This window comes from Luteimonas galliterrae (assembly GCF_023374055.1).
In the GTDB taxonomy this organism is placed as follows: Bacteria; Pseudomonadota; Gammaproteobacteria; order Xanthomonadales; family Xanthomonadaceae; genus Luteimonas_C; species Luteimonas_C galliterrae.
The window spans coordinates 1-113,233 of record NZ_JAMBEP010000001.1 but is presented as its reverse complement, the minus strand read 5'-3'; the positions used below and the strand labels follow the sequence as shown (position 1 = coordinate 113,233).

The window sequence follows — 113,233 nt, the reverse complement described above, 5'->3', positions numbered from 1 at the left end:
ACTCAAGGGCAGCGCTGCGGCGATGGCCGTCGGCGCCATCGGCAGCCTGGGCGCGCTGTACACGCGCCAAGCGCTCGCCGCCGGCGATCCGACGCGCAATCTGCCCATCCCGAGTCCTTACGGCCCCTTGTCCCCGGTCGCCGACCGCACCACCGGGTTGCCGCTGCTGCAACTGCCGCGCGGTTTCAGTTATCGCTCCTTCGGCTGGACCGGCGACCTGATGGGCAACGGCCAGCCCTGCCCCGACAAACACGACGGCATGGCGGTGGTCGGCTTCCGTCGCCCGCGCGGCGACCGTTTCGGTCGCCGGGGCGATCGCGTCCGCGGCACCGAGATGGTGCTGATCCGCAACCACGAACGCGGTGGCGCGGCGCCGATCGATGCGCCGGCGATGTACGACACCGGCGATATCGGCGGTGGGCAGTTCGCCGGCGGCGGCACCACCACGCTAGGCTACGGCGCGCGCGGCTGGCAGACGCTGGAACCCAGCCTCGGCGGCACCCTGGTCAACTGCGCCGGCGGCCCCACGCCGTGGGGCACCTGGCTCACCTGCGAGGAGATCAAGACCAACGCGGCATCGAGCACCGGCCACAAGCACGGCTATGTGTTCGAAGTGCATCCGGACGCCGAACGCACCAGCGGACAGCCGCTGGTGGCGCTGGGCCGCTTCAGCCACGAAGCGGTGGCGATCGACCCGAACACCGGTTTCGTCTACCTGACCGAAGACGACCGCAACAAATCCGGCCTGTACCGTTTCGTCCCCAACGACCGCAGCGGACGCTACGGATCGCTGCAAAACGGCGGCCGCCTGCAGGCGGCGCGCGTGGGCGGCCAGCAGAACGCGGACCTGGTTGTGGCCAGCATCGGCGCGGAATACAAGCTGGAATGGTTCGATGTGCCCGATCCGGATCTGGATTCGATCGTCGCGCCGTCCGGTTTCCCGGACATTTCCGCCGGCGAAACGCTCAGCGGCCCGTTCGCGCAAGCATGGAGCGAAGGCGGGCTGCGCATGAGCCGCGGCGAAGGCATCTGGTACAGCCACGGCAAGATGTTCATCGTCGACACCAGCTGCGGCCTGGGCGCGGACGGCCGCAAGGGCCGCGGCAACGGCACGGTGTGGGTGCTGGACCTGGCCACGCAGAAACTGCGCGCGCTGTTCGTCAGCGGACACCAGTTGGCCGCGCACAACCCCGACAACGTCACCGTCAGCCCGCGCGGCGGCGTACTGCTGTGCGAGGACCCAGACGCCGCACCGGCCGGCAGCCCAGACCAGTACGGCCCGGGCACGCGCCTGATCGGCTTGACCCGCCAGGGCGAGTCCTTCTACTTCTGCAAGAACAACGTCGAATTGACGTCGGCGCAGATCGCCAACGCCGACAAGGCGATTCCCGAGGGCGACTACCGCGAGAGCGAGTTCACCGGCGCCTGCTGGGACCCGTTCGGCCGCACCATGTTCGTCAATATCCAGACGCCGGGCATCACCTTCGCGATCACCGGGCCGTGGCTGCGCGGGCCGATGTGATTCCGGACACGACAACGGCGCCGCCAGGCGCCGTTGTCTTCGATTTTGACTTTGTGGAAGCGGCTTTTTTGTGGGAGCGGCTTTAGCCGCGAGCTCTTGATCTCGGCTCGCCAATAAGATCAAGGGCTCGCGGCTAAAGCCGCTCCCACAAAAGCCGCTCTACGAAAAGCGTTACAGCCTGCCTTCGGCGTCGGTCTCGACTTCGGACTCTTCCGGCGGCTGGTCGCCGACGGTCCACAACCGCTCCAGCGCGTAGAACTCGCGCACGCGCGGCAGCATGACGTGCACGATCACGTCGCCGAGATCGACCAGCACCCATTCGGCTTCGCGCTCGCCTTCCACGCCGAGCGGCTGCACATCGAGTTTCTTGGCGAAGCGGATCACCTCGTCGGCGATCGATTTGACATGGCGGGTCGAGGTGCCCGACGCGATCACCATGTAATCGCAGACGCTGGTCTTGTCGCGCACGTCGATCTGGACCGTGTCGCGGGCCTTGATGTCTTCGAGGGCTAGGTGGACCTGTTCGAGCAGAACGGGTACGGGCGGCGGCGGGTTGGGCAGGCGGGTCTTGATGACTTGCGCGGGGCTGGTCAAGGGGTATCGGCTCCGGGAATTACGCAGGGATTATAGCGGACCGGATGTGACGGTTCCGGCGCCGTACAACCGGTTCTGGACGATATAGGCCGCTACGGCGAACGGCACCTGGTCCCGCCACGGTTCTCCGGCCTGGATGCGACGGCGGATATCGCTGGCCGATTCGGGCCGCAGCGGCTGTTCCAGGCGCAGCACCTTGCCGGACGGCGCGTCGCTCAGCGCCGCCGCCGCGCCGGCCCAGCGGCCTGCGAGCCGCTGCGCCAGATCCGCCGGAAGTGCGCTGTCGATGCCGTTTCCCGGGCGCTCGGCGACCACGAAATGCGCATAGCCGAACAGTTCGCGCCAAGATTTCCACGTAGGCAGCCCCAGGAAACTGTCGGCGCCCACCAGCAATGCGATCGGCGCTTGCGGGCCCAATTCGGCGCGCAGCGCGCGCAGGGTATCGATGGTGTAGGACGGCCCGTCGCGCAGCAGTTCGCGGCGGTCGACAAGCAGGCCCGGCTCGTCGCCGATCGCAAGCGCCAGCATCGCCGCACGTTGTTCGGCATCGGCATGCGTGGGGCCTTTATGCGGCGGATCCGCCGCCGGCATCAGATGCACTTGCGCACCCAAGGCATCGCGCGCATGCCGCGCGACGGCCAGATGGCCGTTGTGCACGGGATCGAAGGTGCCGCCGTACAGCAGCCGCAATGACGCCTGCCTGTTCAATCGATGCCTGCACCGTTTTTCGTGGGAGCGGCTTCAGCCGCGAGCTCTTCGACTTCCAGTTTCTTGGAGAAAGAGCTCGCGGCTGAAGCCGCTCCCACGAGGCGCGGATGCGATCCGCTCATGCCAGCAACGCGACCGCACGCGGCTCGGCGACCGCCAACAGCAACCGCTCCAGCGACTGCCAGGCGTCGCCCGCGGCGCGGCCTTTGGCGATGCGATCGACATGCCCCGCGGCTACCACGAAACGCTCCCATCGCGGCGCGGCATGGCGTTGCAGCGCACGCTTGTACAAGGCCTGCTTCGAATCCCAGACGCGCTGCGCCTTGAACTCCGCGGCCAGGTTGCCGCCACGCGCCTGCGCACGGGCCAAGGCCGCCGCGCGCTGCAGTTCCATCACCACCATGCCGAGCAGCGCCGGCACCGCCTCGCCCTCGCCGCGCAGGCCGGCGAGCATGCGCGATACGTGCGCGGGCTGACCGCCCAGCGCGGCGTCGACCAGGCGGAACACGTCGTAGCGCGCGGCGTCGGCCACCAGCGCCTCCATGCGTGCGGCATCGAGGGTCTGGCCGTCGTTGAGCAGGGCCAATTTGTCGATTTCCTGCGCCGCGGCCAGCAGATTGCCCTCGACGCGGTCGCACAGGCTCTGCACCGCCTCGCGTTCCGCGCGCACACCGCGCGCGCGCAGGCGCCGCTCGATCCAGTCCGGCAATTCGTGCGGCTTCACCGCCCAGGCGACGACGATGTGGCCGGCGCGGCCGATCGCTTCGCTCCATTTGCCCGCATGCGCACGGCTCCAGTCGCCGGCGATCACCGCCAGCGCGACATCCGGCGCCGGGTCGGCGCAAAAATCGGACACCAGCTCGGCGCCCTGTTTGCCGGGCTTGCCGGTAGGCAGGCGCAACTCGATCAGGCGCCGCGCGCTGAACAGGCTCGGGGCCGACAAGGTCGCGTGCAGTGCATCCCAATCCGGTTCGCGCTGGTTGCCTTCGGCCTCGAACACTTCGCGCTCGGCATAGCCCTGCGCGCGCGCCTGTTGGCGCAGCGCATCGGCGGCCTCCAAAACGCGCAAGGGTTCGGGGCCGGCGATCAGGTAGGCCGGCCGCAGCGGCTCGCTCGCCAGTTGCGCCGCCAGCCGTTCCGGCGTCAGTTCCATGTCAGGATTGCGGCACCTGTTCCACCGCATCGATGCGGCGCAGGATGCTGGCGACCATTTCGCGCCGCAATTCGCGCGTCAGCAATTCCTGTTCGCTCTCCGCGCCGGTGGGATTCACCGGGTTGGAAATGTAGTCGCGCGACAACTCCAGCGTCTGCCGCGGCAGCAGGTCGGTGCCGTCGGCCTTGCGCAGGCCGAACACCACCGCGTAGCGCAGCGAGAATTCCTGCGCGCGGCCGAACTGGTCGATGCTGATCGGCCGGCTTCCCCAGCGTTCGGAGATCACCTCGAGGGTGGCCACGCCTTCGGTGGCGTCGGGCGACGCCGGCGTGGCGCCGATCCGCGACAAGGCCTGCGCCAATGCCGTGCCCAGCGGGCTGTAGGGATCGGCCGATACCACGCGTACCGGACCCAGATCCTCGGGCAAGGTCAGCGCGTTGCGCAGATGGAAGCCGCAGCCCGACAACAGCAATGCCAGCACCGAGAAGAAGGCGACGAGGGAGGTCCGGATCATGCCGCCAGTCTGGACGAGCCCGGCGCGGGCATCAATAGCGCACCGTATGGCCGCTGAACATGGCTTCAGGCGAGCGCCAGCCAGGCAACCCGGCGATCCTGTCCAGCCAGTCGCGCACCGCGGGCCAGCCGGCGATATCGATCTCGGCCTGGTCGGCCCAGTACAGGTAGCCGCAGCAGGCGGTGTCGGCGATGCTCGGCGCGGCGCCGGCCAGGAACGGCGAAAGCGCGAGCGTTTCCTGCATGCGGTCCAGGTCGGCGCGCGCACGGCGGTCGTACCACGCGATCACGTCGTCGTCGTAGCGCGCGAAGCGGCGACCGAAGCGCGAATGCGCCACGTTCAGGGCCGACGCGGTTGGCTTCCCACGCCAGCCACTCGCGCACGGCCAGGCGCTGGGCGTCGTCGCTGCCGTCCAACCGGCCTTCGCGGCGCGCCAGGTAATCGAGGATCACGTTCGACTGGCAGAACGCGGCCTTGTAGCTGAAGCCGGATTCGGGGTGGCAGTACAGGGTTGCGGAATCGATAGCCATACCGTCGAACCTAGGGAACCCGCTTTTCGTAGGGGCGGCTTTAGCCGCGAGCTCTTTTTCCAAGCTCATCGCAGGAAATCAAGAGCTCGCGGCTAAAGCCGCTCCTACGAAAAGCGGAGGACGGCCTCACGCGACGACGATGTTGACGATCTTGCCCGGCACCACGATCACCTTGCGCACCGTCTTGTCTTCCAGGAACCGAGCCACGTTGGATTCCGCCAGCGCCAGCGCCTCGATAGCCTCCCGCGGCATATCGATGGCCACCTCTATCGTGCCGCGCAGCTTGCCGTTGACCTGCACCGCCAGCGTCACCGCATCGCGCTCGAGCGCGGCGGGATCGGCCTGCGGGAACGGAACGTCTTCCAGCAGCGTTTCGGCATGGCCCAGGCGCTGCCACAACGCATGGCTGGCGTGCGGCGTGATCGGGTTGAGCAGCAACACGATCGCTTCGAACGCCTGCTGGCGCAGCGCGCGGCCGTTGGCCGTGCCGTCGTCGAACTTGGAGACGTGGTTGAGCAATTCCATCACCGCGGCGATGGCGGTGTTGAAGCTGTGGCGACGACCGTAATCGTCGCCGACCTTCTGGATCGCTTCGTGCAGCTGACGGCGCAAGGTCTTCTGCGCCGGCGTCGACGCGTCCGCGTCGAACGCGGCAGCGGCGCCTTCGACGGCATGTTTGTCTACCTGCGCCCACAGGCGGCGCAGGAAGCGCGCCATGCCTTCGACGCCGGCCTCGTTCCATTCCAGCGACTGGTCCGGCGGCGCAGCGAACATCGAGAACAGGCGCACGGTGTCGGCACCGTACTTGTCGACCATCGATTGCGGATCGACGCCGTTGTTCTTGGATTTGGACATTTTCTCGGTGCCGCCGATATGCACCGGCCGGCCGTCCGCTTTCGATTTGGCGCCGACGATGCGGCCGCGCTCGTCGCGATCGATCTCGACCTCCGCGGGATTGATCCAATCCTTGGCGCCGTGCGCGTCCTCGCGATAGAAGGTTTCGGCGATCACCATGCCCTGGGTCAGCAGGTTGGTCGCCGGCTCGTCGCCATCCACCATGCCCGCGTCGCGCAGCAGCTTGTGGTAGAAGCGGAAATACATCAGGTGCAGGATCGCGTGCTCGATGCCGCCGATGTACTGGTCCACCGGCAGCCAGTAGCGCGCGCGCCCGTCGATCATGTCGGCAGCGCCCGGCGAGGTGTAGCGCGCGTAGTACCAGCTCGATTCCATGAAGGTATCGAAGGTATCCGTCTCGCGCTCCGCCGCCGCGCCGCACTGCGGGCACGTGGTCTTGCGCCATTCCGGATCCGCCTTGATCGGCGACTGCACCGCGCCCTTGGCGAACGCGTCGGCGACGTCTTCGGGCAGCACCACCGGCAATTGCGCTTCCGGCACCGGCACCGCATCGCAGTTCGGGCAGTAGATCACCGGGATCGGACAGCCCCAGTAACGCTGCCGCGACACGCCCCAATCGCGCAACCGGTAATTGACGCGCTTGCTGCCGCGGCCTTCGCGCTCGAAGCGCGCCGCCAGCGCATCCAGCGCCTGCTGGAAATCCAGGCCGTCGAATTCGCCGGAATTCACCAGCCAGCCGCGTTCGGTGTAAGCCGCTTCCTCGGCGATGCGGCGCTGGAATTCCTCGACCACCTGCACGGCCGCACCGGTGTCGTAAACGTCGATCGCGCCGCTTTCGCCGAGCGCGGCGCGCATCGGGTCGTCGTGGTTGGCGACGTGCGACGAAATCTCGGCCAGCGCATCGCGCACTTCGTCCGGAACGATCACCATCTTGATCGGCAACCGATAGGCCTGCGCGAATTCCCAGTCGCGCTGGTCGTGGCCGGGGACGGCCATCACCGCGCCGGTGCCGTAGCCCATCAGCACGAAGTTGGCGACGTAGACCGGCAGCGCTTCGCCGCTGACCGGATGGATCGCGCGCAAACCGGTGTCCATGCCGCGCTTGACCTGGGTTTCCAGCTCGGCCTCGGACACGCCGCCTTTTTTCAGATCGGCGATGAAGGCGGCCAGGTCAGGATTGTTCGCCGCCGCTTGCACGGCCAGCGGATGTTCGGCCGCGATCGATACGAAGGTCACGCCCATCAGCGTGTCGGGGCGCGTAGTGAACACGCTCAGGCGCTGATCGCTGCCTTCCACGTCGAACGCGAACTCCAGGCCCTCGCTGCGGCCGATCCAGTTGCGCTGCATGGTCTTGACCGAATCCGGCCAGCCCGGCAACGCGTCCAGCCCGTCCAGCAGTTCCTGCGCGTAATCGGTGATCTTCAGGAACCACTGCGGGATTTCGCGCTTCTCCACCACCGCGCCGCTGCGCCAGCCGCGGCCGTCGATCACCTGCTCGTTGGCCAGCACGGTCTGGTCGACCGGATCCCAATTCACCACGCTATTCTTGCGGTAGGCCAGGCCCTTCTTCAACAGCCGCACGAACATGCGCTGCTCGTGCACGTAGTAGTCGGGCGAACAGGTGGCGAATTCGCGCGTCCAGTCGATCGCGTAGCCCATCGTCTTGAGCTGATCGCGCATGTGGTCGATGTTGGCGTAGGTCCACTTGGCCGGCGCGGTCTTGTTCTTGATCGCGGCGTTCTCCGCCGGCAGGCCGAACGCGTCCCAGCCCATCGGCTGCAGCACGTTCTTGCCGGTCATGCGCTGGTAGCGGCTGATCACGTCGCCGATGGTGTAGTTGCGCACATGGCCCATGTGCAGCGCCCCGGACGGGTACGGCAGCATCGACAGGCAGAAGAACTTCGGCTTGCCGGGGGCTTCTTTGACCTCGAACGCGCGGGTGCGGTCCCAGAACCGCTGGGCGGCGGCTTCGACGGCGGCAGGCTGGTAGGCAGGGACTTCGGGCGGGGCGGGCGCGTTCGACACAGGAAACATCGGCAGGACAGGACCGGCAAGCCTACCGCAGCGCACAAAAAGCGCCAACCGCGTGCCCGAGCCGTGCAAGAGCGTAGCCCGGGTAAGCGAAGCGCACCCGGGGAGATGCGCCAGGCCCCGGGTGCGCTTCGCTTACCCGGGCTACCCTCTCTCCAGTACCGCAACCCGAGCGACCCCGTTACGCTCGCACCATGAAAACCATCGCCGCCGTTCTGATCTCCCTGGCCGCCCTGCCCGCCCAGGCCGCCACCACCGCCCTGCACTGCGAGCGTCTGTTCGACAGCCGCAGCGGCAAAGTGCTGGGCGAGCACACCGTGCTGGTGCGCGATGGCAAGGTCGCCGAAGTGATCCCCGGCCGCGCCAAGCTGGCCGAGGGCACCGAATCGATCGTCCTCGCCGGCCGCACCTGCCTGCCCGGCTGGACCGACCTGCACGTGCATTTGGGCTCGCAATCCAACCCGCAGAGTTATTCGGAAGGCTTCCGCCTGGACGACGTCGACTTCGCTTTCCGCAGCGTGGGCTATGCCGAAAAGACGCTGATGGCCGGCTTCACCAGCGTCCGCGACCTGGGCGGCGAAGTGGCCCCGCACCTGCGCGACGCGATCAACCAGGGCCTGGTGCGCGGTCCGCGCATCTTCGCCGCCGGCAAGTCGATCGCCACCACCGGCGGCCATGCCGACCCCACCAACGGCTACAACTCCGAACTGTCGCACCTGCTCGGGCCGCCAGGCCCGACCGAAGGCGTGATCAATTCGGCCGAGGACGCGCGCCAGGCCGTGCGCCAGCGCTACAAGGACGGTAGCGACGTGATCAAAATCACCGCGACCGGCGGCGTGCTGTCCTACGCCAAGTCCGGCGACGCGCCGCAATTCACCGTGGAAGAAGTCAAGGCCATCGTCGACACCGCCAAGGACTACGGCTACAAGGTCGCCGCGCACGCGCACGGCACCGAAGGCATGAAGCGCGCGGTACTCGGCGGCGTCACCAGCATCGAGCACGGCACGATGATGACCGACGAAGTCATGTCGCTGATGAAGCAGAAAGGCACCTGGTACGTGCCCACGATCTACGCCGGCCGCTTCGTGGCCGAGAAAGCGAAGATCGACGGCTACTATCCCGAGATCGTGCGCCCCAAGGCCGCTCGCATCGGTGCGCAGATCCAGGACACCGCCGCGCGGGCCTACAAGCACGGTGTGAAGATCGCCTTCGGCACCGACATGGGCGTGGGCCCGCACGGCGACAACGCGCGCGAATTCCTTTACATGGTCGAAGCCGGCATGCCGCCGGCTTATGCGCTGCAGGCGGCGACGATCCGTGCGGCCGAAGTGCTCGGCGCCGACGACCAGGGCGCGATCGAAGCCGGGATGCGCGCTGACATCGTCGCCCTGCCCGGCGATCCGGTCGCCGATATCGCCAACGTGACCAAAGTGGATTTCGTGATGAGGGATGGCGTGGTGTACAAGCGCCCTTCGCCGTAATCTCTCGCAGCGGCTGTTTTTTCTAGGAGCGGCTTTTTGTAGGAGCGGCTTCGGCCGCGGGCCTTTTTCAGCTGCCATCCCGAGCGAAGCGAGGGATCTGCTTCCATGTCGGCATGGGACAGCAGATCCCTCGCTTCGCTCGGGATGACAGCTAAAAGATCAAGAGCACCCCGCTGAAGCCGCTCCCATAAAGCCGTCCCACAAAAGCTGCTTTTACGCTCGCATCCAGCGGAGGACGAAACGCATGAATCCGGAATGGCTCGGCTACGTCGCCGCCACGCTGACCACGCTCTCCTTCGTGCCGCAGGCGATCAAGACGATTCGCAGCCGCGACACGCGCGGCATCTCGCTGGCGATGTATGCGGTGTTCACCGTCGGAGTAGCGTTCTGGTTCGCATACGGCGTGTCGTTGGGCTCATGGCCGATGATCGTATCGAACGTGATCACGTTCGTACTGGCGTCGGCCATCCTGATCGTCCTGCTGCGCAACAAGCGCGCGGCCGGATGACTTTTTTCTGCGGGAGCGGCGAGGCGTTGTAGGAGCGGCTTCAGCCGCGAGCTTTTCTGGCCGATGACGACAGGATCAAGAGCTCGCGGCTGAAGCCGCTCCTACAAGGGCCGGTTCCACAAGGCGCTATGCCCGTGGCTTCGCGGCAAGGGCGTAGCCGGCAAAAGTCAGCCAGCCGAACCAGCAAACGAAAGCGATGCGATGCGCGATCGCGATCGGCATCCACGCCGGGGCGAAGATCGTGAGCGCCAGCACCGCAATCGCCGCCGCGGCACTGACTACGCCGAGCAAGCCCCGGCCCGCATGCGGTCCCGCCCCAAATGCCAGCAACAGCGCCCCCGGAACGAAGGCGATCCACCACAGCATCCAACTCGCGGCATGCAGGCGGCCGGAAAGCGCTTCGAGATCCTGCGGATCCAACCTCGCCATGCCCTGCGCAGCGAAGGCCAACGCCGATAGAAGCACCAGCCAGGCGCCGATCCGCGCCATCCAGCCGCGCTCCTGCATGGCGTCGCGCAGGCGCCAGCCCAGCCACGCCGCCAGCAATCCGGGCACCACGAATCCGTACAGGTTGAAAGCCAACGCATGCGGCGTGCCGTATGCGCCCAACAACCCGAGCGGATGCGCGGCGTGCGAATAGTCTTCCCATCCGGCGGCGAACATCGACGCCGCGCCGATGGACAACACCGCGGCCAACAGGCCCGCGTGCGGCGTGACCTGCTTCATGCCTGCTCCCAACGGAAGACGTCTTCCACGCCGACGCCGAACGCGCGCGCGATCCGGAACGCCAGCGCCAGCGAAGGCGCGTACCTACCCGCCTCCAGCGCGATGATGGTCTGGCGGGTCACGCCGCAGGCCTGCGCCAGCGCTTCCTGCGTCATCTCGCCGTGTTCGAAACGCAGGCGGCGAATGTCGTTGCCGATGGGAGTCCGGACCAATGTATTCTTCACATGACAATATGTAACATAAGAAATACATTTCAGCAAGAAATGTAAGGTACTTTTTACATCCGCTTGGATTCCGGCCCGGCTGGCACAATCTCCGGCTGAACGCCTTACGGGATTCCCCATGTCCGCCGCTGTCGCCAAACCGCATGTCTTCGATGTCACCACCGAACGCTTCGAGGCCGATGTCCTGCAGAAATCCCTGCAGACCCCCGTGCTGGTGGATTTCTGGGCCGATTGGTGCGGGCCGTGCAAGACGCTGGGCCCGATCCTGGAAAAGCTGGCCGCCGACTTCAACGGCGGCTTCGTGCTGGCCAAAGTCGACACCGAGCAGGAACAGCAGATCGCCGCGGCCTTCCAGATCCGCTCGATCCCGACCGTGTTCCTGGTGAAGGACGGCAAGCTGGTCGACGCCTTCCAGGGCGCGTTGCCGGAAGGCCAGGTGCGCGAATTCCTCAAGCATCACGGCATCGAACCCGCCGCCGCGAACGATGCGCCCGAAGCGCCGGCCGAAACCGCCGCGCCGGTCGACCCTCATGCCGAAGTCATGCGCCTGCGCAAGGCGATCGAAGCCGAGCCCGACAAGGCCGAACTGAAACTCGATCTGGCGCTGGCGCTGCTGCAGACCGGCGGCGCGCACGAAGCCGAACAACTGCTCGACGCCCTGCCCGCCAACCTGTCCACCGACGACCGCGCGGTCAAAGCGCGTGCACGATTGGGTTTCGCATCATTGCTGAAAGACGCACCCGCACCGGAAGTATTGGAAACGGCCGTGGCCAGCAATCCGGACGATCTGCGCGCGCGCCACCTGCTCGGCGTGCATCGCATCGTGGGCGGGCAATCCGAAGCCGGACTGGAACAATTCCTCGAGATGCTGCGGCGCGACCGCGCCTACGAAGAAGGTTTGCCCAAAAAGGCGCTGATCGATGCGTTCCGCGTCATCGACGACGAAGACCTCGTCGGCCGCTATCGCCGCAAGATGTCCTCGTTGTTGCTGGTGTAGCGGGGCTTTTCCCCACTCCCTTCACGGGAGTGGGACAGGCCGGAGGCCAGAGAGAGGGCCCGGCTTTTCGCGCCATCCGCTTTTTGTAGGAGCGGCTTCGGCCGCGAGCCGTTCGAGCGCATAGAGCCAGCAAAGAGCTCGCGGCTGAAGCCGCTCCTACAAGAAAGCGCGACGCTCGAGCAATCACTCCAGCACGATCATGAGATGGTGCCGAATAGAATCGGGAGACTCTCGTGAAAGCCAGCAGCCTGCGCCGCATCCTCAACCTCTGGCCGCCCTTCATCGCCTCCGGCATCCGCGTGGTCGAATTCAGCGACGACTTCCGCCACGCCCGCGTCGAACTCCGTATGCGGTTGTGGAACCGCAACTACGTCGGCACCCACTTCGGCGGCAGCCTGTTCGCGATGACCGATCCGTTCTGGATGATCATGGTCAAGGAACGCATCGGCCGCGGCTACATGGTCTGGGACAAGGCCGCCGAGATCGAATTCGTCAAACCCGGGCGCGGCACGGTCCATGCCGAATTCGATCTGGACGAAAGCGTCCTCGACGAACTGCGCACCGCCGCCGCGAACGGCGACAAGGCCCTGCGCTGGTTCGATGCCGACGTGATCGACACACAGGGTGACGTCGTCGCACGCGTGCGCAAGCAGATCTACGTGCGGCGCAAGCGCGAGAAGCCGACCGACGAGCCGGCTTGATCGCCCGCTGCAGCATCCGGCCGGCGCACATCCGCCGCTGCGATGGGCACTTGCCAATAAGCGTCGTTCGAATCGTCGAAATGCCGGATGCGCAACGATCTGCCGCCATCGGCGACTTCGACAGGATGCCCGGGCGCCACCAGCGCACGCGGCCTCTCGCGCAGGCGCTGTTCGATAGACGTTCCGTCGCCTTCTTGCTCGCGCAGCCAGAGCAGCGTGGCGATCAGGCGCAAACGGGCCACGTAGTCCTGCCCGCGCAACGCATAGCGGTCGTAAGGGCCGCCTTCTGTCCCGACATGGGCCAGTAGGCAGCCGACGTAGTTGCCGACGCAATCGAAGCCGCGGTTCAGCGGCGTCGCGGGAAGAGGCTTGATCGGCGTATCGGCTTGGACCGAATGCCGCACTTCGTCGGAACATGCATGCGCCTGGCTGGGAGCCATGCGCGCAAGCGTCATCTCTTCGTCGAATAGCACGGGAAACAAAAAATCGCCGATCGGATCGCCGACGGGGGACGACGCATCGTACAGCGCACGCATGCCTTCAGCGACGAACTTCGACTCGCCCTTCATCGCCTCGCAAATCAAGCCTTCCTCCAACACCGGAACCGCAAACGCCGAAATGCAAACCGGCGGCAGACGATGGCCGGCGGGCAACTCGGCGAGCATGTCCGCGAACAAGCGGCCGTAACCATCGGTCGCGTAGGCGATGCCGATCATGCGGGCGATCAACGAATCGCCATGGCTGCCGATCCGCCGCCATGCGGCCGCGTCTTGGCAGACGCCGGCCAGCGCGGCGTCCTGGCGGCCGTCGGCGAAGTCCAGGGCATGCCGGGTCAACGGCGCGATCGCATAGTGGAACGGGGGCATCGGCCCATCGTTGCGCAGCGGCAATCCATTCCGATAGTGGCCGTATTGGCGCAAGGCGATGGAACGCTCCACCAAACGCGCATTGCGCGCCAACAATGCGGCGTAACCGCCGCGGTCAGCGCGCACGCTTTCCAGGCAACCGGCCGTTCGCGATTTGCAGAACTTGCTCCAGTCCGCTTCCGAGGGCGTCAAATCCGCATAGCGCGCCGCCGCAACGCTCGTCGAAGCCTGAGCCGACAGAAATTCCCCCGATGGCGACGCAGGCAGTGCGCCAAACCGCTTCGCGTCCTCAGCCGCTACGGCTTGCTGCATGTCCTCAGGCACGTCGTACGGCAACGACCATAGCGCTGGGAACGCATTGCTTCCGCGGACGGCGCTTTCCTTGCCGAGCATCGCCAGCGCCGTTTTCTGCTCCGCAGTCGGCCCGAGCATCCGCGAAAGCCACCATGCGCCTACTACGATCACCAACAACGCAAGCAAAATCCAAAGCGCCCAACGGATGAACCTGCGCATGCTTTCCCCTTAAAGTGCCTTGCCGCCCCAGCCGAAGTATCCGGTCCTTTCCGTGCGAATTGCCATCTTCTCCAGCGCATGCCTTGATCGCCGGATCCGACTCCTGAACGACTCAGCCCGCCGGACCAAGGGTGCGTACGGTCGGAACGGGGGCCGCGAACGGTCGCCCGAGGCCGCATCCGGGCGCTATGCTGGCGTCGGATCCGGGGGGAACCATGTCCAGCGAACAGCCTGAACAGGCGCAGGAAAGCGCCGAGCCGTTGCCGGACATCGCCGGTTACACGGTATTGCAAGCGATCGGCCACGGCGGCATGTCCACCGTGTACCTGGCCGTGCAGGCCTCGCTCGGCCGCGAGGTGGCGGTCAAGGTGATGCTGCCCGAGGCGCTGGCCGACGAGGTCAGCCGCCGCCGCTTCGAGAACGAAGTGCGTACGATCGCCCGGCTTGAGCATCCCCACATCGTCGGCATCTTCGAAGTCGGCCGCACGCGCGACGGCCTGCCCTACTACGCCATGCCGCATTTGTCGCGCGGCCATCTGGGGCAGCTGAACCTCACCCAGAACGAGCCGCGCGTGATCGCGATCCTGCGCGCGCTGCTGTCCGCACTCGACTACGCGCATGCGCGCGGCGTGATCCATCGCGACGTGAAAGCCGAAAACGTGCTGTTCGACGAAGCCGACCGGCCGCTGTTGGCCGATTTCGGCATCGCCCTGCGCCACGGCTACAGTCCGCGCGTGACCATGGCGGGGCTGGCGGTGGGCAGCACCGCCTACATGGCGCCCGAACAGGCGCGCGGCGAAAACGTGGACCATCGCGCCGACCTGTACAGCCTCGGCGTGCTGGCCTTCGAAATGCTGGCCGGCCGGCTGCCTTACGTCGCCGGCGACGCTTTGGCGATGGCGATGCAGCATGTGCAGGATCCGATCCCGCGCCTGCCCCGCGAAAAGCGCCACTGGCAGCGCCTGATCGACAAGGCCATGGCCAAATCGCCCGGCGCGCGCTACCGCAGCGCGCAGCAGATGCTGGACGCGCTGCAACGCATAGACCGCAAACGCCAGTCCGCCGGCTTCGCCTTCGCCCAGCGCATCGGCGACGGCGTGTCGCGGATGCGGCATGCGCCGCTCGGCGTGTGGATCGCGGCCGGACTGGCGGCGGCGCTGCTGCTCGGTGTCGGGTTGCGCCACTACAACCGCAGTCCGGCGCCGGCCGAGGCCACCGCCGCAGTCGCGCCGCCGGCGGCGCAAGCGCCGACGCCGGCCGCTCCCGCGCCCCAGGCCGACCTGACCAGCGCCATGCTGCGGCCGCCGCCGGAGTCGCCGGCGGAGCCTTGGATGATCGCCGCCGAACAACAGACCCGCGCGCGCAACCTGATCGCACCCAAGGGCGGCAACGCCTACGACAGCGTGCTCGCGGCATGGCGCGCCGATCCCGCGCACGCGCGGCTGCCGGGCACGGTCGACGGCTTGATCGATGCGATGACCGTGCAAGTCGAGCAGCGGCTGAAGGACGGAGGCTACGAGCGCGTGCGCGAATACGTCTCGCGCGCAGAGCGGATCGCCCGCGAAACGCGCAGGGCCGACTCGCCGGCGCTGAAACGCATGCAAGCCGCCGTGGCCAAGGCGCTGGGCGCGGGCGTCGATGCCGCCGCCAAACGGCTGGATCGCAACGGCGCCATCCGGACCGCGACCGTGGCCGCGGAGCTGATGGACGACAAGACCGCCGCAGCCGCGCTGATGAAGCGCGCGCGCGACGTCGGGCAGACCGGCGACCGCGCGCCGGACGACGTCGCCGGCCTGATCTTCATGCACAGCGGCGGGCACATCGTCGCCGTGGCCCGCAACGAAGTTTCGCGGGGCGACTACGCGCGCTTCGCGGCCGCCACCGGCCGCCCGCCGGCGCTGTGCCGCGAACGCGCTTCGCTGCTGCGCGTGCTGGCGCCGCGCGACTGGAAAACTCCCGGCTTCGCACAGGACGACGGACAAGCCGTCGTCTGCGTGTCCTGGAACGACGCGCAGGCCTACCTGCGCTGGCTGAGCGAACGCAACGGCCGCCGCTATCGGCTGCCCAGCGCCGCCGAGGCGGCGCAATTCGCCGCCGGCAGCGGCAAAGCCGTGTCGGAATGGCTGTCCGATTGCAGCCAGGGCTGCCGCAAGCGGATCGCGCAGGGGTCTTCGTGGCGCGGCGGCGCAGGCGCGCGGCCGCTGGATCCTGGTCGCGGCTACGACGATGTCGGTTTCCGCGTCGTTCGCGATCCCTGAGCCTTGGGTACACGACATTCGACCCTCGCCTACAATCGCCGCATGTCGCCTAACGCCAAGCCGGGCAAACGCCTGCAACGATTGTTCCTGACCGGACTGCTGACCCTGTTGCCGATCTGGCTGACCTGGGTGGTGGTGAAATTCGTGTTCGTCCTGCTCAGCGACCTGAGCAAGCCCTGGGTGCAACCGCTGTCGCGGCAGGTAGCGCTGTCCAACCCCGCCGTGTTCGGCTGGTTCGACGATCCCTGGGTGCAGACCGCGATCGCCCTGCTCGCCACGCTGCTGGTGATCCTGGCGGTGGGCTGGCTGGCGCGTCGCGTGGTCGGCCAGCGCCTGCTGCGCTGGCTCGAATCGGTGATCGCGCGCGTGCCGCTGGCCAGCACGATCTACGGCAGCGCGCGCAAGCTGCTCGATATCCTGCAGACCCAGCCCGACGGCACTCAGCGCGTGGTGCTGATCGATTTCCCGCACACCGAGATGAAGTCGATCGGCTTCGTCACCCGCGTGATCCGCGAACAGGGCACCGGCCGCGAGCTCGCCGCCGTATACGTGCCGACCACGCCGAACCCGACGTCGGGTTACCTGGAGATCGTGCCCGTGGAGAAAATGACGCCGACCGATTGGACGGTGGACCAGGCGATGAGTTTCATCATTTCCGGCGGCGCGGTCTCGCCGGATACGATTCCGTTCTCGCCTCCATCCGCGCAAGCATGAGCCTGCGTCCGCTCGAAGACCGCGCCATGCGGCTGTTCCTGCTGCTGGCGGCTTTTTTCTGCGTCAACGCGGTGCTGGCCGAGTTCATCGGCGTCAAGATCTTCGCGCTGGAAGACACGCTGGGCCTGAAGCCGCTGGAATGGAACCTGTTCGGCCAGACCGGTTCGTTGAACTTCACCGCCGGCACCCTGTTGTGGCCGATCGTGTTCATCATGACCGACACGGTGAACGAGTATTACGGCCGCCGCGGCGTGCGTTTCATCAGCTGGCTGGCGGCGGGGCTGATCGTTTACGGTTTCGCGTTCGCCTTCATCGCCATCCACCTGGCGCCCGCCGCATGGTGGGTGGGCGTGGCCAAGGAACAGGGCGTGCCGGACTACCAGGCCGCGTTCGCCGCCGTGTTCGGGCAGGGGCTGTGGACGATCTGGGGTTCGCTGATCGCCTTCATCATCGGCCAGTTGATCGACGTGTCGGTATTCCACCGCATCCGTCGCGCCACGGGCGAGCGTTACGCCTGGCTGCGCGCCACAGGCTCCACCGCCGTGTCGCAGCTGATCGACAGTTTCGTGGTGCTGTACATCGCCTTCGTGATCGGGCCGCAGCATTGGCCGACCTCGCTGTTCCTGGCGGTCGGCACTTTGAATTACGCCTACAAGATGGCCGCTGCGGTGGCGCTGATCCCGTTGCTTTACCTGGCGCGAGCCATGATCCACCGCTATCTGGGCCACGCCCGCGCGGCGGAACTGCGCGAACAAGCCGCCGCAAGCTGACAAACGAAACGGGCGCACTGCGACAAGGCGCCGCAATAAAAAAGGGAGCCTTGCGGCTCCCTTTCGAAGGCGCTGCCTCACGGCAGGGCGACATGGCCGGCCGCTTTGCATGGCACGGGAGCGGCGTGGGGAATACGCCGGCCCGTTACCGCGGCCGCCATGTTGTTCTTTGCGCCGACCATGACCGACCGGCGCCTACGGCACGTCTCAACCGGTGTCGCCGACCGCACTCCTTCGGCGGCGAACATCAACATGCTGGCGACAGGCTCGCGCGGCGCGGCCGCGCAGGGAATCAGACGATTCTCATATTGCCCGGGACGCCGCGCGAAACATGCGCTGCGTCACGGTTTCAGGCCGTGGTCGCGGGCGTAGGCGTAGAGCTGGCTGTGGTTCTCGATGCCGAGCTTGCGCATCGCATCGGTCTTCTGGTGGCTGATGGTCTTGACGCTGCGGTGCAGCCGCTGCGCGATTTCGCTCACCGACATGCCATCGGCGAACAACCGGACCACTTCGGCCTCGCGCGCGGACAAGCCCGCCAGGGTCGGCATATCCGCATCCGTATCGAGCTTGGCCTGGAGGTCGGCGCTGACATAGCCGCGGCCCGCGTTCACCGCGGCGATCGCATGCGCCAAGTCCTCCATGGCCGAAATCTTGCCGACCAGCCCGTGTACGCCCAGTTCCAGCATGGCGCGCAGGATCGACGGGTTGTCGATCACCGTCAGCACCACGATGCGCAACTGCGGGTAGTCGCGGCGCAGCGATTGCAGCATGCGCAAGCCGTCCTGGCCGCGTCCCTGTCGCTGCGGCATGGCGAAGTCCGTCACGAGCACGTCGCAGCGCCCGCCCTCGAGCAAGCCCAGCAATGCTTCGCCGCTGTCGGCCGTGGCCACCACCTTCATCGGCGGATGCGCGCGCTGCAGGATCGCGCGCACTCCGGCGACGACGACGGAGTGGTCGTCGGCCACGTAAATCCGCAAGGCTTCCATGCGCCCCCATTCGCCGCCCGACTCGGACGGCCGCAATGCAGACTACAACGTTCGCTTCGCGCCGCGCATGTGCGTGCCGTCACGACGGCGCGGCCGCGGGCGGGGCCCGCCGCAAGGCCGCGTTCGCCTTACGTGACGCAAATCACAGACCCTCCCCGCGCGTGCCGGCACATTTCCGCAAAGGGGGAATCATGGTCAACGGCTGGACCCATCAGTTGCTGCTCGCCGGGCCGGCGAGCCGGTCGCCCGAAGACGCGGACGCCGACGAAATCCGCACCGAAACCGCATTCGACGACTGCCCCGAGCTGGCGGCGCTGGTCGATATGCTGGGTCCGGCGGAAGTCCACAAGGTGGTTGCGCTGCTGGTCGAAGTCACGCGCGCGGACATCGCCGCGCTCGACCGCGCCATCCGCGCCTACGATTACGACCAGGCCACCCAGCAGTTGCACCGCATCGTCGGCAGCTACCATCTGCTCGGCCCTTCGGCGCTCGCCGACGAAGGCCGCGAATTGCTGGCCGAACTGCGCACCGAGCGAAGCCCCTCGACGCTGCCGCGGCTGTGGCTTTACCGCGATCGCGTAATGGCGCTGGCGACGCGGTTGGAGAAAACCGTGGCCGCGCCGCACGGCCAGGTCACGGCATAGCCGGCGTTTCGTCCGCCGCGGTCAAGCCCAGGGCCTTGCGCAATTCGGCGCGATAGCTGCGCCCCGAGGTCATGCGCGCTCCGCTGCGCATCCGCACCAGGTATTGGCCGGCGCCGTGCGCTTCGATCTGTTCGATCAGATCGATCCTGACGATGCGCGAACGATGGATCCGCACGAACAAGCGCGGATCCAGCCGCGACTGGATGCCGGCCATGGTCTCGCGCAGCAGCAGGCTGCGGCCGTCGACCCGCAATTCGACGTAGTTTCCCTGCGCCAGCAGGTATTCGATATCGCGCACCGCGACGATGCGGACCCGCAAGCCGTCGGGCACCGCCAGGCGCTCCGGATAGGGCGCGGCGGCGTCGGACGACGCGCGATCGGCGCCCTCGCGCGCCGCCAGCCGATGGCGCACGCGTTGCACGGAATCGTGCAGGCGGTCCGGCGCCACCGGCTTGACCAGGTAATCCACCGCGCGCGCATCGAAAGCCTGCACTGCGTGTTCGGAATACGCGGTGACGAACACCACCAGCGGCCGCTGCGACGGCGCCAGCCGTTCCAGCATGGCGAAGCCGTCCAGCTGCGGCATGCGCACGTCGACGAACACCACGTCCGGCGCGAGCGCGCGCAGTCCCTGCGCGGCCGATTCGCCGTCGCCGAATTCGGCCAGCACCTCCACCGAATGCTCGCGCCCCAGCAGGCGGCTGAGCCGCGCCCGCGCCAGCGGTTCGTCGTCGACGATCACCGCGCGCAATGCCCGCGTCATGCGGCCATCCGTGCGCGTTGCAGAGGTATGCGCAACCGCGCGCGCGTGCCGCCCTCCGGCGGCGCTTCCAGCTCAAGCGAATAACCGGTGCCGAACAGGCACTCCAGGCGCGAACGGATATTGGCCAGGCCGGTGCCGTGGCGCGGCGCGCTGGAACGGCCGTCGCCGTCGTCGCCCACTTCCAGCAGCAGCCACGGGCCGTCGCCGCCGACGCCGATGCGCAGCAGCCCGGGCGCGATCTTCTCGGCGATGGCATGGCGGATCGCGTTCTCCGCCAGCGGCTGCAGCAGCAGCGGCGGCACGAGCGCGTCGGCCAGGCGCTGGTCGATATCCCATTGCAGTTGCAAGCGCTCGCCGAGCCTGACCTTCTCGATGTCGATGTAATGCCGCAACAGGCGCAGCTCCTCGCGCAACGGCACCAGCGCCCGCTGCCGATGGTCCAGGCTGCTGCGCAAGAGCTCGCCCAGGCCCACCAGCATGCGGTCGGCCGCGGCGGCGTCGCGATGCACCATCTCGGCGATCGAATTCAGGGCGTTGAACAGGAAGTGCGGATTGAGCTGCGCGCTCAACGCCTCCAGTCGCGTTTCGGTCAGCCGCGCCTGCAGCTGCTCGGCCTGCCGCTGCCTTTGCAGCGCGCGCCGGCCGAACAGCCAGGCGTGCGCCACGCCGATGTTGAGCCAGGCCAGCAGGAAATTATTGAACACGCTGGTGACCAGCACGTCGCGGAACGGCGGCAGCGTGCGATACCAGCCCAGCCACGGATTGAGGTAGTACACGCATACCGCACGCAGCAGCACGATCGCCAGCACAGCCGCCGTCAGCGCGCAGAGCGAGCGCACCAGGCCGCCGCGCTCGATCGGGTAGCGTTCCACCAGCCAGAACAACCCCAGCGAGAACGGGATCCACAGCCAGGCCGACGCCATGCCCCTGCGGACTGCCTGCACAAGGGTGAGCACTTCGTCGTCGCCGAACTGCATCGTCAGCAATTGGCCGGTCGTGACCAGGCCTTCCAGCGTCCACCAGACGATTACCGCCAGCACCACCAACCAAGCATGTCGCGACATGCCGCCACGCTAGCCGCGCCCGTCTGCCGTTGCAACCGGATCGGCGCGCGTTGGTCCCCGTGCGCGATGCCTTCGTCACATCGCGCTTGCCGGGCGGCGCGCGGCGGCGAAAGTGGCTGCGACGTCCCCACCACGGTGAATGCCATGAAACGTTCCGCCGTATTGCCCGCCGCACTGGCGCTATGCCTGTGCGCCATCGCTCCCGCCGCCTTTGCCGGCAACGACGCGGAGCGCTGCGCGCCGTTGAAGATCTTCGGCGAGGGCGTCATTTCGCGTCCTGGAAACAACTGGGAATCGCGATTGACGCTGTCTCCGGACCGCAATCTCGCGCTCTGGACCGTCGGCAACGTGTTCGGCGGCGAACCGTTGGTCGTGCTGATGTCCGAATACCGCCGCGGCGGCTGGAGCGAGCCGGTCGTCGCGCCTTTCTCCGGCGTGTACGACGATGTTGATACGGTCTTCTCGCCCGACGGCAAGACGATCTACTTCTCGTCCAAGCGCCCGCTGCAGTCCGGCGGCGAGCCGCTGCCCACCTTCGACCTGTGGAAGGTGCGCTACAGCGATGCGCGCGGCTTCGGCACGCCGGAGCATCTCGGCCACGGTCCGAACAGCGCCGCCGATGAGCTGTATCCCAGCATCGACCGCCACGGCAATCTCTACTACGGCAGCAACCGCGACAACGAGCAATGGGACGTGTGGCGCAGCCCAAGATTGCCCAACGGACGCTTCGGAGCCGCCGTCAAGCTCGGCAGCGGCGTCAACACGGCCGACTACTGGGAATACAACCCTGAAATCTCGCCCGACGGCAAAACGCTGCTGTTCGCATCGCTCAGCCGCCCGGGCGGTTACGGCTGGGGGGATATCTACCGCAGCGATCTGCGCCACGGCGCTTTCCGGCCGGCGCAGAACCTCGGCCCATGCATCAATTCGAACGCCGACGACTACCACCCGACGATGCTGTGGGAAGAGAACCGGCTGATCTGGATACGCAACTTCATCGAAGACCCGGATTGGTACCCCGATTTCTTCATCACCCGATTCAAGCTCGACTGATCGCAGCGTTTCCACCCTAGCGTTGCGGACCTTTCCCCTCCCCGATGCGGGAGGGTTTTTTTCTCTCTCCGGTCCGCCAAAAGAAAAGGGCCGGCATTGCCGGCCCTTACTCTAGTTCACCGCAAAGAACGGATCAGGCGCGCGAACCGCGGCGCGATCCGGCATAAGCGCCCTGCCCGCTGCGGTGCTGCTTGGGTCCGGCATGCGCATGCGCGCCGCGGTCGCCCGGCTTGCCGTGCGCGCGATGCGCCGGCTTGCTCGGCGCGCGGCTCGGCGGACGCTGGCCGCCCTGACGCTGCTGGCCGCCGTTCTTGGGGATCGGCGTGTCCAGGCGGATCGGCTTGCTCGGCGCGAAGCCTTCGATCGTGTCCATCACCAGATCGACCTTCAGCATCCGCTGGATCTGGCGCAGCAGGCCGCCTTCTTCCGGCGACACCAGCGACAAGGCTTCGCCCTGCGCGCCGGCGCGGCCGGTGCGGCCGATGCGGTGGATGTAGTCTTCGGCCACCATCGGCAGATCGTGGTTGATCACCAGCGGCAGATTGGGAATATCCAGGCCGCGCGCGGCGACATCGGTCGCCACCAGCACGCGCGCCTTGCCGGCCTTGAACAGGTTCAACGCCTTCTGACGCTGCGCCTGGCTCTTGTTGCCGTGGATCGCGACGGCCTTCAGGCCAGCGGTTTCCAGCTGTTCGGCCAGGCGGTTGCAGCCGTGCTTGGTCTTGCCGAACACCAGCACCTGGTCGGTATGGCGCTTGCTGAGGATGTCGATCAGCAGATCGCGCTTGCGCGAACCGTCGACCGGGTGCGCGCGGTGCACGATGGTTTCGGCGATGGTGTTCTTCGCCGTCACCTGGACCTGCTGCGGATTGCGCATGAACTCCAGCGCCAGCGCCTTGATCTGGTCCTCGAACGTGGCCGAGAACAGCAGCGTCTGCCGCTCCTTGGGCACGCGGTTGAGGATGCGCTTGATCGCGGGCAGGAAGCCCATGTCGAGCATGCGGTCGGCTTCGTCCAGCACCAGCACTTCGATCTCGTCGAGCTTGGCGGTGCCGCGCTCGAGGTGGTCGATCAGGCGGCCCGGCGTGGCGACCAGGATGTCGACGCCGCGACGCAGGTTGTCCATCTGCGGACCCATGCCGGCGCCGCCGTAAATGGTGGTCACGTTGAGGCGCAGGTGGCGGCCGTAGGTCTTGAGGCTATCGGCGACCTGCACCGCGAGTTCGCGGGTCGGCGTGAGCACCAGCGCGCGCGGCTTGCGCGGGCCGTTGGGCGGCGTGAGCTTGGACAGGCGTTGCAGCAACGGCAGCGAGAACGCGGCCGTCTTGCCGGTGCCGGTCTGGGCGCCGCCGAGCAGGTCGTGGCCGGCCAGCGCGAGCGGAATCGCTTCGGCCTGGATCGGCGTCGGCGTGGTGTAGTTGTTTTCGGCGAGCGCGCGCAGCAGCGCGGGCGACAGCCCGAGGGTTTCGAACGTCATGATAGGTGCAGCTCCGGGATAGCACCGCGCGCCTGCAAGGCGGCGGGCCGTTTACTCGAAGCTTCCTAGGAACCGCGCTGCGAGTAACTGATTTGACGGCACCGGACATTCCGGACCGTGTCTGCGCGACGAAAGACGTGCGGGATAAGTGGCCGCAGTGGTCGGGGATTGACACCCTTTTCGACCCGGCGACAGGCGTACCAGGAACAGGCAGCCGCGTTGCAAACGGGCGAATACTACGCGAATCGAGCTGAATAGGCCACTTTTGCGGCGCAACTGCCTTATTCCGCTCAAACGGCGGTCCTGGCGGACCTGTAACGGCCTTTGTAAACGGTTTAACAGTGTGAACCGGCGCACGTTTTCGCCGACAATATGCGCCGTTGGGGGGAACGGAAGCAGGGATTGAACCGGATCGAGACCACGGCGGGAAATGCCGTAAAAGCCATGCGCCCCGGGCGGGCGGGCCGCAAATTCCTATCGGCCGTAGTCTTGTCCTTCTTGGCTCTGTTGGCGGCCGGGAGCGCATCGGCGCAGGAATGGCGCTACCGCGTGCGTCCTGGCGACACGGTGTGGGACCTTTGCGCGAAATACGTGCGCAAGGACGTGGCCTGGCAGAGGCTGCAGGCGCACAACGCCATCGCCGACCCTTACCGGCTGCCACCCGGATCGCTGTTGCGCATTCCCGTGGCCTGGCTGAAGCTGCAACCGGCGAAGGCGCGCGTGCTCGGCGTGCAAGGCGCGGCCTTCGCGCAGATGGGAAGCGCCGCAAAGGCTTTCGCGGTCGCCGAAGGCATGCTGCTCGGCATAGGCACGCGCTTGCGCACGTCCAAGGGCGCCAGCCTCACGCTGCAATTCGTCGACGGATCGCGCCTGCTCCTGCAGAGCGACAGCGAACTCATCCTCGACAAGCTCAGCGCCTATGGCGCCACCGGCATGGTCGACACGCGCGTGCGCCTGCCGCGTGGGCGCACCACCCATTCGATCAAGCGCATGCGCGGGCCGGCATCGCGATTCATCATCGAAACGCCCAGCGCCATGTCCAGCGTCCGCGGTACCCAGTTTCGCGTCGGCAGCGACGGCAGCCGTACCCAGGCCGAAGTGCTGGAAGGCAGCGTCGCGGTGCGGGGAGGCAAACGCCAAGTACTGCTGAAGCCGGGGCAAGGCACCGCCAGCGATCGCGGCGGCGGCATCGCTGCGGCATCGCGCCTGTTGCCGGCGCCCGAGCCGCGCTCGATCGCGCTGCGCGCAGGCCAGCTGAGCTGGGCGCCGGTGTCCGGCGCGCACCGGTACCGCGGCCAGATCAGCGCCACGCCGGACTTCGTCACCTTGATCGTCGATGAAGTGAGCGAGCGGCCGGCCATCCCGCTGCCCGCGCTCGGCAACGGCCGCTACCATTTGCGGGTGCGCGGGATCGACGCGAACGGCATCGAAGGCTACGACGCCATCGGTCAGGCCAGCGTCTCGCTGCAGCCGCCGTTCGCCATCGCCCCGGTCGACGGCAGCGCCACCGGCGCCGAACGTCCGCGCTTCCGCTGGGCGTCGATGGGCGATGGCGCGCGCTATCGCTTCCAGCTCGCCGCCGGCGACGGCGGTTTCGAATCCCCACTGGTCGACGAGCCGGCACTGCAAAAGACCGAACTGCGTATCGCGCAGGCGTTGCCGCCGGGCGAATACCGCTGGCGCGTCGCAGTCGTCGACGGCGACGGCCAGGCATCGCCCTTCAGCGACGGCGTGCGTTTCCGAGTGCAGCCTGGCAACGGACCCGCAGTGGAGAGCGGCGTCGACGAAGCCGACAAGAAAGCCCTGCACGTGCGCTGGCCGGCCGGCGAAGCCGGGCAGCGCTATCGCTTCCAGCTGTCGCGCAAGCCGGATTTCTCGAAGCTGGAAGTGGACCGCGAAATCGACACGCCTTACGTCACCGTGCCCGGGCTGCGCTCGGGCACTTGGTATGCGCGTACCCAGGCCATCGACAGCGACGGCTATGCCGGCCCGTTCGGCCCGGCGCAAAGCATCAAACTGGGCTGCCTGCCTTGCCGGATCGCCGCTATAGGCGGCGGCGCGGCGCTACTGCTGCTGGCTCTGTAGCCGTGCTCGCCGATCTGCGTCTGCGATCGTTGGCCGGGTTGTCCGCCATCGTCTGCGTCGTGGCGCTGACCGCGTCGGCATTGACCTGGCGCTTCGACATGTGGTTCTACGACCTGTTGCTGGCCCATTCCGGACAAGTCGCCGACGACAGCATCGTGATGGTGGTGATCGACGACGAAAGCCTGTCCGCACTCGGGCGCTGGCCGTGGCCGCGCGGCATTCATGCCGACCTGCTCGAGCGCCTGCGCGAGTCCGGCGCGCGCGGCGTCGCCATGGATGTTTCGTTCTCGGAGCGCGACATCGCCGATCCCGTCGGCGACGCGTCGCTGGCCAAGGCGATACGACGCAACGGCAAGGTCGTGCTGCCGGTGATGGTGGAACCTTCGCAACCGGACGGCGTTTTGATCGAAGTGCTGCCGCTGACCGAGCTGGCGCAGGCCGCCGCGGGCCTCGGCCATGTGGAAGTCGACGTCGATCCGGATGGCGTCGCACGCCAGGCCTATCTGCATGCGGGGCTGGGCAACGCGCAATGGCCCGTGCTGGCGCTGGCGCTGTTCGATCAGGCGCCGGGCGCCGGCGGCAGGGGCGCTTTGCCCGGCCTGCGCAATCCGGACAAGACGCCGGCGTCGCCTTACCTGTGGGTGCGCGACCACCACGTCATGATCCCGTATGTGGCCGACGACGACGGCTTCCAGCGCGTGTCGTATCTCGACGTGCTGCGCGGCACGGCGCCGGCATCGCTGTTGCGCGACCGCTGGCTGTTGATCGGAGTAACGGCGCCGGGCATCGGCGACACCCTGCTCACGCCGGTCGCTTCCACCGATACGCGCATCTCGGGCGTGGAATACCAGGCCAATCTGCTCAATATGCTGGTGCGCGGCAATGCCATCGCGCCGTTGCCGCTGGCCTGGCAGCTGCCGATCGCGATCGCATTGGTGCTATTGCCGCTGCTGCTGCATGCGCGCATCGAAGCGCGTCGCACCTGGCTGCTGGCGCTCGGCGCGGGCGGCACGATCCTCGTCCTGAGCGCGGTGCTGCTTTACTACGGGCGCCACTGGTTCCCGCCGATGGCGACGCTGGCCACGCTGCTGCTCTGCCTGGCGCTGTGGGCCGTGAACCGGCTGCAGCATTCGCAGCGCCTGGCGCATTCGGATGCGCTGACGCGGCTGTCCAACCGGCGCATGTTCGACGTGATGCTGGCGCGCGAACTGGGCGCGGCGCGGCGCGGCAACCGCCCGCTATCGCTGCTGTTGATCGATGTCGACCACTTCAAGCATTACAACGACACCTATGGCCATCAGGCCGGCGACGACGCGTTGCGCCGCATCGCCCAGGCCATCTCCGGACGCGCGCGGCGCCCGCGCGACGTGCCGGCGCGTTACGGCGGCGACGAACTCGCCGTCATCCTGCCCGAGACCACCGCCCATGCGGCGCAGGCCATCGCCGACCACATCGTACGGGACGTGCGCGGCCTGGCGATCGCGCGCAACGAATCGGAAGTGGCGCCGGTGATGACCGTGAGCATCGGCGTCGCCGCGTATTTCCCGATCCTGGAAGGCCACGACAGCGACCTGCTGGAACGCGCCGACGCCGCCCTGTACCAGGCCAAGGAAAAAGGCCGCGATCGCAGTTACTGCGCGGAAACCACGGTTCCGTCCTGACCGGCGCCTGCGCCTGCGGCGATGCCTCGCGCCATGTTTTGTGCGAATCTTGGATTTCCGAAACGTGGAGGGAACGGTATGAGACGCGATCCCGGCATCCTGTTCGCCAGATGGCTGCTGGCCAGCGTTTTCGTGGTGATGGGCGCTTATCGGCTGATGGCCGCCGCCCAAGGCGCGGCGATCCCCAACAGCACGCTGGTCTTCAGCGCGGTGGAGCTGGTGCTGGGGCTGCTGATCGCGATCGGCTGGCGGGTGCGCTGGACCGCGATCCTGGCCGCCTTGCTCATGCTGGCCGACGCCTTGCTCTCGCACAAGTTCTGGGCGCTGCACGGACCCGAACGCGGCGCGCAACTGCTGCATTTCATGAAGAACGTCAACATCGTCGGCGGTTTCCTGCTGCTGGCGCTGGTATCCGGCAACAAGCAGCGCCGGCTGTAGGCACCGCGCTATGAACGCATCGCCCAAACCGCTGCTGCGCACGCGCGGCGGCCATGAAAGCGGCCGCGTCGGCATGGTCGAGCTGTTTTTCGATCTGGTGTTCGTCTTCGCGGTGACCCAGCTGTCGCATACGCTGCTGGCGCAGCCGACGCCGGCCGGCGCATTGCAGACCGCGCTGCTGTTCGTGGCGATGTGGTGGGTGTGGATCTACACCTCGTGGATCACCAACTGGCTGGACCCCGAACGCGTGCCGGTGCGGCTGATGCTGTTCGCGCTGATGCTGGCGGGGCTGCTGATGTCGTCGTCGATCCCGAAGGCTTTCGGCGCCCACGGCCTAGCCTTCGCCGGCGCTTACGCCTTCATGCACGTCGGACGGACGTTGTTCATGCTGTGGGCCACGCGCAACGGACCGGCGGCGCTGCGCCGCAATTTCCAGCGCGTGCTCGTGTGGCTGCTGGCGTCGGGCGCGCTGTGGATCGCCGGCGGCTTCGGCCAGGGCGAAACGCGCTTCGGCCTATGGCTGCTGGCGCTGGCCATCGAATTCGTCTCGCCGCTCGTGCTTTTCTGGGTGCCCGGCCTCGGACGCTCCACCACTGCGGACTGGAACGTGGATGGCCACCACATGGCCGAGCGCTGCGCCTTGTTCATCATCATCGCGCTGGGCGAATCGCTGCTGATCACCGGCGCGACCTTCGCCGATCTGGCATGGAACGCGGATACGGTCGCCGCCTTCGCGGTCGCCTTCCTCGGCAGCGTGGCGATGTGGTGGATCTATTTCGACACCGGCGCCGAGCGCGGCCATCGACGCATCGCAAACAGCGCCGACCCCGGGCGCGTGGCTCGCTCCGCGTATACCTACCTGCATCTGCCGATCGTCGCCGGCATCGTCGTCTGCGCGGTCGCCGACGAAATCGTGCTGGTGCATCCCGGCCACGCCGAGGATGCGGGCATCGCAACGATCCTGGCCGGGCCCGCGCTCTATCTGCTGGGCAACGCGCTATTCAAATGGGTCACCAACGATCGCCGCGGGCCGCCGCTGTCGCACCTGATCGGCCTGCTGCTGCTGTTCGCGCTCGCGCCGTTCGCGTTCGCGCACCTGTTTTCGGCGCTGGCCCTGGGCGCGACGACGACCGCGATCCTGATGCTGGTGGCCGCCTGGGAAACCGTCGCCCTGCATCGTCCCGCCCGTGCTTCGTAGAGCGGGGCTTGCTTCGCCGCTCTTGTAGGAGCGGCTTTAGCCGCGAGCTTTTCCGGCCCTGCATCATTTCCAAACGCCCGCAGCTAAAGCCGCTCCTACAAAAGCCGCTCCTACAAAAGCCGCTCTTACAAAAGCCGCTCTTACAAGAGCGGAGCCCGCGGACCGCATGGAAACGGTTACCCTCCCGGGCCGGTTTTCCGCCATGACCTTCGACACCCGCTCGCCCCTGCCGTCCGGCGTAGAGTCGCCCGATGCCCCGCCTGGCGGGGCTGCAAGCCCTGGTCCGGCCTCTCGGCCGTACTCCCGAAATCACACGCGCCCATCGGGGCCGGAGAGCCTTACGTGACCGTCAACAAACCCCAGATTCTGCTGCTGTCCCTTTCCGTCGCCATGGCGCTGGCCGCATGCAAGCGCGAGCCGGCCGCCGAACAGGCCGCCGCCGGCGCCGATGCCAAACCCGCCGAAGCCAAGACCCTGGCCATCGACGAGAGCAAATTGCCGCCGGTCAACCGTTTCGAGCCGGGCAACCTCGACGCCAGCAAGAACGCCTGCACCGACTTCAACGGTTACGTCAACGGCAAGTGGCTGGCGGCCAACCCGATCCCGGGCGACCGCTCCAGTTGGGGCGCGTTCGAAATGCTCGACGAGCGCTCCAACGGCGTGCAGCACCAACTGGCCGAACAGGCCGCGGCCGACACCGGCGCCACCGGCGTCGAGAAGATCGTCGGCGACTTCTACGCCACCGGCATGGACGAAGCCAAGATCAACGCGCAGGGCATCGAGCCGCTGAAGGCCGATCTGGCCGAGATCGACGCGCTCACCGACACCGCCGGCATCGCCGAATACCTGCGCAAGACCGCCGCCACCGGCGAAGGCTTCCTGTTCGATTTCGATTCCGGCGCCGATTTCGACGTGCCGGGCATGAACATCGCGTACGCCTCGCAGTCCGGTCTCGGCTTGCCGGAAACCACGTATTACACCGACGCCGACAAGAAAGACAAGCGCGATGCCTACGTCGCGCACATCGCCAAGGTGCTCGAATTGTCCGGCGTTCCCGCCGCCGATGCCGCCAAGCAAGCGCAGGACGTGATGGCGTTCGAAACCCGCCTGGCCAAGGTCTCCAAGTCCAACAAGGAACTGTCGCGCGACGCCAAGCTGTTCTACAACCCGATCTCGCCGGCCGAAGCGGACAAGCTGTCCCCCAACTTCCCGTGGACCAAGTTCATCGAATCGCAGGGCGTCGCGGTGCCGAAGATGTTCTCGTTCGCGATGCCGGAATTCCACCAGGAAGTCAGCAAGATGCTGGTCGACGTGCCGGCGGACCAGTGGAAGAGCTACCTGCGCTTCCATACCGTCGACGGCGCTTCGCCTTACCTGAGCGACGCCTTCGTGCAGGAAAACTTCAACTTCTACAGCAAGGCGTTGCGCGGCCAGAAGGAAATGAAGCCGCGCTGGAAGCGCGTGCTGGCCGCCATCAATGGCCAGGTCGGCGAAACGCTGGGCCAGATGTACGTGAAGGTCGCGTTTCCGGCCGAATCCAAGCAGCGCATGGAAGCGCTGGTCAAGAACATGAGCGATGCGTTGAAAGTGCGCATCGAAAACCTGGCCTGGATGAGCCCCGAAACCAAGGCCAAGGCGCTGGAGAAGTGGAAGACCTTCGACCCGCGCATCGGCTATCCCGACAAGTGGCGCGACTGGAACGGCCTGTCGACGAACCGCGACAGCTATCTGGGCAACGTGCTGGCCGCGAACGAATTCAACTACAAGTGGCGGCTGGGCAAGATCGGCAAGCCGGTCGACCGCACCGAGTGGGGCATGAAGCCGCAGACGGTCAACGCCTCTTACAACCCGCAGCAGAACCAGCTGACTTTCCCGGCCGCGATCCTGCAGCCGCCGTTCTTCGACGCCAAGGCCGACGATCCGATCAACTACGGCGGCATCGGCGCGGTGATCGGCCACGAAATGACCCACGGCTACGACGACCAGGGCAGCCGCTTCGATTCGACCGGCAAGTTCCTGGAAAACCCGGGCTGGTGGACCCAAGCCGACTTCGACGCGTTCGGCGGCCTGACCGGCAAGCTGGTGAACCAGTTCAACCAGTACTCGCCCGGCGCGGGCATGAAGAATGTGGATGGCACCCATACCCTGGGCGAGAACATCGCCGACCTGGGCGGCCTGGCCACGGCCTACGACGCGATGAAGAAGGCCACCGCCGGCACGCCCGACCCGATGATCGACGGCATGACCCGCGATCAGCGCTTCTTCTACGGCTGGGCCACCGTGTGGCGCCGTTCGCACACCGAGGACGACATGAAGAACCGCCTGGCCACCGACGAGCACGCGTTGGCGCAGTTCCGCGCGATCGGCGCGCCGTCCAACATGCCGACCTTCGCCGCGGCGTTCTCGTGCAAGCCCGGCCAGCCGATGGTGCGCGACGGCGACAAGCAGGTCGTGATCTGGTGACGAGCGCCCGAACGGCGTGAAACGCGAAGGCCCGGCTCGCCCGGGCCTTCGTTTTTTGTGACGCCGTGCAGCATGCCGCAACCCGCCCGACAGGTTCAGAATCGCCGCCCGGCCGGCTTGCTAGACTGGCGCGATCCCAAGCGATGGAATCCGCAATGCCCCAAGTCCGCCCGCTCGCCCTGGCCCTGATCGTCGCCCTCGCCGCCACGCTGTCCGCCCACGACGCCGACGCCGCCAAGAAAAAGAAGGCCGCCCCCAAGAAAGCGGCGCCCGCGGCCACGGCCTGCAGCGACTTCTACAGTTTCGCCAACGCGGACTGGCTCAAGGCCAATACCGTGGTGTCGGCCAACGGTTCGGTCAGCGCGCTCGGGCAGATGCGGGATCGCGCGCTGCAGCAGCAGCGCGATCTGCTCGACAGCGCGATGAGCGCGCCGCAAGGCAACGTGCAGAAGCTGCTCGGCGATTTCTGGGCCAGCGGCCTGGACGAGGCGACCGTGGAAGCCGACGGCAGCAAGTCGATCGCGCCGCTGCTGGGCCGCATCGACGCCATCAAGAAGGCCAAGGACATCCCGCCGTCGATCGCCGCGCTGCATCAGGTCGGCATCCCGGTCGCGTTCAACTTCGGCCCCGACATCGACCTGGCCAAGTTCGACCGCCACATCGGCTATTTCAGCCAGGGCGGCCTGGGCCTGCCCGATCCGCAGTTCTATACCCGCGGCGACGCCGACACCAAAGCGCTGATGGCGCGCTACGCCGATTACGTCAAGCGCATCCTCACCCTCACCGGCACGCAGCCGGCGCAACTGGAAGCCGATGCGAAATCGGTGATCGACCTGGAGACGCGCATCGCCCAAGCCTCCAAGCCGCTGACTTCTTTCCGCGACCCGCGCGCCAACTACGCGCCGACGCCCGCATCGGCGCTGGCCAAGCAGTACAAGCGCCTGCAGATGGGCGATTTCCTGAAAGTGCAAGGCGTGGCCAACGACACCGTGTCGATGGCCAATCCGCAACTGTTCGCGCAGTTGGACAACCTGGTGGCGACCTTGCCGCCGGCGCAGTGGAAGGCCTACCTGCGCTTCCAGGTGGGCAATGCGATGGCGCCCTACCTGTCCAAGCCGTTCCGCGACGCCGAATTCGATTTCCGCGGCCGCCTGCTGCGCGGCGAAGCCGCGCCCGAGCCGCGCTGGAAAGACGTGCTCGACGCGATCAACACCGCCGCCGGCCCGATGCTCGGCCGCGAATACGCCGGCCGCTACCTGCCCAGCGCGACCGACTCGCGCGCTGAAGCCATCGCCAAGCAGGTGCGCGAAGCGCTGGCAGCCGACGTCGAACGCGGCACTTGGATGAGCGCCGAGGCGAAGGCCGAAGCCAAGAAGAAACTCGACCAGCTGAAAATCGAAGTCGGCACGCCCAACCGCGACCTCGACTACACCGTCCAGCCGATGGGCCGCGGCAGCTTCGGCGGCAACATGCTGATCGCTTCCACCTGGCGCCACCGCGAAGAGATGAAGCGCATCGGCCAGACGAACGCCGACCGGCGCTGGGACGTGCTGCCGCAACAGCCGGCGCTGGCTTACGACATCGCGCAGAACCGCCTGATCGTCACCGCGGCGATGCTGCAGGCGCCGGTGCTGGACATGAGCAAAGATGCGGCCACGCAGTACGGCACTTTCGGCGCCCTGGTCGGGCACGAACTCAGCCATGCGGTCGACATCAAGGGACGCCTGGTCGACGCCAGCGGCACGCTGAAGAGCTGGTGGACGCCGGCCGACGACGCCGCCTGGCAGGACAGGTCCAACAAGCTGGCCGCGCAATACGACAACTATGCGTATCCGGACCTGGGCGGCGTCAAGGTCAACGGCCGCCAGACGGCGGAAGAGAACATGGCCGATCTGGCCGGCGTCGAACTGGCTTATGCCGCCTTCTCCACCGATCCTGCGGCGACCACCGAGACCGGCAAGCAGGCTTTCTACAAAGCCTGGGCCGGTCTGTGGGCGCAGCAGAACAGCCTCGAAGCCGCCAAGCTGCTGTCGGCCACCGACGTGCACGCGCCGGGCAAATGGCGCGCCAACGGTCCGCTGGTGAATCAGCCCGCGTTCGGCGAGGCTTACAAGTGCAAGGCGACGACCAATATGCAGAAGGCGCCGGCGGAACAGCTCGCCCTCTGGCGCTGATCGGCTTTGTAGAGCGGGCTTGCCCCGCTGCTTTTTTGCTTTTGTAGGAGCGGCTTCAGCCGCGAACTCTTTTCATCATGCTCGCGCAAACGTGGAGCAAAAGCTCGCGGCTGAAGCCGCTCCTACAAGATCCGCCGTCGTCAACGCACGATCCGCGGCCTCCGCGGCCCGCCCTTGCCGAACGGCGGCTGCCCGCGCCAATAGCGGATCAGCAGCCAACCGAACAGCATGCCGCCCAGATGCGCGAAATGCGCCACGCCCGGCTGCAGGCCGGTGAAGCCCAGCATCAGCTCGATCACGCCGTAGACGATCACCAGCGTGCGCGCCTTCATCGGGATCGGCGGTATCAGCAGCATCACGCGCTGATTCGGGAACAGCATGCCGTATGCCAGCAACAGCCCGAACACGCCACCCGATGCACCCACGGTCGGATACGCGCCGCCGCCCTGCGCCACGGTCCACGACGCCACCAGCAACTGGCAAATGCCGGCACCGGCGACGCACACCAGGTAGTACGTCAGGAAACGGCGATTGCCCCACGTGTACTCGAGCGGCGCACCGAACATCAGCAGCGCCAGCATGTTGAAAGCCAGATGCGCGAAGCTGCCGTGCAGGAAGCCGTACGTCAGCAGCTGCCACGGCAGGAAGCTCTGCTCGGGCGCGTACGCATCGAAGCCGGTGTCGCCGATCGGCCACAGCATGAACGCCGCAAACGTCTCGTTCGTCAGCAGGTACTGCAACGCGAACATGAGCGCGTTGGCGATCAACAGCGCCTTGGTGATCGGCGGGAGTCGGGAGAACATAGGAACTCCAATCGGGGGCCCGGATATCATAGCCGCATGACCGCCCTGCCCGAGGTCGACGCTGCCCAGAGGCAGGCTCCGGCCGCCATGGCCGAAGCCTTGGCCGATCGCGGCGCCTGCAGGATCGTCGGCATGCCGGCGCGATGGCCGGCGTTGCGTTCGGACCTTCTTCGCCTGCGCGACGAAGGCGCGCTGCAGGCGGCCTCCGTCGGTCGCGACCGGACGCGCGCACTGCGCCCGGACGTACGCGGCGATTCCACGCTGTGGCTGCACGATCCGCGCTGCGGCGACGCCGCACGCGATTTCCTGGCCGAACTCGACGCTTTGCGGGGCGAGTTGAACCAGCGGTTGTACCTGGGCCTGCACGAAGTCGAAGCGCACTACGCCGCCTATCCGCCGGGCAGCGGTTACGCCCGCCATCGCGACCGTTTCCGCGACGACGATGCGCGCGTGCTTTCGTGGGTCAGCTATCTGAACGAAGGATGGAACGAATCCGATGGCGGCGCCTTGCGCGTGCTAACGGACGACGGCCAAGTCGATGTGACGCCGCTCGGCGGCACCAGCGTTTGTTTTCTCAGCGAACTCGAGCATGAAGTGCTGCCTGCGGCCCGCGAGCGGTTGAGTATTGCCGCGTGGTTCCGTCGCTGACCACATTCTTTGTGGGAACGGCTCTTGTGGGAGCGGCTTCAGCCGCGAGCTTTTGCTTCCTCGCGAGAGCTTCCTATGCATGGCGCGAAAAGCCGGACCCTCTCCCTGGCCTTCGGCCCGTCCCTCTCCCGCACGCGGGAGAGGGAAAATCCAAGGCTCACTCCGGCGGCATTCCCCAGATTTGCTCGTCGATGGTCGCTGCGGCTTTCAATCCGCGCACGCGACCGTTCTCCACCCATACGCCTTCCGCGCGCAACCGGCGCGTCTGCTCGGCATGGCCCTTGGATCCGTCGGGCATGGCGATACGTCCGTCCGAGCGCAGTACGCGGTGCCAGGGCAGCCGCGGATCGCTGTTCTCGCTCAGCAGGCGCGCCACCAGGCGCGCGCGGCCGGGCAGGCCCGCGCGGCGGGCGATTTCGCCGTAGCCGGCCACCTGGCCCCGCGGAATCGCGCGGATCGCGGCAAAAATGCGGTCGGCGGCAGACAGTTCGGCCATTGCGGATTAGCATAGCGGCATCTTTCTCCCGCGACATCCGCCCGCCGATGCAGAATTTCGAACAGATCCGCAGCCACCTGTCCGCTTCCGGTTTCAAGCTGACCATGCAGGAACCGTATGTGGTCTGCGTGGAGTTGTCGCTGGACGGCGGCCGCCGCCATCAGTCGATCTTCCTGTCCGAAATCCACGACGACGACGAACGCACCTACCTGCGCGTGGCCACGACCATCGCCCCGATCACCGGCGTGGACGCGCGCCGCGCGCTCGCGTTCAACTGGGAAAGCCGCGTGGGCTACCTGGCGATCGGCGACCTGGACGGCGTGCCTTACCTCCAGTTGTGCGAGAACCGCCCCTACGACGCGCTGACGCCGGCCGAAGTGGATCGCCTGGTCCTGGAAATCGGCGGCATGGGCGACCGCATCGAGCACGCGCTCTCCGCCGGCGGCGATTTGCTCTAAGCCTTCGTTCTATAGAGCGGAGCTTGCGCCGCTGCTCTTCGTAAGAGCGGCTTCAGCCGCGAGCCTTTCAGCCGTCATTCCCGCGAAGGCGGGAATCCAGCGACTTTGGCTGCTTCAGAAAGCGACGATGCGACCTGCCGTCCCGCGCACCCTCACCGAACCCTCTATCGCAAGCGGGACGGGTAAAGCCAAGTCGCTGGATTCCCGCCTTCGCGGGAATGACGGCTTAAAGCAAGAGCAGCGGAGCAAGCTCCGCTCTGCAAAGCCTCAAGCCCAGCCGGCCGCTTCGAGCAGCCGCAACAACCCGTAAGCGATGCCGCCCGCGGCCGGGATCGTCAATATCCACGCCCACACGATCCGCTCGATCACGCCCAGCTTGAGCGCACGCGGATTCTTGGCGAAACCCACGCCCATGATCGCGGTCGAGATGCTGTGCGTGGTCGACACCGGCATGCCGAAATGCGCGGCCAAAGTCAGGATCGTCGCCGAGCTGGTCTCCGCGGCGAAACCGTGGATCGGATGCAGCTTGACCATCTTGTGGCCCAGCGTCTTGATGATCTTCCAGCCGCCGGCGGCGGTGCCCAACGCCATCACCACCGCGCAGGTGAGCACGATCCAGGTGGCGATGTCGTCCTGCCCGGCCACGCCCGGATGCATGAAGGCCAGCCACGACGGCAGATCGTCCAGCGCACCGCTCGCCTCGGCGCCGAACAGCGCCAACGCGATGATGCCCATCGTCTTCTGCGCATCGTTATGGCCGTGCGCGTAACCCATGTAGGCCGCCGACACCAATTGCGCCTTGCCGAAGAACGCATTGACCCAGCGCGGCCGCGCCAATCGCGCCAATACTCCGCCGGCGCGCGACATCGCCGCGATGATCGCCCACAGCAGCAGCATCACCAGCACGCCGAGCAGAAATCCGGCGATCGGCGAGCTGATCATCGGCAGCAGCACCTTCCACAGCAGGCCCTTGTTCTTGGCCCAGTTGCCGACCGGCTCGGACCAGATCAGCGCCGCCCAGTTATTGTGCGCGGCCGCCAGCGCCGCGCCGCACAGGCCGCCGATCAGGGCGTGCGAAGACGACGACGGCAATCCCTTCCACCACGTGATCAGGTTCCAGATGATGCCGCCGCCCAGCGCGCACAGGATCACCTGCGAGGTGACGTCGACCACCTCGGTGTCGACCAGGCCCGACGAAATGGTCTTGGCCACCGCCGTGCCGGTCAGCGCGCCGACCAGGTTGGTGGCCGCGGCCAGCATCACCGCCTGCCCCGGCGTCAGCACCTTGGTCGCCACGACGGTGGCGATCGAGTTCGCGGTGTCGTGGAAGCCGTTGATGAACTCGAAGACGAGCGCGGCCAGGATCACCACCAAGACAAGGGTGAGCATCGCGCCGGCCTCAGCTGTTCTTCAATACGATCTGGTAAGCGACCACGCCGGCCTCGCGGCAGCGGTCGATCGCTTTTTCCAGGATCTCGAAGAACTCCTTCAGCAGGAACATCTGCATGTTGTCGAGCTTGCCGGAATAGATGTCCCGGTAGAGCTCCAGCATCAGCCGGTCGGCCTCGTTCTCGATCGCGCGCAATTTCTCGTTGAGCGCGGTCATGCGGTCGATGTTCATCTTGCGCAGCTCGTGCACCATCTCCACGACCACGCCCGAAGCCTGTTCGAGCATCGCAGCGCGCGGCGCGAAATCGATGCCTTCCAGGTGGCGGATCGCCAGCGAATACCGGTCGGCGAATTTCTCGACCTGCTTGGGGATCTTGTACAGCGCCGAACCCAAGGCCTCGATGTCCTCGCGCTCGAACGGGGTCATGAAGCTGTCCACCAGCGCCTGTCCGATCTTGTCCGACGCCGCGCGCTCGCGCTGGCGGGCCAGCTTGAAGGCGTCCAACGCCGGCTGGCGGTCGGTGGCCTTCATCATCGCGTGCAGGGCCTTGGTGCTGTCGTGGGCGGCCTGGGCGGCGTCCTCGATCAGGGTGAAGAACTGCTTGCCGGAGCCGAAGATCGTCTGCAGGGAGAACATCGCGTGGGGCCTTCCCGATGGCTGGGGTCTGAACGAAGGCGCAATTATGACGGCATCATGACGATTGCGGCATTACCGTCACGGGTCGCGGCCCCGCCTGGGGGCCCTCCCCGCCCTGTTATGATCCCCGCCAGCGCCTCGGCGCCTTCTATGGACGACGACCCTAAGCCCCTGCCCTTGTCCGCCCGCGATACCGTCGCGGCGCAGCCGTTGCCCTTTCCGACCCCGGCCCTGAGCGAAGCCCCCGCGTGCTCGAGCTACTGATCGTCATCGCCCTGATCGCCCTCAACGCCTTCTTCGCCCTGTCGGAGATGGCGCTGATGACCTCGCGCAAGCTGCGCCTGAAGCAGATGGCGGAGGACCCTGTCGCGCCCAGCCGCGGCGCGCGCAAGGCGCTGGCGCTGGCCGAGCATCCGGACAACCTGCTGTCGACCGTGCAGATAGGCATCACCCTGATCGGCATCCTGGCAGGCGTGTTCGGAGGCGACGCGATCGGGCTGATCATTGCCGGCTGGCTCGACGACGTATTCCCGGCGGTGCGCGAATACGCCCGGCCGATCGGCATCGGCACGGCGGTCGGCTTGATCACGATCTCATCGGTGATCTTCGGCGAACTGATCCCCAAACGCCTGGCATTGACCAACGCCGAAGGCATCGCCAGCGTGGTCGCGATCCCGCTGAGCACGCTGGCCACCGCCGCCAAACCCATCGTGTTCACGCTGGGCGCGATCAACCGCCTGGTATTGCGCCTGCTGGGCATCAAGGACGACGCCCGCAACGCCATCACCGAAGAGGAGATCCGTCTGCTGGTGAGCGAAAGCCACGAGCAGGGCGTGATCGACGCGCACGAACGCAACATGATGAACCGCGTGCTGCGCCTGGGCGACCGCACCGCCGACAGCCTGATGACGCCGCGCATGCGCATCACCTGGCTGGATGCGTCCGCGCCGTTCGAGGAGAACCTGGAAACCATGCGCGAGACGCCGTTCTCGCGCTACCCGGTGTACCGCGGCAGCGACCAGGACGTGCTCGGCATCCTGGAAGTGAAATCGCTGCTCGACCGCCTGGACCAGACCGCGCCCGAGCTGTTCCAGGAACTGCGCACGCCGGTGTTCGTGTCCGAATCCACGCACGCGATGAAACTGCTCGAAATCCTGCGCGAGGAGCAGCAATCGCTGGCCCTGGTCGTAGACGAGTACGGCGACATCCAGGGCCTGGTCACCGTATCGGACGTGATGGGCGCCGTGCTCGGCCGTCTGCAGTCGAGCGAAACCGACGATGAGGAAGCGCTGGTCGTGGTCCGCAGCGATGGCTCGCTGCTGGTCGACGGCGCGCTGCCGATCGACGAGCTGCGCGAACTGATGGGCGTGGCCGCCTTCCCCGACGAGGAAGAGCACGATTACCACACCGCCGCCGGCATGACGATCGCGCGCTTCGGCCGCATCCCGCACGCCGGCGAGCATTTCGACTGGGACGGTTGGCGCATCGAAGTGGTCGACCTGGACGGTCCCCGCGTGGACAAGCTGCTGCTGGCGCGTCTGCCGGAAGCCGATAGCGACGAAGAAGATGACGGCTGATCACGACGAAAAACAGAAGAGGCCGCGCGAACCGGGCACGCGCGCGCTCCTGGATGCGCTGGCGATCGGCGATCCGGAAGAGATCCTGAAGCTGCGCGACGTGCTCGCCGACTTGGGTCGCAGCACTTTCGGCATGCTGCTGATGGTCGCCACGCTGCCGGCTTTCATCCCCATTCCGGGCCTGGCCGGCGCGCTGAGCGGACCGCTGGTGATGCTGGTCGGCATGCAATTGCTGTTCCTGCTGCGCAAGCCGTGGCTGCCCGGCTTCCTGGCCGAGCGCGGCCCGCACCGCCGCCTGCTGGTGCGCTTCAACCAGCGCATTTCGCCCTGGCTGGAGCGGCTGGAACATTTGGTCAAGCCGCGGTTGACCGCGGTGCTGGATCACCCGTTCGCGACGCTGTTCACCGGCCTGCTGCTGGTGCTGCTGGGCCTGCTGCTGTCGCTGCCGATCCCCTTCACCAATTACCTGTTCGGCGCGCTGATGCTGATGTTCGCGCTGGCGCTGCTGGAACGCGACGGCGCGCTGATGCTGGTCGCCTGGATCGCGGGCATCGTGGCCATCGGTTTCTTCGGCGTGCTGTCGGGCAATCTGGTGGCGATGGCTACGCGGTGGATCGATGGCCTGATGTGATCGGCTTCGCGATCGCATCGCCGCACCCGCGGCGATTGCCTTTGCTTCTTAGCCGTCATTCCCGCGAAGGCGGGAATCCAGTGACTTTGCTCATCCAGAAAGCGCCGACGCGACCTGCTGCTGCGGGCGCCCTCACCCGACCCTCTCCCGCAAGCGGGAGAGGGCTTAAGCCAAGTCGCTGGATTTCCGCCTTCGCGGGAATGACGGCTTAAAGCCCGCCCTTCTCCACCAGCCAACCGTCGCGCTTCCCCGACCAGACGATATGCATCAGGCATTCGTCGACCAGGTACGCATCCGAATGCGCCGACGCCGGCGCGCTCTGCCCCCTCTCCCGCTTGCGGGAGAGGGCTGGGGTGAGGGCGCGCGAAGCCTCAGATCGCGTCAGACGGATCATTTCCGATGGTTTCGAACTCGAATCCCCTTTCGCTGCGATCTGACATCGCGCGTGCCCTCACCCAACCCTCTCCCGCAAGCGCGAGAGGGCTAAAGCCAAGTCGCTGGATTTCCGCCTTCGCAGGAATGACGGCTTAAAGCCCGCCCTTCTCCACCAACCGCCCGTCGCGCTTTCCCGACCAGACGATATACATCAGACACTCGTCGACCAGGCACGCATCCGAATGCGCCTGCTCCCCCGGCTGAAACCAGTAACTTCCCGGCCCCAGCGGTTTCGCGTCGCTTTCCCGCTGCGCCGCGCCCAAATGCTTCATCGTGCCCTCGATCACCACCAGCTGATAATCGGATGAGTGGACATGCAGCGGGCTGGCGCCTTTCTTCATACGCATCAGCATCGCCGAAGGTCCGGTCGTCGGATCGCCCTTGAGTACGGCGATCTGCGTGCCGCCGGGATTGTCCGGGTTGGACGGCACGAAGACAGCCTGTTCGTAAGGCGCGACGATCATGGGCGGGCCGGACGACGCCGCGTACGCCGGCGCCGGATCGAACAAAAGCGCAGAGACGAGGACGATGATGCGGGCTTCAGCGCGCATGGCCGGCTCCTGCATGAGTGGAAGGTCGCGTCGCCCGCACATGCTAGCCCGCTTCTCCGCGCGCCGCGACCGTCTCGGCCGGCTCCGGCCTGTCGCGCCTGGGCAAACGCGCCACGATCGAAGTCCCCTGCTGCCGGCGCGCGAAAATGCGCAACTTGCCTCCCAACTCCTGCAGGCGTCCGCGCATATTGCGCAACCCCATGCCCGGCGATGGACGCTTGGGTATCCCGCAGCCATCGTCGCTGATGCTCACAAGAAGCTCCGTTTCGGTCAGCCTGATCGACATGTCGATGCGGCGCGCCGACGCATGCCGCACGGCGTTCGACACCGCCTCTTGGCACACCCGGAGTATCGCTTCCTCGTGGCGCGGCGCCTGCGGCAGGTAATCCACCACTTCGAATTCCAACCGGATCGGCGTAGGCACCATGATCCGCAGCAACCGGCGCAGTTCCCCCGGCAGGTCGCACTGCGCGCCGGCCTTCGCCGCATCGGGCTTCAGTTCGGCGAGCATGCCGCGCAATTCCCCGAATGCGAGCTGCGACAACTCGCCCAGCCTGCCGACCAATCGTCGGCCTTCGGCGGGATCGCGGCGCCAGGCTTCCGCCAGCGATTGGCAGATCAGGTTCATCGACGCCATGAGCTGGGTGACGCTGTCATGCAGATCGCGCGCGAGGCGCTGCCTTTCCTCGAGCAATGCGACCTGCCGGGAACGCGTGTGCAGGCGATCGTTGATGATCGCGGTCGCCAGGTATTCGGCGACGATCTCCAGGCCGGCGCTGTCCAGTTCGTCGAACGGCCCCTCGCCTTCCACGTTCAACACGCCGAGCACTTCGTCGCCGTAGCGGATCGGGATGGCCAGTTCGGCGCCGAACGGCCGCGCCTCCGGCGGCGCGATGTAGCGCGGGTCTTGGGTAACGTCGTTGACCAGTTGCGCGGCGCGCTCGCGCACGGCTGCGCCCATGATGCCGCCGCTGATGGGCAGGCGGGCCTCCTGCCTGTTCTGCTTCGACCTGCCGCTGCGCACGCGTATCACCAGCGCGTTCTCGTCGTCGGGATCGATCAGGCCGAGGTCGACGCTGGGATAGGACAGCATCTCGTGCGTGGCATCGGCCACCCGCTGCAGCAGCGTTTCCAGGTCCGTGCCCGCGGCGCCGAGCGCGGCCACCTTGGCGATCAACCCGAACCTGAAGGTGCGGCGCTGTTCCCGGCTGTACCGGTTCGCATTGTCGATGGCGATGGCCGCATGCCGCGCGAACAGGCGCAGCAAGGCCTGGTTGTCGTTTTCGAGAAAACCTTCGCGCCAGGACGCCACGCAGAACACGCCGATCAGCGCGCCGCGCATGTGGATCGGCATGCCCATGACGTTCTTGTCGGGATGCTCGTTGTCCAGCGGATTGGGCAGGTCGCCGTAGCGGATGCAGATCGGCGCGCCCGTCTTCAGCACATGCCCGACCAGGCCCTGGCCGGGATACACGTAGCTGTATGCGTTCTGCAGCGGCCTGCCGTACGTAGCCGCGGTGTGTATCGCGTTGTGCTGCGGCGAATAGAGCCCGATCATGCCGTCGTCGGCATCCAGCAGCGAGCAAGCGCGCTCCAGGATGCGCCGCAGCAACGGCTCCAGCGCCAGCTCGCCCGAAATCTCTTCGACGATGTGGGACAGCAGTTCGAGCTGCCCTTGGACGTGGCGGGACATCGTGGGCTCCTGGACGGCACCGGCGACTCCGTCGGGGTGACGATCCGGGCACGGCGCGCAAGGCCGTCGGGCGGATGCCGAAGCCTGCGATGCGCAGACGGCAAAAATATACGTTTGAGCGGAAGTGTGTACTGGCCGAAGTTAGCGCTCCGGCACCCCGTGGCGACAGTGGAGCGCACCGGGCCGAGACTCCAACATAGTGCCCCCACGAATACCGATGTCGGTGTCGAGTATCCAGCAACGCTGGATCGCAGCTATCGCACCGGGACAAGAGTCCGCATGCCTACCTCACGACGTTCTTTCCTCGCCTTTGCCGGCACCAGTCTCGCCTCGCTCGAGATCGCCGGCGCCACGAACATCTCCATGCTCATGCCATCGCCTTCCGGCCACGGCGACGACGTCGCCGGCCTCATCAAACTGTCCGCGGATTCGAACGCGGCGCTCATGCGCGGCGATATCGACGCCTATAGGGAACTGATCGAACTCACCGACGACTTCACGCTGATGGCGCCCTTCGGCGGGCCGCCCACGCATGCGTCGCAGCTCACCGACGAGCGGATGCAAGCGATGGGCCGGTTCTTCAAGAACGGCACACTGAAACAGGAAGTCGTCCAGAGCTACGCCTCGGCCGACATGGTGGTGCTCGCCGTCATCGAGCGCGCCCACGTCGAAGTCGGCGGACTGAAGGCCCAGGACTGGGCGCTGCGCGTCACCCTGGTCTACCGCCGCGAAGGATCGGGATGGCGGCTCGCGCACCGGCATGCGGATCCGCTCGTCGACGGCATCAGCCTGGCGCAGGCGGCGGCGTTGGCCAGGGGCGAAGCGCCCTAGCGCGCGAACGCTGGCGCGGCACGCCGGACAAGATCATCGGGCCGCTTATGCGGCCGAACGCCACCATCGTCGGAAGCGAACCGCAACTTACGATTGTTTCCACGCGGGATTCCACGCGATTTCCCAAAGATGATGATCCGGGTCCTGGAAGATGCCGGTATAACCGCCCCACACGGTGTCCCGCGCCGGCTTCACGATCGCGGCGCCCGCCGCTTTGGCGAGTTCCATGACGGCATCCACTTCGGCTTTGGAAGCGACGTTGTGGCCGATGGAGAAATCGGTAGCGCTGGGCGGCGCCTGCGGCAGGCCCGCATCGTGGGCAAGGCTCTTCCGTGGCCAGATCGCAAGCCTCAGGTTCCCTTCCAGCTCGAAGAAAGCGACTGCGCCGTTCTCGAATTCTGTTCCCACGATCCCTTCCGTCTTCAATCCGAGGCCATCGCGATAGAACGCGAGCGACCTTTCCAGATCGTCGACGCCGAGAGTAAGGACTGTGATGCGAGGTTTCATGCCGGCCTCCGCAGTGCCTGTCGATACGGACGAAGCCTAGCGCGCTTGGCCTTAAAGATGCGTCTAGAGCGGTTAGGCTGCAGCGCGCCGATAATCAGATCAACAACCGCGCGAAATCCTGCGCGCTGGACGGATGCCCCAGCCAATACCCCTGCGCCAGGTCGCAGCCGCGTTCGCGCAGGATGGCGTATTGGCCTTCCTTCTCCACGCCTTCGGCGACGACGGTGATGCCCAGCGAATGCGCCATCGCGATGATGGCGGTGGTGAGCGCGAGGTCGTCGGGGTCGCGCAATACGTCGGCGATGAAGCTGCGGTCGATCTTGACGCCGTCGACCGGCACGCGGCGCAAATGGCTGAGGCCGGAGAAGCCGGTGCCGAAATCGTCCAGCCATACCTTCACGCCGATGCTGCGCAGGCGCGACAGCAGCGTGCTGGCGTGCAGCTCGTCGCCGATCACCGCGGTTTCGGTCAGTTCCACGTGCAGTTGCGATGCGGGCAGGCCGGTTTCCTTCAGGCTGGCCTCCACCAGGCCCGGCAGTTCGGCGCTGCGCAATTGCCGCGGCGATACGTTGACCGATACGAACAGCGGCTCGTCGGTGGCGAATTCGTCCTGCCAGCGCATCGCATCGCGGCAGGCCACGCGCAGGACCTGCGGGCCGATGGTTTCGATCAGGCCGCTCTGCTCGGCCACGTCGATGAACACCGCCGGCGACACCATGCCCTGCTCCGGATGGTGCCAACGCAGCAGCGCCTCGGCGCCGACCAGGCGGTTGTCGCGCAGCCGATAGACCGGTTGATAGGCCACGCTGAGTTCGCCGCGCTCCCAGGCGCCGCGCAATTCCTGCTCCATGCGTACGCGGCGTTCGACCGCCTGGTCCATCGCGCGGCTGTAGAAGCGGTAGCAGTTCTTGCCGGCCACTTTCGCCTGGTACATGGCGATGTCGCCGTTCTTCATCAGCATGGTCGCGCTGGACGCGTCTTCCGGGAACAGGGTGATGCCGATCGACGTGCCCAGGAACACCTGGCGGTCGTGGATCACGATCGGCCGGCTCAACTCGACCACCAGGTTCTCGGCCAGGCGGCTGGCCTTGGTGCGCACCTCGTCGCCGGGCTGCACCGAACTCTGCAGCAGGATCACGAATTCGTCGCCGCCGAAGCGCGCCAGTTGCGCGTCCTCGCCGCCGAGACGCTCGACCGCGGCGCGGATGCGGGTGGAGAATTGCACCAGCACCTCGTCGCCGGCCTCGTGGCCGAGGGTGTCGTTGACGCGTTTGAAGTCGTCGATGTCGGCGAACAGCAACGCCAGCTGCTTGCCGACGCCGCGCAGTTCCAGCAGGCGCTGATCCAGGCTCTCGCGGAACGCGAGCCGGTTCGACAGGCCGGTCAGCGCATCGGTATAGGCCATGCGCCGGATGTCGCGGTCGTGGCGCGCCACGCTCTGGCTCATGCGGCCGAAAGCGCGCACCAGATCGCCGACTTCGTCGTTGCGGTGGCTGACCGGCGCGGTGCCGCCGAAGCGGCCGGCTTCGATCTCGCGCGCGGCGTCGGCCAGGCGCCGCACCGGGCCCACCAGCGTGCTCTGGATCACCCACACGATGCCCGCGCCGAGCGCCAGCAGCGACAGCATCAGCACGGCGATCAAGGTGCGGTAGCGGCTGCCCAGTTCGGCCAGGCTGTCGCGCAAGCCGGCGCTGGCGCGTTCTTCGGTCGCACGCACGGAGGACAGCGAAAACCCGATGCGCACGCCGCCGATGCGCTGGTCGCCGAGGTGGATGGGGTTGGACACGTCGACCACTTCGTCGGTCCATTGCGCATGCGGCCCGCGCGCGCGCACCACTTCGTAGGCCAGCGGATCGCGCATCGGTTGGCCGTAGGCCGGGATGTCGCCGGAACCGTCGTGGATGATGCGGCCCTGGGTGTCGTAGACCAGCACGTAATTGATGTCCGGCTGGCGCATCGCGGCGCGGGTGATGGCGCCGATCGCGTCCAGATCGAAGTAGTACAGCGGATTGGTCAAGCTGTCGGCCAGCTGGGTGGCCGTGGTTTCGCCGCGCTTGCGCAGCGCGTCGATCACCATGTCGTGCATGGCCTTGCGGCTGATGCGGGTGACTTCGGATTGCATGGTCGCCTGCCGTTGCCACAGCAGCAGCATCAGGGTGGCGAAGATCAGCAGCGCCAGGCCCATGAGCGCCAGCAGCTGTCCCTGCAGGCCGATGCGGAAGCGCTTCATTCCACCTCCGTGCGGACCCGCTTGACGCCTTGGCGCAGGTACTCGAGCGCGTGTCCGGAAGCCGCATCGATCGGCAGGAAGCGCGTGGTCTTGAAGAAGCGCCGCAAGGCGTCGCGCGCATCGGGATCCTGCGCCGCTTCGACCAGCACCTCGCGCAGGCGCGCTTCGACTTTGGGATCCAGATCGCCGCGCACCACTTCCACCGCGCGCGGGTATTCCGGCGTGCTGCGCAGCAACTGCAACTCGCTGCGGTAGCTGGGCGGTACGCGCTGCGGGTTGTCCCAGTCGATATTGCTCATCACGCCGACGTCGACCAGGCGCTTGTGCACCCAGTTGGCGATGTTCAGTTCGGAACGCGCGAACACGTAGCCCACCGTGCCGGTGGTCGGCTTGTCCATCGGCGACATCAGCAACTCCAGCCGCATGCCGCGCTCGAGCAGTTCGGACGCGGGCACGAAGTAGGCGCTGGTCGAGCTGATGTTCTGGAATGCGACGCTATGTCCGCGCAGCTGGTCGAGAGAAGTGATGCCGCTGTCCCGGCGCGCGAAGAACACGGTGCGGTAATGGCTGACGCCGTCGCGCTCGGTCATCAGCAGCAGCTTGGCGCCGGCGCGCGCTTCCAGCGCGACGCCGGTGCCCGAAGTTTCGGTGACCCAGTCGACGCGGCCGCGGCGCAGGTAGCTGGCCATCTGCTGCGCGTCGCGCGCCATCAGGATGCGGCCTTCGCGGATGCCGACGCCGGCCATGCGCGGCACGATGTAGTCCAGCAGCGGCTTGAGTTGCTCGTAATGCGTCTTGGGGTCGTCGCTGATGCGGCCGAGCACGAGGACGTGCGCGTCGTCGACGGCCCGTGCGGAAGACCAGGGGGACAGTGCGACCAGCACACCCAACAACCCGGCTGCGAGTCGCGCGGTCAGTCCAGCCAAGATTCGAATCCCCAGAGCTACGGCGTGTGCAGCCTAGCCTAACCGCAGTCGCCGGGACAGCAGCCGCGGACGCCTTACCGGCCCTGTAGAGCGGAGCTTGCTCCGCTGCTTTTAAAGCCCTCCCCTTCAAGAGGAGGGTTGGGCGGGATGGGTTTGACTTTGATTTCGGCATAAGCAGCAAGATTAAACCCATCCCCATCCCGGCCTTCCCCCTGAAGGGAAGGAGACAAGCAAAAGTAGCGGAGCAGGCTCCGCTCTACAGAGCGCCGGCGCGGCGGGCCAGGGACGCCATCCGCTGCGCATCGGCCAGGATGCCGCGCAGCAGGCGCACGTCCTTGGCGTCCAGGTCGGCCCGCAAGTACAGGCGGCGGAGTTTGCGCATGGCCGATTCGGGCGCCCGGCCCTTGTGGAAATCGATCTCGTCCAGGGTCTGGGCCAGCTGCGCGAAGAAACCTTCCAATTCGGCATGCGAGGCCAGGACGCGCGATTCGGCCGCATCCGCATCGACGGCCGTCCGCCCGAGCACGGCCAGGCGCACTTCGTAGGCCAGCACCTGCACGGCGGCGGCTAGGTTCAGCGAGCTGTAGACGGGGTCGGCGGGGATATGCACCGCCGCATGGCATAGCTGCAATTCTTCGTTGGTGAGCCCGGTCCGCTCGCGGCCGAACACCAGCGCGACTTCCCTGTCGTTCGCCGCGGCGCAAGCCCGCGCCGCGGCGGTCCGCGGCAGCAGCTGTTCCAGGGCCACGCGCCGGTCGCGGGCGGTGCAGCCCAACACCAGCCGGCAGTCGGCCACGGCTTCGGCCAGAGTGGCGAACACCTGGGCTTGGTCGAGCACGTCATCGGCGCCGGCGGCCATCGCCGAGGCCTCTGCGTGCGGATAACGGTGCGGGGCCACCAACGCCAGCCGGCGCAGGCCCATGGTCTTCAAAGCCCGCGCTGCGGAGCCGATATTGCCGGGATGCTGGGTGCCGACCAGGACGATGCGGATGCGCTGCGCGGGAGTCTCCATGCGCGAATGTTAAACTGCGCGCGCCGGCCATCGCGCCGGACCGCTCTTTACCCCCGCCAGCCCTACCCCGCGCCACGGAGGCCGTCCGCGCCATGCAAAAACCCGCAGTCACCATCATGGTCAAGGCAGCTCGTGCGGGCGGCAGCGTCCTTCTGCGCCATCTGGGCAAGCTGGACGCGCTGAATGTGGTCGAAAAGGACCGCATGGATTTCGCCAGCGAGGTCGACGGACTGGCCGAGCAAGCCATCATCAAGGAACTGAAGCGTTCGTTCCCCGATTACGGGATCCTGGGCGAGGAAGGCGGCGCGCAGAAGGCCGGCCGCGGCGGCGGCAAGTTCACCTGGGTGATCGACCCGCTCGACGGCACCAGCAACTATTTGCGCGGCTTTCCGCATTACTGCGTGTCGATCGCGCTCACCGAGAACGGCGAACCGACCCACGGCGTGATCTTCGATCCGATCCGCAACGAATTGTTCACCGCCAGCCGCGGCGCCGGCGCCGTGCTCAACGATCGCAAGATCCGCGTCGCGGACCGCAAGGACCTGGCCGGCAGCGTGGTGGTCACCGGTTTCCCGCCGCGCGAGCGCGTACGCGCCGGCGCGCAGTTGGAGTGCGTGCGCGAATTGCTGCGCGACGCCGAAGACGTGCGCCGCACCGGTTCGGCGGCGCTCGACCTGGCCTATGTGGCCTGCGGCCGCGTCGACGCTTACTTCGAAGCCGGCGTGAAGCCTTGGGACATCGCCGCCGGCGCCCTGCTGGTGCGCGAAGCCGGCGGCCGGGTCTGCGATTACCGCGGTGCGAATCTGGGACGAATGGATGTGGCCAATGCCGTTGGCGGCGGTCAGATCATCGCCGGCGGCATCAAGATGGTCGAGCCGTTGCAGAAGCTGATCGTGTCGTCGGGATACGCCAAGACCTTCGGCTGAGCCGCTTTGTAGAGCGGGCTTGCCTCCGCTGTTTTTTTACCCCTGACGTCATCCCCGCGAAGGCGGGACTGCGGAGGCCGGAGGCCGTAGCGAACCTCTGCGTCAGCAGATGGCCCGGAGGGCGAGCGAAGCGAGTAATCCCACGCCTTTGCCCCGCTGCTCTTGATTTTCGTAGGTGCGAATTCATTCGCACGCTTTTCAGCGTAGCAAGAGCGTGCGAATGAATTCGCACCTACATTTGTAGAGCGGAGCTTGCTCTGCTGCCTTCGCTTGCGGGTTCGTCGCGACCTGCCGGCCTTCCAGGCCGGGGTTTCGTCCGCTAAAACCGCGGCCGAGTTACTTTCTTTTTGATGGGCCCAAAAAGAGAAGTAACCAAAGAAAAAGGGCCTTTGGAAGGTATCCCGGCGATGGGGCCACCCCGTGTTCTTGGCCACTTATCGCCGGCCCTCGGGATTCCTCCGTCGCTTCGACATTCAGATTCGGGGCGATCGACCCGAACGCCTCCTCAGCGCCCATCCGCAAAAGCCACGTCACCCATAGGCTACGAATCAAAATCTAGTACCTGCGTAAGAAGGTCACCCACGACGAAAGCAGGTCCGCTGGCGAACTTTCAGGCGCGACGCATCGCACCGCAGTTCAGGCCCTTTCTTGGGTTACTTTCTTTGGGCCAGCAAAGAAAGTGACCCGCGCGCAGCGCGGAAGCTTTTGTCCATGGCGCGAGTCGCAGCGCAAGCGGCCAGGACGCGGGCCTGGATCCCGGCCTTCGCCGGGATGACGGCTGAAGGGGCAAGCGCCAGAGCAACATGGGTCCCAGCGTTCGCTGGGATGACGGCTTAAAAAAGCAAACGGCCTAAGAACAAACGGCCTAAGAGCGAAGAGCAGCGGAGCAAGCCCCGCCCTACAAAGGCGGAGCAAAGCTCAGAGCAAGAGAAGGACAGCGGAGCGAGTTTCGCTCTACAAAGATGCGACGAAAAAGGCCGCGCGATGCGCGGCCTTTTTCGTTGCCGGCGGCCGCAGGCTTACGGCCGCCGCGCAAGCGCGGCTTCGTCGCGGGCCTTGGGCATCAGATCCTGCTTGGTGACCTTCAGCCAGCCTATGGTGAGCAGCGGGCAGGCGACGAAGATCGAGGACAACGTACCCAGCACGATGCCGATCATTTGCGACTCGGCCATGCCCTGCAGCGACCCGCCGCCGTACAAGTACAGGGCCAGCACCGTCAGGAACGCAACGAACGACACGATGATCGTGCGCGACAAGGTCTGGTTGATCGAAGTGTTCAGCACGTCGCGCGGATCCGCGCGCATCGCGCGGAAGTTCTCGCGCACGCGGTCGAATACCACGATCTTGTCGTTGATCGAATAACCCAGCGCCGACAGGATGCCGGCCAGCACCGTCAGGTCGAACTCGTGCCGCGACACCGCGAACCAGCCGGCGACGATGACGATGTCGCTGAGCGTGGTGACGATGGCCGCGACCGCGAATTTCCATTCGAAGCGGAACGATATGTAGGCCAGAAAGCCGGCCAGCACGAACAGCAGCGCCCAGAGGCCGTTTTCGGCCAGTTCCTTGCCCACCTGCGAGCCGACATAGCCGTAACTCAAGCGCTGCGCGGGATTGCCGGGCGTGGATACCACCCTGACCACGTCGTCCGAAGTGCGTGTGGCATCGGCGGGGTCGGTGCCCTCCTTCGCCTGCAGGCGGACCAGCAGGTCGTTGCCGGAACCGAACGTCTGCACCTGCGCGCTCGAATAGCCGGCGGCGGCCAACTGCGAACGCACCGCGTCGACGTCCGCCGGCTTGGCGAAGCGCAGTTCGACCGAGGTGCCGCCGGTGAAATCCAACGCGAAATTGAACTTCATCGTCGCCATCGCCGCGATCGCCGCGATGGTGAGCAGGGCGGCCACCGCCAGCGACACCCAGCGCAAACGCATGAAGTCGAATTTGGTGCCGTACGGGATCAGGTTGAGCGGGAATATCTTCATCGTCGTATTCGTTCCGTCAGATCGCGATCGACTTGAGCTTGCGGCGGCCGCCGTAGATCAGCGTGGCCACGGCGCGCGAAACCGAAACGGCGGTGTACATGGAGGTCAGGATGCCGAGGATCATCGACACCGCGAAGCCCTTCACCGGACCGGTGCCGAACGCGAACAGCGCCACGCCGGCCAGCAATGCGGTGAGGTTGGCGTCGGCGATGGTGCCCGAGGCGCGTTCGTAGCCGGTCGCGATCGCCGTCTGCGGCGGCAGTCCGGCGCGCAGCTCCTCGCGTATTCGTTCGTTGATCAGCACGTTGGCGTCCACCGACATACCCACCGTCAGCGCGATGCCGGCCAGGCCGGGCAAGGTCATGGTGAAGCCGAGCATCGACATCAGCGCCACCACCATCAGCAGGTTCAGCAGCAGCGCCACGCAGGTGATGATGCCGAACATGCGGTAGTAGATCAGGAAGAAGACCAACGCGAACGCGAACGAGTACAGCACCGCGGTCAGGCCGCGCTCCACGTTCTCCTTGCCCAGGCTGGGACCGACCACGCGCTGCTCGACGAAGTCCATCGGCGCGGCCAGGGCGCCGGCGCGCAGCAGCAGCGCCAAGTCGGCGGCCTCTTTCATGCTTTCCAGGCCGGTGGTCTGGAAATCGCGGCCGAGCGTGCTTTGGATGGTCGCGACCGAGATCACCTGCTCGTTGATGCGCGTGCTGCGCACCTCCTTGCCGTCGACCATCTTCACTTCCGGGATGCGCTCGGTATAGACCACCGCCATCGGCTTGCCGACGTGCTGGCTGGAATACTCGAACATGCGCTGGCCGCCGAGGCTGGTCAGGCGCACGCGCACCGCCGGCGTGCCGCTTTGCGAGTCGAAGAACGAGCTGGCGTCCTGCAGCTGGTCGCCTTGGGCGATCACGCGCTTGTTGAGGATGACCGGCACCGGCTTGCCGTCGATGCCGATCTCCTTGCGGTAGAAGATGCGGCCCTCGGGCGGCACGTTGCCGCTTTGCAGCGCCTCGTAGGCGTTGCCTTCGATCACGCCGCGGTATTCCAGCGTGGCCGTCGCGCCGAGGATCCGCTTGGCCTGCGCGGTGTCCTGCACGCCCGGCAACTGCACCACCACGCGCTCGGAACCCTGGCGCTGGATGATCGGCTCGGCCACGCCGAGTTCGTTGACGCGGTTGCGCAGCGTGCCGACGTTCTGCTCGATCGCGCTGGTCAGCGTCTTCTGCAGTTCCTCTTCCGGCACGCGCAGGGTGAGCTGGTCGCCGTCGGTTTCCAGGGCGAGCGTGGGCAGGTCGCGCGCGATCAGTTCCTGCGCCTTGCCCACGTCCGTCGCGTTGGACAGCAGCACGACCAGCGAATTGTCGGGGCGGCGCTCGACCGAGCGGTAACCGACGCGGTTTTCGCGCAGCACCACGCGCAGGTCTTCCAGGTAAGCCTCGAAGCGCTTATCCAGCGCGGCCTTGCGGTCGACCTCCATCAGGAAGTGCACGCCGCCCTGCAAGTCCAGGCCCAGCAGCATCGGCTTGGCGTTGATGGCGTCCAGCCACGGCGGCACCGTCGAAGCCAAATTGAGCGCGACGACATAGCCGCTGCCGAGCGCGCCGCCCAGCGCGTCGCTGGCCTTGGTCTGCAAGTCGGGACTGGACAGGCGCACCAGCATGTTGCCGTCCTTGCCGGTCTCGATCGACTTGGGCGTCACGCCTGCGCTCTTGAGCGTGGCGTCCACCTTCTGCCGCAGCGCGGCGTCGATCGCGGCCCCGCGGTTGGCGGTGATCTGCACCGAGGGATCCTGCGGATACAGGTTGGGCAGCGCGTACAGCGCGCTGACCAGCACCACCACCAGGATGACCACGTATTTCCAGCGTGCGTATTCGAGCATCGTTATTTCCAGCGACGTAGCCCGGATATGGCGTTGGACGAATCCGGGGAAGCGGCCTCAGAGGCCCGGACCGCGCCGCTGCGCGGCCGGGTCCGGACGGCGGCGTGGGATCAGGAGGCCTTCAGCGTGCCCTTGGGCAGCACGTTGCCGACCGCGCCCTTCTGCACGCGCACGCGCACGTTGTCGGCGATTTCGATGGTGATGAAGTTGTCGCCGATGTCGCTGACGGTGCCGGCGATGCCGCCGTTGGTGATGACTTCGTCGCCCTTGGCCAATTTCTCGAGCATGGCGCGGTGTTCCTTGGCGCGCTTCATCTGCGGGCGGATCATCAGGAAGTACATGATCGCGATCAGGATGATCGGGAACAGCAGGCCGGTAAGGCCGCCGCCGAACAGGCCGCCCGGCGCGGGTTGGCCGGCCGCTTGCGCGTAGGCGGGGGAAATCAGCAGGTCGAGCAGGCTCATCGGGAGTTATCCACTGTTCGCAAAATAGCTGGGAATTATGCCATGTAGACGCCGGTCGGCGCTTTCAAGCCTGCCTGCCCCCGCGGCGCGGCCCCGGCACGGGGACGGCGAGGTGGATAAAGGTCCGGCGCAGCGCCTGTTCCCGCGTACGCCGAACCCTTATCCAGTGGCCGTACCCGGAGGGAGAGGGACTCAGGAACGGGCCGCGTAGAAGGACTCGCGGAAGGCGGCAAAGGTTCCCCGCTCGATCGCATTCCGCATTCCGGCCATCAACGCCTGGTAGTACCAGAGGTTGTGCAGGGTGCCCAGGATCGGCGCCAGCATCTCGTTGCAGCGGTCCAGATGGCGCAAATAAGCGCGGCTGTAGCCCTGGCTGCAGGCGTAGCAGCCGCAGCCGGGTTCGATCGGATCGGTATCGCGCTCGTACTTGGCGTTGCGGATGCGCACGGTGCCCGTGCGGGTGAAGTAATGGCCGTTGCGCGCGTTGCGGGTGGGCATGACGCAATCGAACATGTCCACGCCGCGCGCGACCGATTCCACCAGGTCTTCCGGACGGCCCACGCCCATCAGGTAGCGCGGCCGGTCGCCGGGCAGTTGCGGGCAGGTGTGTTCGAGCATGGCGTTGCGCTCGGCTTCCGGCTCGCCCACCGCCAGGCCGCCGATCGCGTAGCCGTCGAAGCCGATCGCTTTCAGGCCTTCCGCCGAACGCGTGCGCAAATCGTGATGCACGCCGCCCTGGACGATGCCGAACAAGGCCGCGTCGTTACCTTCGTGAGCGCGCTTGCTGCGTTCGGCCCAGCGCAGCGACAGTTCCATCGAGGCGCGCGCGACTTCCTCGGTCGCCGGATACGGCGTGCATTCGTCGAAGATCATCACGATGTCCGAATCCAACGCGCGCTGGATGCGCATGCTTTCTTCCGGGCCCAGGAACACCGTGGAGCCGTCGGTCGGCGCGGCGAAAGTGACGCCCTGCTCGGTGATCTTGCGCCGGTGCGCGAGCGAGAACACCTGGAAGCCGCCCGAGTCGGTCAGGATGGGCCCGTCCCAGCGCGCGAAGCCGTGCAGGCCGCCGTGGGCTTCGATGACGTCCAGGCCCGGCCGCAGATAGAGATGGAAGGTGTTGCCGAGGATGATCTCGGCGCCGAGGGCGCGGATTTGTTCGGGCAGTACGCCTTTAACCGAACCGTAGGTACCCACCGGCATGAAAGCGGGCGTCTCGACCGTGCCGCGCGGAAAAGTCAGACGACCACGGCGTGCGGGCCCATCGCTGCCGAGCAATTCGAAGGACATCCGGCTCATAGCTGTTCCCCCCTTTGAAAAAGGGGGGCAGGGGGGATTTGCTTTTGATCTTCAGGGGCCACGGCAAAAGCAAAAACAAATCCCCCCTGCCCCCCTTTTTCAAAGGGGGGAACAGCAACAGCCGTGGCGGGCATGATCACTTCGAACTCTCCGGATACAACAACATCGCATCCCCATAGGAAAAGAATCGGTACTTCTCGCGCACCGCATGCGCATACGCTGCGAACACGCGCTCGCGGCCCGCGAAGGCCGACACCAGCATCAGCAGCGTGCTTTCCGGCAGGTGGAAATTGGTCAGCAGCGCGTCCACCGAGCGGATCCGGTAGCCGGGAAAGATGAAGATCCGCGTCTCGCCGGCGAATGGCAGCAGACGGCCGTCGTGCATCGCCGATTCGAGCGCGCGCACCACCGTGGTGCCGACCGCGATCACGCGGCCGCCTGAGGCGCGCGTGCGGCGGATCTGTTCGACCAGTTCCGGCCCCACGTTGAGCCATTCGCTGTGCATGCGGTGCTCGCGCAGGTCCTCGACCCGCACCGGTTGGAACGTGCCCGCGCCGACATGCAACGTGATGTGGCCGAAGCGCACGCCACGCACGCGCAGGGCTTGCAGCAGCGCATCGTCGAAATGCAGTCCGGCGGTCGGCGCGGCGACGGCGCCGACTTCGCGCGCGAACACGGTCTGGTAGCGTTCCGCATCGTCCGCGCCGGGTTCGCGCTGGATGTAGGGCGGCAGCGGCAAGCGGCCCGCATGCTGCAGCCAAGATTCCAGCGCATCGTCCACGTGGAAGCGCAGATGGTAGAACTCGCCCGCGCGACCCAGCACCTCGGCCTCGCCGCCGGCGTCCAGCGCGATGCGGCCGCCGGGCTTGGGCGATTTGCTGGCGCCGATCTGCGCGCGCGCTTCGTTGCCCGGCAGCAGGCGCTCGATCAGGATCTCGACCCGGCCGCCGGTGTCCTTGCTGCCGAACAGACGCGCCGGGATCACGCGCGTGTCGTTGAACACCAGCAGGTCGCCGGGCTGCAGCAGTTCCGGCAAATCCCGCACCTGCCTGTCGGAAAAAGCGTCCGGCGCCGGCGGCACGCACAACAGGCGGCTGGCCGAACGCTCGGCCAGCGGCGCCTGCGCGATCAGCTCGGGCGGCAGGTGGTAATGGAAATCGGATTTCTTCAATGGATGACGGGCGTAAGGCAGGCGGCCATTGTAGAAGGCTTGACGCCTTCGCTTCTCGGCTGCCAGACGGCACGAAAAGCCGGACCCTCGCCCTGGCGCTTCGCGCCCGCCCCTCTTCCATAAAAGGGAGGGGCAAAAGCGGGATGCGCCGGCACCGCTAGCGCTCGAATTTCGCGGACAGGATGATCGACGACGTGGTCCGCTCCACCCCATCGATGGCGCCGATGCGGTCGGTGAGTTCGTCCATGTCCTCCACGCTCGGCACCACGCCCAATGCGATCAGGTCGAAGGGCCCACTGACCGAGTGCAGGGTCCGCACCGCCGGCATGGCGCGGAGCGCTTCGACGACCGACGCCATATGCCTGGGCAACACGGTGATCATGATGTGGGCGCGAATATGGCCGCGCTCGGCGGCCTCGGCGACTCGCACGGTGTAGCCGGCGATCACGCCGTCCCGTTCCAGCCGCTCGATGCGGCTTTGCACCGTGGTCCGCGACTGGTTCAGCCGACGCGCGATCTCGGCGGTGGAGGCGCGGGCGTTCTCGCGCAGGACCGTCAACAGCTGCTGGTCGGAGGCGGTGATCTTCATTTTGCCCAAACCTATGGTCAATTCGACGAAATATACTGGAATTTCGTCGAAATCGCGCTATTAATCGACGACGGACTCGCCAATAATGGCTTTTTTAAGCCCTTGCAGGAGATTCCGATGGCCCTGACCGACGCCCTCGCGCCGCTGCGCGCGCATACCGGCAAGCGCCGCACCCAGGGCCTGGACGACGCCACCATCGCCCGCTACGCCGCTGCGCATCCGCAGCTGGGCGAGGCGATCGAAGCCGCCGTCGCCGAATACGCGCGCGTCCGCGCCGAATTCCCCGAGCTGCTGAACCTGGACGAAGACGCCCAGGTGCAGGCGCTGCAGGACGGCTTCGTCAATTTCTATCCGCAGGATGCGGTGAATCCCTACGTCGCCCTCGCCGCGCGCGGCTCGTGGGTGGTCACGCTCAACGGCGCGGTGATCTACGACTGCGGCGGCTACGGCATGCTCGGTTTCGGCCATGCGCCGCAGAAGGTCATGGACGCGATGGCCAAGCCGCAGGTGATGGCCAACATCATGACGCCGAACCTCTCGCAGCTGCGTTTCGTGCGCGCGATGCGCGCGGCGATCGGGCAGGATCGCGGCGGTTGCCCGTACGCGAAGTTCCTGTGCCTGAACTCCGGCTCCGAGGCCGTCGGCCTGGCCGCGCGCATCGCCGACGTCAACACCAAGTTGATGACCGATCCGGGCGCGCGCCACGCCGGCCGCAAGGTGAAGCGTTTGGTGGTCAAGGGCAGCTTCCACGGCCGCACCGACCGTCCGGCGCTGTATTCGGACAGCAGCCGCAAGACCTATATGCAGCACCTGGCCAGCTTCCGCGGCGAGGACTCGGTGATCGCGATCGAACCCTACGACATCGATGCGCTGAAGAAGGTATTCGCCGACGCCGAGGCCAACGGCTGGTTCGTCGAAGCGATGTTCCTGGAACCGGTGATGGGCGAAGGCGACCCGGGCCGCAGCGTGCCGCCAGCGTTCTACGCCGCCGCGCGCGAGCTGACCAAGGCGCACGGTTCTCTGTTGCTGGTCGATTCGATCCAGGCCGGCCTGCGCGCGCAGGGCGTGCTGTCGATCGTCGATTATCCCGGCTTCGAAAAGCTCGAAGCGCCGGACATGGAAACCTATTCGAAGGCGCTGAACGCGGCGCAGTACCCGCTGTCGGTGCTGGCCGTCACCGAGCACGCCGCCGGCCTGTACCGCAGCGGCGTGTACGGCAACACCATGACCGCCAACCCGCGCGCGCTCGACGTCGGTTGCGCCGTGCTGGAAATGCTGACGCCGGAACTGCGCGACAACATCCGCGCCCGCGGCCGCGAAGCGGTCGAAAAATTGGAGAAGCTCAAGGGCGAGCTCGGCGGCCTGATCACCAAGGTCCAAGGCACCGGCCTGCTGTTCTCCTGCGAACTCGACCCGCGCTTCAAGGGCTACGGCACCGGCTCCAGCGAGGAGTGGCTGCGCGAGCACGGCCTGGGCGTGATCCACGGCGGCGCCAATTCGCTGCGCTTCACCCCGCACTTCGCGGTGGAGAGCGACGAGATCGATCTGATCGTGGCTATGGTGAAGCGAGCGATGCAAGAAGGTCCGCGGCAGCAGGAAGCAGCAGCGGCCTAATGTTCGTCTCCCTCCTTGAAAAAAGGAGGGCTAGGAGGATTTGCGCTCGCCTTTGCTTTTTTGTAGGAGCGGCTTTAGCCGCGAGCTCTTGATTTGTACGCCTTGACGCGAAAAGCTCGCGGCTAAAGCCGCTCCTACAAAGGCCAATCCCATGAAACTCGTCGAAGTCCGCCACCCGCTGGTGCAGCACAAGCTCGGCCTGATGCGCCGCGCCGACAACAGCACCAAGACCTTCCGCGAGCTGTCGGCGGAAGTGGCGACGCTGCTCACTTACGAAGCGACCGCCGATCTGGAAACCGAAGACGCGCAGGTCGAAGGCTGGGCCGGACCGGTATCGGTGCGCCGGATTAAGGGACGCAAGATCACGCTCGTGCCGATCCTGCGCGCGGGCCTGGGCATGTTGCCGGGCGTTTTGGAACTGATTCCGGCCGCGAAGGTCAGTGTGGTGGGCATCCGCCGCGACGAGTCCACCCTGGCGCCGCTGCCCTATTACGAAAACCTGGTGGGCGGCATGCAGGACCGCATCGCGCTGATCCTGGACCCGATGCTGGCCACGGGCGGCACGCTGATCGCCACCGTCGACATGCTCAAGGCCGCAGGCGCGGCACGCATCAAAGGCTTGTTCCTGGTGGCCGCACCGGAAGGCCTCAAGGCGCTGGAAGCCGCGCATCCCGATGTCGAGGTCTATACCGCGTCGATCGATGAGCGCCTCAACGAGAAAGGCTACATCCTGCCGGGCCTGGGCGACGCCGGCGACAAGATCTTCGGCACCCGTGTCGTCTGATCCGCTTTTGTAGGTGCGAATTCATTCGCACGCTTTCGCTTTTCGTAGGAGCGGCTTTAGCCGCGAGCTCTTCCCACAACCATTCGCGCAAGAATGAGCTCGCGGCTAAAGCCGCTCCTACGAAGAGCCATCGCAAGAGCAAAAAAGCGTGCGAATGAATTCGCACCTACGAAAAGCAGTCAGCGCCGGCGGTTGCGTATCACCGAGACGATCACCAGGATCACCAGCGCAAAAATACCAGCGCCGATCAGCCAGCCGAGGACGCCCTTGCTGACCGACGAAGCCGGCATGCCCGCCTGCGCGGCCGGCTGCGCATCGGCGGCGTGAGGCTGCAATTTCCATATGCCGTCCTGCAACGCGACCTTTCCGTCCAGCGACGGCAACGTCAGTTCGCGCCAGGTCACGCGCAGATCGCCGATCTGCGGATCGAGCGGGTTTTCGGCGCTGCCCAGACCGTCGCCTTCCGGCTGGAACGTCGCCGATAGATTGCCCGGCAATGCGGAAAAATTCGGGCGGAATTCGCGCCATTCGCCGAGGCGCGCGACGACTTCCGGATCGAGCGGCCGGCCGTCGAGCGTGATCGCGTCGGCCAGGACGCGTCGGCCGGCCAGCGGCAGCGTCGGCGGATTGTCGTGTCCCGGCGCGAACGCGGCCGATGCGATCGGCGTCGCGCTCCACACCTTTTCGTAACCCTGCCCCGCGACGCGCCACTGGTACATCTCTACGCGCCGCTCCAGCCCAAAGCGGCGCGTCACCACGCCGAACTCGGCGTCGCGCGGCGATTTTTCGGTTTGCGGCAATCCGACGGGCGCTTCCTGTGCGGACACCGCGCCGGCCAACAGCACCAGCCAGGCTGCGAGGTATCGCCTCATGCCATCAGGGCCCGCGCGTGCAGTTCGCCGACCTCGTGCGCGGTGCCGTACCTGCCCTTGTCGTCGCGCACCACTTGCGCCAGCGCGCAATCCGGATCGTGGGTGAAGAACAGATGCACGTTGCGCGCCAGCTTGTCGGCCAGGAAATCGCGCTTCTCGTCGATCAGCAGTTCGGGATTGCGGTCGTAGCCCATCGTGATCGGCACGTGCACCCAGGGGCGGCCCGGGATCAGGTCGGCGCAGAACACCACGCCGCCGTGAGGCACGCCGCGGACGTTCTCCGGGCCGACGATCTCGGCCAGCATCAGTCCCGGCGTATGGCCGTCGCTGTAATGGAAGCGCACGCTGTGCCCGAGCGCGCGCGAATGGTCGCTGTCGACGATTTCCAGCCGGCCGCTGGCCTGCAGCAGATCGGGCAATTCGGGAATGAAGCTGGCGCGGTCGCGCGGGTGCGGGTCGCGGGCGCGATCCCAGCAGGCGGCGCTGACCAGGAACGTCGCATTCGGGAACAACAGCTCCGGCGCGCGACCTTCGCTCCACGGCGCGAGCAGGCCGCCGGCATGGTCGAAATGCAGGTGGCTCAGCACCACCACGTCGATGTCTTCGTGCTCGAAGCCTGCCGCGCGCAGCGAATCGAGCAGCACGTGCCGCTCTTCGACCACGCCGTAACGCTCGCGCAGCTTGGGTTCGAAGAATGCGCCGATGCCTGATTCGAACAGCACGGTCTTGCCGTTGAGCGGACTGGCGAGCAAAGCGCGGCAGGCCAGCGGCACGCGGTTGAGATCGTCCGGCGGCAGCCACTTGGACCAGACCGCGCGCGGCGCATTGCCGAACATGGCGCCGCCGTCCAGCTTCTGGGAATTGCCGAGCAGGGACCAGAGTTTCATGACGCCGATTCTAGCGCCTGCCCGCGTTAACCACGGGCATCGCGCGCGTTATTCAGCGTTCTGGCGGTTCGCCGAGAAATAGAACACGAAGGCGCCGGCGCTGTCCTTCATGGCCTTGACCGGAATCGGCGCCAGCGCGCCGTCGCCGACCGCGCCTTCGCCGGTGACGTCGGCCTCGCCTTCGATCAGCCGCAGGCGGCTGCCGCGCCAACCCTTGACGGTGATCTTGCCGCGCTGGCCAGCCGGCAGGCGCAGCACGGCCTGCACGTCTTTCGGGTTGACGATGTTGCGGCCGCCGGTGTCGTCCAGCCCGTCCTGCTGGAACACGAACAGCGGCTGGCCGTCGGCTTCCACCGCGAAACGCCAATCGGTGGTGCCGATCGAACCGTCGTGCTCCACCGCGATGCGGTCCAGCTGCAACTCCACCTTGTCCGACGGCAACGGCGGCAGCGCCTTGGTCGCCACCGCGGTCTGTTCTTTCTGCTCCGCGGCAACGACGGGCTTGTCGGTGGCCTTGTCGCCGCGCAGGTTCACGTAGACCGCGGTCAGCGATGCGATCAGCGCCGCGGTCCCGGTCAGGATCGCCGGGAGCAGATGCGCGATCGGTTTTTTATCGTTGTCCGCCATCGACGCTGCGCCTTTGCCCTGGAGCGGAGCTTGCTCCGCTGCTCTCGATTCTAGAATGACGGTGCCGTGTTAAAGCAAAAACAGCGGAGCAAGCTCCGCTCTACAGAGCATGCCTCACTTGGCCGCGGCAGTGCCCATTCGCATCACCTCGCCCCGCCCGACCGGATTGCGCGGATCGCTGCCGGTGGACAGGGTGCCGGCCTTGCGGTCCCACAGCACCGTCTGCAGATTGCCCCAGACGTGGCTGGAGCCGCGCCCGCCTGCCGCTTCGTCCGCCGGCAGATCCAGACCATGCCCCATGGCTTTTAGTTCCGCGGCCACCTGGGGCGCGATGGCGCCGGTTTCGGCCTGGATCCGGTCCGGCATCCACTGGTGGTGGTAGCGCGGCAAGGCCGCCACCGCCTGCGCGTCCAGGCCGGCGTCGTAACCGAGCACGCCCAGCAGCACCATGGTGATGATGCGGCTGCCGCCCGGCGTGCCGAGCACGGCCACGCGGTCGGGCGATTCCATGAAGGTCGGCGTCATCGAACTGAGCATGCGCTTGCCCGGCTTCGGCGCATTCGCGTCGTAGCCCATCACGCCGAACGCGTTGGGCGTGCCGGGCTTGAGCGCGAAATCGTCCATCTCGTCGTTGAGCAGCACGCCCGTGCCGGGCGGGATCAGGCCCGAGCCGAACGTCAGGTTGACCGTCTGCGTCGCCGCGACCCGGTTGCCGTCGGCGTCGATGATCGAGAAGTGCGTGGTCTCGTCGTCTTCCAGCGGCGTCTCTTCCCCGGACAGCAGATCGCTCGGCGTGGCCTTCTGCGGATGGATGGTGGCGCGCAGGCCGGCGGCATAACCGGGGCTGGTCAGCGTCGCGGCCGGGATCTTTACGAAATCCGGATCGCCCAGATAGAAAGTGCGATCGCGGAACGCGCGGCGCATCGACTCGACCACCAGATGGATACGATGCGCCGGATCGAGCTTGGACAGATCCCATCCTTCGAGTATCTGCAGCATCTCGGCAAGCGCGATGCCGCCGGAGGACGGCGGCGGCGCGGTGACGATGCGCCAACCGCGATATTCGACGCTGACCGGCTCGCGCTCGCGCACGCGATAGCCGGCCAGCTCCTGCGCGGTCCAGCGTCCGCCCTCGGCTTTCACGCCGGCGAGCAGCTTGTCGGCGATATCGCCGCGATAAAAACCGTCGAAGCCTTTCGCGGCGAGCGTTTCCAGCGTATTCGCCAGATCGGGTTGCTTGAAGATTTCGCCTTCCTTCAGCGGCGCGCCGCTGGCGAGGAACACCGCACGCGTGCCGGGATAGCGCTCCATCACGGCCCGGCGCGAGGCGTAGCCGCGCACGAGGCGGGCATAGATCGGGAAACCTTCGCGCGCCAGCTTGATCGCCGGCGCCAGCGTGGTCTTCAGCGGCAGTTTTCCGTACTTGTCGGCGAGATGGACGAAGGCGGCCGGCAGGCCGGGAATGCCGGCCGACCAGGGGCCGTTCTCGGCGCGGTCGCGGTTGAATTCGCCGTTTTCCAGCAGGTATTCCGCGGGCGTCGCCGCCGCCGGCGCGGTCTCGCGCGCATCGACGAACACATCCTTGCCGGTCTTGGCGTCGTGCAGCAGGAAGAAGCCGCCGCCGCCCAGGCCGCTGCTGATCGGTTCGACGACCGACAGGGCCGCCGACGTCGCCACTGCCGCATCGAAGGCGTTGCCGCCTTCGCGCAGCATCTGCATGCCGGCTTCCGTGGCGAGCGCGTGGGCGCTGGCGATCGCGGCGCCGGGTGGGTGCGAAGGCGTTTGCCGACGTGCGTCAGCCAGCGCCGCCGGTGAAAGCAACAGACTGGCGATCAATACGAGGCTTGCCGAACTCGCATGCCATCGCTTTTCAGCCGTCATTCCCGCGAAGGCGGGAATCCAGTGTCTTTTACGCAGTTTCCGATCGCTGCGGAAACGGCAAAGTCGCTGGATTCCCGCCTTCGCGGGAATGACGGCTAAAAGCAATGCCTTCGCCTTCGTGGAAATGGCGGCTAAAAATCGGTTGTTCAAATCTGCGACTCCTGTTCGAGCCGGCGCAGCTTCGCCAGCAGGTCGGATTCGGTTTCGGGAAAGGCCGGATCGGGATCGATGCATTCGACCGGGCACACCACCACGCACTGCGGTTCGTCGAAATGGCCGACGCATTCGGTGCACCGCGCCGGATCGATCACGTAAATGGTTTCGCCCTGCGAGATCGCCTTGTTGGGACAGACCGGTTCGCAGACATCGCAGTTGACGCAAAGCTCGTTGATCTTGAGTGACATGTCCTGCTGGTAGAACTTGTGGGAGCGGCTTCAGCCGCGAGCTTTTCGAGCAGCAGTGGTTATCGGAAAAGCTCGCGGCTGAAGCCGCTCCCACAAAACGCAAGGCGTGGCGGCTGTTACCGCCCTCGCCCTTACTTCGTCTGCACGAAAACGTAGTCTACGCCGGCCGGCGTTACCGCCGCCTTGACGCGCTCGTTGTCGGCGGCGGCGCCGACGAACACGACTTTGACGCCCTTCATCGAGCCGGGCTGGATGCCCTGGAACGACTCGATGACCGCATCGGCCATCTGCGCCGACGACGGCGAACCGAACACGAGCATATTGCCCTCGAGGATGCCACGGGCCACATCGCCCTTCATCTTCTCCAGTTGCCGCTCGTATTCGCCGGCGAAATCCGGCGACGACGCATCGGGCAGGAAGTAGGCGTACGGGGCGCTGGTGACGCCATCCATGTTCCGCTTGGCGACGTCCTTGATGTACTCCTGCCAGGCTTTCCTGTCGCCGGTGGTGGGCACGGCGACGGGCGCGGCGACCGCTTCCTTGGGCGCTTCTTCCTTCTTGCACGCCGCGAACGGCAGCACCAGGCAGGCGATCAGCATCAGGCGGGTGGTGATTTTCATGGTATTCCCCCAGGTGACGGTCATTTATTAACGGTGCGCTGCCATTCGGCCTGCAGCGCTTTGGCCACCGCCGGCGGCACGAAAGCCGAAACGTCGCCGCCCAGGCGGGAGATTTCGCGCACCAGCGAAGAAGAGATGAAGCCGTATTGCTCGGCCGGCGTCAGGAACAGCGTTTCGACATCGGGAATCAGGTGGCGGTTCATGCTGGCCAACTGGAATTCGTATTCGAAATCCGACACCGCGCGCAGGCCGCGCAGCAGCACGCCGGCACCGAGTTCGGCCACGAAATGCGCCAGCAGCGAATTGAAGCCGCGCACCTCGACATTGGGAAACCGCGCCACCGACTCGCGCGCCAGGCCGACGCGCAATTCCAGCGGCAGGGCCGGCCCCTTGGCGGGGCTCTCGGCCACGCCGACGATCAGGCGCTCGAACAAGGGCGCGGCGCGATCGATCAGGTCGATGTGACCATTGGTGATCGGATCGAAGGTGCCGGGGTAGACCGCGATACGGGTACGCGCCATGCTCATTCGGTCACGCTCATTTATGCAAGGGTCGCCGGTGGGCCATCTATAACGGGGCCCAGTGTATCAGCGCCGTCCGCAACGCGCCGGTAGAGCGCGTAACGCACCTCGCGGGTGCGGCCTTCGCGGTGCGGCGTCCAATCCGATCCGGGCTCGATCGCCGCCTCGGCCGGCGACTCCAGATACAACCAGGCCTGCGGCGCCAGCCATGGCGCCAGCGCATCCACCGCGCCCTTCCACAGGTTGCCGGCGAAAGGCGGGTCGACGAAGACCACGTCGAAACGCCCGTGCAGCGGCGCGCGCAGGAAGGCCAGCGCATCGGCGCGGACGACCGTCGCCTCGTCTTCGGCATGCAAGCGCGCGATCGCGGCCTGCAGCGCGGCGGCGAGCTTGGGATCGCGCTCGACCAGCAAGGCTTCGCGCGCGCCGCGCGACAGCGATTCCAAGCCCAGCGCGCCGCTGCCGGCGAACAGGTCGAGCACGCGCGCGCCGGGCAGCGCCGGTTGCAGCCAGTTGAACAAGGTTTCGCGGACGCGGTCGGCGCTGGGACGCAGGCCGGCGGCGTCGGCCACTTCGAGCCGGGTGCCGCGCCAGCGGCCGCCGATGATCCTGACCTTGCCCGGCGGCCGGCCTTTGTCTGGCGGAGTTTTCATCGTGGGGCGTCGCCGGGCTTTGTTACCATGCGCGCATTCTCCGGAATTCCCGCGCAATGGTCAGTTTTTTCCGCCGCAAGAAGCCGGAACCGGCCGCAACCGAGCCGTCCGGGCATCCACCTGGCCAGGAACGCCCCACAACGGAAGAACTCGCCGCCGCCTTTCCGGCGGCGTCGCAACCGGCCGATTCCGGCCCGGACCCGGCGCCTGGCGCCGTCGCCCCGGCAGGCGCCGAATCGCCATCGCCCGCCGCGCCCGGCAAGCCCGGCTGGCGCGACCGGCTACGCGGCAGCGCCTTCGCTCGCAGCTTCGGCGGCCTGTTCTCGCGCAATCCCAAACTCGACGACGACCTGATCGACGAAATCGAAACGGCATTGCTGACCGCGGACGTCGGCGTCACCGCGACCGCGTCGCTGGTGGATTCTCTGCGCAAGCGGATGAAAGCGCGAGAATTCGCCGATGCGCGGGCCCTGCTCGCGGCCTTGCGCAACGATCTGATCGATTTGCTGCGTCCGGTGTCGCAACCCTTGTCGATCGGCGGACAAGAAAGACCTTTCGTCGTGCTCACCGTCGGCGTGAACGGCGTCGGCAAGACCACCACGATCGGCAAGCTCGCCAAGCGTTTCAAGGACGAAGGCCGCAGCCTGATGCTCGCCGCCGGCGACACCTTCCGCGCCGCCGCCGTGGCGCAATTGCAGGCCTGGGGCGAGCGCAACGGCGTGCCGGTGGTGGCGCAGGGACAGAACGCGGATGCCGCATCGGTCGCGTACGACGCGTTGCAGGCCGCCAAGTCGCGCGGCATCGAAGTGCTGATCGCCGACACCGCCGGCCGCCTGCACACGCAATCGGGATTGATGGACGAACTGGGCAAGATCCGCCGCGTGCTCGGCAAGCTCGACCCTACCGCGCCGCATGAGGTGCTGATGGTGATCGACGGCACCACCGGCCAGAACGCGCTGTCCCAGTTGCGCCTGTTCAACGCCGCCGTCGGCGTGACCGGCCTGGTGGTGACCAAGCTGGACGGCACCGCGAAAGGCGGCGTGGTGTTCGCGCTGGCGCGCGAGTTCGGCATCCCGATCCGCTACGCCGGCATCGGCGAACGCCCGGAAGACCTGCGCGTGTTCGACGCAGAAGCCTTCGTCGATGCGCTGCTGCCGGAATCGCTCGGCGCCTGATGCGGCGCTTCCGCGCCTCTAGAAGCCGTCATTCCCGCGAAAGCGGGAATCCAGCGACTTTGCTCCGCCATCGCTCTGTAGAGCAGAGCTTGCTCCGCTGCTCTTGCGGTAGTTTGTGCCGGCCTCCGGAGAAGATGGCGCCGTGAAAATCACCGGCCGCACTTGGCTCATCGCCGCCATGAGCGTGGTGCTGCTGAGCCTGCTCGCATTGCGTTGGTTCGCGCAGCCGGACAGGGTCGCTTCTCTCCTGCTCGCCCGCGCCGGCGCCGCCCTCGGCCTGGAAATCACCGCCAGCGGCGCCAGCGAATACCGCCTGCTCGGCACGCCGATGCTCGTCGTGCGCGATGTCGTCGCCAAACAACCCGGCGCCGCGACGCCGCTGCTTCGCGCCAAACGCATCTACCTCACCCTGCCCTGGTCCACGATCCGAGCCGGCGGCGCCGACCTGATCGTGGAGCGCATCGAACTGGACGCGCCGCAGCTGGACCTCCCCGCCCTGCTGCGCTGGCTGGCGACGCGGCCGCCGGGCGAAACCAAGATCCCCACGCTGACCGACGGCCTGCAGGTGGACGACGGACGCGTGACCGGAGACGGCTGGTCGATCGAATCCTTGGACTTGCAACTGCCCGCGTTGTATCCGCAACGCCGCGTGCATGCGCATGCGAGCGGACGCGTGCTCGCCGGCGGCACACGCCTGCCCTTCGATGTGCATGCGGTGCTGATCAAGCCCGAGATCGGCGCCGGCTTGGGTTTGGCCGGCCAGTTGTCGGTGGAATCAAGCGATTGGAAGCTGCCGATGAAACCCATTCTCGGCGGCCGTTTGCATTCCGATGCGGATGGCCTCGGTCTGGATCGCATGAAACTCGGCGCCACTGCACGTTACGTGTCCGGCGATACCGATCTGCCCTTCGCATTCGGGCTCGCCGGGCCGTTGCGCTATCGCGGAGGCGTGCTGGCCATCGCGCCAATCGGAAGCGTCGTGCACGGCGACGATCCCGTTCCCGAATTGGACGCGCATGGACGCATCGCGTACGGCAACGCGCTGTCGCTGCAACTGGCGGGAAAAATCGCTGCCTGGCCGTCGTCATGGCCGGCGCTGCCCGCGCCGATAGGCGCATCGCCGTCGCCGCTGCCGTTCTCGTTGAATTACGCCGGCAAACCGGACTTCAGCGACATCGCGGCGTTGAGCCTGCAGCGCGACCAAACGCACTTCGACGGCCGCTTCCGCTTGCCCGAAGTGACCGCATGGATCGATGCGGGCGCCGCAGGCTCGCCGTTGCCGCCGCTCGATGGGCGCATCGTCACGCCGGCATTGGAAGTTTCCGGCGCGCAGCTGCGAGGCGTCGAAATCGAAATGGACGATCCCGCCATCGCCGAGCCGCCCGTGCGATGAACACAGCCGCGGACGATTTCGCTTCGCGCCTGCTGGCCTGGTACGACCGCGCCGGCCGCCACGACCTGCCGTGGATGCATCCGCGTACGCCCTACCGCGTCTGGCTGTCGGAAATCATGCTCCAGCAGACGCAGGTGCAAACGGTGATGCCGTATTTCGAGCGCTTCGTCGCCGCGCTGCCGACCTTGCCGGCGCTGGCCGCGGCGTCGCAGGACGACGTGCTGGCGCTGTGGTCCGGACTCGGCTACTACGCTCGCGCGCGCAACCTGCATGCGGCGGCGAAACTCTGCGTCGAGCGCCACGACGGCGAGTTGCCGCGCGATCCCGATGCGCTCACCGCCCTGCCCGGCATCGGCCGCAGCACAGCGGGCGCGATCCTGGCGCAGGCTTGGGGCGATCGTTTCGCGATCCTGGACGGCAACGTCAAGCGCGTCCTCGCCCGCTTTCACGGCGTCGCCGGTTGGCCCGGCACGCCGGCCGTCGAAAAAGCGTTGTGGCTGCTGGCCGAATCGCACCTGCCGCACGAACGCCTGGCCGATTACACGCAAGCGCAGATGGATTTCGGCGCCACGCTGTGCACGCGCCACGATCCGGCTTGCGTGATCTGCCCGCTGCAGGCGGACTGCGTCGCGTTGCGCGACGGTCGCGTCGCCGAGCTGCCGACCGCCAAACCGAGCAAGCCCATCCCCGAACGGCATGCCTTGCTGCTGCTGGCCGAAGACGCCGGCCAGCGCGTGCTGCTGCAGAAACGTCCGCCGACCGGCATCTGGGCCTCGCTCTGGTCGCTGCCCGAAGCCGCGGACCACGAAACCGCGCGCGCCTGGTTCGCGAGCCATCTGCAGGGCGACTACGACCATGCCGAAGCGCTGGCGCCGATCGCGCACGCCTTCACCCATTACCACGTGCAATTGCAGCCGCTGCGTTGGCGCGGACTAGGCCTGTCCGCCGCCGTACGCGACAACGACGACCTTCGCTGGGTGGCCCGCGACGAGCTCGTTTCGCTGGGCATCCCAGCACCTGTCCGCAAATTGCTGTTAGCCGTCATTCCCGCCCGCTCTTCGTAGGAGCGGTTTTAGCCGCGAGCTCTTTCTCCAAGCTCGCGCGATCATGAAGGGAAGAGCTCGCGGCTAAAGCCGCTCCTACGAAAAGCCGCTCGCAGAAGGCGTGACCCGCTACAATGGACGCATGCCGCGCACCGTCTTCTGCGATTACGAAAAACGCGAAACCGAAGGCCTCGATTTCGTTCCCTGGCCCGGCGAACTCGGCCAACGCATCTTCGCCCACATCGGCAAGGCCGCATGGGCCGCATGGCTGGCGCACCAGACGATGCTGATCAACGAAAACCGGCTATCGCCGCGCGATCCCAAGCATCGCGCGCTGCTGGAAACCGAGATGCAGAAATTCCTGTTCGGCGAAGGCGCCGAGAAGCCCGCTGGGTACGTGCCGGAGGCTTAGCCGTCGCGTCGTTCTCCTCCCGTTATCGGGAGGAGAAGTCCAGGCGGTTTTACTTCGCAGCCTCGGCCGCTTTTAGCGCGACCGTATCGATCGGCCGGATTTCTTCGACGCGGCAACTCGAAGGTTCGTCGCCGGTCTTCACCCGGTCGAAGCCGGCGCTGATGCGCCCAGCCTGCGAGGTGATGGCGATCGCCGCCGCGCCGCGGTCGTTCTGGATGCACAAGCCGGACAGGCGCAACAGGTAGACCTCCTTGGGCCGCATCGTCAGCAGGATGTGGTCGTCGTCGACCACTTCCCAACCGACCGGGGTGCGGTAAGGAATGTTCTTGACCGGCGCGCCGGCGTGGGCTTCGTACTTGGCCAGCCGGGCCGCATCGCGCGAGCCTTCGGCGGCAAAACCGGCGGTAGCCGTCAGGGCTAGCGCCAGTGCGCTCAACAGTAGCGGAATACGCTTCATGGCGACCTCCTCATATGGGATGAAAAACCACCTTCGAGAAGATGATGCGCCCGATCCCGCCGCCCGCAACCCGCCATCGGACCGGTGTTCAGCCGCGATCCGGCTTGCCACCCCGGCCCCGGCTCCGTATCATTTCGGGCTCGCTCGGCCCAGGCCGCAGCAGAATGGCCGGGTAGCTCAGTTGGTAGAGCAGGGGATTGAAAATCCCCGTGTCGGGGGTTCGATTCCCTCCCCGGCCACCATTCAGCATTGCGGAATACGACGCAAATGAAGAGGTTCGCGCGAACGAAGCCTCTTTTTTCTTCAGGGCATCCTTGACGGCTGAGCTTTATGGCTCCGGCCCCTAGCCGGCCTTCCAGCATCGGCTGTTGCGCCCCTATCAATATTTTCGCTTACGGTCGTCTCGCTTGGACACAACCTTATGCTCCACAGCGTGGCTAAAAGTCCCGTATTGGATAGCCTTGATTTCGAAGATTTCCAGACTTTCCCGGTCTAATTCCAATGTCGGTTCAATGCGGTCGGCCGGGATAAGAAATGGGGGCCTAGGTGGCTTGGGCTCAGTGTCTTGTTCTGTCCATATCATGGGCTGAAATCTGGCACCATCATCATCGACATCCCAAAGATTGGCACGAGTGTTTCCGAAATCATGATCCGAGTAGGCCACCTTGGATGCTTTGTTGAAAAGAATGACATTCCGACCCGGAATGTTTCTCTTCGTCAGCGCATGCTGTGCGGAAGGAAACAAGATTCCATCCAATTCGAGGGTCGGGTGAGTAGCGAGAAAATCTGCGATTACCTGGGTTATTAGATAGTCTCGGTCTTGCAATTCGGGCATGACCGGCATCACGAGCTTTTCCGCCAAGGTCCCTAAAAACTGACTGCGAGTCATGGCGCTCGCGCAGCTCGGATCGAACATGCTCATGCGTGGGTCGACAACCACTGCATTTAGTTCATATAGATCCAGGAGCCTTAGCTTCCTGGTGATCTGAAACTTTCCCATGGCCGCATAGCTTCCGACGGGCGGACGGACTTCAGCGATTGCAATCTGCTGGTCAGTCGCGCCGTAAAAGACGGAGATCCCTCGAGCGTTCATACGCCCTGCAACGGCTATTTCTGATGGCGGCGGACCAATATGGCGCTCCGGGTGCGATAGCGCTTTTTCGAGCGCATCCTCGGTTTGAAATACGCGAGCTCGAAATAGGTGTTCAATTTCGGTTCCGGGACCGACTTCGACGATTACCGGTTTCTCTGTATATGTGCGGTCTTCAACGACTTGCCCGAAGACACTTTCCAGCAGCACCGTCGCCTTCGGATCTATGTGCCGAGCCGCTGTCTTTAGGCTGTGTTCCATTTTTCGCCAAGCCTCGCTCAGCGGCTGCTCAAACCGCGTGTTTTCTACAAAATGAGGGTCATCGCCATATTTCTTTTCCAAGGAATCGCGATCGAACCAGCCCTCAGATAACAGCTCGACCACGTCGTTGACTACATCTTCTTCGGCCCCCAAAAGCTCTCCCACCACCTCGTCCAAAGGATTACCTGTTGGCTCGTAGTTCGCCCAAGGCAACTCATCGCCGGTCGTGGATTCGAAAAACAAAGAAATTACATTGTCGACGCGCTCCGCGAGATCATTCATTTCGATTGTAGGTTTTATCTTCGAGCAGTAGCTGCACTCCTCGTCGTCGCGGGCGCTTTTCGCGATTTCCGCCTTGAGAAAGGCGTCGCTTATGCAGTCGCCACATATTCGGCTGTCGTAGGACATCTTAGGCCGCCAATCGATGCTCGTAGTAAGGGTGACCAATCTTGCCGCTGAAAGGCAATGGTCATGGGGTAGTTGGGCCGCTGCTGGTTCCATTCGGCGACGACTTCGGAATCGATATTTCGGTCGGGAGGCGCCAGCCATTTGGAGTGCTGGCGAAACATAGGGGCTAGCTCGGTAGGTTGGGGTGAAACCCCAACAATACGATGCCTGCAGGCAGCATGCCGACTCAATGAGTTTGCGATGTTGAGTTGCGTCCCACCTGAGCTGGAAGATGGTTATGTTGGGGTTTCACCCAACCTTCGGCTCTCAAGATCAATGAGCGATCGCTTCGAAGATCGACACGTCTGAAAGAGGTCGATGTCGGGATTTCACCCCCAACCTACGGTCCCAGCGATGATTCGGTGCCAGATCGCAAGCCCCCATACGCCATGGCATCATCGAAATTAACGATCGGAAAGGAGCGCGGGACTATGCCCTTCGACCTCAGCCTCTCCTACCCGCAATGGCAAGGATCGGGCCGGCACGAGAACCTCCCGCGCGGCGCTGCAGCGGCCGCTGCGATCTGCGCGCAATACGCGCCGCAGGTCCGGGTGCCGCTGGGCGACAACCATGCGGTAGACGCTCACGGCGTCCGCCGCTGGGAAGCGATCTTCGCGCAATTCCGCGGCGCCCAGGACGTGCTCGCGCGCTCCGGCGCCAGGCGCGTGCTGACCGCCGGCGGCGATTGCGCCGTGGATGTCGCGGTGATCGATTATCTGCACGGCATGCATCCCGACCTCGGCGTGATCTGGATCGATGCCCATCTCGACGCCAACACACCCGAGACTTCGCCCAGCGGCAACTTCCACGGCATGCCGGTAAGCGCGATCCTGGGCCGCGCGCCCCAGCCGATGCGCCCCTTCCTGGGTAAGCCGATCGATCCGGCCCGCTTCCGCTATTTCGGCATCCGCGTCGGCGACGACGGCGACTGGGCGCTGCAACGCGAAATGGATTTGAAGCTGCTGGATCCGAAGACGCCGATCGGCGGACCGGTGCATATCCATTTCGACCTGGACGCGCTCGATCCGCGCGAATTTCCTTATGTCGCCTATCCCGACGGCGGACTCGGCATCGAAGATACGATCGCGCTGGTCCGCCGCATCGCGCACGAAGCCGATGTGGTCGGCCTTACCGTGACCGAATTCGCTCCTTCCGATGACGATCAGGCCCGCGAAGGGAGCAAAGTGATCGCGAGCCTCTGCGAGGCAGCCATCGGTCCATGAGGGGCGAGCTCTTCGACCGCCTTCGGCCTATTTCGGCATTTCGGTTTTCATCAAAAGCCATTGCGCCTCGCTCGCCGCGGCGATCTTGGCGAGAAAGGACACCGCATTCGCGGCATGCTCGCATCCCATTCGCGGATTGGCTGCGCCCAACGTCATCGCCATTTGCACTTCGGATGGAAAATAGCGGCCGTAATCCCGCTTCTCTATTTCCCGCGCCTGGAATGCCGGCAGGTTCGCGACCCTGTCGAAATAAGCCGCCCTATCCGCTTCGGACCAGACGCCTTTTTCGATCAGCGCTTGGGATTTCAGGTCTATCTCGGCTTTGTGCGAAGCTTCGCTCGACTGGTGGGCCTGTTGGATGCGGCTCAGTTCGGCGTCGAGCGCCGCCTGGAATTCCGGACCCGTCTTGGCCCGTCCGCAGCGATACTCCGCGCCGGCCGGCCCGGACAAAGCAAAAAACAGGATCGAAAACAATACGATGCGCATAGCGAGTTCCCCCTTAAGGCCAAGGCTACATCAGCTCGCGAGGCACGAAAACAGCCACCGCTGCTTTATAGGAGCGCGCAGCGACCCGTCACGCAGACTGAACACCCCCGCCGCGACCCTGCGCCAGCCCTGACCGGAGCCGCCGATGCGCTCGATCCTTCTCCTGCTGCTGGCGTTCGCCCTGCCCGTCTCCGCCGCTGAGCCGGTGCGCTCGGTGCCGGAGCTCGATATCTCGCGCTACGCCGGGCATTGGCACGAGATCGCGCACCTACCGGTGTTCTTCCAGCGCAAGTGCGTGGGGGACATCACCACGGCTTATACGTTGCGCGACGACGAATTGATCGGCGTGGTCAACGCCTGCCGCACGGAAGACGGGGACCGCGATTCGGCCGAAGGGGTCGCGCGCGGCGTCGAAGGGCATCCCGGGCGGTTGCAGGTGCGATTCGCGCCGGATTGGCTGTCGTGGCTGCCGATGGTGTGGGCGGATTACTGGGTGATCGACCTGGATCCGGGTTACCAGTGGGCGGTGGTGGCCTCACCCAACCGCAAATACCTGTGGATCCTGTCGCGCACGCCGACGATGGAGCGCGCGCTGTTCGAACAGATCAAGAAGCGCGCCGAGGCGATGGGCTTCAACCTGGAACCGCTGGTGATGGCGGCGCCGCTGACCTGAGCAGCGTCGCGCTCACACCGCGTCCGGCACTTCCTCGAACAACTCCTTCCAGACCTGCAGATCGGCGTCGTCCTCGATATCCCAAGCCCAGGTGCCTTCGCTGCCCGGCTGACCGAAGAAGAAACCCAGCATGCCGTCGTATCGCGACCATGCGACCGACTTGAAGATCAATATTTCGCCGGCCCTGAAGGAACAGCGAAGCGCGGTGAAATCGCGGCGTACGCGGTAAGCGCCACCCTGTTTGAACGGGCAGGCGATCCATGAGTCGTTCATCGTGCGCGTCCCCTCCCGGTGCTGAATGATACGCCCCGCCGCGCCGGGTTTCGGAGGGCGCCGGGTGCGGATTCACCGCCGCGTAGTATCCTCTTCGCTCCTGCCGACGGAGCGATGCGATGGGCCGTTTCAAGACGCTGATCCTGATGGCCGCCACCGCGTTCCTGCTGGCGTCCTGCGGCGGCGGCGGCATGGTGCGGCGCGTGTCGGAACCGGCCGCCGGCATCCAGCAGTTGACGGTGCGCGCCGACGGCAGCTGGTCGGTGGACGTGCGGATCAATAATTTCAGCAGCATCCCGATGCGCTTCGACGCGATCTCGCTGGCCATGAGCCTGGGCAGCGAGCAGGCCGGCACCCTGCAGGGCAATGCCGGCATCTCGATCGGCCCCGAATCGGCTGACGTGGTAACGCTGACGCATTCGCCTACGCCGGCGGCGCGTATCGCCATGGCCGACGCCTTGGCCGGGCAGCGCAGCATCGGCTACGCGTTGAAAGGCACGGTCAACGCCACGCCCGAAGAAGGCAATCCGCGCGAATACCCGATCGAGCGCACCAGCAGCCTGAGCCCGGTGCCGGGATTGCCCGGCGTGATGCGCTGACCGGCTTTTCGTGGGAGCAGCTTCAGCCGCGAGCTTTTGCTCGAAAGAGCGAGAGCAACATCAAGAGCTCGCGGCTGAAGCCGCTCCTACAAAAGCGGCTATCGTCTTTCGATGGGTAACCTCTTTTTCTACGGAACGCCATGACCACCTACAAAGCCCCGCTCGCCGACATCCGTTTCGCCCTGTACGACGTGCTCGGCGCCGAGGCGCTGTTTTCGCGGCTCGGTTTCTCCGACGCCAGCCGCGACATCGTCGACGCGGTGCTCGAAGAAGGCGCGCGCTTCAACGAAACCGTGCTGGCCCCGCTCAACCGCGTCGGCGACGAGGTCGGCTGCCAATACGACAAGGCCAGCGGCGACGTGACCACGCCGCCGGGTTTCAAGCAGGCCTACGCGCAGTACGTCGACGGCGGTTGGGCCGGCCTGGTGTCGCCGGTGGAGTTCGGCGGCCAGGGCCTGCCGCACGCGGCCGGCATACCGCTTAAGGAAATGATCGACGCCGCCAACCTGGCCTGGGGCAATTTCCCGTTGCTGTCGCATGGCGCGACCGAGGCGTTGCTGCACCACGGCGAAGATTGGCAGCAGCAGGTCTTCCTGAAAAAGCTGGTCGACGGCAGTTGGACCGGCACCATGTGCCTCACCGAGCCGCATTGCGGCACCGACCTGGGCATGCTCAAGACCAAGGCGTCGCCGAACGACGACGGCAGCCATTCGATCTCCGGCACCAAGATCTTCATCACCGCCGGCGAGCACGACTTCACCGACAACATCATCCACTTGGTGTTGGCGCGACTGCCGGATGCGCCCGCCGGCAGCAAGGGCATTTCGATGTTCATCGTGCCGAAGTTCAAGGTCGGCAAGGACGGCGTGGTCGGGGCGCGCAACGGCGTGCGCTGCGGCGCCATCGAACACAAGATGGGCATCCACGGCTCGGCGACCTGCGTGATCAATTTCGACGATGCGCAGGGCTGGCTGATCGGCGAGCCGAACAAGGGCCTGATGGCGATGTTTACGATGATGAACACCGCGCGCCTCGCCGTCGGCCTGCAGGGCTTGGGCCTGGCAGATCGCGCGTATCAGAACGCGCTGCGCTATTCGCGCGAACGCCTGCAGGGCCGCTCGCTGAGCGGCGCGAAGCAGCCGGACAAGCCGGCCGACCCGATCATCGTGCATCCGGACGTGCGCCGCATGCTGCTGACCTGCAAGGCGCTGACCGAAGGCGGCCGCCTGCTGGGCTATCACGCCGCGACGCTGGTCGACGTGGTCGGCCACGCCGGCGACGAAGCCGAACGCAAGCAGGCCGATGCGCTGCTCGGCTTCGTCACGCCCATCGTCAAGGCCTGCCTCACCGAATGGGGCGTGGAATGCACCTACCACGCGCTGCAATGCTTCGGCGGCCACGGCTACATCGCCGAGCACGGCATGGAACAGCTCGCGCGCGATGCGCGCATCACCACGCTGTACGAAGGCACCACCGGCATCCAGGCGCTGGACTTGATGGGCCGCAAGGTGATGCAGCTGCAGGGCGCGGGCTTGCGCGTGTTCCTAGGCATGATCGACTCGTTCTGCAAGGACAACGAGAACGACGAGGCGCTGAAGGAATTCGTAGCGCCGCTGCGCGAAAAGGCCGGCGAATGGCAGAAGCTCACGCTGTCGGTCGGCCAGCGCGCGATCGCCGATGCGGACGAGGTCGGCGCCGCGGCTTACGACTACCTGTTCTATTCCGGTTATCTGGCCCTCGCCTACTGGTGGGCGCGCAGCGTGGCGGCTGCGGAAAAATCGTCGCATAGCGAAGCGTTCAAGGCCGCCAAGCGCGAGACCGCGCGTTTCTACTTCGCGCGCGTGCTGCCGCGCACGCTGGCGCACAAGGCCGCGATCGAAAGCGGAACGGCGCCGCTGATGGCGCTCGCTGCGGAACGCTTCGGCGGCTGATCGAATCGTCCACCGGCTGCGGCCTGCTCTTCGTAGGAGCGGCTTTAGCCGCGAGCTCTTGCTGGCCACAACGCCGCGATCTGGAAAAGCTCGCGGCTAAAGCCGCTCCTACAGAAGCTCGGTTGCGACGGCTTCTTTGCTGCGTCCGCCGCTAGGCCGACTGGGGGCAAACACGCCATGGCCCATCGAAAGTAAGTGGCGCACCCTGTCGAAGGGTAGGTCCGGCATGCGCGCCCTCTAGCGTTGGTGTCATAGAGAGGACTTGCCATGCGCGTAGAGCCCACCATCGGAGCCGGACTCAGGCTCGTCGATCGGCCATCGTCAGCCGAAGCCGCATTCGGGTTCTTCGACCGCGTCGACGCCGCGGCGCCATTGCGCGGGCGTGGTGCCCATGTAGCGCGCGAAGCCGCGCTGGAAGGCGGCCGGCGAATCGTAGCCGACCGCTTCGGCGACGGTAGCCACGCTGTCGCGGCCTTCGCGCAGGCGACGCGCCGCCAGCAGCATGCGCCAGCGGGCCAGGTATTGCATCGGCGGCTCGCCGAGCACGTCCTTGAAACGCTCGGCCAGGCGCGAACGGGACGTCGCGGCGGCCTGCGCCAGTTCGTCTACAGTCCAACGACGTTGCGGCGTCTCGTGCAGCAGCGCCAGCGCGCGACCGACGAGCGGATCGCGCAGGCCCGCCAGCCAGCCGGATTCGGCTTCGGGCAAGGCCTCCATGTGCCGCCGCAGCGCTTCGACGAACATCAGTTCCGCCATGCGCAGCTTGAGTCCGGCCGCGCCCGGCCGCGGCGACAGCACTTCCTGCTCCGCGTACATCAGCAGCGGGTCGAGCGTTTGCGCGGCTGCGGTCTGTCCCAGCCTGACCTTGAACAGGCGCGGCAGCGCTGCGAACAGCGGCGCGAACGCATTGCGTTCGCAACTGAGATAGCCGCACAGCACGCGGGTGCGGACATCGCCACCGCCGGCGCAACCCCAGCGGAAACTCCTGATGTCCGGCAGCGAAGCGCCGGCGAACAGCTGCGCCGCGGGCACCGGAACGTTGTCGAGCGCGTCGCCGATGACGTATGCGTCGCCATGCGGCACGACCAGCACTTCGCCGGCGTCGATGCGGACCGCATCGGCCGGCGGCAAGCGCGCCCAGAAATGCCCTTCGAGCACCACGTGGAAGGAAATCAGGTGCATGCCTGGCGACGACAACTGCGCCGCGATCGCGGTTTCCGGACGTGCGGCGATGCACCAGGGCGTGCCGAACTCGCCGCGGAACAGCACCGCGCCGTTCAGCCGCACCGCTTTCAACACGTCGGAAAGCACATCCATCGCAGACATCCCGTGCCGCAGCGTCTGACGCGGCGTCTCGAGCATACAAACGGGAGTTTGAGGCATTGCCGGCCGTCGCGGTCCGGCCGAAAGTTCCATCCATCCTGATAACCGGAGGCGCCCCCCATGTCGCGCATACTCGCATTGCTCTACGGAGCGGTCTGCTACGCCCTGTTTTTGGTCGTTTTTCTCTACGCCATCGGCTTCGTGATGGGCATCGGCGTGCCCAAGCACATCGATAGCGGCGTTACCGGCGATTTCGCCACCGCGCTGGCGATCGACCTCGCCCTGCTCGGCCTGTTCGCCGTGCAGCACAGCGGCATGGCCCGGCAAGGATTCAAGCGTTGGTGGACGAAGATCGTGCCGGCGCCGATAGAACGCAGCACTTATGTATTGCTGTCCAGTTTGGTGCTGGCCTTGCTGTTCTGGCAGTGGCGGCCGTTGCCGCCGATGCTTTGGGACGTACAGACCCCGTCCCTGCGCATCGCATTGCAGGCGCTCGCCGCGGTCGGCTGGCTGCTGGTGCTGAGCAGCACGTTCGCCATCAGCCATTTCGACCTGTTCGGCCTGCGACAGGTGTGGCTGCATGCGCGCAACCGCACCTATCCGGAAACGCCGTTCGTGATCCGCGCCTTCTACCGCATCGTGCGCCATCCGCTGTACCTGGGTTTCGTGATCGCGTTCTGGGCGGCGCCGACGATGAGCCTGGGTCATCTGCTGTTCGCGATCATGACCACCGGCTACATCCTGGTGGCGATCCAGCTCGAGGAGCGCGACTTGGTCGCCGCCTTCGGCGACAGCTATCGCGACTACCGCAGCCGCGTGCGCATGCTGCTGCCGCTGCCCAAGCGCCCGTCGTGAGGATAATTCGATGACGCCGTTGGACCACCCGAACATCCTCGCCGATACTTTGAACGTCGCCGGACGCGCACCCGGCGCCGCGGTACCGGGCACGACATCCACACGAATCTGGAGGTACCACATGCGCGACCTGCTCGGCGAGGCCGCAGGGCGTTCGATCCAATATCTGCAAGGCCTCGACACGCGCGCCGTGGCGCCCGACCCCGCGGCCGTAACCGCGCTGTCGGCGTTCGACACGCCGCTGCCGGAGAACGGCAGCGACGCGCACGAGGTGCTCGATCAGCTCGACCGCTACGGCTCGCCGGCGACGATGGCCATGGCCGGTCCGCGCTTCTTCGGCTTCGTGATCGGCGGCTCGCTGCCGGTCACGCTGGCGGCGAACTGGCTGGCGGGCGCCTGGGACCAGAACACCGGGCTGTATGCGACCACGCCGGCCACTGCGCGGATCGAGGACGTGACGTTGCGCTGGCTGATCGAACTGCTCGGCCTGCCTCCGGGCACCGGCGGCGCCTTCGTCACCGGCGCCACCGTCGCCAATTTCACTGCGCTGGCGGCGGCGCGGCACGTGGTCCTGAAGCGCGCGGGATGGAACGTGGAAGCGGACGGCCTGTTCGGCGCACCGCCGGTGACGGTGATCGTCGGCGAGGAAGCGCATCCCACATTGATCAAATCGCTGGGCATGCTGGGTTTCGGCCGCAATCGCGTCGTGCGCGTGCCGGTGGACGCGCAAGGGCGCATGCGTGCGGACAAGCTGCCCGCGATTTCCGGGCCGGCCATCGTTTGCGCGCAGGTCGGCAACGTGAACACCGGCGCCTGCGATCCGGTTGCCGAAATCGGCGCGCGCCTGGGCGGCACGGGCGCATGGCTGCATGTCGATGGCGCCTTCGGCTTGTGGGCCGCGGCGGCGCCCGGCGTCGCGCATCTGGTGAAGGGGATCGACGTCGCCGATTCGTGGGCGACCGATGCGCATAAATGGCTGAACGTGCCTTACGACAGCGGTCTGGCCTTCGTGCGCGATCCCGAATCGCTGCGTGCGGCGATGGCGATCACGGCGGAATATCTGCCGACCGCATCCGAATTCCGCAACCCTTCCGACTACACGCCGGAGTTGTCGCGGCGCGCGCGCGGCGTCGAGATATGGGCGGCGCTGCGCGGCCTGGGCAGCCGCGGCGTCGCGGAAATGATCGAACGCAACTGCCGGCAGGCGCGGCGCTTCGCCGAAGGCTTGCGCGAGAGCGGCTTCGAGATCCTCAACGAGGTCGCGCTGAACCAGGTGCTGGTGGATTTCGGCGACGCGGCCACCACGCAACGGGTGATCGCCGCGCTGCAAGCCGAAGGCACCTGCTGGTGCGGCGGCACGGTCTGGCAGGGCCGCACGGCGATGCGCATCAGCGTGTCGTGCTGGGCGACCACCGACGAGGATGTCGAACGCAGCCTGGAGGCGATGCGCCGCGTGGCCGCTTATCCCGCCATAGCCTAGGTTCCTCCCCTCCCCCGCCCACTTTTTGTAGGAGCGGCTTCAGCCGCGAGCTTTTGCTTTTATGCTGTTGCCCCCCTTTGAAAAAGGGGGCCACGGGGATTTGCTCTTGATCTTGCCCTTAAAAGACAACAGCAAAAGCAAATCCCCCTCGATCCCCCTTTTTCAAAGGGGGAGGAAAAGCAAGAGCTCGACTCTACGGCGAGGCTCGAATCGATGGCCCTGGGAGGGCCGTCTACACAAAAAGTAAACAAAGGCGTATAAGCTGTTACTCCCATGGAGCCTGACAGAGCGAAGCTTCGCCTAGTCCGGACCGGGGCCTTCGCTGGACACCAGCAGCGCGACCCGGCCCCGCCCGCCGCGCCTCCGTATTTTCCCGACCACGCCGATAGCGCCATGCCCGTGCGCCTGGACGCCGTGCGCCTGCTGTCGCTGGACGCGCACGGCCGCGTGCTCGACTGGATGAGTTGGCAGGACGCCACCTGCCTCTACGCGCGCGGCGCGGTCGCCTGGACGCTGGGCGACCCCTGCCTGACCGTGCACGGCGGCATCTGCCGGCTGACCGGCGAACGCAGCACGGTCGACCTGCACCCGATCGTGGCCGCGCGCGGCCATGCGCGCGCGCATGCGCTGGATCCCACGCCCGCGCTCACCAATGCCGCGCTGTTCGCGCGCGACGAGCACTTGTGCCTGTACTGCGGCCGCGACTTCCACCGCCAGCAGCTCACCCGCGACCATGTGATGCCGCTGTCCAAGGGCGGACGCGACGTGTGGGAGAACGTAGTCGCGGCCTGCTTCCACTGCAATTCGCGCAAGGGCGGACGCACGCCGCAGCAGGCCAGCATGCCGTTGCTGGCGGTGCCGTACCGGCCGAGCTGGATCGAGCACCTGATCCTGAGCAACCGCAACATCCTGGCCGACCAGATGGCGTTCCTGAAGAGCCATCTGCCCAAGCGGCCGCGTTCGCGGATGCGGCAGTGAAAGCACGGCATAACCGCCTTCCGCACTGACCAGACCAACAGCCGCCACCAATGCGTGAGGCCGTGCGCGTCCGTGTCGGCCGCCACATCCTCTTTTTCCCGGCATGCCGACCGTGGTTGAGATCGCCTTGCCGGCATCCGCCCGAGCCGAGTGCAAGAGCGCGGCAGCCGCCGGCTGTTTCTACAAGATTCTAGCCACCGTACACATCAAGCTCCGGATGCATACAGTGCCCAGACAAGACCAATTGCGCCCAAGCTCAAGCCCCGATTTCGTAACAAGCACTTTGCAGAATATTTAGCGAAGACTTGTCAATGGTCTCTCCGTTTCTGCAGGCTAACAGCCGCAGCGATGCGCGCAGCTGCTTGGTCTCTTTTCTTACGGGTCTCCGTCTGTAATTCAGGCTATTCCCAGCCAATGGAGACGGAAGCATGAAACGCCCGCTCTTGATATTTTTAGTACTGGTTTGCGTATCGTGTTGGGGGATTTCGATGGCCGCCGCTGCGAAAGACGCCGATATATCCGCGATTGCGGAACACCCGGCATCCGAAGCGGATTCGCTCGATCTCGAAAGATTCGGCAAGAAGGCCTGCGACGCTTCGAAGCCGAACAGATCGTGCGTCACGATGAAGTGTCCAAGCGGGAAAGCTTGTCCCTTCTGCGTTGGCCAACCGAATCTGTTCTGGAAATGCTGCACTGTGATCAGCAACCCGCCTCCGCCGACATCCTGAAAATCGCGAGGTCTTGCGCGCAACGTCTATAAAGGACGTTGCGCGTCACAAAAATTTGAAATCCGGCCTGCGCAGCGGCAAAAAATCCAAATCGTCGCGTTAATGTCGGATTTCCGTTGACTGACCGGCGATCGTTGACAACACTTAGGGCCTTTCCACCCTATCCTCGACGATGCCCCTCACCCTCGGCCTTACCGGTATGGACCCCGCCACGGAAGCCGCGCTGCAAGCGGCCTTCAAGCAGGCCAATGCCGCGGTAGGCAGCCGTTTCAACCTGACGCCGGAAGCCGACGCCGATTACGTGGTGGTCGACATGGACAGCATGTACGGCCCGATGAGCTGGCTGCGCCTGCATGGCGCGGGCAAAACCGTGATCGGGCTGACCTCGGCGCCGCGCACGCAGGCCGATTTCCGCCTGGGACGCCCGTTCGACTCGATCAGCGTGGATCGGCTGCTGCACGAAATCGCCGAAAAAGCAGGCGTTGAGACGGCTGCGGTCGCGCCGCCGCCCGCTCCCGCCCCGACGCCGACGGCGGCCGCCGTTCCATCGGGCCTCACCGATGCGCCGGCACCGCAGGATCTGCTGCCGGAAGAAGACGCCAGGCCCGCGATCCAAGCGCCTCCGGTGCCCCAAGAACCGGCGATCGCACCCCAGCCTGCCGCGGCGCCCTCGCTGCCCGATCGCGATCCGGTCTTCGCCGACTGGCTGGCCCCGAACGCCCTGCAACAGAGGCTGCGCTACCGGCGCGCCGCGGGTCCCAACCTGCTGATCGATCCGCAGGCCCGCCAATACCACGGCCCGGCCACGCTCAAGCCGCTGGCGGGCTATTTCGAAGGCACGGTACGTCTGGCCGATTTCGATGCGATCGACGCGGCCGCATGGACCCGCGAAGCCGCCGCTGCCGGCGAACCGCAACCGCTGGCCCGCCTGCAGTGGTACGGCGGCCTGCTGGCCGGCAAGGGAGAACTGCTGCCCGGCTACGATCCGGCCGGTCGCTACCGCCTGAACAAATGGCCGCAGACCGAACGCGAGTTCCCCAAGCACTTCCGCATCGCCACGGCGATGATGAAAGGGCCGGCCACGCTGGATGAGATCGCGGCCGCCAGCGGCGTGCCCAAGGCCGACGTCGCGGATTTCGTCAATGCCAACCTTACGACCGGGTTCGCCGAGTTCGTGCCGGAGCTTCCGCCGGAGCCCGCCGAACCGGCCAAATCCGGCAGCCTGTTCGGGCGTTTGCGCGGCCGTTGAGGCCGACGGAAGCTTTCCGTCGTGGATAAAAGCGGTTGCCGATAGCGTAGCCGTCATCCTGGCGAAGGCCGGTATCCAAAACCGCGACGATCCCTGGATCCCGGCGTTCGCCGGGATGACGGGTGACGTTTTCGATCCCTTGCCCGTCCTGATCCGCGTCTAAACGCCTTTGCTTGCCCCTCCCGTCCCCCGGCGGGACAATGACGGACTTGCCGCACGCCTCCCCCGTAATGATCGATCCGCAGCGCTATCCGCGACTTTCCCGCATCCATGCTCCCGCCGACCTGCGCGGGTTCGACGAAGCCGAGTTGGGCGATATCGCCGACGAGCTGCGTGCTTATCTGATCGAATCTGTAGGCAAGAGCGGCGGCCATTTCGGCGCCGGCCTCGGCGTGATCGAGCTGACGACGGCCCTGCACTTCCTGTACGACACGCCGGAAGACCGGATCGTCTGGGACGTCGGCCATCAGACCTATCCGCACAAGATCCTCACCGGCCGCCGCGACAACATCCACACCGTCAAACAGAAAGACGGTGTGGCGCCGTTCCCGAAACGCGAGGAAAGCGAGTACGACACCTTCGGCGTCGGCCATTCCTCGACCTCGATCTCCGCCGCGCTCGGCATGGCCATCGCCAATGCGCAAGCCGGCAACGACCGCAAAGTGGTGGCGGTGATCGGCGATGGCGCGATGACCGCCGGCATGGCCTACGAGGCCCTGAACCACGCCGGCGGCATGGAGCCCGAACCCAACCTGCTCGTCATCCTCAACGACAACCGGATGTCAATCTCCGAGAACGTGGGCGGCATCACCAAGATGCTCGGCCGCATGACCGGCAGCCGCACGCTCAACGCGATCCGCGAAGGCGGCAAGAAGCTGCTCGGCGACAAGAAGAATCCGACCGCGCGCTTCGTGCGCCGCTGGGAAGAGCATTGGAAAGGCATGTTCGTGCCGTCCACGCTGTTCGAGGAAATGGGTTTCCACTACACCGGGCCGATCGACGGCCACGATGTGAAAGCCCTGGTCGCCGCGCTGAAGACGCTGAAGAAGCTCAAAGGCCCGCAGCTGCTGCACATCATCACCACCAAGGGCAAGGGCTACGAACTGGCCGAAGGCGACCAGATCGGTTACCACGCGGTGTCTCCGTTCGACCCGACGCTGGGCGTGGTCAGCAAGCCCGGCGCGAAGAAGCCGACCTACACCGACGTATTCGGCGACTGGCTCTGCGACATGGCTGCCGCGGAACCCAAGCTGCTCGGCATCACCCCGGCGATGCGCGAAGGCTCGGGCCTGGTGCGCTTCAGCAAGGAATATCCCGAGCGCTATTTCGACGTGGCCATCGCCGAGCAGCATGCGGTGACGCTGGCCGCGGGCATGGCCTGCGAAGGCGCCAAGCCGGTGGTCGCGATCTATTCCACGTTCCTGCAGCGCGCCTACGACCAGTTGGTGCACGACGTGGCCATCCAGAAGCTGGACGTGCTGTTCGCGATCGATCGCGGCGGCGTAGTCGGCCCGGACGGCGCCACCCATGCCGGCAACCTGGATTTGAGCTATTTGCGCTGCGTGCCGAACATGGTGGTGATGGCGCCGGCCGACGAGAACGAATGCCGGCGGATGCTGTCCACCGGCTTCCGCCACGAAGGACCGGCCGCGGTGCGCTATCCGCGCGGCACCGGCCCCGGCGTCGCCGTGCAAGCCGACCTGGACACCCTGCCGATCGGCAAGGCCGAAGTCCGCGCGCGCGGGTCCCGCATCGCGCTGCTCGCATTCGGCGCGATCGTGCCCGCGGCGGATGAAATCGCTGCGGAGTTGGGCCTCACCGTAGTCAACATGCGCTTCGTCAAGCCGCTGGACCGTACGCTGATCCTGGAACTGGCGAAGACGCACGAAGGCTTCGTCACCCTCGAAGACAACGTGGTGATGGGCGGCGCCGGTTCGGCCGTCGCCGAACTGCTCAGCGAGGCGAACGTGCAACTGCCGATCCTGCACCTGGGCCTGCCGGACGAATTCCAGCACCACGCCAGCCGCGAAGACCTGCTGGCCGAAGCCGGCCTCGATGCCGGCGGCATCCGCAATGCGGTGCTGTCGCGCTGGCCCGAACTGCAGGCGCCGCCGGCGCCGTTGTCGGCCGCATCGGGATAGTTCTCCGCGCAGCGTCTCCAGGAGGCGGCTCCATGCTCGAGCGAATCGTCGAAGGACGTACCGACCTGGTGTTCGACTACGTGGCGCAGGGGCATCCGGCCGCGTCCACCGACGCGAACGGCGTGCCGCTGATCCAGTGGTGCGCCTACTACGGCGACGTTTCCGCGATCCGTTTCCTGCTGGCCAACGGCGAGTCCTTGGCGACGCTCGGCGAGAATATCGGCCTGAACGGCGCGGCCTTCCACGGCCACTGGCGCCTGTGCCAGTTCCTGATCGAAAACGGCGCCAACCCCAACCATGCCCTGCCCGGAACCGGCGAAACGCCACTGCACTCGGCCTTGTGCAATACCGACCGGATTCGTTACGACCTGGTGCTTGAAGTTCTGCTCGCCCACGGCGCGGACCCCAATCGCGCCACGCATCCCGGCGTGGAGACGGACTCGTTCATGCGCGACTGCAGGACTTACGGCGAGACGCCGCTGCACCGCGCCGCCGCGTTCGGCGGCGAACGCACGATCCGGTTGCTGCTCGACGCCGGCGCCGCGCTGGACGCCAAGGATGCGAACGGCGATTCGCCGTTGAGCTGGGGCAGCTGGCACGCGCGTCCACGGCCGATCCTACGGATGCTGTGCTACGGGCCGCACCGCATCCATCGCGGCGGCGACGAGGGGCTGTCCGCGTTCGTGCTGGGCAAGCCGCATTCTTCCGATCGCGGGTGACGCTTTTTTTGTGGGAGCGGCTTTAGCCGCGAGCTTTTACGGTTGCGATTCTGGCCGGAAGAGCTCGCGGCCAAAGCCGCTCCCACAATATGTGCGAGGCGCTCTTACGGCGCTTGCACCTGGTAGCCCTTGGCCTGCAGCTTCGCCATGTAGCCGTCGGTCTTCAGCAATTCTCCGATCGGCAGCATCGCGAACGTCGATGCGTTGTTGGCCAGCGCCGCCTCGGCGACGGACAGCCATTTGCGTTCGACTTGCTTGGCCAGGTCGCTCATGCCGTATTTGCGCGCCAAGCCCGCTTCGGTGAACGCGGCGCTGCAAGCCGCGAACTGGCTGTTGGCCGGCAAGTCGCGCAACAAGTTGATGTCGCCGACCGCCCAGGCGTTGGCGCGCGCGACCATGTTGTCCAGATCGCCCTGGATCCGGTCCAGCGTTTTCTCGAAGCATTGCAGATCGTCCAGCGACGCCGTGGAGAATTCCTTGAGCGCACGCCTGGGTTCGGCGATGGGGATCTCGACTTTCGCCGGCGTGACTTTCACGTTGTAGCGCTTGGCCATCTTCGCCACGACGGGCGCGACCACGCCGGACGTGGTCATGCCCGATTTCTCGATCGCCTTGTCGTACAGCTCCAGGGCCGCGAATACCGGCCGCCAACGCTCGATGCCGCGATCCTTGCCGATGTAATGCGCTTTCAGCCGTTGCCAGCGCGCGTACTGGTCCGCGGGCACCACCTGCTGCAAGGTCTTGTCGTCGGGATTGCGCCGCGCTTTCAAAGCACTGGGGATCAGGCCCAGCATGCGGAAGAAACCCACGTCCGCCTTCACCCCGACCGAAGGCGGCTGGATCACTTCCTGCGATTGCGACACCACTTTCTCGACCGGGCCGCTTTCCCATTCCATCCGTCGCGGCAGCGGCGATTGCGTGCCGAGTATCCACAGCACATGGTCGCCCTTGCTGACGCGCCACAAGCCCGGGCCGGGCTGGCTGCCGGAGACGACCACAGCCTGCAGATCGACGATCGCGCCGTCTTGCTTCGCCGGAAGCGCGATCGCCGGCGATGGAAGCGGCTCATCGGCAGCCGTTGACTGCGCGTTCGCGACCCACGGCAGCGCCGCCAATGCCAGGCACAAGAGGATCCCCCGCATGCATCGTCTCCGAAAGGCCGATCCGCATATTTTCGCGGGCGGCGGTGAACGCAAAGCTACTGGCTGTCGTCCGGAGACGCGTATTTCTGCATGAAGCCTTCGCCGTCCTGCTGGAATTCGTACCGGCACACCGTCGCGGCCGCATCGAACTGCGCCTGGGTCATCGTCTCCAGGCCGGACAGCTGGCGGTAGCTGCACTCGCACGCGGCGCGCGCGGCGATGCGCTGCGGCGGCGCGTCGCCCACCTCGCGCAGCATCGCGGGCAAGCATTGGCGATCGACGAATTCCTCGTGCGGCGGCACGGGTTGGCTGTCCTGGGCCTGCGCCGCCGATGCCAACAGCAGTGTCAGTGCCAGTAGACGTTTCATGCGTGACGTCCTTGCGCGGAGTTGGGACGCACCCTACCTGACCTGCGGCCAACGTGCTGTGCAGCCGGTCCGATTCACGGCTGTTCCTCTCCGCTTTGCAGTTGTTCCTCCCCCTTTGAAAAAGGGGGGACCGAGGAGGATTTGCTTTTTATTTCAACGGCCACGGGACAGCGCGCGAATCCCACCACGGAAAACGCCCGGCAAGGCCGGGCGCTCGTTGATCCGTAATGGTCGGGACGGCCGGATTTGAACCGACGACCCTCTGCCCCCCAGGCAGATGCGCTACCAGGCTGCGCTACGCCCCGACTTGTTACACAAATCGCTCGAAAGCGAGTTGCGATTATAGCTGCTTTGGCGCTTCCCTTCCCCCTTCGGGAGAAGGTGCCCGAAGGGCGGATGAGGGTGCGGCGGAGCAGCGCAATTCCAGCCTCGTCCCGCCGGTCGTGGGCATATCAATGAACTGACGACCGCCTCAGCGATCATGGATGCCGTCGCTTCGCCGCACCCTCACCCCAACCCCTCTCCCGCAGGGAGAGGGGCTCGAGCTCAGCGGCGCAGCAGCTGCAGGACCTCTTCCAGCTCCATCCGCACCTGCTTGACGATCTGGGAGCTCATCGCCGATTCCTGCTTGGCGCCCTCGCCGTCCAGGCGCTGGCGGGCGCCGCCGATGGTGTAGCCCTGCTCGTACAGCAGGCCGCGGATCTGGCGCACCATCAGCACGTCGTGGCGCTGGTAGTAGCGGCGGTTGCCGCGGCGCTTGACCGGCTTGAGGCTGGGGAATTCCGATTCCCAATAGCGCAGCACGTGCGGCTTGACGTCGCACAGCTCGCTGACCTCACCGATGGTGAAGTAGCGTTTGGCCGGGATCGGCGGAAGCTCTCGGTTACTGCCCGGATCCAGCATAGGCTTCCACTCGCTCCTTGAGTTTTTGACCAGGACGGAAAGTAACCACCGTGCGCGCGGAGATCGGGATCTCCTCGCCGGTCTTGGGATTGCGGCCGGGGCGCTGGTTCTTGCGGCGCAGATCGAAGTTGCCGAAGCCGGACAGCTTGACCTGGCGACCCTGCTCGAGCGCTTCGCGGAGCACGTCGAAGAACGCGTCGACGAATTCCTTCGCCTCGCGCTTGTTCAGGCCGACTTCGTCGAAGAGTCGTTCGGCCATTTCCGCTTTGGTCAACGCCATCTCGTTCCCCGGAAACGATTCAGCTGCGAATCCGCGCAGCATGGTCCCGCTGCAGGGCGGCCAGTACCGCGGCCACCACCGCATCCACATCGCGGTCGGTCAGAGTGCGGGATTCGTCCTGCAGAATCAAGCCCATAGCCAGACTCTTGAATCCCGTTTCGACCCCCTCTCCCACGTACCGGTCGAACAGCCGCAGGTCCTTCAACGCAGGCCCGGCCGCCGTACGGACAGTCTCGGCGAGCGCGGCCCAGGGGGCCGCGTCTGCGACGACGAACGCGAGATCCCGACGGACGGACGGGTATTTGGACAAGGCCTGGGCACGCGGCACCCTGCGCTGCAGCAGGGGTTCCAAATCCAGCTCCCAGGCGACGACATCGGTGTCCAGATCCAACGCGCGCTGCAGGCGCGGATGCAGCTGTCCGATCCACCCGATCTTGGCGCCGTCGCGATAGACGTCGGCGGAACGTCCGGGATGTCCCCAGACCTGCGCCGACGGCCGGTACTCCAATGTCGCGCCGGACAGGGCGGCGATGCTGTCCAGGTCGCCCTTGAGATCGTGGAAATCGATGGCACGGCGCTTGCTGTCCCAGCGCTCGCCGTGCGCGTCGCCGCAGGCCGCGGCGGCGATGCGCAAGGTTTCGCGCGGCGCGTCGTTGCCATGCCTATCATCGTGCGCGTCAGCGGCAAACGTCTTGCCGGTTTCGAACAGGCGCACGCGGGTCTGTTGGCGCGCCGTATTGCGCGCGAGCGAAGCGACCAGCCCCGGCAGCAGGTGCGTGCGCATCACGCCCAGTTCGGCGCTGAGCGGATTCGCCAATGCGATGCTGCCGTCCTGCGCATGCCATTTACCCAACAGCCCCGCATCGACGAAGGCGTAGTTCACCGCTTCCAGATAATCGCGCGCAGCCAGCTGGCGGCGTACGGTGGCGTCGTCGACCCGGGTCTCGCTCGGCGCGGCCAGACGCGTGGCGCCGCCGGGCAGCGTGGTCGGAATCGCGTCGTAGCCGTGGATGCGGGCGATCTCTTCGATCAGGTCTTCCTCGATGGCCAGATCGAAGCGGCGGCTGGGCGGCGTCGCCCGCCAGCCTTGTTCGACGTCTTCCACCTGCAAGCCGAGCGCACGCAGGATGCGTCCGACTTCGGCGTCGGCAACCGTGGTGCCGAGCACGCGCGCCAGCCGTTCGCGGCGCAGCACGACCGGCGCAGGCCGCGACAAGTGTTCGGGCAGCACGGCTTCGGTCACCGGGCCGGGCGAGCCGCCGGCGACTTCGACGATCAGCCGCGTCGCGATTTCGATCGCCTGGCGCGGCAATTCGGGATCCACGCCGCGCTCGAAACGGTGGCCGGCGTCGGTATGCAGGCCCAGTTTGCGGCCGCGGCCGATGATGGCCGAGGGAATCCAGTGCGCAGCTTCCAGGAACACGTTGCGGGTGGCATCGGTGACGCGGGTGTCGTAGCCGCCCATGATGCCGCCCAGCGCGACCGCGCGCGCAGCGCGGCCGCCCAGACTGTCGGACACCACCAGGAAATCTTCGTCCAGCGCTACCGTGCGGCCGTCGAGCAGTTTGGCTTGCTCGCCGGCGCGGGCTGGGCGCACCACGATCGGTTGGGTCAGCGCGTCGCAGTCGAAGGCATGCATGGGCTGGCCCAGTTCCAGCATCACATACTGGGTCACGTCGACCAGGAAGCTGATCGGACGGATGCCGCTGCGGCGCAGGCGTTCGGCCATCCACACCGGCGTCGCCGCGCCGGCGTTGGCGCCTTCGATCACGCGGCCGGCGAAGCGCGGCACCTTCGCGCCGGCGTCCAGTTCCACCGCCAGTTCCTTGCCGTGCAACGCGGGCATCGGCGTAGCGTCCAACGCGGCCACTTCGCTGCCGCAGGCCGCGGCCACGTCGAAAGCGATGCCGCGCACGCTGAAGCAGTCGGCGCGGTTGGGCGTGAGCTTGAGTTCGAAGCTGGCGTCGGGCAGGCACAGGTAATCGGCCAGCGGCGCGCCGACCGGCGCATCGTCCGGCAATTCCAGCAGGCCGGACGCGTCGGCATCGAGACCGAGCTCCTTGGCCGAGCACAGCATGCCGTTGGATTCCACGCCGCGCAGTTTCGCGGCCTTGATCGCGATCTCGCCGACCTTTGCGCCGACCAGGGCGAGCGGCGCGACCAGGCCCGGGCGCGCGTTCGGCGCGCCGCAGACGATCTGCAGGATCTTGCCGCCGCCCGCATCGACTTGGCACACCTGCAAGCGGTCGGCTTCGGGATGTTTTTCGGCGCCGACGATGCGCGCGACGACGACGCCGTCGAGCGATTCGCCTAGCGGCGCGATGCCTTCGACTTCCAGGCCGATCGCGGTCAGCGTCGCGGCGAGTTCGTCGCGCGTGGCGTCGGTCTTGACGTGTTGCCGCAGCCAGTTTTCGGAGAATTTCATTTCCTGCCGACCTTCTTAATCTTTGTCATCCCGAGCGCAGCGAGGGATCTGCTTGCGCATCCGGCCGAAAGCAGATCCCTCGCTACGCTCGGGATGACAGCTTTTTGGGTTTACGCGAATTGCTTCAGGAACCGCACGTCGTTGTCGAAGAAACTGCGCAAATCGTCGACGCCGTAACGCAGCATCGCCAACCGCTCCACGCCCATGCCGAAGGCGAAGCCGGTGTAGCGTTCCGGATCGATACCGACGTTGCGCAGCACATTCGGATGCACCATGCCGCAACCGAGCACTTCCAGCCAGCGCATGGAACCGTCCGGCTGCTGCCAGGCGATGTCCACTTCCGCCGACGGCTCGGTGAAGGGGAAATAGCTCGGCCGGAAGCGCATCGCGAAATCGCGCTCGAAAAACGCGCGTACGAATTCGCTTAGCGTGCCCTTGAGATCGGCGAAGCTGGCGCGCTCGTCGATCAGCAGGCCCTCGCACTGGTGGAACATCGGCGTGTGGGTCTGGTCGCTGTCGCTGCGATAGACCTTGCCCAGCGCGATCATCCGCAGCGGCGGCTTGTTCTCCAGCATGTAGCGCACCTGCATGCCCGAGGTATGCGTGCGCAGCAGGCGGCCGTCGCCGAAGTAGAACGTATCGTGCATGGCGCGCGCCGGATGGTGCGGCGGGAAGTTCAGCGCCTCGAAGTTGTGCCAGTCGTCCTCGATTTCCGGGCCGTCGGCCTTTTCGTAGCCCAGGCGGCCGAAGATGTCGGCCATGCGCTCCATCGTGCGGCTGATGGGGTGCAGGCCGCCGTGCGCGGCGTCGCGGCCGGGCAGCGTGACGTCGATGGTTTCGCCGGACAAGCGCGCGTCGAGCGCGGCATCGTCGAGGTCGTTCTTGCGCGCCGACAGCGCTTCGCCGATGGCGTCGCGGGCGCGGTTGATCGCCTCGCCGGCGGCCTTGCGCTGGTCGGCGGGCAGCGCGCCCAGCGACTTCAGCTGCGCAGTGACGCTGCCGCTCTTGCCGAGCAGCGCCACGCGCAGGGCTTCCAGTGCGTCGGACGTCTGTGCCGAAGCGATGTCGGCGAGCGCTTGCCGGTTAAGTTGTTCGATATCGCTCATTCGCTACGAACCCCGATTCTCTTCCCGTCATCCCAGTGCAAGCTGGGACCCATTTTGATCTTCGCTTTCCGGAAGCGGAAAGTCACTGGATTCCCGACTTCGCGGGAATGACGGCTTGAAAGCAAAAATGGGTCCCAGCTTGCGCTGGGATGACGGTAAAAAAATGGGGAAGGACTTGCGCCCTCCCCCACGTATTCGGCGGCTCGCGCCGCCGGTACCGCTTATCTGTGGAGATCGCGAACTTACGCCGCGAGCGCGCCCTTGGCTTTTTCTGCCAAAGCCGCAAAACCCTTCGCGTCGTGCACGGCGATATCGGCCAGCACCTTGCGGTCCAGGGTGATGCCGGCCTTGAGCAGGCCGTTCATAAATCGGCTGTAGCTGATGCCGTTGATGCGGGCCGCCGCGTTGATGCGGGCGATCCACAGCGTGCGGAAGTTGCGCTTCTTCTGCTTGCGGCCGATGTAGGCGTACTGCAGGGCCTTGGTCACCGCCTGCTTGGCGACGCGGAAGACCTTGCGGCGGGCGTGGTAATAGCCCCGGGCCTGCTTCAGAACTTTCTTGTGACGGCGGCGTGCCTGGACGCCACGTTTTACTCGTGCCATGTCTCAGCCCTCCTCAAAGATACGGAAGCATGCGGTCCAGACGGCCCGCATCTTCGGCGCGGACGTGGTTCGTCTGCCGGAGATTGCGTTTCCGCTTGGTCGCTTTCTTGGTGAGGATGTGGCTACGGTTGGCGTGGCCGGCTTTGTACTTGCCCGAGGCGGTCTTGCGAAAACGCTTCGCCGCTCCTCGGTGGGTCTTGATCTTGGGCATTGCGGATGTCCTTTCGGGTTTTCTTGTACTGGCCTGGGCGGCAACCTGGATGGCTGCTCTTTCCGTCCTGCCCTTGCCGGCTTGTAAGTCGTTGATTCCCAATAGGAATTCGCGACGGGTTCCTGATACGGCGAAAACGCCCGGCGAACCGGGCCGCACATTATGCAGGGGACGGGTTTCCCTTGCAAATCAGAGGGTTTGCGCCGGGCCTCGGCTGTTCTTCCCCCTTTGAAAAAGGGGGACCGAGGGAGATTTAGCCCTTGATCTTGATCTTGATCTTGCTCTTAAGAGCCGGGGAGCAAGAGCAAATCCCCTGTGCCCCCCTTTTTCAAAGGGGGAAAAAGCAAAAAAGGGCGCGCCTTACGGCACGCCCTTCCAACTCATTGCCGAAGAACTACTTCTTCTTCGGCGCGATCATCATCACCATCTGCCGCCCTTCCAGGCGCGGGCGCGATTCGATCACGATGTCGTCGCCCAGATCGGCCTCGATCCGCGCGGCCATCTCGCGGCCCAGTTCCTGGTGGCTCATTTCGCGGCCGCGGAAGCGGATGTTGACCTTGACCTTGTCGCCCTCTTCCAGGAAACGGCGCATGTTGCGCAGCTTGATCTGGTAGTCGCCTTCGTCGGTCACCGGCCGGAACTTGAGTTCCTTGATTTCGACCTGCTTCTGCTTCTTCTTGGCCGCATTGGCCTTCTTTTGCAGCTCGAACTTGTATTTGCCGAAATCCATGATCCGGCAGACCGGCGGATCGGCGTTGGGCTGGATCTCCACCAGGTCCAGGCCCTGTTCTTCGGCCATGGCCAAAGCTTCGTCGCGCGACAGCACGCCGACCATCTCGCCTTCGACGTCGAGCACGCGCACGCGCGGCACGCGGATTTCTTGATTCTTACGGTTCTGCTTTTCGGGGGTACTGATGTGGCGGTCTCCAGGGCGAATCGTGCCGGCCATCTAGCGATGGCCGGGCCTGCTCATGCTGCGACGTGCTCGTTGCGGAGTCTTTCGGCGAATGCGGCGACGGTCATCGTCCCCAGATCCTCCCCTCCGCGCGTGCGCACCGCGACTGCGCCATTCTCCACCTCGCGGTCCCCGACCACCAGCAGATATGGCACCCGCTGCAGCGTGTGCTCGCGAATCTTATAGCCGATTTTCTCGTTCCGCAAATCGGATTCGACCCGGAAGCCTTGATTCGTAAGGGTTTTCCGGACCTCGTCCACATAATCGGCCTGGGCGTCGGTGATATTGGCCACCACCGCCTGGACCGGGGCCAGCCAGGCCGGGAAGCTGCCGGCGTGGTGCTCGATCAGGATGCCGATGAAGCGCTCCATCGAGCCCACGATCGCCCGGTGCAGCATCACCGGGGTCTGCTTCTGGCTGTGCTCGTCCACATACTCGGCGCCCAGGCGGCCGGGCATCATGAAATCGACCTGCATCGTGCCCAGTTGCCAGGTCCGGCCGATGGCGTCGCGCAGGTGGTATTCGATCTTGGGGCCGTAGAAGGCGCCCTCGCCCGGCAGCTCCTGCCATTCGACCCCGGCCGCGGACAAGGCCGCGCGCAAGGCGTGCTCGGCCTTGTCCCAGGTGGCGTCGTCGCCGAGCCGGGGTTCCGGACGCAGGGCGATCTTCAGCTGCACGTCGGTGAAGCCGAAATCTTCATAGACCTTCATCGCCTGGCGATGGAAGGCGGTCACCTCGGCCTCGATCTGGTCCTCGGTGCAGAAGATGTGGCCGTCGTCCTGGGTGAAGCCGCGCACGCGCAGGATGCCATGCAGCGCGCCCGACGGTTCGTTGCGGTGGCAAGCGCCGAATTCGCCGTAACGGATCGGCAGGTCGCGGTAGCTGTGCAAGCCTTGCTTGAACACCTGCACGTGGCCGGGGCAATTCATCGGCTTCACCGCATACGTCCGTTTCTCGGACTCGGTGAAGAACATGTTGTCCTTGTAGTTGTCCCAGTGGCCGGACTGCTTCCACAGCGACACGTCCAGGATCTGCGGACAGCGCACTTCGCCGTAGCCGGTGTCGCGGTACACCTTGCGCATGTACTGCTCGACCACCTGCCACACCGACCAGCCTTTCGGGTGCCAGAAGATCAGGCCCGGCGCCTCTTCCTGCAGATGGAACAGGTCCTGCTGCTTGCCGATCTTGCGATGGTCGCGCTTCTCGGCCTCTTCGATGCGCTGGATATAGGCGTCCAGCTGCTTCTTGTCCGCCCACGCCGTGCCGTAGATGCGCTGCAGCTGCTCGTTCTTGGCGTCGCCGCGCCAGTACGCGCCGGAGATGCGCGTCAGCTTGAACACTTTCAGGAAACGCGTGTTCGGCACGTGCGGGCCGCGGCACATGTCGACGTATTCCTGGTGGTAGTACAGGCCCATCTGTTTCTCGTCCGGCATGTCCTCGACCAGCCGCACCTTGTAGTCCTCGCCGCGCGACTTGAACACTTCGAGGACCTCGTCGCGCGGGGTCACTTTCTTGACGACGTCGTAGTCCTGCGCGATCAGCTCGCGCATGCGCTGTTCGATCGCGGCCATGTCTTCGGGCGTGAACGGGCGCTCGTACCAGATGTCGTAGTAGAAGCCTTCGTCGATCACCGGGCCGATCACCATCTTGGCGGTCGGGTACAGCTGCTTGACCGCATGCCCGACCAGGTGCGCGGTGCTGTGGCGGATGATCTCCACGCCCTCGTCGTCCTTGGGCGTGATGATCTGCAGCTTGGCGTCGCGGTCGATGCGGTCGCTGGCGTCGACCAGCTTGCCGTCGACCTTGCCGGCTACGGTGGCCTTGGCCAGGCCCGGGCCGATGGATTGGGCCACGTCCATGACCGAAACGGGGTTGTCGAATTCGCGGCGGCTGCCGTCGGGGAGGGTGATCGTGATCATGGGCTCTGGTTCGGTTTTTCGTAGGAGCGGCTTTAGCCGCGAGCTCTTTCGGTCAGGTCGCGGCGATGTGGAAAAGCTCGCGGCTAAAGCCGCGCCTACGAAAGGCAAAGGCAATAAAAAGGCGCCGCGAGGGCGCCGGTTTCCGGGCCTCGGGGAGGGTCAGCAGTGGGCGGTGGTAGTGCTCATGTCGCACGCTCGGCCGGCGTTTCGGCGGGCCACCTCTCTCGGGGTTCTGGACCGATTCTAGCCGAAAAAAACGGTTATGCCGCACTGCACCGAGCCCTCCCGGGCCGCCGTGGCATCATGCGGCCAGCTTCGAAGCCGTATCCGCCGACTTATTCGATGACGATCAAGGGCAAGGCCACATCGCTGGACATCGCGCACCTGGCCGGCGTCTCGCAGCCGACGGTCTCGCGGGCCCTGCGCGGCAGCCCGATGGTCAACGAGGAGACGCGGCGACGCGTGCTGGCGATCGCCGAGCAGCTCAACTACAAGGTCGACAAGAACGCCTCCAGCCTGCGCCGGCAGCACTCGGGCACGCTGGCGCTGCTGCTGTTCGAGGATCCCACCTCGGACGAATCGCACATCAATCCTTTCTTCCTGCCGATGCTCGGCTCGATCACCCGCGCCTGCGCCCGCCATGGCCAGGATCTGCTGATTTCGTTCCAACAGCTCTCGCACGACTGGCATGCCGACTACGGCGACAGCAACAAGGCCGACGGCCTGATCCTGCTCGGCTACGGCGATTACCTGGCCTACCAGGGCAAGCTGAGGAAACTGGTCGAGCAGGGCACGCTGTTCGTGCGCTGGGGCGCGGTGCTGCCCGACCAGCCCGGCATCTCGATCGGCTGCGACAACGTCGGCGGCGGCCGCCTGGCCGGCGCGCATTTGACAGAGCTCGGGAAGACCCGGGTAGCGTTTCTCGGCGATGCGTCCAGCCATTACCCCGAATTCCACGACCGCTACCAGGGTTGCGACGAGGTCCTGCGCGAAGCCGGGCATGCGCTGGATCCGGCGCTGCAGATCGATGCGGAAAGTTCGGAGGATTCCGGTTACGCCGCCGCGCAGGCGCTGCTGGGCCGCGGCATCGCTTTCGACGCGCTGTTCGCCGCCAGCGACCTGATCGCGATCGGCGCGATGCGTGCGCTGAGCGAACGCGGCTTGCGCATTCCAGAGGACGTGGCAGTGATCGGTTTCGACGATATTCCGGCCGCGCGCATAGCCACGCCGACGCTGACCACCGTATTCCAGGACACCACGCTCGCCGGCGAGTTGCTGGTGGATACGCTGATGAAGCAGGTGCGCGGGGAAGCCGCTGAGAGCATGCGTTTGCCGACTTCGCTGGTGGTCCGAAAGTCGACATTGCTCTGCTCTTCGTAAGAGCGGCTTCAGCCGCAAGCTCTTGCTTTTTTGCTGTCGCCCCCTTTGAAAAAGGGGCTACGGGGGATTTGCTCTTGATCTTGCTCTCTCAAAGGTCACAGCAGAAGCAAATCCCCCCTCGCCCCCTTTTCAAAGGGGAAAGAACAGCAAGAGCCGGTGCGCAGGCGAACATTGCCTGCTCTTCGTAAGAGCGGCTTCAGCCGCGAGCTTTTCGGGTCGCGGACGAGCAAGATCAAAAGCTCGCGGCTGAAGCCGCTCTTACGAAAAGCCGAGCGATGAGTCAGCGATGACGCGCCTTTCCCATCGCCGCCGATAATTGCGTCCGCAACGCAGGCAGCGACACGGGCACATCGAGCAGCAACACCTGCACATCGTGCGGCTGTACATCCACTGCGAGCGCCGTGCCTGCGGCCGCCTCGACGACTTGTCCGCCGAACGCCCCTCGCCAAGCGCCCGGCTGCACATCGAGTAGTTCGAACCGAGCCGGCGCATCGCCCTTGTTGAGCAGCACCAAGGCGATCTGATGTTCGCCTTCGCGTTGATAGACGCGATAGAACGCAGCGCGGTCACCCTGCAGCTCCAGATTCACCTGCAACCCGCGCTGCAACGCCGGCGACTGGGCACGCAGGTCGGCGATGCGCTTCAAGCGTTCGCGGATCGGATGGGTGCGCGCCGCATCGACCCGCTGCTGGCCGAAATAGTTGCGGTTGCCGGCGTGCTCCGCGCGGCCGCGCATGAAGCCGATTTCCGAGCCGTAATAGATCACAGGGATGCCGCGCGCGGTGAACAGCCAGTTGTGGGCGTCGATGAAGCCTTCGTCGGTGGCATCCATCCGCGCCATGTCGTGGTTGTCGTAGAACGTCATCAGCTCGTAGGGATTGGCGTACGGGCCGTCCTGCAGATGCAGCGGTTCGCGCAGCCGCTCGAAACCGGCGCGCTTGCGGCCGAACACTTCGTCCAGGCCCTGCTTGAGCGGGAAATCGAGCACGCTGGCGCCGGCATTCTGCGGCCAGGTGTGGTGCGCGATCTTGCCGGCGTCGTAGTTGAAGTCCTCGCCGAACATGAAGAAGCCCGGATGCTTGTCGCGGATGCGGGTGGTGAAGCGGTGCCAGAACGCATCCGGCATCCAGCCGATGGTGTCGATGCGGAAGGCGTCCGCGCCCTGCCCGATCCACTGCTCGTAGGCGCCGACCAGATATTCGAGCACCGCCGGATTGTTCTCGTTGAAGTCGGACAACTCCGCCAGCCCGCCGCCGGTGTTGTAGAAAGCGTGCAGCGGGTTGCGCCTGGGGTCCAACTCGGCGGGCGGCAGGTTCTGGTGATCGGCGATCAGCTTGCCGTCCTTGTCGAAGATCTGGCCGAACATCGGCTGCGGCTTGGGCATCGTATACGCAGGCGAGCCGTGGTTGCCGACGATGTCCAGCACCACTTTCAGGTCCTGCGCGTGCATGGCACGGGTGAAGCCGGCGAAGTCGAGCCCCGCGCTCGGCAGGTGTTCGTCGAGACGGTAGAAGTCGACGCCCCAGTAGCCGTGATAGCCGGTTTTGCCGCGATCGGTCAGCGAGCTGCCCCAAGTGATCGGCTTGCCGCCAGTGAAGGCCTCGTTCGGGTTGTCGGCGATCGGTGTGATCCACACCGCACCGAAGCCCATGTCGCGGATGTAGCCGGCGTTGTCGGCGACGCCTTTGAAGTCGCCGCCCAGGTAGCCGATGTTGTCGCTCTCGCCTGCGGGCGCGTCCGGCGTCGGCACGTCGAAGGTGCGGTGGGCGCCGCCTTGTTCGCGCTGGTCGTTGGACGTGTCGCCGTTGACGAAGCGGTCGGTGACGACGAAGTACACCGCATGGCTGGCGAAAGGTTCGAGGGTGCCGTAGTACGCCTCGCCGTTATCGGCCTTCGCCGTCGCGGCAGGCGACGGCGGGTCGGTGCGTGCGCACCCGGCCAGCAGCGCTACGCCTGCGAGCAGAGCGATACCGCGTGCGGTCATGGCGTCACCGCCCGCAGCGCCGGATGGCGCACGCGCATCACGTACAGCCCCGCGACGATCAGGCTGATGCCGCCGATCGTCAGCGCCTGGATCGGCTGGCCGCCGAACAGGACCTTGAGCAGGAAGCCCAGCAGGCTGGCCGCGACCAGCTGCGGAATCACGATGAAGAAATTGAAGATGCCCATGAACACGCCCATTTTTTCGGCCGGCACGCTATCCGAAAGCAGCGCGTACGGCAGCGACAGGATCGAAGCCCAGGCGAAGCCGACGCCGACCATCGGCAGCAGCAGCCATTGCGGATCGCGGATCACCAGGAACGACAGCAGGCCCAGCCCGCCGAGCGTGGCATTGATCAGGTGGCTGACGCGCAGGCCCCAGCGCCGCACCATCAGCGGGATCACCATCGCCGCCAGCGCGGCGAAGCCGTTGTAGGCGGCGAACAGCACGCCGACCCAGTTCGCGCCCTCGTTGTAGGCGGCCGAAGTGGTGTCGCTGCTGCCGTAATGCACGCTGGTCACCGCCGCGGTCGTGAACAGCCACATCGAGAACAGCGCGAACCAGGAGAAGAACTGGACCACCGCCAACTGCCGCATCGCCGGCGGCATGTCGTGCAAGTCGGCCATGATGCTGGCGAAGGCGCCGCGGCCGCCGGTCAGGCTGAGCAGCGACAGCGCCGCACCGTAACCGGCGACGACGCCGGCGAGGATGTACAACTGCTTGTCCAGCGCGAACGCGGCGATCGCAACGATGCCCGCAGCGCCGGCCGCAAACCAGGCCAGGCCGTTGCGGCGCGCGCGCGGCGCGTCCAGCGGCCGCCGCAACAAAGGCGGCGCTTCGTCCCAGGCTTTGAGCGTCTGCGGCGGGTATTCGCGGGTGCGCAGCACCGTCCACAGTATCGACAGCAGCAGCACCGCGCCGCCGAAATAGAACGCATAGCGCACGGTGTCGGGCACTTCGCCCGGACCGGCGGTATTGCCGACCCCGAGCTTGGCCAGGAGGAACGGCAGCAGGCTGGCGACCACAGAACCGACGCCGATGAAGAAGCTCTGCATCGCATAACCGGTCGGCCGCTGCCGCGCCGGCAGTTGGTCGCCGACGAAGGCGCGGAACGGCTCCATCGAGATGTTGATCGAGGCATCCAGCACCCACAACAGGCCCGCGGCGATCCATAGCGCCGACGAATTCGGCATCGCGAACAGCGCCAGCGTCGCCAGCACCGCGCCGATCAGGAAGTAAGGCCGGCGCCGGCCGAGCCCGGTCCAGGTGCGGTCCGACAAGTAGCCGACGATCGGCTGCACGATCAGGCCGGTCAGCGGCGCGGCGATCCACAGCACCGGTATATCGTCCATGCTCGCGCCCAGGGTCTGGAAGATGCGGCTGACGTTGGCGTTCTGCAAGGCGAAGCCGAACTGGATGCCGAGGAAGCCGAAGCACATGTTCCAGATCTGCCAGAACGACAACTGCGGTTTTTCCGTCATGTGTTTCGCCTGTCGTTTCGATCCGGCTTGATCGGTTGCCTGGCCATGGTCCGCATGCGATCGGCCATCGGATAGCGTGCGGACTGTCGCAGATCGCCGCTTCCGGAGCCATCGTGCAATGCAATAAGCGGAACTGCGCCTCACGTGCGCCGGGCCATGGTAGTCGCAGGCGCCGCGCCGCGGTCTTGCTGCATACGTATTCATGCCGTTCCGCGCGCCGCGCCTTCCGCGCGCAGCCGCGGCTGTGGAATAGTGGCGCTCCCGCGAAGCGCGCCACGACGGCGCCCGGTTTTGCGATGCAGGATGGGAGTGGGATGGCGACGTTGCCCTGGTGGCGTGGTGCGGTGATCTACCAGATCTACCCGCGCAGCTTCATGGATACCGACGGCAACGGCGTCGGCGACCTGCCGGGCATCGTCGCAAAACTCGACTACATCGCCAGCCTGGGCGTCGATGCGATCTGGATCTCGCCGTTCTTCAAGTCGCCGATGGCCGACTTCGGCTACGACATCGCCGACTACCGCGACGTCGATCCGCTGTTCGGCACGCTCGGCGATTTCGACCGGCTGCTGGCCAAGGCGCACGCGCTCGGCATCCGGGTGATGATCGATCAGGTGCTCAGCCACACTTCGATCGAGCACGACTGGTTCCGGCAGAGCCGCGCCAGCCGCGACAACGACAAGGCGGACTGGTACGTCTGGGCCGATCCCCGGCCCGACGGCACGCCGCCCAACAACTGGCTGTCGATCTTCGGCGGCGTGGCCTGGAAATGGGAGCCGCGCCGCAGGCAATACTTCCTGCACAACTTCCTGGCCTCTCAGCCGGATCTCAACTTCCACAATCCGGCGGTGCGCGAGGCGACGCTGGACAACGTCAGATTCTGGCTGGACAAGGGCGTCGACGGCCTGCGCCTGGATGCGATCAACTTCTGCTTCCACGACCTGCAATTGCGCGACAACCCCGCCAAGCCCGCGGAATTGCGCCAGGGCCGCGGCTTCAGTCCCGACAATCCTTACGCCTTCCAATACCACCACCACAACAATACCCAGCCCGAAAACCTGCGGTTCCTCGAGGAACTTCGCGCGCTGATCGACCGCTATCCGCAGGCGACCACGCTCGGCGAGATTTCGTCCGAGGATTCGCTGGCGACGATGGGCGAATACGTCAACGAGCGACGCCTGCACATGGGCTACAGCTTCGAGTTGCTGACCGAGGATTTCAGCGCCGCCTACATCCGCGGCACCGTCGAGAATCTGGAAATCAAGATGGCCGACGGATGGCCGTGCTGGGCGATTTCCAACCACGACGTGCAACGTGCGGTCAGCCGCTGGGGCGGCGCAGATGCCGACGATGCGTTCGCCAAGCAGCTGATCGCGCTGGTGTGTTCGCTGCGCGGCTCGGTTTGCCTCTACCAGGGCGAGGAACTCGGCCTGGGCGAAGCCGAGGTGCCGTACGAGGCGTTGCGGGATCCTTACGGCATCGCGTTCTGGCCGAATTTCAAGGGCCGCGACGGCTGTCGTACGCCGATGCCTTGGACCGGCGACGCCGATGCCGGTTTCGGCAGCGAAGCGCCGTGGCTGCCGATCCCGGCCGAGCACCGCGCGCGCAACGTTGCGGCGCAGGATGCGAATCCCGCTTCCGTGCTCAATGCCGCGCGCGCTTTCCTGCGCTGGCGCAAGACGTTGCCGGCGCTGCTGCACGGCGACATCCGTTTTCTCGACGCGCCGGAACCGATCCTGGCGTTCACGCGCCATCTCGATGGCGCGACGCTGCTTGTCGTCTTCAACCTGTCGTCGGCGGCGGTTCGCTGGCCGCTGCCGGCCGGCGCGAAGCCGTTGCCGCTCGCCAGCCATGGCCCGATCGGCGGCCGCGTCGAGAAAGCGCAGCTATCGCTTCCCGGGCGCGGAGTGTTCTTCGCGGAATTGACCGGATCGGTACTTTCCGGCGATACCGATCATGCCGAAGGCCGGGATCGCGCACGCAACGCTCGTGCGACGCTGGGCAGCGCCTGAAGCGACGGAACACGCGCCGCTTGTAGAGCGGAGCTTGCTCCGCTTCTCCCGCAAGGCCAAAAACAGTCGAGCAAGCTCGACGCTAGAAGACCATCCCGGCTCACTCTTCGCGGCGCAGTTCCAGCATCGCCGGCGCAGGCTGGTCGCTTATCTCGAACCGAAGCGTCTGTTTCGAGGCATCCGCCGTAGCCGCCACCGGCTTGCCGTCGAGCTCGACGCGCGCAGCGCCGCGCCAACCGTGCACGATCACCTCGATGCGGCGCCACCACGGCACGTAATCACCCGCCCGCTGCTCGAACGACAGGGTGAGTCCGTCCGTCGCGACGTTGCAACGCAGGGTCTGGCGCAGGTAGCGGCCCCGTCCATGATCGAGGCTGGTTCCGTCGTCGGCGTACAGCAACCCGTTGCAGTCCTCGCCGGGATACACGTGCAGCGATAACGGACCGCGCGGGGCCTGCGCCGTGCTCTGTACCAGCGGCTGCAGCGGCAGAATGGTTCCTCCCCGCACGAAGACCGGCAAGCGCCCCAGCGCCGGCGTCTCGTGCACGATCACGAAACCCGCCTTTGCGGACTCGCCACGTTCGGCTTCCGCTTCAAGACCGCTCCAATAGTCGAACCACCTTTGCCCGGGCAGGCAGATCCGGTAGCGTTGCGGCGATTCCGGCGTCGGCGACGGCGCTACGAGCAAGCCCGGGCCGACAAGGAACGCCATCGACTGGTCGCAAGGCGCGGACAGGGCCTGCGGATAATCGTAGAACACCGGCCGCATCAGCGGCGCGCCGGTGCGCGCGTTCTCGTCGGCCAGGCCGTACAGATAAGGCAGCAGGCGATAGCGCTGTTCGATGAAGCGGCGCCGGATCGCGGTGTGCGCGGCGCCGTCGACCCAGGGCTCGGACCGCGGCGCGTCGATCGCTGTATGGTTGCGCATCAGCGGGAGGAACGCGCCGATCTGATACCAGCGCGTCAGCAGCTCCGGCGATGCGCCGCCGGTGAAACCGCCGATGTCGACCGCGCTGTAGGCGAAGCCGCTGAGGCCGAGATTGAGCAATTGCGCTACCGACAATTTCAGGTGGCTCCAGTTGGAGCCGTTGTCGCCGGTCCAGGTCGCGGCATAGCGCTGCCCGCCGGCGTAGCTGGCCCGCGTCATCACGAACGGGCGCCGTTCCGGCGCCAACGCCTGCAATCCTTCGAAGGTCGCGCGCGAGTGCTGCATGCCGTAGAGATTGTGGATTTCGGCGTGGCTCGCATTGCGCCGTGCGAAACCGGGCGTGTCGATGCGGTGCATCGTATCGAGCGGCATCGTCTTGCTCGGCGTTTCGAACAATGCCGGCTCGTTCATGTCGTCCCAGAATCCGGCGATGCCGGCCTCGACCAAGCCGGCGTACAGCCGGCCCCACCAACCGCGCGTGGCGGAGCGGGTGAAGTCCGGAAATACCGAGGCTCCCGGCCAGACTTTGCCGACGAAAGGCCTGCCGTCGGTCGCCTTGACGAAATGATCGCCGGCCACGCCGCTGTCGTAAGGCACGTAGTTTTCGCCCGGCGCTTCGGCGATATGCGGATCGGTGATCGCGACCAGGCGGATGCCGTCGTCGCGCAGTTCCGCGGCGAGTTGCGGCAGGTCGGCGTACGTGCGCGGATTCGCGGTGAACGGCCTGTTGCGGTCCTGGAAGTCGATATCGAGCCAGATCACGTCGGCGGGTATGCGCTCGCGCCGCAGTCGCGCGGCCACCTCGCGCACTTCGCGCGACGACATGTAGCTGTAGCGCGACTGCTGGTAGCCCAGGGACCATAGCGGCGGCAGCGGCGGCCTGCCGGTGAGGTCGGCGTAGCGTTCGGTCACGCGCCGCAACGAGGGGCCGTGGATCAAGTAGTAATCGATCGGGCCGTCGACCGCGCCGAAGGCGAGCACGTCCTGCTCGCGCCTGCCGAAATCGAACCAGCTGCGCCAGGTGTTGTCGAGGAAGATGCCGTAGCTGCCGCCTTCGCCGCCCGTGGCGACGAAGAACGGGATGCTCTTGTACAACGGATCGGTGGCTTCGCCGAAGCGGCCGACGTCGGTGTTCCAGTTCACGAACGCGCCGCCGCGGCGGTCCAGCGGGCCGGTCTTGTCGCCGAGGCCGAAGTAATGCTCGGACGGGGGCATCGTCTTGCGCAGGGCGAACGCACGCCCCTGCATGGCGATCGGGGCCGCGATCGCATCCGCGGACACGATGCGGCCTTCGCCGTCTTCGACGATCAGCCGCAACGGATCGCTCGCGATGCGCACGGCCAGCGTGGCGGTGCGGAAACCCGGCGTGCGCGCATCGCCCAACGGCCGCACCGCGACGCGACGCGCGCGCACGTCTTCCGGCACGGCCCATGATGCGTCTTCGGGAAGCCGGCCGTCGGCGGCGATCCGCACGCGCAGCAGATCGTCGGCCAGCGCGTCGACCCGCAACAACATCCGGCCGTCGCGCACCTCGATGCCGCCGGCGAGCCGTACAACATTCTCGCGCGCGGACACCGCGACGGGAACGCAGAATCCCGCGATCAACCCGCCCATCAACGCCATCGTCCTGCCCATCCTCATGCTTCGGCTCTCCTGTTGCCGACCCGCGAGCGCGCCTTGGATACGATGCCCCGCTCTTGGTAGAGCGCAGCTTGCTGCGCTGCTCTTGATTTAAAGCAGTCGAGTAAGCCCGACTCTACAAGGCCGCGCATCTCGGAAGCGCTACTGCGCATCGATGATCCGCAACCGCTCACGGCAGCGTAATGGCGACATCGTCCATCACCAAAGGATCGCGTGCGCCGTCACCGCCACCGAAGCCGGCCGATTGCGGTTGCGGAGTCAGGCTGCGATAGCCAGCGTCGTAATCCCAGGTGGCGACGTAAAGCCTGGCGCCGGATAACGAGGACGGATCGCCGAGCGCGCTACCCGGCAGAATGAAACTGATCCGATTGCCGACGGGATCCGTCTCGATCCTGGCGCCTGGCGCAACCGGTGCGCCTTCGCTGTCGGCCGTCGCGTTCGTGGCGGCGAACATAGCATTGCTCCAGCCGCCCGCACGCAAACGGTAATGCCAGCGCATGCCGTCGGGCAGGGTGGCGTTCTGCAGCGGCATCAGCGTGCTGCCGCCTTTCCTGCCTGGCAGCTGCAAGAAGATCGTGAAGGCGACATGGTCGAAGCCGTTCACCGGATTCCACAGCGTGGTCAGCTTGCGCATCGTCAACTCGATTTTGAGCGCGCCGCCCGCCGACGATACGCGCACGCCGCGGATGTCGGCCTGGCGATTGTCGGACCAGCCGGGATCGGCCGGATAGCGGTAGCGACCCAGCGGTCCGTGATCGTCGCCTTGCGGATCCTGCGCTTCGGCCAGCACCTGCCAGCGGCGCTCGATGCGGAACGTGCGCGCCGCCGAAACCGCCAACGGCGATCGTGACCACGCCACCAGCCGGTGCTCCACCGACGCGTCGATCATGCCGGCGGTATCCACCCTCGCCTGCCAACGGCCTTCCACGTCCGGCCGCACCGTCGCCGCCTTCGCCAGGTCGCCATCGACGACCAGTCTGAAAGCCGGCACGCCCTTCGCAGTGCCGCGTACGACGAAATCGTCGGCGTAACGATCGGTAGCCGCCGGCGCCAGCGCGATCGTGGCCGGCGAAGGCGTTGGCGGCGACTTGGGCCCACCCACCTTCCAGACTTGGCCGCTACGCGGCGACAGGCGCAGGTGGATGCGACCGTCCACACCGACGACGATGTCGTCGGGTTTGCCGCCATCGATATCGAATAGGCCCCGCAGCACCGTTCCCGCGTCCAGTCCGGTATCGACGTTGTCGAGCAGCGTCTCGCCGTCGGCGGAATTGAGCACTACCAGCGCCGATTCGCCGCCTTGAGCCATGCGCCAGGCGATCGCGCCGGGCGCGGCGGCATTCGCGGCGAGCACCGTCGGCGTGCCGCGCGAGAAAACGCGGTGTTCGCGGCGCAATGCGATAGCCCGCTGCAGGAACCGGTACAACGGCGCCGAAGCATCGAAGCGATCGCGGCCGTCGGAGCCGTAGCCGCGTGCGAACATCGCCGCGCGCTGGCCGGTGAAGCCCTGCTCGGTGCCGTAGTAGATCGTCGGTATGCCAGGCAGCGTCAGGATCGACAACAGCGCCTGCTTCAAACCGGCTTCGCTACCGCCGGCGAGGAAGCGGTCGACGTCGTGATTGTCGACGAAGGTTGGCATACGCCAGGGATCGCGATGCACGCGCATCATGCTGGCGATGCGGTAGGCCAGCTCGTCGCTGGGATGCCCGCGCGCGAAAACGTCGCCGAGGGTGGCGTACAGCGGAAAATTGATCATGCCGGTCAGCAGCGGCTGGCCGTCGGCGGCGCGCGCGTAGGTTTCGATCTTGCGCGCCTTCTCATCCTGATACGGCCGGTCCGGGCCGAAACCCTCGCCGAAGGCGTGGAAACCGCTGCGTCCGGTCCGTTCGGCAACACGCTGCATGCCCGGCGCCTGCGTATCGCCGGAATGCATGAAATCGGCGAAGAATTCGGGCGGTACGTGGAAGGCGGTATCGACGCGGAACCCGTCGACGCCGGCTTCGCGGATCCAGTAGCCGTAGCTGTCGCGCAGCGCTTCGCGCACCGCCGGGTTCTCGGTGTTCAGATCGTCCAGTCCGGCGAGCTGGAAGGTGCGCTCCTGGCGGATATCGTTGAAGTCGACGATGTCCGGCGTCCAGTGGTAGGCCGCCGAGGCGCGATCCGCGGCCTTTCGCGCATCGTTGGCGTCGAACGGCGCCTGCGTAGGCGCCGGCTTGTCGCGGGCCCAGTCGTAGCGGACGAAGTGCCTCGCCGGATCGTCCGCGCTCCATCCGCCCTGGTAGGCGAAGTAGTCGCCGACGTGATTGACCACCACGTCCTGCACCAGGTACATGCCGGCGGCGTGCAGGCTGCGCGACAGCTCGCGATAGTCCTCGAGCGTGCCGAGATGGGCGTCGACCCGCTTGAAATCCTCGGCCCAATAACCGTGGTAACCGCCGTGGCGGACGCGCTGGTTCCACCACTGGTTGGCGACCGGCGGCGTGATCCATACCGCGGTCGCGCCCAGGCCGCGGATGTAGTCGAGCCTGCGGCGGACGCCGCGCAGATCGCCGCCGTTGTATTTGGCGTTGTCGGCAGGATCGTATTCGCCGGCGCCCTGGTCGTTGTTGCGCGGTTCCCCGTCGTCGAAGCGATCGGTCATCAGAAAATAGACGACCTGGTCGCGCCAGTCCGGCGACGGCACATGCAGGCGCCCGGCCTCGGCCGATGCCTGCGCGGCGGCTGCGCCAGCGCAGCCGAGCGCGAGCCCGGCCAAGCCCGCCGATAGCCAAACCACCGCCGGCCGTAACGCGCTGCGCTTCGCCGTCATCCGAGCACTCCTGCACCTGCCTGTTCACTATTCCACGAGTCCGGCGCCGCTGTTACGAGCCGACCGCGTCCGGCCCATGAATACGTATGCAGCGTGCGATGCGCGGGAGTTGCCGCGACTACTATGGCCCCGCAACGGGTGACACCTGTTCCCCGGCACATCAGACCCGGGCGCGTCCAGCCGGTCGCGTACACGGGCGAAAGCTAAAGCAACGAACATTGCCTTGGGAGGGGAAAAATGTTGCAGCACAAGCGGAATACTTTGAGCGTGGCGCTGGCCGCGGCGATGCTGCTGGGCGCGACGGTCGCGCATGCGCAGTCGACCGATGCTGCGTCGCCGCAAGACCCGGACGCACCGGCGGATACCGCGCAAACGCAGGCCGAGAAGCAAGCGAAAACCCTGGAAACCGTCACGGTCACCGGCATCCGGGCGGCGATCGAAAGTTCGATCGACACCAAGAAGGAATCGACTTCGATCGTCGAATCGATCTCCGCCGAGGACATCGGCAAGCTGCCCGACATCAGCATCGCCGAATCGATCGCGCGCCTGCCCGGCCTCGCCGCGCAGCGCGTCGCCGGCCGCGCCCAGGTGATCAGCGTGCGCGGCCTGTCGCCGGACTTCTCGACCACGCTGCTCAATGGCCGCGAGCTGGTCAGCACGGGCGACAACCGCAGCGTGGAGTTCGACCAGTATCCGTCCGAACTGATGAGCGGCGTGACCGTCTACAAGACCCCGGACGCCGCGCTGGTGGGCCAGGGCCTGTCGGGCACGCTGGACATGCGCACCGTGCGCCCGCTCGATTTCGACAAGCCCGTCTTCGCGATAAGCGCCCGCGGCCAGCGCAACTCGCTGGGCTCGGCGGCCAACGCCGACGGCGACGGCAAGCGCATCAACGCCAGCTACATCGACCAGTACTTCGGCGGCACGCTGGGCCTGGCGATCGGCTTCTCGCATTCGGACATCCCGATCCAGGAAGAGCAAACCGGCCTGTACGAGCCGTGGCAGGTGCAGCCGCGCGCCGGCGTACCCGCAGGCACGTTCGTCACCGATGGCGCCAAGGCCTTGCGCCGCACCGGCTACATCCGCCGCAATGCCGCGATGGCGACCGTGCAGTTCCGCCCGATCAACGAGTGGACCAGCACGGTGGACATCTTCCACACGTCGGCCATGCAGGAAGACACCGCCAACCAATTCGAGGCGAACTTCAACTACAACGGCAACAACGTGACGCAGGAGTGGACGCCGACCGTCAACGGCAACGGCACCCTGACCGGCGGCTCGCTGACCAACGCCTATCCGCTGGTCCGCGGCATGTACAACAAGCGCGAGGACAGCATCGACGCGGTCGGCTGGAACAACGAGATCAAGATCGGCCAGGCGAACGTCACCGCCGACCTGAGCTGGTCGAAGTCCCACCGCGACGAAGTCAACCTCGAGAACAACCTGCAACTGCTGCCGAATCCGCAGTTCGACACGCTGCAGCTGAACTTCCCGAAATCCGGCTTCGCGACCATCGACCCGGGCCGCGATTACTCCAACCCGGGCGCATTGTTCCTGGCCAACACGATCTACGGTTCGGGATACGGCAAGACGCCTAACATCGTCGACGAGTTGAAAGGCTTCAAGGTCAACGTGAACCTGCCCGCTCCGGGCGCGGTCGACGGCTTTTTCTCCGACTTCGATATCGGTGCGCACTATGGCGACCGCGAGAAGACCAAGCACCAGCCGGAAGGCAACATCAACCTCGGCGCGCAGGGCGTGACGACCATCGCGCCCGACTTGCAGTACGGCCTGGTCGACCTGAGCTTCGCCGGCGCCGGCTACATTCCGTCCTGGAACGTACCGGGCGCAGTGGGCCGCTACATGACCTTCGCGCCCAACGAAGAAGCGAGCTTCCTGGTCGCCAAGGCCTGGACCGTCAACGAAGACATCACGACGGGCTGGCTGCGCGCGAATATCGACACGACGTGGGGTTCGATCCCGGTGCGCGGCAATATCGGCGTGCAGGTGCAAGATACCGACCAGTCTTCATCGTCCAATTACTGGGACGCCTCGCAGCCGGCCGGCCAGAACGTGCGCCCGTACGAGAACGGCAAGACCTACACCGACTGGCTGCCGAGCCTGAACCTCGCGTTCATGCTGCCGCACGATCAGACGCTGCGCTTCGCGGCGGCCCGCCAGCTCGCCCGCGCGCGCCTGGACCAGCTGCGCGCCTCGTTCGAGTTCGGGATCAGTTCGTCGACCGGCATTCCGGGCGGCTCCGGCGGCAATCCGGAGCTGGATCCGTGGATCGCCAATGCGTTCGACATCTCGTACGAGAAGTACTTCAGCGGCACCAAGGGCTACGTCTCCGCGGCGGCGTTCTACAAGGATCTGCGCAGCTACATCTATACGCAATCCCGCACGTTCGACTTCTCGCAGTTCATCGCGCAGATGCCGCCCGACCAGCAGGCGCTCGTCACCACCAACCTCGGCCAGTTTAGCGCGCCGTTCAACGGCGAGGGCGGCAAGCTGAAAGGCCTGGAACTGACCGCCTCGCTGCCGCTGGACCTGTTCTGGGAGTCGATGGAAGGCTTCGGCTTCATCGCCAGCGCGAGCTTCTTCGACAGCAACATCAAGATCCGCGACCCGGAAAGCGCGAGCAGCGTCGGCAACGAAGACATCAGCCTGCCCGGCCTGTCGGACGAGGTGTACAACCTCACCGCCTACTACGAAAAGCACGGCTTCGGCGCGCGCCTCAGCCAGCGCATGCGCTCGGACTACATCGGCGAGATCGGCAACTTCGCCGGCAACCGCACGCTGCGCTACGTCGAAGGCGAGAACCAGCTGGACGCGCAGCTCAGCTACACCTTCGAGACGGGCAGGTTCGACGGCGTGACGCTGTTGTTCCAGGCCAGCAACCTCACCGACGAGGCGTACCGCACCTACGCGGGCACGAAGGACCGTCCGCTTGAGAACATCGAGTGGGGCCGCACTTATCTGTTGGGCATGAGCTATAAGTTCTGATTCTAATGTCATTGAGGTAACGAAGAAAAAGCCGGCGCATGCCGGCTTTTTCTTTGCTTAAACGGGAGAAGATGGCTATTAGAATCGGCGTCCTGTCGACTTACGTGTGATGGGCATCGCCTCGCTCAACCCGAATCCTACTTATCAATTTCGATATAGACATTGTATGTATCCGTTCCTCCGTGACGTCGACTTTCAGGTAGATAGCGCTCTATTCCCCACGTAATGTTCCCAGTATCGATTCTTAGGTTGTCTGCAGGAACGAATAGTTGAATATCTCTGCCCAATTCCCGCCTGAACTTCTCGGCACCTTGTAAATCGCTTCCGAATTCGAACACCAGTTTCGTTCTGGGCTTCTTGCCACCGATATCGCGCAATATCACGTCCCAAGCAGCTTTGGCATTCGCACTGGTGGCGAACTTCGCGTCTAGAAGGATAATTTGCCGCAGACCACCAAAATCTACGACCTTGCCGATCTCTTCTCCATATAGCCGTAAAGCCCGAGTCGTTCTATCGTCAGAGATACCGACCCAAAGTTGCCTTTGTTTGGTCGCATGCACTAAATCCCGTGCTAGCTCCTCACGCCGCTGCGCCACGAGCCGGGCCGCAGCGGTTACTTCTGGCGGTACATTTCCGAGCAATCTCGATATCCAAGATCTGACTCCCGATGCTCTAATACCATTAGGCATTGGATTCGCGGCACCGAAACCGACCGCGTCAGCGGCAATCTCGGCGCTCGTCGCCATTTCGTCCATCATCTGACTGTTCACACCCATCGCTTGGGCCTCCCGCGACATCGCCCGCCACAGCATGTATTCCTCCACGTTGGCGAACGGCGCGGACATGCCAGCGCGTTCGTAGTTGGCTTTGTCGCGCTGGTAGGCCTGCACGTAGAACTTCTCCTCTGCAGTCATCTCGCTCACCGATTTCTGACTAAGTGTTTTTCCGCGCATGGCGTTTTGTGCACCGCCAGGCTTGTGCGCCCGCATACCTCTCATGAGATCGCCGGCAACGACGCCAGTACCAAGCCCACCGCCATTGGCGAGGTAGGTGCCTCCACTCGTCGTCGCCTCGTCCAGCTCCGCGGCCAGGCGTTCGACGTTCTCCTCACCGCTCTCGGCAAAGCCTGGATCCTTCGCCGGCGCATGCCCGGTCGGATCGGAGAACGCCACCGGACTGTTGTTGACGTAGGTGCGCCGGTTCCAGCTGAGCGGGTTGGACGGATCGGGAACGACGCTGTCCGGTTGCAGGAACTGCATCGCGGCCGGGTCGTAATAGCGCGCCTGCATATCGATCAGGCCGCTGATGCCGGGCGCTGTGGCGCCGCGCTGACGGCGTTCGTGGGTGCCGGTGTAGCCGCTGTTGGGCAGCTTCAGCTCGTCCTTGGGCGCGGCCTTGAACGCCAACCAGTTATTCGGATCGCGCTCGTCGCCCCACACGCCGTAGCTGCGCCGGTCCTTGACCTTGCCGGCGG

General features: G+C 66.0%; 100 protein-coding genes and 2 tRNA genes (1 of these 102 cut by a window edge). 42 read left to right on the top strand and 60 right to left on the bottom strand.

Annotated elements, in window-relative coordinates; translation table 11 throughout:
• On the top strand, positions 1–1,522 hold the 3' portion of the coding sequence (locus M2650_RS00510) for an alkaline phosphatase PhoX (protein ID WP_249469868.1). Its footprint begins 32 nt before the window's first position; the window shows 1,522 of its 1,554 coding nt (coding positions 33–1,554); the start codon falls outside the window, past its left edge; it ends in the stop codon at positions 1,520–1,522.
• 171 nt (positions 1,523–1,693) lie between these two features.
• Here the strand turns inward: M2650_RS00510 and rsfS are convergent, their stop codons facing one another.
• The 6 genes from rsfS to leuS all read right to left on the bottom strand — a co-directional run bounded on the left by rsfS (position 1,694) and on the right by leuS (position 7,901).
• Complete coding sequence (gene rsfS / locus M2650_RS00505; RefSeq protein WP_249469865.1) at positions 1,694–2,116, bottom strand: ribosome silencing factor; 423 nt, start codon at positions 2,114–2,116, stop codon at positions 1,694–1,696.
• 30 nt (positions 2,117–2,146) lie between these two features.
• On the bottom strand, positions 2,147–2,824 hold the full coding sequence (gene nadD, locus M2650_RS00500) for a nicotinate-nucleotide adenylyltransferase (RefSeq protein WP_249469862.1): 678 nt from the start codon (positions 2,822–2,824) through the stop codon (positions 2,147–2,149).
• Positions 2,825–2,942: 118 nt separating this feature from the next.
• Entirely contained in the window at positions 2,943–3,977 is a 1,035-nt protein-coding gene (gene holA / locus M2650_RS00495) for a DNA polymerase III subunit delta (RefSeq protein ID WP_249469859.1), read from the bottom strand.
• A 1-nt stretch (position 3,978) separates the two neighbouring features.
• Complete coding sequence (locus M2650_RS00490; protein WP_249469856.1) at positions 3,979–4,491, bottom strand: LPS-assembly lipoprotein LptE; 513 nt, start codon at positions 4,489–4,491, stop codon at positions 3,979–3,981.
• Positions 4,492–4,522: 31 nt separating this feature from the next.
• Complete coding sequence (locus M2650_RS00485; RefSeq protein ID WP_249469852.1) at positions 4,523–4,828, bottom strand: glutathione S-transferase C-terminal domain-containing protein; 306 nt, start codon at positions 4,826–4,828, stop codon at positions 4,523–4,525.
• A gap of 319 nt (positions 4,829–5,147) precedes the next feature.
• Positions 5,148–7,901 carry a leucine--tRNA ligase gene (leuS, locus tag M2650_RS16575; protein WP_249469849.1) on the bottom strand — a complete coding sequence of 918 codons (2,754 nt, stop codon included), beginning with the start codon at positions 7,899–7,901 and terminating at the stop codon, positions 5,148–5,150.
• Positions 7,902–8,101: 200 nt separating this feature from the next.
• Between leuS and M2650_RS00475 the strand changes: the two genes are divergently transcribed.
• Together M2650_RS00475 and M2650_RS00470 are read left to right on the top strand one after the other, a co-directional pair.
• Positions 8,102–9,388 carry a metal-dependent hydrolase family protein gene (locus M2650_RS00475; RefSeq protein ID WP_249469846.1) on the top strand — a complete coding sequence of 429 codons (1,287 nt, stop codon included), beginning with the start codon at positions 8,102–8,104 and terminating at the stop codon, positions 9,386–9,388.
• Positions 9,389–9,632: 244 nt separating this feature from the next.
• On the top strand, positions 9,633–9,896 hold the full coding sequence (locus M2650_RS00470) for a SemiSWEET transporter (protein WP_249469844.1): 264 nt from the start codon (positions 9,633–9,635) through the stop codon (positions 9,894–9,896).
• A 126-nt stretch (positions 9,897–10,022) separates the two neighbouring features.
• Here M2650_RS00470 and M2650_RS00465 read toward each other — a convergent pair whose 3' ends face one another.
• Positions 10,023–10,622, bottom strand: coding sequence for a DUF998 domain-containing protein (locus M2650_RS00465; protein WP_249469840.1), 600 nt, complete (start codon positions 10,620–10,622; stop codon positions 10,023–10,025).
• A complete protein-coding gene (locus M2650_RS00460) occupies positions 10,619–10,834 on the bottom strand; it encodes a helix-turn-helix transcriptional regulator (protein ID WP_283254595.1) in 216 nt (71 codons plus the stop codon). Before M2650_RS00460 ends, M2650_RS00465 begins: the two co-directional genes overlap by 4 nt.
• Before the next feature lie 130 nt (positions 10,835–10,964).
• Between M2650_RS00460 and trxA the strand changes: the two genes are divergently transcribed.
• Both trxA and M2650_RS00450 read left to right on the top strand, forming a co-directional pair.
• Entirely contained in the window at positions 10,965–11,843 is an 879-nt protein-coding gene (trxA, locus tag M2650_RS00455; RefSeq protein ID WP_249469835.1) for a thioredoxin, read from the top strand.
• A 233-nt stretch (positions 11,844–12,076) separates the two neighbouring features.
• The gene (locus M2650_RS00450; protein ID WP_249469832.1) at positions 12,077–12,544 is read left to right on the top strand and encodes a DUF4442 domain-containing protein; all 468 of its coding nucleotides are present in this window, start codon (positions 12,077–12,079) and stop codon (positions 12,542–12,544) included.
• On the opposite strand, the gene M2650_RS00445 is transcribed toward M2650_RS00450, so the two are convergent.
• On the bottom strand, positions 12,499–13,923 hold the full coding sequence (locus tag M2650_RS00445) for a hypothetical protein (RefSeq protein WP_249469829.1): 1,425 nt from the start codon (positions 13,921–13,923) through the stop codon (positions 12,499–12,501). The two genes, M2650_RS00450 and M2650_RS00445, sit on opposite strands and share 46 nt — an antisense overlap.
• A 215-nt stretch (positions 13,924–14,138) precedes the next feature.
• Here M2650_RS00445 and M2650_RS00440 point away from each other — a divergent pair, with 215 nt between their 5' ends.
• Genes M2650_RS00440 through M2650_RS00430 form a run of 3 tightly spaced genes read left to right on the top strand, consistent with a single transcriptional unit; the run spans position 14,139 to position 17,665 of the window.
• Positions 14,139–16,181, top strand: a complete 2,043-nt coding sequence (locus tag M2650_RS00440) for a bifunctional serine/threonine-protein kinase/formylglycine-generating enzyme family protein (protein WP_249469826.1) — start codon at positions 14,139–14,141, stop codon at positions 16,179–16,181.
• 42 nt (positions 16,182–16,223) lie between these two features.
• A complete protein-coding gene (locus tag M2650_RS00435) occupies positions 16,224–16,895 on the top strand; it encodes a DUF502 domain-containing protein (RefSeq protein ID WP_249469823.1) in 672 nt (223 codons plus the stop codon).
• Positions 16,892–17,665, top strand: a complete 774-nt coding sequence (locus tag M2650_RS00430; RefSeq protein ID WP_249469820.1) for a queuosine precursor transporter — start codon at positions 16,892–16,894, stop codon at positions 17,663–17,665. The genes M2650_RS00435 and M2650_RS00430 overlap by 4 nt, the downstream gene beginning before the upstream one ends.
• 341 nt (positions 17,666–18,006) lie before the next feature.
• Here the strand turns inward: M2650_RS00430 and M2650_RS00425 are convergent, their stop codons facing one another.
• Positions 18,007–18,651: a response regulator gene (locus M2650_RS00425; protein WP_249469813.1), complete on the bottom strand. Its 645-nt coding sequence runs from the start codon at positions 18,649–18,651 to the stop codon at positions 18,007–18,009.
• Between the two features lie 191 nt (positions 18,652–18,842).
• On the opposite strand from M2650_RS00425, the gene M2650_RS00420 reads away from it, so the two are divergent.
• Positions 18,843–19,295: a hypothetical protein gene (locus tag M2650_RS00420; protein ID WP_249469810.1), complete on the top strand. Its 453-nt coding sequence runs from the start codon at positions 18,843–18,845 to the stop codon at positions 19,293–19,295.
• On the opposite strand, the gene M2650_RS00415 is transcribed toward M2650_RS00420, so the two are convergent.
• Both M2650_RS00415 and M2650_RS00410 read right to left on the bottom strand, forming a co-directional pair.
• Positions 19,285–20,058, bottom strand: coding sequence for a LytR/AlgR family response regulator transcription factor (locus M2650_RS00415; RefSeq protein ID WP_249469807.1), 774 nt, complete (start codon positions 20,056–20,058; stop codon positions 19,285–19,287). The genes M2650_RS00420 and M2650_RS00415 overlap by 11 nt on opposite strands.
• Positions 20,055–21,122 carry a sensor histidine kinase gene (locus M2650_RS00410; RefSeq protein WP_249469804.1) on the bottom strand — a complete coding sequence of 356 codons (1,068 nt, stop codon included), beginning with the start codon at positions 21,120–21,122 and terminating at the stop codon, positions 20,055–20,057. The genes M2650_RS00415 and M2650_RS00410 overlap by 4 nt, the downstream gene beginning before the upstream one ends.
• A gap of 144 nt (positions 21,123–21,266) precedes the next feature.
• On the opposite strand from M2650_RS00410, the gene M2650_RS00405 reads away from it, so the two are divergent.
• On the top strand, positions 21,267–22,175 hold the full coding sequence (locus tag M2650_RS00405) for a TolB family protein (RefSeq protein ID WP_249469801.1): 909 nt from the start codon (positions 21,267–21,269) through the stop codon (positions 22,173–22,175).
• Positions 22,176–22,308: 133 nt separating this feature from the next.
• Here the strand turns inward: M2650_RS00405 and M2650_RS00400 are convergent, their stop codons facing one another.
• Positions 22,309–23,652 carry a DEAD/DEAH box helicase gene (locus tag M2650_RS00400; protein WP_249469798.1) on the bottom strand — a complete coding sequence of 448 codons (1,344 nt, stop codon included), beginning with the start codon at positions 23,650–23,652 and terminating at the stop codon, positions 22,309–22,311.
• A 489-nt stretch (positions 23,653–24,141) separates the two neighbouring features.
• Between M2650_RS00400 and M2650_RS00395 the strand changes: the two genes are divergently transcribed.
• The 6 genes from M2650_RS00395 to M2650_RS00370 all read left to right on the top strand — a co-directional run bounded on the left by M2650_RS00395 (position 24,142) and on the right by M2650_RS00370 (position 33,671).
• Positions 24,142–25,737, top strand: a complete 1,596-nt coding sequence (locus M2650_RS00395) for a FecR family protein (RefSeq protein ID WP_249469794.1) — start codon at positions 24,142–24,144, stop codon at positions 25,735–25,737.
• 2 nt (positions 25,738–25,739) lie between these two features.
• Positions 25,740–27,398 (top strand): CHASE2 domain-containing protein, encoded by a 1,659-nt coding sequence (locus M2650_RS00390; protein ID WP_249469790.1) that lies wholly within the window; start codon positions 25,740–25,742, stop codon positions 27,396–27,398.
• Between the two features lie 78 nt (positions 27,399–27,476).
• Complete coding sequence (locus M2650_RS00385; RefSeq protein ID WP_249469787.1) at positions 27,477–27,836, top strand: DoxX family protein; 360 nt, start codon at positions 27,477–27,479, stop codon at positions 27,834–27,836.
• Positions 27,837–27,846: 10 nt separating this feature from the next.
• Positions 27,847–29,034, top strand: coding sequence for a low temperature requirement protein A (locus M2650_RS00380; protein WP_249469784.1), 1,188 nt, complete (start codon positions 27,847–27,849; stop codon positions 29,032–29,034).
• A 366-nt stretch (positions 29,035–29,400) separates the two neighbouring features.
• On the top strand, positions 29,401–31,497 hold the full coding sequence (locus M2650_RS00375) for a M13 family metallopeptidase (protein WP_249474096.1): 2,097 nt from the start codon (positions 29,401–29,403) through the stop codon (positions 31,495–31,497).
• 155 nt (positions 31,498–31,652) lie between these two features.
• Complete coding sequence (locus M2650_RS00370) at positions 31,653–33,671, top strand: M13 family metallopeptidase (protein WP_249469781.1); 2,019 nt, start codon at positions 31,653–31,655, stop codon at positions 33,669–33,671.
• Positions 33,672–33,811: 140 nt separating this feature from the next.
• Here M2650_RS00370 and M2650_RS00365 read toward each other — a convergent pair whose 3' ends face one another.
• On the bottom strand, positions 33,812–34,474 hold the full coding sequence (locus tag M2650_RS00365; RefSeq protein WP_249469778.1) for a rhomboid family intramembrane serine protease: 663 nt from the start codon (positions 34,472–34,474) through the stop codon (positions 33,812–33,814).
• A 36-nt stretch (positions 34,475–34,510) separates the two neighbouring features.
• Between M2650_RS00365 and M2650_RS00360 the strand changes: the two genes are divergently transcribed.
• Positions 34,511–35,122, top strand: coding sequence for a 2OG-Fe(II) oxygenase (locus M2650_RS00360; protein WP_249469775.1), 612 nt, complete (start codon positions 34,511–34,513; stop codon positions 35,120–35,122).
• Between the two features lie 157 nt (positions 35,123–35,279).
• Here the strand turns inward: M2650_RS00360 and M2650_RS00355 are convergent, their stop codons facing one another.
• Positions 35,280–35,618 (bottom strand): MGMT family protein, encoded by a 339-nt coding sequence (locus M2650_RS00355; protein ID WP_249469772.1) that lies wholly within the window; start codon positions 35,616–35,618, stop codon positions 35,280–35,282.
• Between the two features lie 47 nt (positions 35,619–35,665).
• Between M2650_RS00355 and M2650_RS00350 the strand changes: the two genes are divergently transcribed.
• The gene (locus tag M2650_RS00350) at positions 35,666–36,076 is read left to right on the top strand and encodes a hypothetical protein (RefSeq protein WP_249469769.1); all 411 of its coding nucleotides are present in this window, start codon (positions 35,666–35,668) and stop codon (positions 36,074–36,076) included.
• 267 nt (positions 36,077–36,343) lie between these two features.
• Here the strand turns inward: M2650_RS00350 and M2650_RS00345 are convergent, their stop codons facing one another.
• Together M2650_RS00345 and M2650_RS00340 are read right to left on the bottom strand one after the other, a co-directional pair.
• Positions 36,344–37,465 carry an inorganic phosphate transporter gene (locus M2650_RS00345; protein WP_249469766.1) on the bottom strand — a complete coding sequence of 374 codons (1,122 nt, stop codon included), beginning with the start codon at positions 37,463–37,465 and terminating at the stop codon, positions 36,344–36,346.
• Between the two features lie 10 nt (positions 37,466–37,475).
• Positions 37,476–38,102 (bottom strand): DUF47 domain-containing protein, encoded by a 627-nt coding sequence (locus tag M2650_RS00340; RefSeq protein WP_249469763.1) that lies wholly within the window; start codon positions 38,100–38,102, stop codon positions 37,476–37,478.
• A 248-nt stretch (positions 38,103–38,350) separates the two neighbouring features.
• Between M2650_RS00340 and M2650_RS00335 the strand changes: the two genes are divergently transcribed.
• A complete protein-coding gene (locus tag M2650_RS00335; RefSeq protein WP_249469758.1) occupies positions 38,351–39,679 on the top strand; it encodes a hemolysin family protein in 1,329 nt (442 codons plus the stop codon).
• The gene (locus M2650_RS00330) at positions 39,669–40,310 is read left to right on the top strand and encodes an exopolysaccharide biosynthesis protein (RefSeq protein ID WP_249469755.1); all 642 of its coding nucleotides are present in this window, start codon (positions 39,669–39,671) and stop codon (positions 40,308–40,310) included. Before M2650_RS00335 ends, M2650_RS00330 begins: the two co-directional genes overlap by 11 nt.
• Before the next feature lie 208 nt (positions 40,311–40,518).
• Here the strand turns inward: M2650_RS00330 and M2650_RS00325 are convergent, their stop codons facing one another.
• The 3 genes from M2650_RS00325 to M2650_RS00315 all read right to left on the bottom strand — a co-directional run bounded on the left by M2650_RS00325 (position 40,519) and on the right by M2650_RS00315 (position 42,989).
• A complete protein-coding gene (locus tag M2650_RS00325) occupies positions 40,519–40,704 on the bottom strand; it encodes a hypothetical protein (protein WP_249469752.1) in 186 nt (61 codons plus the stop codon).
• Between the two features lie 133 nt (positions 40,705–40,837).
• Entirely contained in the window at positions 40,838–41,296 is a 459-nt protein-coding gene (locus M2650_RS00320) for a cupin domain-containing protein (RefSeq protein ID WP_249469748.1), read from the bottom strand.
• A gap of 43 nt (positions 41,297–41,339) precedes the next feature.
• Positions 41,340–42,989, bottom strand: coding sequence for a sensor histidine kinase (locus M2650_RS00315; RefSeq protein ID WP_249469744.1), 1,650 nt, complete (start codon positions 42,987–42,989; stop codon positions 41,340–41,342).
• Between the two features lie 279 nt (positions 42,990–43,268).
• On the opposite strand from M2650_RS00315, the gene M2650_RS00310 reads away from it, so the two are divergent.
• The gene (locus tag M2650_RS00310) at positions 43,269–43,820 is read left to right on the top strand and encodes a YybH family protein (RefSeq protein ID WP_249469741.1); all 552 of its coding nucleotides are present in this window, start codon (positions 43,269–43,271) and stop codon (positions 43,818–43,820) included.
• An 87-nt stretch (positions 43,821–43,907) separates the two neighbouring features.
• Here M2650_RS00310 and M2650_RS00305 read toward each other — a convergent pair whose 3' ends face one another.
• From M2650_RS00305 to M2650_RS00290, 4 genes are all read right to left on the bottom strand, one after another.
• Positions 43,908–44,327 (bottom strand): VOC family protein, encoded by a 420-nt coding sequence (locus M2650_RS00305; protein ID WP_249469738.1) that lies wholly within the window; start codon positions 44,325–44,327, stop codon positions 43,908–43,910.
• 94 nt (positions 44,328–44,421) lie between these two features.
• Entirely contained in the window at positions 44,422–46,557 is a 2,136-nt protein-coding gene (locus M2650_RS00300) for a putative bifunctional diguanylate cyclase/phosphodiesterase (RefSeq protein WP_249469735.1), read from the bottom strand.
• Positions 46,554–47,492, bottom strand: a complete 939-nt coding sequence (locus M2650_RS00295) for a phosphate/phosphite/phosphonate ABC transporter substrate-binding protein (protein ID WP_425602522.1) — start codon at positions 47,490–47,492, stop codon at positions 46,554–46,556. Before M2650_RS00295 ends, M2650_RS00300 begins: the two co-directional genes overlap by 4 nt.
• A 247-nt stretch (positions 47,493–47,739) precedes the next feature.
• On the bottom strand, positions 47,740–48,495 hold the full coding sequence (locus tag M2650_RS00290; protein ID WP_249469733.1) for an RNA methyltransferase: 756 nt from the start codon (positions 48,493–48,495) through the stop codon (positions 47,740–47,742).
• Between the two features lie 92 nt (positions 48,496–48,587).
• Between M2650_RS00290 and M2650_RS00285 the strand changes: the two genes are divergently transcribed.
• A complete protein-coding gene (locus M2650_RS00285; RefSeq protein ID WP_249469730.1) occupies positions 48,588–49,421 on the top strand; it encodes an inositol monophosphatase family protein in 834 nt (277 codons plus the stop codon).
• A 1,019-nt stretch (positions 49,422–50,440) separates the two neighbouring features.
• On the opposite strand, the gene secF is transcribed toward M2650_RS00285, so the two are convergent.
• From secF to M2650_RS00255, 6 genes are all read right to left on the bottom strand, one after another.
• Entirely contained in the window at positions 50,441–51,403 is a 963-nt protein-coding gene (gene secF / locus M2650_RS00280) for a protein translocase subunit SecF (protein WP_249469722.1), read from the bottom strand.
• Positions 51,404–51,419: 16 nt separating this feature from the next.
• A complete protein-coding gene (secD, locus tag M2650_RS00275; protein WP_249469718.1) occupies positions 51,420–53,288 on the bottom strand; it encodes a protein translocase subunit SecD in 1,869 nt (622 codons plus the stop codon).
• A gap of 110 nt (positions 53,289–53,398) precedes the next feature.
• Complete coding sequence (gene yajC / locus M2650_RS00270) at positions 53,399–53,752, bottom strand: preprotein translocase subunit YajC (protein ID WP_249469715.1); 354 nt, start codon at positions 53,750–53,752, stop codon at positions 53,399–53,401.
• Between the two features lie 192 nt (positions 53,753–53,944).
• Entirely contained in the window at positions 53,945–55,051 is a 1,107-nt protein-coding gene (tgt, locus tag M2650_RS00265) for a tRNA guanosine(34) transglycosylase Tgt (RefSeq protein ID WP_249469713.1), read from the bottom strand.
• Between the two features lie 136 nt (positions 55,052–55,187).
• On the bottom strand, positions 55,188–56,222 hold the full coding sequence (gene queA / locus M2650_RS00260) for a tRNA preQ1(34) S-adenosylmethionine ribosyltransferase-isomerase QueA (RefSeq protein WP_249469709.1): 1,035 nt from the start codon (positions 56,220–56,222) through the stop codon (positions 55,188–55,190).
• 157 nt (positions 56,223–56,379) lie between these two features.
• Positions 56,380–56,811 carry an Lrp/AsnC family transcriptional regulator gene (locus M2650_RS00255; protein WP_249469706.1) on the bottom strand — a complete coding sequence of 144 codons (432 nt, stop codon included), beginning with the start codon at positions 56,809–56,811 and terminating at the stop codon, positions 56,380–56,382.
• 117 nt (positions 56,812–56,928) lie between these two features.
• Here M2650_RS00255 and M2650_RS00250 point away from each other — a divergent pair, with 117 nt between their 5' ends.
• The gene (locus tag M2650_RS00250) at positions 56,929–58,425 is read left to right on the top strand and encodes an aminotransferase class III-fold pyridoxal phosphate-dependent enzyme (protein ID WP_249469703.1); all 1,497 of its coding nucleotides are present in this window, start codon (positions 56,929–56,931) and stop codon (positions 58,423–58,425) included.
• 151 nt (positions 58,426–58,576) lie between these two features.
• Entirely contained in the window at positions 58,577–59,209 is a 633-nt protein-coding gene (gene upp, locus M2650_RS00245; protein WP_249469700.1) for a uracil phosphoribosyltransferase, read from the top strand.
• A gap of 179 nt (positions 59,210–59,388) precedes the next feature.
• Here the strand turns inward: upp and M2650_RS00240 are convergent, their stop codons facing one another.
• The 8 genes from M2650_RS00240 to rsmD form a co-directional block, all read right to left on the bottom strand.
• Complete coding sequence (locus tag M2650_RS00240; RefSeq protein ID WP_249469697.1) at positions 59,389–60,081, bottom strand: TMEM43 family protein; 693 nt, start codon at positions 60,079–60,081, stop codon at positions 59,389–59,391.
• Entirely contained in the window at positions 60,078–60,968 is an 891-nt protein-coding gene (locus tag M2650_RS00235) for an MBL fold metallo-hydrolase (RefSeq protein WP_249469695.1), read from the bottom strand. The genes M2650_RS00240 and M2650_RS00235 overlap by 4 nt, the downstream gene beginning before the upstream one ends.
• 48 nt (positions 60,969–61,016) lie before the next feature.
• Positions 61,017–61,595: a hypothetical protein gene (locus M2650_RS00230; protein WP_249469692.1), complete on the bottom strand. Its 579-nt coding sequence runs from the start codon at positions 61,593–61,595 to the stop codon at positions 61,017–61,019.
• Between the two features lie 114 nt (positions 61,596–61,709).
• Positions 61,710–63,476, bottom strand: a complete 1,767-nt coding sequence (gene ggt, locus M2650_RS00225; RefSeq protein WP_249469690.1) for a gamma-glutamyltransferase — start codon at positions 63,474–63,476, stop codon at positions 61,710–61,712.
• A 146-nt stretch (positions 63,477–63,622) separates the two neighbouring features.
• Positions 63,623–63,880, bottom strand: a complete 258-nt coding sequence (locus M2650_RS00220; protein ID WP_249469687.1) for a YfhL family 4Fe-4S dicluster ferredoxin — start codon at positions 63,878–63,880, stop codon at positions 63,623–63,625.
• A 131-nt stretch (positions 63,881–64,011) separates the two neighbouring features.
• Complete coding sequence (locus tag M2650_RS00215; protein WP_249469685.1) at positions 64,012–64,500, bottom strand: hypothetical protein; 489 nt, start codon at positions 64,498–64,500, stop codon at positions 64,012–64,014.
• Positions 64,501–64,520: 20 nt separating this feature from the next.
• Positions 64,521–65,027, bottom strand: coding sequence for a pantetheine-phosphate adenylyltransferase (coaD, locus tag M2650_RS00210; RefSeq protein ID WP_249469682.1), 507 nt, complete (start codon positions 65,025–65,027; stop codon positions 64,521–64,523).
• 14 nt (positions 65,028–65,041) lie between these two features.
• Positions 65,042–65,674, bottom strand: a complete 633-nt coding sequence (rsmD, locus tag M2650_RS00205; protein ID WP_249469679.1) for a 16S rRNA (guanine(966)-N(2))-methyltransferase RsmD — start codon at positions 65,672–65,674, stop codon at positions 65,042–65,044.
• Positions 65,675–65,730: 56 nt separating this feature from the next.
• Here rsmD and ftsY point away from each other — a divergent pair, with 56 nt between their 5' ends.
• The 4 genes from ftsY (at position 65,731) to M2650_RS00185 (ending at position 69,697) form a co-directional block, all read left to right on the top strand.
• The gene (gene ftsY, locus M2650_RS00200) at positions 65,731–66,849 is read left to right on the top strand and encodes a signal recognition particle-docking protein FtsY (RefSeq protein ID WP_249469676.1); all 1,119 of its coding nucleotides are present in this window, start codon (positions 65,731–65,733) and stop codon (positions 66,847–66,849) included.
• Positions 66,850–66,991: 142 nt separating this feature from the next.
• Positions 66,992–68,242, top strand: a complete 1,251-nt coding sequence (locus M2650_RS00195; RefSeq protein WP_249469672.1) for an AsmA family protein — start codon at positions 66,992–66,994, stop codon at positions 68,240–68,242.
• Positions 68,239–69,306 carry an A/G-specific adenine glycosylase gene (gene mutY / locus M2650_RS00190; RefSeq protein WP_249469670.1) on the top strand — a complete coding sequence of 356 codons (1,068 nt, stop codon included), beginning with the start codon at positions 68,239–68,241 and terminating at the stop codon, positions 69,304–69,306. Before M2650_RS00195 ends, mutY begins: the two co-directional genes overlap by 4 nt.
• Before the next feature lie 121 nt (positions 69,307–69,427).
• The gene (locus tag M2650_RS00185) at positions 69,428–69,697 is read left to right on the top strand and encodes an oxidative damage protection protein (protein ID WP_249469666.1); all 270 of its coding nucleotides are present in this window, start codon (positions 69,428–69,430) and stop codon (positions 69,695–69,697) included.
• 49 nt (positions 69,698–69,746) lie between these two features.
• Here M2650_RS00185 and M2650_RS00180 read toward each other — a convergent pair whose 3' ends face one another.
• A complete protein-coding gene (locus tag M2650_RS00180; protein ID WP_249469663.1) occupies positions 69,747–70,154 on the bottom strand; it encodes a DUF6491 family protein in 408 nt (135 codons plus the stop codon).
• A 166-nt stretch (positions 70,155–70,320) separates the two neighbouring features.
• Between M2650_RS00180 and M2650_RS00175 the strand changes: the two genes are divergently transcribed.
• Positions 70,321–70,396 (top strand) — tRNA-Phe (locus tag M2650_RS00175).
• A gap of 137 nt (positions 70,397–70,533) precedes the next feature.
• Here M2650_RS00175 and M2650_RS00170 read toward each other — a convergent pair.
• Positions 70,534–71,913 (bottom strand): RES family NAD+ phosphorylase, encoded by a 1,380-nt coding sequence (locus M2650_RS00170; RefSeq protein ID WP_249469660.1) that lies wholly within the window; start codon positions 71,911–71,913, stop codon positions 70,534–70,536.
• Between the two features lie 470 nt (positions 71,914–72,383).
• Between M2650_RS00170 and M2650_RS00165 the strand changes: the two genes are divergently transcribed.
• Positions 72,384–73,175, top strand: coding sequence for an arginase family protein (locus M2650_RS00165; RefSeq protein WP_249469657.1), 792 nt, complete (start codon positions 72,384–72,386; stop codon positions 73,173–73,175).
• Between the two features lie 27 nt (positions 73,176–73,202).
• Here M2650_RS00165 and M2650_RS00160 read toward each other — a convergent pair whose 3' ends face one another.
• A complete protein-coding gene (locus tag M2650_RS00160; RefSeq protein WP_249469656.1) occupies positions 73,203–73,661 on the bottom strand; it encodes a hypothetical protein in 459 nt (152 codons plus the stop codon).
• A 145-nt stretch (positions 73,662–73,806) separates the two neighbouring features.
• Between M2650_RS00160 and M2650_RS00155 the strand changes: the two genes are divergently transcribed.
• Complete coding sequence (locus tag M2650_RS00155) at positions 73,807–74,334, top strand: lipocalin family protein (RefSeq protein WP_249469653.1); 528 nt, start codon at positions 73,807–73,809, stop codon at positions 74,332–74,334.
• A gap of 12 nt (positions 74,335–74,346) precedes the next feature.
• On the opposite strand, the gene M2650_RS00150 is transcribed toward M2650_RS00155, so the two are convergent.
• Complete coding sequence (locus tag M2650_RS00150) at positions 74,347–74,607, bottom strand: hypothetical protein (protein ID WP_249469650.1); 261 nt, start codon at positions 74,605–74,607, stop codon at positions 74,347–74,349.
• A 119-nt stretch (positions 74,608–74,726) separates the two neighbouring features.
• On the opposite strand from M2650_RS00150, the gene M2650_RS00145 reads away from it, so the two are divergent.
• Both M2650_RS00145 and M2650_RS00140 read left to right on the top strand, forming a co-directional pair.
• Positions 74,727–75,206 carry an LEA/WHy family protein gene (locus M2650_RS00145; protein WP_249469646.1) on the top strand — a complete coding sequence of 160 codons (480 nt, stop codon included), beginning with the start codon at positions 74,727–74,729 and terminating at the stop codon, positions 75,204–75,206.
• A 140-nt stretch (positions 75,207–75,346) separates the two neighbouring features.
• Positions 75,347–77,137, top strand: coding sequence for an acyl-CoA dehydrogenase C-terminal domain-containing protein (locus M2650_RS00140; protein WP_249469642.1), 1,791 nt, complete (start codon positions 75,347–75,349; stop codon positions 77,135–77,137).
• 321 nt (positions 77,138–77,458) lie between these two features.
• On the opposite strand, the gene M2650_RS00135 is transcribed toward M2650_RS00140, so the two are convergent.
• Positions 77,459–78,454 (bottom strand): AraC family transcriptional regulator, encoded by a 996-nt coding sequence (locus M2650_RS00135; RefSeq protein ID WP_249469639.1) that lies wholly within the window; start codon positions 78,452–78,454, stop codon positions 77,459–77,461.
• Positions 78,455–78,580: 126 nt separating this feature from the next.
• On the opposite strand from M2650_RS00135, the gene mddA reads away from it, so the two are divergent.
• The 3 genes from mddA to M2650_RS00120 all read left to right on the top strand — a co-directional run bounded on the left by mddA (position 78,581) and on the right by M2650_RS00120 (position 81,773).
• Positions 78,581–79,315 (top strand): methanethiol S-methyltransferase, encoded by a 735-nt coding sequence (gene mddA, locus M2650_RS00130; protein WP_249469636.1) that lies wholly within the window; start codon positions 78,581–78,583, stop codon positions 79,313–79,315.
• Between the two features lie 10 nt (positions 79,316–79,325).
• Positions 79,326–80,795, top strand: a complete 1,470-nt coding sequence (locus tag M2650_RS00125; protein ID WP_249469633.1) for a pyridoxal phosphate-dependent decarboxylase family protein — start codon at positions 79,326–79,328, stop codon at positions 80,793–80,795.
• Between the two features lie 393 nt (positions 80,796–81,188).
• On the top strand, positions 81,189–81,773 hold the full coding sequence (locus M2650_RS00120; protein WP_249469630.1) for an HNH endonuclease: 585 nt from the start codon (positions 81,189–81,191) through the stop codon (positions 81,771–81,773).
• A gap of 256 nt (positions 81,774–82,029) precedes the next feature.
• Here M2650_RS00120 and M2650_RS00115 read toward each other — a convergent pair whose 3' ends face one another.
• Entirely contained in the window at positions 82,030–82,479 is a 450-nt protein-coding gene (locus tag M2650_RS00115; protein ID WP_249469627.1) for a hypothetical protein, read from the bottom strand.
• Positions 82,480–82,673: 194 nt separating this feature from the next.
• On the opposite strand from M2650_RS00115, the gene M2650_RS00110 reads away from it, so the two are divergent.
• The 3 genes from M2650_RS00110 (at position 82,674) to M2650_RS00100 (ending at position 86,610) form a co-directional block, all read left to right on the top strand.
• Positions 82,674–83,750 (top strand): hypothetical protein, encoded by a 1,077-nt coding sequence (locus M2650_RS00110; RefSeq protein ID WP_249469624.1) that lies wholly within the window; start codon positions 82,674–82,676, stop codon positions 83,748–83,750.
• A 230-nt stretch (positions 83,751–83,980) separates the two neighbouring features.
• On the top strand, positions 83,981–85,891 hold the full coding sequence (dxs, locus tag M2650_RS00105) for a 1-deoxy-D-xylulose-5-phosphate synthase (RefSeq protein ID WP_249474090.1): 1,911 nt from the start codon (positions 83,981–83,983) through the stop codon (positions 85,889–85,891).
• Between the two features lie 32 nt (positions 85,892–85,923).
• Positions 85,924–86,610, top strand: coding sequence for an ankyrin repeat domain-containing protein (locus M2650_RS00100; RefSeq protein WP_249469622.1), 687 nt, complete (start codon positions 85,924–85,926; stop codon positions 86,608–86,610).
• Positions 86,611–86,714: 104 nt separating this feature from the next.
• Here the strand turns inward: M2650_RS00100 and M2650_RS00095 are convergent, their stop codons facing one another.
• The 11 genes from M2650_RS00095 to thrS form a co-directional block, all read right to left on the bottom strand.
• Positions 86,715–87,752, bottom strand: a complete 1,038-nt coding sequence (locus tag M2650_RS00095; RefSeq protein WP_249469619.1) for a TraB/GumN family protein — start codon at positions 87,750–87,752, stop codon at positions 86,715–86,717.
• A 56-nt stretch (positions 87,753–87,808) separates the two neighbouring features.
• On the bottom strand, positions 87,809–88,120 hold the full coding sequence (locus tag M2650_RS00090; protein WP_249469615.1) for a hypothetical protein: 312 nt from the start codon (positions 88,118–88,120) through the stop codon (positions 87,809–87,811).
• Between the two features lie 228 nt (positions 88,121–88,348).
• Positions 88,349–88,425, bottom strand: a tRNA-Pro gene (locus M2650_RS00085).
• Between the two features lie 241 nt (positions 88,426–88,666).
• Positions 88,667–89,023: a MerR family transcriptional regulator gene (locus M2650_RS00080; protein WP_137267481.1), complete on the bottom strand. Its 357-nt coding sequence runs from the start codon at positions 89,021–89,023 to the stop codon at positions 88,667–88,669.
• The gene (locus tag M2650_RS00075; RefSeq protein WP_012915599.1) at positions 89,004–89,303 is read right to left on the bottom strand and encodes an integration host factor subunit alpha; all 300 of its coding nucleotides are present in this window, start codon (positions 89,301–89,303) and stop codon (positions 89,004–89,006) included. Before M2650_RS00075 ends, M2650_RS00080 begins: the two co-directional genes overlap by 20 nt.
• 19 nt (positions 89,304–89,322) lie before the next feature.
• On the bottom strand, positions 89,323–91,728 hold the full coding sequence (gene pheT / locus M2650_RS00070) for a phenylalanine--tRNA ligase subunit beta (RefSeq protein ID WP_249469613.1): 2,406 nt from the start codon (positions 91,726–91,728) through the stop codon (positions 89,323–89,325).
• Positions 91,729–91,838: 110 nt separating this feature from the next.
• Positions 91,839–92,834 carry a phenylalanine--tRNA ligase subunit alpha gene (gene pheS / locus M2650_RS00065; protein WP_249469610.1) on the bottom strand — a complete coding sequence of 332 codons (996 nt, stop codon included), beginning with the start codon at positions 92,832–92,834 and terminating at the stop codon, positions 91,839–91,841.
• A 242-nt stretch (positions 92,835–93,076) separates the two neighbouring features.
• Positions 93,077–93,436 carry a 50S ribosomal protein L20 gene (rplT, locus tag M2650_RS00060; protein ID WP_249469604.1) on the bottom strand — a complete coding sequence of 120 codons (360 nt, stop codon included), beginning with the start codon at positions 93,434–93,436 and terminating at the stop codon, positions 93,077–93,079.
• Between the two features lie 13 nt (positions 93,437–93,449).
• On the bottom strand, positions 93,450–93,647 hold the full coding sequence (gene rpmI / locus M2650_RS00055) for a 50S ribosomal protein L35 (RefSeq protein WP_024889803.1): 198 nt from the start codon (positions 93,645–93,647) through the stop codon (positions 93,450–93,452).
• A 394-nt stretch (positions 93,648–94,041) separates the two neighbouring features.
• Entirely contained in the window at positions 94,042–94,596 is a 555-nt protein-coding gene (gene infC, locus M2650_RS00050) for a translation initiation factor IF-3 (RefSeq protein WP_249469600.1), read from the bottom strand.
• Between the two features lie 20 nt (positions 94,597–94,616).
• On the bottom strand, positions 94,617–96,521 hold the full coding sequence (gene thrS, locus M2650_RS00045) for a threonine--tRNA ligase (RefSeq protein ID WP_249469594.1): 1,905 nt from the start codon (positions 96,519–96,521) through the stop codon (positions 94,617–94,619).
• A 303-nt stretch (positions 96,522–96,824) separates the two neighbouring features.
• Here thrS and M2650_RS00040 point away from each other — a divergent pair, with 303 nt between their 5' ends.
• A complete protein-coding gene (locus tag M2650_RS00040) occupies positions 96,825–97,901 on the top strand; it encodes a LacI family DNA-binding transcriptional regulator (RefSeq protein WP_249469577.1) in 1,077 nt (358 codons plus the stop codon).
• A gap of 280 nt (positions 97,902–98,181) precedes the next feature.
• On the opposite strand, the gene M2650_RS00035 is transcribed toward M2650_RS00040, so the two are convergent.
• Positions 98,182–99,885: an alpha-amylase family glycosyl hydrolase gene (locus M2650_RS00035; RefSeq protein WP_249469574.1), complete on the bottom strand. Its 1,704-nt coding sequence runs from the start codon at positions 99,883–99,885 to the stop codon at positions 98,182–98,184.
• Positions 99,882–101,363, bottom strand: a complete 1,482-nt coding sequence (locus M2650_RS00030; RefSeq protein ID WP_249469571.1) for an MFS transporter — start codon at positions 101,361–101,363, stop codon at positions 99,882–99,884. Before M2650_RS00030 ends, M2650_RS00035 begins: the two co-directional genes overlap by 4 nt.
• Positions 101,364–101,677: 314 nt before the next feature.
• Here M2650_RS00030 and M2650_RS00025 point away from each other — a divergent pair, with 314 nt between their 5' ends.
• Positions 101,678–103,375, top strand: coding sequence for an alpha-glucosidase family protein (locus M2650_RS00025; RefSeq protein WP_249469566.1), 1,698 nt, complete (start codon positions 101,678–101,680; stop codon positions 103,373–103,375).
• Positions 103,376–103,475: 100 nt separating this feature from the next.
• Here the strand turns inward: M2650_RS00025 and M2650_RS00020 are convergent, their stop codons facing one another.
• Both M2650_RS00020 and M2650_RS00015 read right to left on the bottom strand, forming a co-directional pair.
• Complete coding sequence (locus M2650_RS00020; protein WP_249469563.1) at positions 103,476–105,944, bottom strand: glycoside hydrolase family 31 protein; 2,469 nt, start codon at positions 105,942–105,944, stop codon at positions 103,476–103,478.
• A 169-nt stretch (positions 105,945–106,113) separates the two neighbouring features.
• Positions 106,114–108,753 carry an alpha-amylase family glycosyl hydrolase gene (locus M2650_RS00015; protein WP_249469560.1) on the bottom strand — a complete coding sequence of 880 codons (2,640 nt, stop codon included), beginning with the start codon at positions 108,751–108,753 and terminating at the stop codon, positions 106,114–106,116.
• Between the two features lie 237 nt (positions 108,754–108,990).
• Here M2650_RS00015 and M2650_RS00010 point away from each other — a divergent pair, with 237 nt between their 5' ends.
• Positions 108,991–111,759, top strand: coding sequence for a TonB-dependent receptor (locus tag M2650_RS00010; RefSeq protein WP_249469558.1), 2,769 nt, complete (start codon positions 108,991–108,993; stop codon positions 111,757–111,759).
• A 137-nt stretch (positions 111,760–111,896) separates the two neighbouring features.
• On the opposite strand, the gene M2650_RS00005 is transcribed toward M2650_RS00010, so the two are convergent.
• Positions 111,897–113,233: RHS repeat-associated core domain-containing protein (locus M2650_RS00005; RefSeq protein ID WP_283254593.1), on the bottom strand; the 1,337-nt coding region annotated here is incomplete at its 5' end.

What these genes read in the sequence shown, in the direction of transcription:
- M2650_RS00235 (WP_249469695.1), bottom strand. Translation starts at nt 60,968, where the DNA reads ATGAAACTCTGGTCCCTGCTCGGCAATTCCCAGAAGCTGGACGGCGGC.
- M2650_RS00015 (WP_249469560.1), bottom strand. Translation starts at nt 108,753, where the DNA reads ATGACGGCGAAGCGCAGCGCGTTACGGCCGGCGGTGGTTTGGCTATCG.
- M2650_RS00370 (WP_249469781.1), top strand. Translation starts at nt 31,653, where the DNA reads ATGCCCCAAGTCCGCCCGCTCGCCCTGGCCCTGATCGTCGCCCTCGCC.
- M2650_RS00365 (WP_249469778.1), bottom strand. Translation starts at nt 34,474, where the DNA reads ATGTTCTCCCGACTCCCGCCGATCACCAAGGCGCTGTTGATCGCCAAC.
- M2650_RS00465 (WP_249469840.1), bottom strand. Translation starts at nt 10,622, where the DNA reads ATGAAGCAGGTCACGCCGCACGCGGGCCTGTTGGCCGCGGTGTTGTCC.
- M2650_RS00385 (WP_249469787.1), top strand. Translation starts at nt 27,477, where the DNA reads ATGAGACGCGATCCCGGCATCCTGTTCGCCAGATGGCTGCTGGCCAGC.
- M2650_RS00380 (WP_249469784.1), top strand. Translation starts at nt 27,847, where the DNA reads ATGAACGCATCGCCCAAACCGCTGCTGCGCACGCGCGGCGGCCATGAA.
- M2650_RS00490 (WP_249469856.1), bottom strand. Translation starts at nt 4,491, where the DNA reads ATGATCCGGACCTCCCTCGTCGCCTTCTTCTCGGTGCTGGCATTGCTG.
- M2650_RS00415 (WP_249469807.1), bottom strand. Translation starts at nt 20,058, where the DNA reads ATGACGCGGGCATTGCGCGCGGTGATCGTCGACGACGAACCGCTGGCG.
- yajC (WP_249469715.1), bottom strand. Translation starts at nt 53,752, where the DNA reads ATGAGCCTGCTCGACCTGCTGATTTCCCCCGCCTACGCGCAAGCGGCC.
- M2650_RS00140 (WP_249469642.1), top strand. Translation starts at nt 75,347, where the DNA reads ATGACCACCTACAAAGCCCCGCTCGCCGACATCCGTTTCGCCCTGTAC.
- M2650_RS00400 (WP_249469798.1), bottom strand. Translation starts at nt 23,652, where the DNA reads ATGACGTTCGAAACCCTCGGGCTGTCGCCCGCGCTGCTGCGCGCGCTC.
- M2650_RS00255 (WP_249469706.1), bottom strand. Translation starts at nt 56,811, where the DNA reads ATGAAGATCACCGCCTCCGACCAGCAGCTGTTGACGGTCCTGCGCGAG.
- coaD (WP_249469682.1), bottom strand. Translation starts at nt 65,027, where the DNA reads ATGAGCATGGCGCGTACCCGTATCGCGGTCTACCCCGGCACCTTCGAT.
- rsmD (WP_249469679.1), bottom strand. Translation starts at nt 65,674, where the DNA reads ATGAAAACTCCGCCAGACAAAGGCCGGCCGCCGGGCAAGGTCAGGATC.
- M2650_RS00125 (WP_249469633.1), top strand. Translation starts at nt 79,326, where the DNA reads ATGACGCCGTTGGACCACCCGAACATCCTCGCCGATACTTTGAACGTC.
- M2650_RS00470 (WP_249469844.1), top strand. Translation starts at nt 9,633, where the DNA reads ATGAATCCGGAATGGCTCGGCTACGTCGCCGCCACGCTGACCACGCTC.
- M2650_RS00150 (WP_249469650.1), bottom strand. Translation starts at nt 74,607, where the DNA reads ATGAACGACTCATGGATCGCCTGCCCGTTCAAACAGGGTGGCGCTTAC.
- M2650_RS00215 (WP_249469685.1), bottom strand. Translation starts at nt 64,500, where the DNA reads ATGAAAATCACCACCCGCCTGATGCTGATCGCCTGCCTGGTGCTGCCG.
- M2650_RS00250 (WP_249469703.1), top strand. Translation starts at nt 56,929, where the DNA reads ATGGCCCTGACCGACGCCCTCGCGCCGCTGCGCGCGCATACCGGCAAG.
- M2650_RS00355 (WP_249469772.1), bottom strand. Translation starts at nt 35,618, where the DNA reads ATGGCCGAACTGTCTGCCGCCGACCGCATTTTTGCCGCGATCCGCGCG.
- M2650_RS00010 (WP_249469558.1), top strand. Translation starts at nt 108,991, where the DNA reads ATGTTGCAGCACAAGCGGAATACTTTGAGCGTGGCGCTGGCCGCGGCG.
- M2650_RS00330 (WP_249469755.1), top strand. Translation starts at nt 39,669, where the DNA reads ATGACGGCTGATCACGACGAAAAACAGAAGAGGCCGCGCGAACCGGGC.
- M2650_RS00135 (WP_249469639.1), bottom strand. Translation starts at nt 78,454, where the DNA reads ATGGATGTGCTTTCCGACGTGTTGAAAGCGGTGCGGCTGAACGGCGCG.
- M2650_RS00350 (WP_249469769.1), top strand. Translation starts at nt 35,666, where the DNA reads ATGCAGAATTTCGAACAGATCCGCAGCCACCTGTCCGCTTCCGGTTTC.
- ftsY (WP_249469676.1), top strand. Translation starts at nt 65,731, where the DNA reads ATGGTCAGTTTTTTCCGCCGCAAGAAGCCGGAACCGGCCGCAACCGAG.
- secD (WP_249469718.1), bottom strand. Translation starts at nt 53,288, where the DNA reads ATGCTCGAATACGCACGCTGGAAATACGTGGTCATCCTGGTGGTGGTG.
- M2650_RS00100 (WP_249469622.1), top strand. Translation starts at nt 85,924, where the DNA reads ATGCTCGAGCGAATCGTCGAAGGACGTACCGACCTGGTGTTCGACTAC.
- M2650_RS00155 (WP_249469653.1), top strand. Translation starts at nt 73,807, where the DNA reads ATGCGCTCGATCCTTCTCCTGCTGCTGGCGTTCGCCCTGCCCGTCTCC.
- M2650_RS00145 (WP_249469646.1), top strand. Translation starts at nt 74,727, where the DNA reads ATGGGCCGTTTCAAGACGCTGATCCTGATGGCCGCCACCGCGTTCCTG.
- pheT (WP_249469613.1), bottom strand. Translation starts at nt 91,728, where the DNA reads ATGAAATTCTCCGAAAACTGGCTGCGGCAACACGTCAAGACCGACGCC.
- M2650_RS00425 (WP_249469813.1), bottom strand. Translation starts at nt 18,651, where the DNA reads ATGGAAGCCTTGCGGATTTACGTGGCCGACGACCACTCCGTCGTCGTC.
- M2650_RS00035 (WP_249469574.1), bottom strand. Translation starts at nt 99,885, where the DNA reads ATGACCGCACGCGGTATCGCTCTGCTCGCAGGCGTAGCGCTGCTGGCC.
- M2650_RS00430 (WP_249469820.1), top strand. Translation starts at nt 16,892, where the DNA reads ATGAGCCTGCGTCCGCTCGAAGACCGCGCCATGCGGCTGTTCCTGCTG.
- M2650_RS00075 (WP_012915599.1), bottom strand. Translation starts at nt 89,303, where the DNA reads ATGGCGTTGACCAAAGCGGAAATGGCCGAACGACTCTTCGACGAAGTC.
- M2650_RS00030 (WP_249469571.1), bottom strand. Translation starts at nt 101,363, where the DNA reads ATGACGGAAAAACCGCAGTTGTCGTTCTGGCAGATCTGGAACATGTGC.
- M2650_RS00230 (WP_249469692.1), bottom strand. Translation starts at nt 61,595, where the DNA reads ATGGCGGACAACGATAAAAAACCGATCGCGCATCTGCTCCCGGCGATC.
- infC (WP_249469600.1), bottom strand. Translation starts at nt 94,596, where the DNA reads ATGGCCGGCACGATTCGCCCTGGAGACCGCCACATCAGTACCCCCGAA.
- M2650_RS00360 (WP_249469775.1), top strand. Translation starts at nt 34,511, where the DNA reads ATGACCGCCCTGCCCGAGGTCGACGCTGCCCAGAGGCAGGCTCCGGCC.
- M2650_RS00305 (WP_249469738.1), bottom strand. Translation starts at nt 44,327, where the DNA reads ATGAAACCTCGCATCACAGTCCTTACTCTCGGCGTCGACGATCTGGAA.
- M2650_RS00405 (WP_249469801.1), top strand. Translation starts at nt 21,267, where the DNA reads ATGAAACGTTCCGCCGTATTGCCCGCCGCACTGGCGCTATGCCTGTGC.
- M2650_RS00290 (WP_249469733.1), bottom strand. Translation starts at nt 48,495, where the DNA reads ATGGAGACTCCCGCGCAGCGCATCCGCATCGTCCTGGTCGGCACCCAG.
- M2650_RS00180 (WP_249469663.1), bottom strand. Translation starts at nt 70,154, where the DNA reads ATGAAGCGTATTCCGCTACTGTTGAGCGCACTGGCGCTAGCCCTGACG.
- M2650_RS00420 (WP_249469810.1), top strand. Translation starts at nt 18,843, where the DNA reads ATGGTCAACGGCTGGACCCATCAGTTGCTGCTCGCCGGGCCGGCGAGC.
- M2650_RS00170 (WP_249469660.1), bottom strand. Translation starts at nt 71,913, where the DNA reads ATGTCCTACGACAGCCGAATATGTGGCGACTGCATAAGCGACGCCTTT.
- holA (WP_249469859.1), bottom strand. Translation starts at nt 3,977, where the DNA reads ATGGAACTGACGCCGGAACGGCTGGCGGCGCAACTGGCGAGCGAGCCG.
- M2650_RS00090 (WP_249469615.1), bottom strand. Translation starts at nt 88,120, where the DNA reads ATGAAACGTCTACTGGCACTGACACTGCTGTTGGCATCGGCGGCGCAG.
- M2650_RS00095 (WP_249469619.1), bottom strand. Translation starts at nt 87,752, where the DNA reads ATGCGGGGGATCCTCTTGTGCCTGGCATTGGCGGCGCTGCCGTGGGTC.
- M2650_RS00475 (WP_249469846.1), top strand. Translation starts at nt 8,102, where the DNA reads ATGAAAACCATCGCCGCCGTTCTGATCTCCCTGGCCGCCCTGCCCGCC.
- tgt (WP_249469713.1), bottom strand. Translation starts at nt 55,051, where the DNA reads ATGAGCCGGATGTCCTTCGAATTGCTCGGCAGCGATGGGCCCGCACGC.
- M2650_RS00325 (WP_249469752.1), bottom strand. Translation starts at nt 40,704, where the DNA reads ATGATCCGTCTGACGCGATCTGAGGCTTCGCGCGCCCTCACCCCAGCC.
- M2650_RS00165 (WP_249469657.1), top strand. Translation starts at nt 72,384, where the DNA reads ATGCCCTTCGACCTCAGCCTCTCCTACCCGCAATGGCAAGGATCGGGC.
- M2650_RS00310 (WP_249469741.1), top strand. Translation starts at nt 43,269, where the DNA reads ATGCCTACCTCACGACGTTCTTTCCTCGCCTTTGCCGGCACCAGTCTC.
- M2650_RS00240 (WP_249469697.1), bottom strand. Translation starts at nt 60,081, where the DNA reads ATGAGGCGATACCTCGCAGCCTGGCTGGTGCTGTTGGCCGGCGCGGTG.
- M2650_RS00110 (WP_249469624.1), top strand. Translation starts at nt 82,674, where the DNA reads ATGCCCCTCACCCTCGGCCTTACCGGTATGGACCCCGCCACGGAAGCC.
- rplT (WP_249469604.1), bottom strand. Translation starts at nt 93,436, where the DNA reads ATGGCACGAGTAAAACGTGGCGTCCAGGCACGCCGCCGTCACAAGAAA.
- M2650_RS00080 (WP_137267481.1), bottom strand. Translation starts at nt 89,023, where the DNA reads ATGCTGGATCCGGGCAGTAACCGAGAGCTTCCGCCGATCCCGGCCAAA.
- M2650_RS00220 (WP_249469687.1), bottom strand. Translation starts at nt 63,880, where the DNA reads ATGTCACTCAAGATCAACGAGCTTTGCGTCAACTGCGATGTCTGCGAA.
- trxA (WP_249469835.1), top strand. Translation starts at nt 10,965, where the DNA reads ATGTCCGCCGCTGTCGCCAAACCGCATGTCTTCGATGTCACCACCGAA.
- mddA (WP_249469636.1), top strand. Translation starts at nt 78,581, where the DNA reads ATGTCGCGCATACTCGCATTGCTCTACGGAGCGGTCTGCTACGCCCTG.
- M2650_RS00285 (WP_249469730.1), top strand. Translation starts at nt 48,588, where the DNA reads ATGCAAAAACCCGCAGTCACCATCATGGTCAAGGCAGCTCGTGCGGGC.
- M2650_RS00020 (WP_249469563.1), bottom strand. Translation starts at nt 105,944, where the DNA reads ATGAGGATGGGCAGGACGATGGCGTTGATGGGCGGGTTGATCGCGGGA.
- M2650_RS00345 (WP_249469766.1), bottom strand. Translation starts at nt 37,465, where the DNA reads ATGCTCACCCTTGTCTTGGTGGTGATCCTGGCCGCGCTCGTCTTCGAG.
- M2650_RS00340 (WP_249469763.1), bottom strand. Translation starts at nt 38,102, where the DNA reads ATGTTCTCCCTGCAGACGATCTTCGGCTCCGGCAAGCAGTTCTTCACC.
- M2650_RS00185 (WP_249469666.1), top strand. Translation starts at nt 69,428, where the DNA reads ATGCCGCGCACCGTCTTCTGCGATTACGAAAAACGCGAAACCGAAGGC.
- M2650_RS00040 (WP_249469577.1), top strand. Translation starts at nt 96,825, where the DNA reads ATGCGGCCAGCTTCGAAGCCGTATCCGCCGACTTATTCGATGACGATC.
- thrS (WP_249469594.1), bottom strand. Translation starts at nt 96,521, where the DNA reads ATGATCACGATCACCCTCCCCGACGGCAGCCGCCGCGAATTCGACAAC.
- ggt (WP_249469690.1), bottom strand. Translation starts at nt 63,476, where the DNA reads ATGACGGCTGAAAAGCGATGGCATGCGAGTTCGGCAAGCCTCGTATTG.
- rpmI (WP_024889803.1), bottom strand. Translation starts at nt 93,647, where the DNA reads ATGCCCAAGATCAAGACCCACCGAGGAGCGGCGAAGCGTTTTCGCAAG.
- M2650_RS00120 (WP_249469630.1), top strand. Translation starts at nt 81,189, where the DNA reads ATGCCCGTGCGCCTGGACGCCGTGCGCCTGCTGTCGCTGGACGCGCAC.
- M2650_RS00315 (WP_249469744.1), bottom strand. Translation starts at nt 42,989, where the DNA reads ATGTCCCGCCACGTCCAAGGGCAGCTCGAACTGCTGTCCCACATCGTC.
- M2650_RS00435 (WP_249469823.1), top strand. Translation starts at nt 16,224, where the DNA reads ATGTCGCCTAACGCCAAGCCGGGCAAACGCCTGCAACGATTGTTCCTG.
- M2650_RS00440 (WP_249469826.1), top strand. Translation starts at nt 14,139, where the DNA reads ATGTCCAGCGAACAGCCTGAACAGGCGCAGGAAAGCGCCGAGCCGTTG.
- M2650_RS00445 (WP_249469829.1), bottom strand. Translation starts at nt 13,923, where the DNA reads ATGCGCAGGTTCATCCGTTGGGCGCTTTGGATTTTGCTTGCGTTGTTG.
- upp (WP_249469700.1), top strand. Translation starts at nt 58,577, where the DNA reads ATGAAACTCGTCGAAGTCCGCCACCCGCTGGTGCAGCACAAGCTCGGC.
- secF (WP_249469722.1), bottom strand. Translation starts at nt 51,403, where the DNA reads ATGAAGATATTCCCGCTCAACCTGATCCCGTACGGCACCAAATTCGAC.
- pheS (WP_249469610.1), bottom strand. Translation starts at nt 92,834, where the DNA reads ATGAGCGATATCGAACAACTTAACCGGCAAGCGCTCGCCGACATCGCT.
- dxs (WP_249474090.1), top strand. Translation starts at nt 83,981, where the DNA reads ATGATCGATCCGCAGCGCTATCCGCGACTTTCCCGCATCCATGCTCCC.
- M2650_RS00320 (WP_249469748.1), bottom strand. Translation starts at nt 41,296, where the DNA reads ATGCGCGCTGAAGCCCGCATCATCGTCCTCGTCTCTGCGCTTTTGTTC.
- mutY (WP_249469670.1), top strand. Translation starts at nt 68,239, where the DNA reads ATGAACACAGCCGCGGACGATTTCGCTTCGCGCCTGCTGGCCTGGTAC.
- M2650_RS00025 (WP_249469566.1), top strand. Translation starts at nt 101,678, where the DNA reads ATGGCGACGTTGCCCTGGTGGCGTGGTGCGGTGATCTACCAGATCTAC.
- M2650_RS00300 (WP_249469735.1), bottom strand. Translation starts at nt 46,557, where the DNA reads ATGAAGCGCTTCCGCATCGGCCTGCAGGGACAGCTGCTGGCGCTCATG.
- M2650_RS00160 (WP_249469656.1), bottom strand. Translation starts at nt 73,661, where the DNA reads ATGCGCATCGTATTGTTTTCGATCCTGTTTTTTGCTTTGTCCGGGCCG.
- M2650_RS00410 (WP_249469804.1), bottom strand. Translation starts at nt 21,122, where the DNA reads ATGTCGCGACATGCTTGGTTGGTGGTGCTGGCGGTAATCGTCTGGTGG.